Consider the following 115,343-nt stretch of genomic DNA (forward strand, 5'->3'; position numbering starts at 1 on the left):
ACCTATGATTGCCTGACGATAGAACATTTCCAGTCGCGCCTCGAACAGCTTCAAAAATGGAACTGGTGGATTGCCGATGCCAACCTGCCCGCCGACACCCTGCGCTGGTTAAGCCGCAACAAGGGATCAACGCCACTTTGTGCGGCCACCGTTTCCCCCTCCAAGGCGGAACGCTGGAAAGACAGTATCGGCGATGTCGATTTGCTCATTACCAACCGGATCGAAAGCGAAGTCTTAACCGGATTACAGGTTTCCTCGAAGGAAGATGCACTTCAGGCTGCCCGCGCCCTGCATGCCAAAGGAACCCCGTCTGTCATCATCACGCTGGGCGCACAGGGGGTCTTAAGCCTTCATCACGGTGAAGCCGCCTTCTGGCCGCCTGTCCCTACCCGTCTTGTGGATGCCAATGGCGCAGGCGATGCCTTTTTTGCCGGTTTTAGTGCCGCCTCGGCGGCTCATCCCGGCGATTTTGATGCCGCCATTGCACAAGGGCTGGCCCTGGCAAGCCTGACGGCAGAAACCCACGGCACAACCGTGTGGGATTTAAATGTGCAAACCGTGAAAGACCGGGCAAAACAGGCGGTAAAACAGACCATTTAACCATCGCTGATGCGCCACAAGTTCTAGCTTCTTGCAACCGCAAAAGGCCGCACCTGATCGGCAAGCCAATTTGAAAGATCTGTCAGGCGGGAGGATGCGTTTAACACATCCTCGCCGATGCCATATTTCCAGGCAAGGTCATGGCGGGTGGTGTCATGATGCAGGGTGAACCAGTCATCGGCCATCGCCTCAAGGGCCTGCTGGTCATGAAACAAACCGACATCAATCAAACGTTGTCCATAGCGGCGAAAAATTGCTGCCAGTTCCGCCAGGGAATATTCCGGGTGATATTGCACCCCCCAAAAACGGTAGCCGTCAGTTTCCAGAACAAAGGCCTGAATGGCCGAATGGCGATTGCCGGCCAAAATCACCGCCCCTTCCGGCACGCTGGCAACTTCATCCATGTGCACGGTCATGGCGCTAAAACACGACCCGCGCCCCCTAAATAACGGGTGTGCCCTGCCCGCGTCATTGATTAAAATCTCGCGGCCAATGCCAATTTCCCGGCCCTTGTCGCAGGCCTTTACAGTACCCCCCATTGCCTGAGCGACAATTTGCATCCCCCAACAACTGCCAAATATCGGTACACCGGATTCAACACAGGCCCTGGCAAGCGGGATCTGGTTGGTCACGGCGGGTTCATCGGCATAGGCATTTAATGCCGACCCCGTCCAGGCAATACCGTCAAAATCCGTTAGCGCATATCCAACAGGCAGGCAATCAGGCCCGTCATCAGCGGGGCGGATGATGGTGGCATCAATCTCGGGATCCAGGAATTTCAGGGCCGCGACATACCCTTCGCCGGACGGCGAACCGCCCAACGACTGGTTAAGCTGGTTTACACTGGCAAGATTGCCATCAACGACCAGAATTTTTAATGCCATTGCCCGTCTTCCCCGATCCCGAAATGATATTATCCAGCAGTGATCAGCCCAGTTCACCGGCACATGCACGGCGATAAATTGCCGCATAATCCGAAACGGAAAGATCAATCGGATTACCCCCGTCAGACGGGTCGGCCTTTGCCTTGGTTGCCACCTCGTCCGCACGGTCGGCATCCACACCAATATCGGCCAGCGTATTGGCAATATCCAACCGGGAGCGGAACCCCAACACCCAGTCAAACATGCTTTCAAAACCCGGGGCCGAGATATTTAACACCCGTCCCAGAGTTTCCATTTTTTCATCAATCGCCTTGCGGTTGGCCCGCATCACATAGGGCAGCAAAATGGCGTTGGTCAGCCCGTGATGGGTATCAAAAATGGCACCAATCGGATGGGCCAGCGCATGCACACCCCCCAGCCCCTTTTGAAAGGCTGTCGCCCCCATCGAGGCCGCCGCCAGCATATCGGCCCGGGCCTCAATATCGCTGCCATCGTCATAGGCGCGTGGCAGGGCATCAGCGATCAAACGCATCCCTTCCAGCGCAATCCCTTCGGCCATCGGATGATAACCCGGGGCACAGAATGCCTCGAAACAATGCACAAACGCATCCACACCTGTCGCCGCCGTCACATGGGCTGGCAGGCCGACAGTCAGTTCAGGGTCTGAAATAACAATTCCTGGCAACATCTTGGGATGAAAGATGATTTTCTTTTCGTGGGTTTCCTCGTTGGTAATGACGCTGGCGCGACCCACCTCGGAGCCCGTACCCGATGTTGTGGGCACGGCAACAATCGGGGCAATCCCGTTGGGGTCGGCGCGGGTCCAGTTATCGCCCACATCTTCAAAATCCCACATCGGGCGGGTTTGCCCGGCCATCAGGGCAACGGCCTTGGCCGCATCCAGGCCGGAGCCCCCGCCAAAGGCAATAACCCCGTCATGCCCGCCTTCGCGATACACGGCCAGGCCATCATCAACATTTTTGCCCACCGGGTTGCCCTTTACCCCGGCAAAAAGGCCGGTTGGCAAACCTGCCTCCGCGTTGGCGGCAATGGCATCACGTACCATTGGCAGGTCTTTTAAGCCTTCATCGGTAATCAGCAAGGGCCGGGTCATACCCAATGCCTTACAGGCATCGGCCAGTTCGACAATGCGCCCCGGGCCAAAGCGCACGGGAGTTGGATAATTCCAGTTTCCGGTAATTGTTTTGCTCATCATCATTTCCTTTGATGCACAGCACCGTTGGTTAAATTTTTGTCCGCAAATGAAAACTTTTCGGCCGGGTCAGGCTTTCATAACCGATTTTCGAGAGCGTACAGCCCCGACCGGAATTTTTAACCCCGACCCAGGCCAGGGCCGGGTCCAAATAGTCCGCCCTGTTCATGAAAACCGTGCCGGTTTCAAGCTGATCACCAATGGCAAGGGCCGCATCTTCATCAGTCGTCCAGATCGATGCCGTCAGGCCAAATTCACTGTCATTCATCAGGCGGATGGCTTCATCATCCGATGACACCTTCATAATGCCCACAACCGGGCCAAAGCTTTCCTCGCTCATCACTCGCATCGAATGATCAACATTGATCAATATTTGTGGCGCAAGGTACGGCGTGCCTTCGGCATTGGCGGCAAATTTGGCCGGGTCAATCAGCGCCCTGGCCCCGCTGGCAATGGCATCGGCAATTTGCCCGCGCACAAATTCGGCGGAACTGGCACGCACCATCGGCCCCAAATTGGTTTCAGGGTCTATCGGGCTGCCAAGGCGATATTGACCGACCAGGGCTGCCGCCTGCTCGACAAAGGCGTCATACTGGCCTTCATGCACATAAATGCGTTCAATGCCGCAGCAGGACTGACCACTGTTGAAAAATGCACCGTCAATAACGTTTTCAACAGCATGGGCCAGGTTTACATCCGCACGGATATAGGCCGGGTCTTTACCACCCAGTTCCAGCCCGGTGGCAATGAATTTGCCCGCCACCGCACGCTGCACCGCATGGCCGCCCGGGACCGAGCCGGTGAAATTGACAAAATCCACCCGCCGGTCGCCCATCAGTTTTTCCGCATCGGCATGGCTTAGATGCAAATGCTGAAACACGCCCGCTGGCAGGCCAGCAGCCACAAAGGCCTCGGCAAAGCGTTCGGCACATAGCGGGGTTTGATGGGAATGTTTCAAAACAACCGCATTACCCGCCATCAGGGCCGGGATCACACCATTAACTGCCGTCAGATAGGGGAAATTCCACGGCGCGATAATGGCGACAACCCCCAATGCCTCGCGGCGGATAAAGCGGTTAAAACCGACCTTCTCACCAGGGTTAAAATCCCCCAGGGCTTCGGGTGCGACATCAATCATATAGGTTGCGCGTTCCTCAAAGCCGCCAACCTCGCCACCGGCCTGCGCAATCGGTCGGCCCATTTGCCAGCTTATTTCTGTGGCGATCTCGTCCTTTTTGGCAACAAAGGCCGAAACCGCCTTGCGCAAAATTTCCTGGCGCTCTGCAATCGGTACGGCGCGCCAAGCCTTTTGGGCATCACGGGCCTTATCAAGGGCGGTGTCAATTTCTGCCGCCGATGCCAATGGCCGTTCCACATAAACAGATCCATCAACAGGCGAGATGGTTCTTAAAGTCTCTGACATGCTTCCTCACAGGATAACAAGAGTGGCATTCACTGGGGACGTTATTTGCATGACAACATTCAAATACGCCCCCAACATTCTGTATCTTCAAAATAAATTTAAATGATTTCAAAATATCTCTGCATTTCCCAATCGGTAATCGCCTTACGAAATTCGCGTTCTTCCCATTCGCGGGACTGGGCATAATGCTCGACAAATTTTTCCCCAAACAGAGCATTGGCCGCATCAGATTTTCGCAACCGCCCCGCTGCCTCGTAAAGCGTTGCCGGAATTGTGAGTTCGTCAGGGAATTCCTGCTCGTAAGCATTGCCCGTGACGGGTGCTGTGGGTTCAATTTTGTTTTCAATGCCCCACAGGCCTGAGCCGATGCAGGCTGCCAATGCAATATAAGGGTTAATATCCGCCGCCGCGATGCGATATTCGACCCGCTGGCTTTTGCTGCTGCCGGGAATAACACGCAAAGCCGTGGTGCGGTTTTCAACACCCCATGTGGCATTGGTGGGCGCCCAAAAACCGGGGATCAAGCGCGAATAGCTGTTCACCGTGCAGGCCACCATCGACAGCAATTCCGGCATCAGTTTTTGCTGCCCGCCCACAAACCAGCGCATTTGATCGGACATGTTATGGGGCTTGCCTTCGTCATAAAACACCGACTTGCCGGTTTCGATGTCAAACAAGGATGTGTGCATATGCCCGGACTGCCCCGGCCAGTCGGGCGACCATTTTGCCATGAATGTCGCCATCCAGTCGGAGCGTTGCGCCAAGACCTTGGTAAAGGTTTTAAAAAGGGCGGCCTTGTCTGCGGCACGCAGGGCATCGTCATGGGCGATGGCGGCTTCAAGCACACCAGGGCCGGTTTCGGTGTGCAGGCCCTCAATCGGGAAGTCCATCGCCTCGCCCAAATCCAACAAATCACGATAAAATTCGGCATGGACCGAACTGCGGAGCATCGAATACCCATAAAAGCCCGGCGTGATGTTTTTCAGGTCGCGATAACCTTTTTCGCGCACTGAATGCGGCGTTTCCTCGAACAGGAAAAACTCGAATTCGCAGGCTGCCGTGGCGCGGTAGCCCATGCCTGCCGCCTTATCGAGCACCCGTCGCAAAACCGCGCGCGGGCATACATTTTCCGCCTCCCCCTCGAACTCACCCAAAAACAGGATACTATCTTCCTCCATTGGCAATTCGCGGCAGGTATCGGGCAGCAGGCGCACCGGCGCATCAGGATAGGCCGTATGCCAGCCGGTGAATTTGGCGCTGTCATAAAGCTGGTCATTGGAATCCCAGCCCAGCACCACGTCACAAAAGCCAAAGCCGCCCTTAAGGGCCGACAAAAACTTGTCTTTGTGCATGTATTTGCCGCGCATGATGCCATCAACATCAAAGACGCCAACCTTCACATAGCGGATCTGGCGTTCTTCAATCAGCTTGCGAGCATCTTCTGCCGTTTTAACCTGCTTCGCCTCCATCGGCGGCCTCCTGTTTGATCGTCTTTTTTAAAGAACGCTTTTTCGTATTGGGTTCGTTCGGTGTTTATCCATCGCCGAACGGTAGCATCGATATTGTCATAAAGTCGGTATCGCTAAGCACGATCACGCAAGAAACAGGCAGGCATCACACTCACAGCATCGTAATGCCTGCCCCACTGGTCATGTAACAATCAGCTATAACGGTAGGGCGGGCCTGCCTTTTCCATCGTGTCGGAATATTGCTTGAGGATCTCGACTACCTTGGCGCAGCGCGGGCTGGTCTGGGCAATTTCATCCCAGAATTTGTGTGCCTCGGCCTCAACCTGTTTCCATTCGGCATCGGGGATCGAGGTCAGCTTCATTTTGGTGCCCTGGGTGCGCAATTTGGCTTCCCCGGCCCAGTACCAATACAGGCGATGATAATGGGAACTGTCCATACAGGCGCGGAACAGCTCTTTTAAATGGTCGGGCAATTCGTTCCAGCGTTCTTCATTGGCGAAATAAGACCCGCACCACGCACCAGAGATATTGTTGGTCAGGAAATAGTTGGTCACATCGGCCCAGCCCACCGTGTAATCCTCGGTAATGCCCGACCAGGCAATGCCGTCCAACTCGCCAGTCTGCACGGCAACTTCCACATCTTCCCACGGCAATGTGACCGGCACCACGCCAAAACGCGACAGGAATTTACCCGCCGTCGGAAACGTGAAAATGCGTTTGCCTTTCAAATCGGCCAGGCTTTTGATCGGGTCCACGGTGGCAAAGTTGCACGGGTCCCAGGAGCCTGCAGAAAGCCACTTTACCCCTTCGACTTCGCCATAAGCCTCCTCCCAGATTTTATCGAGGCCATATTCATAGAACAGGGTTGGCACATCCAGGCTATAGCGCGAGGCAAAGGGGAAATAACCGCCAAAAACCGACACATCAACCGGGGCGGCAATCGAATCATCATCGGACTGCACGGCATCAATCGTGCCACGCTGCATGGCGCGGAACAGCTCCCCGGTCGGGACCAGCTGATCGGCGTGATAAAGCTCGATTTCCATTTCGCCATTGGCAATTTTATTGAACCGGTCAATCGACGGTTTAATCACATGTTCAGCCAGTGCCGGCCCGGCATAGGTTTGCAAACGCCAGGTGATTTTGGCATTTGCCGCTTTGACATAGGGGGCGGCAAAGGCGGTTGTTCCTGCCGCCGCCGTTGCCAGACCTGCTTTACGAAAAAATTCGCGTCTCGAAGTCATTTTTATCTCCCTGATCAGTAAACTGGCGGGACCTTCCCGCTATTTCCGGTTCGCCAAAACAGCGAAACCTCCCCTCTCCATTTCTCGAAAATCGAATCCCTGAATGGTTTCTGGTTATTGGACCTGCCTTAAGACGCATTCTCGCCCAGGGCAGGTCATTGGCACGTCATGCCCGCCTAGCGCCCGTATTGAACATCGGGCAGCCAAAGGGCAATTTGCGGAAACGCCATTACCAGGACCAGGGCCAACACCATGATCAGCACAAACGGCGTAATCGACTGATAAATATCTTTCAGCGTGACTTCGGGCGGGGCCATTGCCCGCATTAAAAACAGGTTATACCCAAAGGGCGGCGTCATATACGCAATCTGGCAGGTGATGGTATAAAGAACGCCGTACCACACCAGATCAAACCCCAGATGCCCGACCAGCGGCACATAAAGCGGCGCGACAATCACCAGCATCGCCGTATCATCCAGGAACATACCCATGACAATAAACGAAACCTGCATCAGGATCAGAATCTGCCACGGCCCCCACCCCATTTGATCGACAAAGAAATTCTCGATCGCGCGGACAGCCCCCAGCCCGTCAAACACCGCGCCAAAACACAAGGCGGCCAGAATGATCCACATGAACATGCAGGTAATGGACAGGGTTTTGCGCAGGGTTTCTTCCATGACATGAGATGTCAGGCGACGCTTGAAAATCGCAGCCAGCGTTGCCGCCAATGCCCCCACAGCCGAACTTTCGACCAGCGAGGTATAGCCCATCAAAAACAGGCCGGTCATGGAAAAGAAAATGAAAAGCGGGATCAAACCGGCCTTGAGCAGACTGACCTTTTCCGACCAGGTGACGGCGGCGCGTTCTTCACGACTCAGGGCCGGACCCATATCGGGCTTTAACCAGCAGCGCACCGCAATATACAGCACAAACAGGCCCGCCATCATCAAGCCAGGAAACACCCCGGCCAGCCAAAGCTGCCCGACAGGCTGGCGCGCGATCATGCCATACAGCACCAAAACCACACTGGGCGGCACCAGAATGCCCAGCGAACTGCCCGCCTGGATCACCCCTGTGACCATGATCTTGTCATAACCGCGACGCAGCAATTCGGGCATGGCAATGCTCGCACCAATCGCCATCCCGGCGACACTGAGGCCATTCATCGCCGAAATCGCCACCATCAGCACAATGGTGCCAATGGCAAGCCCGCCACGCACCGGCCCCATCCAGACATGGAACATGCGATACAAATCATCAGCGATGCCGGATTCGGAAAGCATATAGCCCATATAAATAAACAAAGGCAGGGTCAGCAGCGGGTACCATTTCATCAGCTTCATGGCCGCGCTAAAGGCCATTTCAGACCCGCCATCGCCCCACAGGGCCAGCGAAAAGACCACGGCAATAAATCCGATAGCACCAAATACGCGCTTTCCGGTCAGCAACAGCAGCATCATTGATGCGAACATCAACAACGCGATCATTTCATAACTCATTACAGGTCCTCCCCGCGAATACGGGCAAGATCCCGAAAGAAGGTAGCGATCGCCTGAAGCAGCATCATAAACACGCCAAATGTCATGACGATCTTGATCGGTGCCATGGGCGGCGACCAGCTTGAATAGCTGGTTTCGTTATATTCCAGCGCATATGTGGTCGAGGAAATGCCGCCATATAACAAAAAGGCGAGATAAAAAATCAGCAGTAAAATCGTGAAAGCATCCACAATGGCCTGGGTTTTGGGCTTCCAGGAGCCATAAAACAGATCCATGCGCACATGACTGTCAAGCTGCATGGAATAGCCACCGCCCAGCAGAAAATAGGCCACCATCAAAAATTGTGCGGTTTCAAGCGTCCATAACGCCGGATACATAAAAGTTTTGGTAAAAGACGAATATAAAAGAACCGCCAGTATCGCGAAAATCATATACATCGCAAACCGGCCTATGATCCGGTTTATCCGGTCAACCCACCGAATATAGGCTTTGATCACGTCAGGCATTTTTATTATCCCATCCCCCGATATTCCGGTCTTTTCAGTCTCCGGCAAAACCGCAAAGCAGCGCAGTGCAAAAGCATCCGATCAAATAAAAACAGCCACAAATACCCCGCGATCGAACTCAGCCTGCCCGATCCCCGGTAAAACCCCTGATGGCCAAAAGCACATCACATTGCTGGCAAATTTCCATATGACGATAACCCCTGCATTGCCGAAACAATGGACGTTACGTTTATGTCGCCTCCCTGGCGAAAAACTGCCGGTTCAGGCAGCCTTTTTAAAGTTGCACCATCTTTGGTGGCACAGGACATTCCGTCTCTATGTAATAGACGTTACATGACGCCGGTTGAAATGACAAGATTGTTAATCGATGTAAAATTCATTACAATAAATTTGCATGTGATGTGACAAACCCGGCCGGATCGACAATAGTGCGCATCCGTTAGCCGACAGATTTCTGCACGGCACGCCCTTTCCAGATTTACCGCACAGGAACAATCGATTTGGACGCCACAGACAAAACCACCCCGCTGACCGTTGCGGAACTGATTACACAAAAGGCCGATGATTTAACGGCGTCCGAACGCAAGCTTGCCCAGGCTCTGCTGGGGCATTACCCGATGGCGGGCCTGGAAACGGTGGCAAACTTTGCCGAAAGATGTGGCGTTTCGGCGCCGACGGTTCTGCGTTTTGCCGGAAAACTGGGCTTTGAAAGCTATCCGGAAATGCAGTCACGCCTGCGCGGGGAACTGGAAGCGCGCCTGCAATCCCCTTTGGCACGTAGCGCCCTGCCCCGGGCGGCGATTGCGGCCAGTGCGCATCCAATGGGCGAATTGCTTCATGATATGACCGACGCAATTACATCCAATATCCGGTTGTCGCTCTCCAACATTGCTCCCACGGAACTTGACGGCGCGGTTAGCCTGTTGGCAGATCAAAAACGCGGTGTTTATGTCCTGGGCGGGCGCTTTTCCTCGGCCCTTGCGGTTTATGCCTATGAACATCTGCGATCCATGCGGCCCAATGTGCGCCGGGTTGCCGGGCAAAACACCAAATGGACCGAAGATCTTCTCGATATTGGCAAACGTGATGTTTTACTCGTCTTTGATGTCCGGCGCTATCAGGCCGATGTCATTGCCTTTGCCGAGACAGCGGCCAATCAGGGTGCTCGAATAATTTTGATTACCGATCAATGGCTTAGTCCCATTGCCCGCTTTGCTCGCCATGTTTTCCCGGTCAGAATCGAAACCGGGACGACATGGGACAGTGCAGCCGCCAGCATGGCGCTTCTGGAAACGCTGCTCGAAGGCGTTGGCCGCCGCACCCCGGACCGTGTACGCGACCGTATTGAACATCTGGAACGGCTTAGACGGCAACCGCCTGGCAGCAGTTAATCGCCGATCGCCTGGCAATCTTTTCAAATCACCTGTTTGCAAATACCGGCAGACAATTTATTGAAACGTGATGCACGCCAAGCTAGCTTGGCGTCCTGTTCAATCGTCTCTGGAGACCTCACATCATGCACCCATTCTTCATTTTCGTGAAATGCGAACTTGGCAAAGCCTACGACGTTGCTGCCGCACTGGTAGAGGAAGTCGAGGGTGTATCCGAGGTTTATTCGATTTCCGGCCCGTTTGAACTGCTGGTCAAAGTCTATATCGAAGATGGTCAGGATATTGGCCGCTATGTGAATGAAAAAATTCATGCCCTGCCCAATATCAAGGACACCCAGACCATCATCACCTTTAACGCTTTTACCTAAGCGATCCCCGGCGCCAAAGGCGACGGGCTGCCAGAGAGGTCGCATGAAAACGCTTGCAACGGATCGTTTGATTCTGCGGAATTTCACAAAGAACGATGCCGAAGACCTTTTTGCGTATTTAAACGTCCCAACCATAAGCTGCTTTCTCTGCCTCGCCCTTGAAAATATCGAGAAAGCGGCGCAAGAAGCCGAAAAACGCAGCAAAAGCGACGACTATATCGCCGTTTGTGACAAAAGCTCCGGCCAGGTCATCGGGGATGTATTTGGCGTCGCGGAAAAACACGAAAAGGACGTCTTTGCCGTCGGCTGGAATTTCAATCCGAGTTTTCAGGGCAAGGGCTTTGCCCACGAAGCCGCCAGCGCCCTGTTCGACCATCTGTTCACCGAAAAAAACGCCCGCCACCTTTATGCCTATGTCGAGGACACAAACCTTTCCTCGGAAAATCTCTGTAAAAAACTGGGCATGCGCAAAGAAGGCCATTTCATCGAATTTGTATCATTCAAAAACGATGCAAACGGCAACCCTATTTATGAAAACACCCTGCAATACGCCCTGTTAAAACGGGAATGGGACGCACAGCGGGTCAAATAAGAAACGTTCTGACCCATCTTGGTCCACCGTAACAAATCCGTCTTATAATGGATCATATCAAAACGCAAAAAGGCCCCCGCTAAGGAAGCCTTTTTCACTGGCGTGTCACGTCCTGAAATACGTTGTCACTCAGAGGAGCAGACAATGTGTAACGCAGGCAAGAAGCGTCGCAGACGGACGCAGCGCGATTATAATATGGGCTTTAAACTGGCCGTTGTAGACCAGGTCGAAAAAGGCGAAATGACCTACAAGCAAGCGCAACGGCATTATGGCATTCAGGGGCGCAGCACTGTTCTGACGTGGCTGCGCAAGCATGGTAAGCTTGACTGGTCGACAACGAGGCAGCATTCCATGTCCAAATCGCAAGAGACGCCGGAACAAAAGATCAAGCGCCTTGAACGGGAGCTTGAAGATGAACGGGTTCGTAATCTGGTTCTGGATGGCATGGTGACCATCATGGACCAAGAGTATGGAGCGGGCCTGCGAAAAAAGTATTTATCCGAACTGCGAGAGCTTTACAGGCGCAAAGGCAAGTCAGTCTGAGCCGCAGCTGTCGCTGCTTTGGCTTCTCACGGCAGTCGGTTTATCAGATTCTGCAACGCCGCAGGCAGCGACAGGCAGAGCTTGAGCCGCTATATGATTGCGTCATGCGGCTGCGTCGGCACATGCCGCGGCTTGGCACACGCCAACTGTATTATTTGCTGCAGGATGATTTACGTCGCCTCGGGATCAAGATCGGACGAGACCGGCTGTTTGACTGGCTCAGGGAGCATCGCCTCCTAATCCGGCCGCGCAGGAATTATACCAAGACCACACACAGCAAACACTGGATGAGGAAGCATCCGAACCTGCTGGCGGGTTGCAAGCCCTGGCGTCCCGAACAGGTGTTTGTCAGCGACATCACCTATGTCGAAAGCGATGAAGGCGTGCATTATCTGTCGCTGGTCACGGATGCCTTCTCGCGCAAGATCATGGGGCATCTACTCAGCCACAGCATGGCGGCATCCGAAGTGGTCAGGGCCTTGAAGCAGGCAATCGACAATCGCATGACCAGAGCACCGCTGATCCATCACTCGGACCGGGGGCTGCAATATTGCTCGGGCTGTTATCAGGATGTCTTGAAGAAACATCACATCACGCCCTCAATGACGGATGGCTATGATTGCTACCAGAATGCCCTGGCCGAGCGTATTAACGGCATTCTCAAGCAGGAGTTCCTTCTGCACCGGTGCAAGACCTTCGAGGATCTTCGTCAACTGGTCAGAGAGGCGATAAATACCTACAATACCATGCGACCGCACAGCGCACTGGCTATGCAAACACCAGAAACCGTGCATCAAAAAGCCAGCGGATGATCATCCGCTGGCTTGTCGAAAAACCGTCAACTTATTTTAGGACGGCACAGCGGGCCGGAGCCGACGAAACCGAGAACTACACCTACGCCATAGCTCTCCAAAATAAGGCATGAGACTTTGGCTAATTTTGATCCGCACCCTTATGTACTTCTCTTCACTTTCGACCAACTTACTTGACGATCGTTTATGGCTTTGGCTGATAGCTGAGGAACGCCCCAACGTAATTCAGTGCAAGGACACTATACCACCACCCGTCCGATGGAGGCGGGCCAGTTCCAGCAGCTTCGTTGCTAGTCATGATGCTACATATTGTATTGAGAGAGGCTCGCGAACCGACTATTCTTTAAAAAAAGAGGGGGTGTCGAATGCAGCTCAAGTCTTTTCGCGTAAGGAATTTTCGATCTATAAACGATAGCGGTGAAGTCGATGTTTCACGTATTACGGCGTTACTAGGTCGAAACGAAAGCGGCAAGTCGAACGTCTTGCGGGCGCTTCATAGTCTAAACCCAGCAGACGGCTTCAAGGCGCTCAATCCCATCAAGGATTTTCCGAGACATCGTAAGCTTTCAGAATGCAACGACCACACCCCGGTTGTCGAATCCACATGGCAATTGAGCGAGTACGAACAGCACCGCCTGGCTGAGATTTGGCCGGCCGCTGAAGGTGTGTCTGAGGTAACTGTTGGCCGTCAATATGGCGACAAACGGTATGTTGGCATCGACGCCCCGGAAACCCCTTTCGACCTCGCTGTGATTAAAGCCGAAGCGCGTAAGATTGACGCGGCAGTCAAGGCAAAAGCCTCAAAGTTGACGGGCGAAGCAAAGGCCGAGTTGGAGCGGGCTTCAGACGCATTCGTCGTTGCCATCGGTGCCGGAGTGACTGCTGCGAAATGGGCTGCAACGGCAACCTCGGCGCTTGCCGCGCTTCGGCAGGCGCTTGCAGCAGCGGACATTGAACTTACAGACGCCCAAGACCAAAAAATTGTGTCGTTGGAAGAAATGGCCGAAGCCATCCCGGGAAGCGAGGAAGCACACTCGAAGGCTCGCGGTTGGATTATCGAACGCGTGCCAAAGTTCATGTATCTTGAAGACTATCCCGAAATACAAGGTCATCAAGATATTGATCGCTTCCTCAAGCGCAAAAATGAAGGGCAGCAGACACCCGCCGACGTAAACTTCGAAAAGCTTTGTAAGGTTGCCGGGCTTAGCCCTGAAAAGCTCAACGAACTATCGCAAAGCGATGACCAAGAAACACGTGGGCAATTGGCTAACCGCGCTGGTGCCGTCGTCACGACCGCCATTCGCAAGCGGTGGAAGGACCGCGAACTGAAGGTACGCTTCAACCTCGACGCACACCATTTCGACACGCTAATTTCCGATCCTAACAGCACGTATGACGTCGAAGTGAACCTTGATGAAAGAAGCCGTGGCTTCCAATGGTTTTTCGCATTCTATGTCGTGTTCGCGGCGGATACAGAAGACGGCGAAGCCGATGGCGCGATTTTGCTATTGGACGAACCGGGTCTCTATCTCCACGCGCGGTCGCAAGGTGATTTGCTTCGACACCTCGAAGACGATTTCACCAACCAAATCGTCTATACGACACATTCACCGTTCATGATTCCAACGCACCAATTGGATTGGGTACGAACGGTCAATATTGCCGAAGAAGAAGGCACGACCGTTTCCAATGACCCGAACGGTGACGCCCGCACCCTGTTTCCGTTGCAAGCCGCGCTTGGATACGATCTTGCCCAAAGCCTGTTCATCGGACCAAACAACTTGGTAGTTGAAGGCGTCACCGACTTTTGGATTCTTTCGGCGGTTTCAGCATATCTGAATGAGCAAGGCAAAGTTGGCCTCGATGACCGGTTGACCATAACGCCAGCCGGCGGCGCGCAAAAAGTCCACTACATGGTAGCGCTTCTGACGTCTGAACAACTGAACGTGCTTGTCCTATTCGATGACGAAAAGGACGCCAAGGCAACGCGCGATGATTTGGTGAAAGGCAAGCTTATCCGGTCGGATAACGTCGTTTTCGTAAGCGAAGCATTCGAAGCGCCACCCACCGAAGCCGACATTGAAGATATATTGGACCCGGCTGTTTACGAAGCACTTGTACGCGAAGCTTATGCCAAGGAACTGAAGGGCAAAACGTTGGAATTGAATGCCCGCATTCCCCGCATAGCCCGCCGCTTCGAGGCGGCATTTGATGCACTTACTATTGCGTTTCACAAAACACGGCCAACGCGGCTGTTCCTACAAAAAATGGCCAGCAACCCGTCATCGGTTTTGCCCGCCGCAAGTGAAGGCCGGTTCGAGCGCCTATTCAAGGCAACTAATGCTGCCCTTGAAAAGCACCTTTCAAGGTGATCGAGCCTCAGGGCGTGTAGGGTGTATTCGGGGGAAATATGAATCGTGATGATAAGCATGCGTATCGCGTAGGGAGCCATTCCGAGGCATGGAACGATGTACCTGCGGATGACGATGCGTTAGAAAAATTCATTACTTCAGCGCAAAAGTGAATCGAGCCTTGGCTATCCGCTGTTTTTCAAGCTGAACGCTTGAATCTTTTGATAGGTAGCGGATACACGACCACCGATAACTATATATTTGCGACCACGACGAATGATGCTGCGACTAAGGTCCTCTGTCATGACCTTGTGTACCAAAATTAAGGAACAACCGTATTTGAAACCGAAAGCACCCGTCAATCAAAACAGACAGGAAACTCATAACGTTTTGATTTGACAAACCAAAACGCAAAAAGGCCCCCTTTAAGGGAGCCTTTTTCACTGGCGGGCAAGGAGGGATTCGAACCCTCGATGGGGCTTTTGACCCCATACTCCCTTAGCAGGGGAGCGCCTTCAGCCACTCGGCCACTTGCCCGTTTTGAGTGGTGTTCCGTGTGGAACGCCGCCTTTCTTAAACATCCGATCCGGGACTGTCAATGCCTCAAAACCGGGTATGGACGGATTTCTTTTTATGATTGTGCATTTGGTAGTGATTTTTTGAAAAATCCCGGCCTTTTCCTGTCATTACGACGTGATTGTTCAACCGCAAAATGATGCAGGCGCAATCATCGGATAAACGATGTTTCATTGAAAGGCAGCAGGCAGCCTTTGGGGCTGTCGCGCAGAATGGAACACGACCGGACTGCCGGGCTTTTTCCCGGCTATCACACAACATCCGTCACAATATTGGTGTTTCCGAATCCGCATGGCTGGAAATTAGGGAAAAAGCCATAACAACGAACCGTTTTTGACGACTGTCTTTAAACAATCACAGAGCTGTCACGGCGCCGAAAAGAATTTCTGCCATAAAGTTGGCGTGCGGGAGAGCCACCCGCTGATGTGAAGAAGAGACACGCAGGAGCACCCGATGCGGACCGTCTATCAAAGCACTGATGACTACGGCCATGTTTTGCGCACCCTGAAACTTCAGCATGAAGACCGCACCGACCCGGTTTATCTGGGCCTGGTGATACGGGAACGCGAAGTTCTGTTTCAAACCCGCGAAAGCGCCTCCCGCGATTTTGTCCTTCAGAAAATCAAGGACTTCGTCGCATCAAACACCCCGGAATCGACCCTGCAGCCAGCATAATTGCTGGCTTTTTTATTATTTGGCCTGTTACACGCCACAGCCCCTTTTGTGGTTGGCATTTATCGAGAATCGCGCCGGGGTATTTTCATAATCCTGCAAATACCCCACAAAACTGACCCGCCGGACTATCCCCCGGCGGGCTTTTTGTTTTTATCGGCTGGTGTGATCGCCCTAACTGGATGTCTGGCGTGCCGGCCGGGTGCAGAAAACCATAATGCCAAGTCCGACCAGCACCACGGGCACCAGCCCGATATTCACCGATTCCCAACCGGCATTCACAATCAGCATCCCGGCGGCAAAGGACGCCACTGCCCCCAAAACGCCATTCGCAAGCTCCATTACCGCCTGGGCATGTCCGCGTTCCGCGGGGCTGTGCCCCTCGCCCAGCAGGGTTGTGCCTGCCAGCAACATCAGGTTCCAGCCCGTTCCCAATAACAGCGAACTGATCAGGAAATGGGATTGATCAAGCCCGGCAAGGGCAACAACGGCGCTGATCATTAAAATGACAGAGCCAAATGCCGCGACCTTTTTCGCCCCCAGTGTGTCAATCAACGGACCTGCAACAAAGGCGGGCAGAAACATACCAATGAAATGCCAGCGGATCACCTCGGAGGACTGAGCAACATCAAACCCGCAAAACTTCATTGCAAGCGGTGTTGCCGTCATGATCAGGACCATGACACCCTGCCCGATGGCGGCAATGGCAACCGCGGAGAAAATTTTGGGCCGCAATAACAAGTCGCGCATCACCGCCGCCCCATTGGGAATCCGGGCCGGTATTTCGCCCGGCTGAACCGCAGCCAGCAAAATAATCGCCAGTACCGCCATCACCACCATCACCAGATAAGCACCCAGAAACGGGATCACCAGCGCATCGCGCGCCCAAACCGCCAACTCTGGCGCGATCAATGCGGCAAGCACACCGCCGCCGGTGACATAGGCCGCCGCCCGCCCCTTATGCTGGTTTTCAACCGCTTCAAGCGCGACATAGCGATAATAGCGCGCCGATGCCTGATAAATGCCAATCGGCACCGCACCAATGCAAAACACGGTAAAGCTGCCCCACCATACCCCGAGCGAGGCGACAAGTGCGCCGATCACACCGCAAAATGCGCCGATCATCAAACCCGCCCGGCGCCCGTGCCGTTGCATGTAAATCGAGATCGGTTGCACACCGCCAAGATTGCCCAAAACGAGCAATCCCAACGGCAGGGTCGCCAGACCGGCATAAGGGGCCAATTGCACGCCTACAAGCGACGTCAGGGTAATGCCCACCATCGAACATACCCAATAGAGCGCCTGGGCGATAAACAGCAGACGCACCTGTCCATTTGTCAGTAACAGCATGTTGCCAACTTTCATTTTATATCCGGTGATTTACGTGAATAAGTGCCGTCAGTCGGCGTAAACAGGTCCATCCGCCAGCAAACCGGCCCCGAAACGGTCCGCATAATCCTGCGGGCTGATCGAAAGCTGCCGGTGAAACGCCCGTCGCATGGTTTCGGGATGGCCAAAGCCACATAAGCAGGCAACCCGGCTGATGGAAATATCCCCGCCCATCAAAAGCCCGCGCGCCGCTTCCACGCGCAGTCGCTCCACATAACGGGCCGGGGTCATGCCAAGGTCCCGGGTAAAAACCCGGGAAAATGTACGAGGCGACATTCGGGCGCGTGTCGCCAGTGCATCCAACGACAGGTCAGCCTGAAGATTACCTGGCAACCAGTCCAGCAACTCTGCCAATTGCGCCGAACCTCCTATGGCCGGGGTGAGATAGGCGCTAAACTGCGCCTGTCCACCAGGCCGCTTCAGGAACATCACCAAACGGCGTGCCACCGCCAGCGCCATTGCCCGCCCGCAATCATGTTCCAGCAAGGCCAGGGCCAGGTCGATCCCGGCAGTCACACCGGCCGAGGTAAAGATATGACCATCCCCGTCCAGCCCGTTGGGATCATAAGTATGCAGGCGATTTTCCACCAGACCAATCGCCGGATAGCTCATGCGCATCTGGTCACACCGCGACCAGTGTGTCGTCGCCAGTCGCCCATCAAGCAACCCGGCTGCCGCCAATAACAGAGCCCCCGAACATACCGACCCAACCCTGTCACATGACTGCGCCGCCATCCGAAACCAGGACACAACATCGCGCTGATCGCAAACCGCATCAATGCCATCGCCCCCAGGCACAAGGATGGTATCCATCCCGGCGGGGTCAATATCGGCCCTTGTCAGGTCGGCATACAGCTTGATGCCCGCCGATGTCATCACCGGTCCTGCCTTTTCGGCAAAGACAACAAGGTCATAAAGCGGCGGGTTGCCCTGGCGCGCCAGTTCGGCATTGGCCGAGGCAAACACCTGCAAAGGCCCGGTTACATCCAGGCTCATCACCTGATCAAAGGCATAGCAGGCGATCCTTCTTGTTGGCGATTCCTGTCGGGTTAAGCGGGTCATTGGGGGCTCCTGTGCAATTACCGCCATTGTGCCGCCAGATACTTCTGGCAACAATGACAAATACCCCACCAATCTTGCCAAAGATTAAAACCACCCCAAAAGCCCCGGCAAATAAAGAAAAACGCCCACGGCAAAACCGGGGCGTTTGGGGGCAATCCTACCTTATGGACGCATAAAAAACGCTAAAAACCACTTCGTTGCAACAGGGCGTAAAAATCGCGCAAGATGCCTTCTTTTTCCTGTGTTTCGGTCAAATCATCCACCAAACGGTCGGTGAAATTGGGTTGTCGTAAATAACCAACCACCCTTTTGCGCGCCATTGTCGCTGATTTTCCCTCGATCAAGACTCCGCTGGAACAGAATTTCACCAGCATATAGGCGCGCTGGCGCAAATGCAGTGTCGGGTTGTCAATGCGTTCAATAACCTTTTCGCGCATCAGATAGTCGGCCAGACCATTATCAAGTTTTTCACCCAAATCACGCTTCAGGTCCTCGACAAAATTGGCACGAGATACCTTTTGATACATTTGCGTCACCAGCGCCATTTTCTCGCGCGGCTTTGCCTTAGGGCCACAAAACGCGCGAAGGCCGCGCATATCGGCAACTGTTTTTCGTGTCAGCTCCGCCAATTCATCCTGGATATGGGCGGCCCGTTCGCTTTGTGTCACCTCGGACAAAAAGGCCAACCGGCGCCAGCCCGGGGCGAGACACCCGGCAATTTCCTCGACCCCCTCGCCAAAGGCACGACTGCCGCCAACATTGCGGATACGGGCCCCGCGCTCGATCAGGGCTTCCACCATCGGCTGCCCAAAAACAACACCGTCCGCGTTTAACAGCCGATCCAAAATCTGCACAAGCTGGTCGGCATCGCCGTCATGGCGCGAAAGAGAATTGGCACTTTTGAGTTCGCGGGCAACATAGTCAAACATCACAAACTGCGATTTGGGCAACAGACCGGCCGCAAATAACGGATTTAAAAGGTCCAGCACATCCTGGGCCGCCCCCCGATTGCCTTTTGCCTTGCCGAGCGCAAGATCAATATGCAACAGCACTGCATCGCCAAAACTGCGCGATGGCCCCAGCAAATCTTTCAAGGCGACCGGTGAGCCCAAAATATCGGCCACCACGTCATCGACCATCGCCCGTGCATGGTCATCTTCGGGGTCGCCCTTGACCTTCAGGGCGAAATCCAGCTTGGCAATCCAGCTGCGCGACGAGGACAATTCACGCGTTAGCGCCACCATCGTCAGAAAGTCGGTATCTTCCGCCAGGCGCAAACTTTTGATTTCGCGGCGTATCTCGGCAATGGTGGCGTCTTCAAACTGCGGCAAGTCGTACTTTTCCACCTGGCGTGCCCGGGCCGCGAGCGTGTCGATCGCACGATGCAGTTTATTGGAAGCCTCAATATGATTACCATCCGTGGTGCGCGAATGAATGGTCGCTACACGGTCAACCGCGCTTGGCAGCAATGTATCGTGATACATCAGCTTGCGCATGTTCTTGAAATTGTACATGACCTCGGTCGGGGTCAGGACTTCCTGCTCGAAATATTTGCGCAAAAGCCGGTTAATGGTGGAACGGCTTTCTACCCCCAGCAAATCCTCGTCGGTTTCGCACAAATGCGCATCTTCGATGGCTGTGACCCGAATGGGGTCATCCTCGCCACCGCCCTGTCCTTCTTTTTCCAGAAGAACCTTTTCGATGTGCCGACCATCGTCGCGTTCCCAATCGCGGATAACGCGCACGGCCGAGACTTTACCCTTCAGCAAACTCTCCGCATCGCTGATGGCTTCTTTCTCGGAATTGTAAGTGGCATGAATGATCCATCGATCATCCCGCCTGACACGCACTTCGTACGTATAGGCTGTCTTTACCGGCATAATGCTGACTGGCTCCCCAAAACTACCTGTATCGGCGAAAAACCGTGGAAAGCTGCAGTTGCATGTCCCAAATTAAGGGTATGTTCCCTCTTAAGATTAGAGTAAGCGAAGTTTAGAAGAAAAACAACCAGTCATACGTTTGGATGATTGCCTTCTAACGTGGATAAAACACGTGCAGCGCATAAAATGTTATTTCACAACATATTGGCTGCACCTTACGCAAAATGAATTATTCGGGGCAGTGTCCCGCCCCGAATTATCCTGCCTCACATATCGTAGCGTAACCGCAGCAAAGCCGCGTGCCCGGTATAGGATTTGCGCAATTCCACTTCATATCCGGCATCAATGGTAAAGCTGCCGGTTTGATACCCCACACCAATGCCAGTCGCAGACGAAAAGCGGTCGGGTTCAATACCGTCGGTCTCGAACGCGGCCCCGCCCCCCACCAGAGACGATTTCAAATGCTGCTGGTCCGCCACCACGTCATATGAAAACATCTGCGACAACTGCACCGACAAACGCCCTGTTTGAAGTGGCTGAAACGGCAGCGCAAAACGCGCCCCGATCCCCGGCGTCAATGTGTCATAGTCCTGACTGGCAACAGAACGCGAAACAGCCCCTGCCCCGGTTTCGGTATAACTTTCAATATTGGTATGGGCATATTGCAGGGATGCTACCGGCGTTAATGTTCCGGCATCAAAGGACAGCGCCTTGCCAATCAGGATTTTGCCAAATCCCTGCCAGCCGGAATAATCGGCGTTTGCCGTGCGGTTCAAAGACGGAAGTTCGCGCGAACTGTCATAATTATTCCGGGCAAAACCAACCACCCCTTCGACAAAAACGTCTTCAAAACTGTGACTGCCATAGGTCGAAAGCTGATAGCTGCTAATGTCGCTGCGATCAGATGTTTGCGTGTCACGTCCCCGCACAAAACTGCGCGAAAATGTGGCGGCAACACCGGCAACCGTTTTTTCACCCACCATCATGTCGCCACCAATGGCAAAACCGGCCCCATGACTGCGCGACCCGGCACTGCCATCTCGCGCATCCTGCTGGCCATTGGTGCCAAAACCCTGCATCCAGATACCGCTTTTGGCAGACGCGCCGCTGCTCATGATGCCAAGCGCAGGCTGAGCGTCACTTATTATCGCCGGGTTGGCGGCGGTTTCGTTCATTGCCAACGTTGCGACGGCACCGCCATCCCCGCCTTTCAGCCCGCCCCGCACGGCGGCCATGCGCCCCTCAATGGTCGAGGACACGGCCCCCAGTGTTGCGGTTGTCGCCTGAAAGGTTCCACTCGACGGTGCCGGTGTTATTTCTTTAATCGCCGCGCGAATTTTCTCTTTGGAGGACAAGCTCTGCAAGGCGCCAACCACAGAGGCCATATCGCCATTGGCCGAAGACATCAGACTTTGCAGAACCCTGCTGCCAGCCATAGGACCGGCAACATCGGCAATGGACTTAAGAGAGGCGGTTAACACCAGATCATTGCCGTCCTGACCAAGGCTCCAGTCAACCAGCGGAGACGATTGATCGAGCTTTAACGCATCAGTATTCGCCACAAGACTTGAGGACGTTACAACCTTATATGTGGCACCATCCTTGATATACCCTTGGGATTTGGGACGAAAAGTCGCGCCATCAGCCAGCGAGGCCGTTCCCGCCACCTGTAGCTGATCGAATTTTTGCGCGGTACCATTAACTCCGATTTCCAGCACAGACTCAGAACCCTGGCTATAATCGCCCGAGACGATGATATTTCGGACGGCACCATTCTCGGCGGCTTTCAGGGTGCCATTATTGGTCAGCGTCGTCGTGGTAAAACCTTTGTCGGCCTGCAAGGATGCCCCGGAATCAACAATAACCGACGTGCTCGCCTCAAAAGTGCCACGAAGAACAACCGATCCGCCATAGATGTGCGATGTCTCGAAACCGGAAATATTATCATCGAAGGTGAACTGACCCGATCCGGTTTTGAAAAAATCAATGCTGTCAGTACCTTCACCGCCCAGAATGTCGCCACCGGAAATCGTCCCGCCATTGATGGTCACGGAATCATCACCCGCCCCCATATCAACGGCAAAGGTTGAACCGGTCCCGGCCTTGATCACACCACTATTGACCAATGTGTCTGAGAAAACCCCGACCAGTTTGAGGGCATAAAGTTTCTGCCCCTCGATCGTTCCGGCGTTATTGATTGTCGTACTTGCTATCGCCGTGCCGTCGTCACCATTGTCAATCTGGATGCCGGAATGAAACCCACGAATAACCCCGCCTTCATGGTTGATTATGGTCCCGCCGCCTGCGGCAATACCTTCGGAATGATTGTCCTGGCCACCTTTTTTGCCTGTCGCCCCGGTTCCCTGGATCAGACCATAATTTTCAATATCGGCATTCTGGTCGATATCCACCCCATCACCATCAACGCCGTAATTATCGGGATCATCCTTATCATCCGGATCCCCCATATAGCTACCATCCCAGGCTCCGGTGATGGTGCCATAATTGATAACCTTGCCGTTATCATCCATCCCAACACCAGACCCGGCCCGGCCAATAATGGTGGCCCCTTTTTCGTTGGTGACGGTGACCGTATGATTTCCTAATGTACTAATGTCTGAAAGGTTATCTTTACTGTCGCCCCCGGAAATACCGTGCTTGCCACCGCTGATCAACCCGCCGGTATGGTTGACGATCACGGAATTGGTATTGTCTTTTTTACCTGTATCAATCCCGTGTCCGTCGCCCGTCGTTTCCGAAATTATAGTGCCGTAATTATCCACGCGGGAAGCAATGCCGGTTTTGACAGCATCCGAATCTGTTGCCGATATTATGGCGCCGGCACGGTTCGTCAGGGTAACACCATAACTATCTGCCAGATCCAGCCCCTGTCCGCCGTCAGATTTGATCGTGCCAGAATTATCAATCGTAATGGTGCTGTTACTTTTATTCTTGTCAAACTTGACCGCGTCTTCCTTGTCTGACTTGATCGTGGCACCTGCCCGATTGATCAGTTCAATGATGCGCACCTGTTTTTTCGCACTTTTGGCAAGAATAGCACGTTCGTCAGCAGATTGAATGGTTCCGGAGTTGTCAATTTTAACCCCGGTTGCATCACTGTCTTCATCAAACAGGATCGCTTCGTTGTCTTTACCAGCTGTAGATAAAACGGCACCTGTACCAATCTTGACCTGATCAGTTCCCGACACGATTTTTTGAGACGTATCGGTCGTATTTGCCGGAATATTAACGTCCGCAGCAATCGCCAAAACAGGCGAGGCAATGCTCAAGATCCCGCCGATGGCAACACAATTTAACAAATTGAATTTTTTCATTTCCCCCAAGCCCCATCAAAGTATTGATGACGCACGGGATAGCATTATCTTTTGAAAAGACGGATGACTGTTCTGTGAAACTGTCATTTCGCAGAAAAGTTGTCTTCTCTTTACGTTTTAATCGCAGAATTATTTGTCAGGATGACACAAAAGAAAGTGAAATCTCGTCAGCCAACTTTCCCAACAATTGGCTCATGGCGGCAACAATATCCGCGCTACTGGCAGAGGCCGGTTTAATTCTTTGATCAAACCGGTGGGAAAGCACAATTTGCCCGCTGGAAAAATCAATAATCTTCCATTGTGCATTCAATCGAACAGTCCGGTCAGGCTGGGCTTCAAAATTATCCACATCAACCGCAATTTGCCAGTTCACACCATCCCGGCTGTTCCAGGGAAAGGTCTCGATCCGTTTCGGGGTCAAGCGTGTTTGCAAATCCTGGGTCAATATCCGCCGGGTTGTTTCATCAAGCGGCTCGGCCCATTTATCATTTTCGCGCAAATAAAGCTCGTTGGGGCCGGTCCGCAAAACAAGCTGGGCGCGATCCAAATGCGAGGGCAGCGAGATCGGCCCCACCCCCAATACCGCATTCACCACGCCTGAAGGCATGGACTGCGTTGGCGCAACCGACGACAAAACAAAATAGCGCCCGGCTTCCGGGGTACTGCACGCCGCCAGCAAAGCCGCCATTCCCGCAACGGCACCAACCTGGCAGATCCGTTTCAGTCCAGCACCGGAACGACCAGCAACCTGTCTCTTCAGAATATGGCTCACTTTGCGTTTACCAGATACAAAAGCCATCTTATTCCTCCTGATTGCCGGATTTGCCCAGGATCAGGGCGTTGGGATTTTGTTCCAGATAATCTGCCAGCGTGCGCACCGAACGGGCAGCCGTCGAAATTTCCTTGAGCGATTCCTCAAGATTATATCTGACCGGCGAATTCGGGGCCGTCATATCGCGCAAATCCGTCAAAGTCTTGCGGGCTTCATCCAATGCCTGTTCAGTTGCTGGCAAAACACTGGCATCTAGGTGCGATACAAGTTGGTTAATACCGTCGCTGGCCTGCTGGATGCTCTTGATGCTTTGTTTAAGCTCTGGCGAGGTCACAAGATTTTCCATCCCCTCCACCGTGCCCAGAACCCGCATCCCGATTTGTTCGATCGGCACCGTTTCAACCTTGGCCAGCAGGGACTGGAGGGAGTCCGTAATCTCATCAATCTGATTGGGGAGTGTCGGCAGTTCCTGGAGACCGTTACCGCCAGTGTCATCACCCAGATATCGTGCTGGCGCCAGCGGATACATGTCCATATCCACATACAGCTGACCAGTCAGAAAGCTGCTGGTTTTAAGACGCGCCCGTAGGCCATGTTCGATCAGTTGATCCAGAACGGCCTTGTATTCAGCGGCACTTTTAGGTTTGGCACCCACTGTCTGAATACGCTCCGGCTCCACCGTTATTTCAACGGGTGCGCGAAAGATGCCTTTATCGCTGAGATATTCAAGATTGACACTATCAACGGTTCCAACGCGAATACCGCGAAACTCGACCGGTGCATCCGCCGAAAGACCACGAACCGACCCTTCAAAATATAAAATGAACTTTTGAGTATAGCCCTGAACCAGGCTTTCGGCCTGTTTGCGGTTTTGATAGAGCGTAAACACCGTATTGGACTTCGCAGGTGCCGCTGTTTCATTGCCCGGTGGGGTCATAAAATTAATCCCGCCCTGGATAACCGACCGGATCGATTGCGCATGTATCGATACCCCTTGGGCATTCAAATCCACACTGACACCGCTTGAATCCCAAAACCGGCTATCATTCGTCACCAGTTTGTCGTAAGGCGCCTTGATGAAAATCGGGATCGAGACCTTCTGGGCGGCAGCATCAAGCGATGTATCAAGAACCTCGCCCACAGACACCCCATGCAGCAAAATAGGCGCGCCCGAACTGATCGACCCCAGTTCATTGGCTGTCAGGACAAATCGGGTCCCATCGCTGCCATCGGCAATAAGTTGTGGTTCTTCCGATCCCACAAATTCTTTGGCCGGTTTGCCCTCTTTGCTTGGCACAATTTCGATATAGGCCCCGGTTACAATCGTTTCGAGACCGGAAATCCCGCGCGAGGAAACCCGTGGACGCACCACCCAGAACCTGGTTTTATCGGTCAGGTAATCTTCAACCGTTGCATTCATCTGCAGGACCAGCACAACATTGCTGAAATCATCCGACAGATTGATCTCCTTGACCAGGCCAACATCGACATCACGATAGCGCACCGCCGTCTTGCCTGCGGTCAATCCTTCGGCCGACTGGAATGTCACCGTAATTTCAGGTCCCTTCGATGCCACCTCGCGCCATAAAAGCCAGCCACCAATAACAACCGCCACCAGCGGCACCAGCCAGATAAGTGACAGGTTTTGCAATCCGCGCCGGATTTCGGGTTTTTGCGGCTCTGATTGCCCCCGGTTCTGGTTGTCATCGCTCATGATGGCGTCCCTTGTTGCATTTTCAGTATCGCGCGATCCCAGATCAGGCGTGGATCAAACGCCATCGCGGAAAGCATCGTTAAAATAACCACGGCACAAAATGCCACTGCCCCGAACCCCGGCACAACGGTAGCAATATTCCCCAGTTTTACCAAGGCTGCCAAAATCGACACCATGAACACGTCAATCATCGACCAGCGGCCAATCAGTTCGGTAATGCGATAAATCCGCGTGCGCTGGCGCAAGGGCCCGGCAACGCCCATACCTGCCGCAGTATAAACCCAGGCCAGGACCACCAGTTTAAAAACCGGCACCACAATACTGGCGCAAAATACCACCATCGCAATCGGCCATTCCCCGGCATCGATCAGTGCACTTACCCCTGAAAGGATGGTATCGGCCTCGGTACTGCCCAGCATGGTGACGCTCATGATCGGGAAAACATTGGCCGGAATATAAAAAACCGCCGCACTGATCAAAAAGGCCCAGGCATGCGAAAGGCTGCGCGGTTTTCGATGATGCACAACCGACCCGCAACACGGGCATTTGGCATGTGGTTGATGTGCGGCATCGCCGGTTAGAACATAGGCACAAACCTCGCAGGTGGCCCAACGTGGTTCATCCTGTTCGGCGGCAATATCGTCGGTGGTCGGGTATTTCAGCCCCTTGGGAGCCAGTTTGCGCCACACCTCGCGCGGGTCAAGCTGCGCACTCATCAGCAGGGTTGTGGGAATAAGGATGCACACCGCATAAAAGGCGGGCCCGGCAATCACATCGGCAAAGTCGCTCAGCTTGGTTAATGCCACCAGCAGACCGATCAAAAAAACATCAAGCATCGACCAGGGCCGAACCACTGCCAAAACACGCCATACCTTGCGAATGGCCGGAAAACTGAAGCCGAAACGCAAAGGCAACAACACATAAATATAGGCCAGAATCAGCAGCAAAGGCGCTGCTATCGAGGTTAACCCCACCATGAAAGCCAGAAAGGCGAAGCCTTCATTCCAAAACGTGATCATCCCTGATGACAGCGTATTGGTCTCGCTCCGGCCTTCCATGCTGAACTGCAAAATCGGAAATGAATTGGCCAGAACGAACAATACCAAGGCGGCAAAGGCAAAGGCCAACGACCGTTCAATACTGTTATTCTGGCTTTGATACAGCGGAGAACCACACCGTGCGCACCGTGCGACATGTCCGGTGGGAATTTCTTCTTCTACGTGAAGATAGTCACAATGATCACAGGCAATCAGCCGGTGCGACATTTATGAAATTCTCTCTGCTGTGACAGACGCGAATTGTCATTATCAACGACAATCAGGAAGTAAGAAGTAAAATTTCCTTTATGTCAAACGATGTGCATAGCATCTTATTCCCGACTGGGAAATATATTTACTGATATTTTTCAGCAAGATGCCGCTTTGTTGACGGCTGGCGTAAAAAACGGCGGGCCTCGTCGCACACAATATCGGTCACACGCGACAAAAGCCTGCTTTCCATATTCCAGTGATGCCAAAATAATGGCCTTTCAATGACATGCGGGCACGGCTGCACCAAACGCCCTGCCGCAAGCCCGGCCTCGGCCTGATGTTCCTCGACCACGGCATAGGCGATGCCCTGTTCTGCCATTGCAACAAACCCTTGCGAACTGGGCATGGTATGGGCTGGAAACTCGCCGGGTTCAAGACCGAAGAAACGATAGAAAAACAGGTTTTGCAATTCGTCATGTTCGGAAAAATTAACTGCCGGACAGGCACGCAACGCATCTGCCGTAACCCCGTTTGGGAAAAAACGTGCGGCAAAACCCGGTGACACAACCATGATATAGCGCATGGACCCAAGCGCGCGCAGCTTGCAGCCCTGCACCGGAATATCGCGTGTGCCAACCGCGCCCAAAACCCGACCGGTTTGTAATAAATTATGGGTCAAGACTTCATCTTGTACTTTTAAATCCGACAGCAAGCTCAATTCATCAAACAGTTTTTTGGGCACGTCCTGAAACCAGGTTGCCAAACTGTCGGCATTTACCGCGAGGGCAATATGCCCATATCCGCCCCCTTCCACCACATCGGGCACATCATCGCGCAATTCCTGTTCAAGCAAATGCACACGCTGATAATGTTGCAACAGGCGTTCGCCCGGCTGTGTTGGCGAAATGGGTTTGGTCCGCATGATCAGCGGCTGGCCGATCCGGTCTTCCAGCAGCTTGACGCGTTGCGACACGGCCGACTGTGTCAACCCCAGCGCCCTTGCCGCCTTTTCAAAACTGCCGTGCCGGATCACCTCGGCACAGGCCTGCAGCAATTTGTAATCGATCATCTATCAGCATCATTTTTTCTAATGAAGCATCAGTATAATTCGATTTTCTTATTTTCCAAACTTGTTATCACCGGTGCAAACAACGATGACATGAACATACTGGATTTTGAAAATGCTTCTGCCCTATGCAACCGGCCTGGGACTTGGTGCCAGCGCCATTATCGCAATTGGCGCGCAAAATGCCTTTGTATTGTCGCAAGGATTGCGGCGCAATTACCCGGTCATGATCGCGCTGGTCTGCGCGCTATGCGATGCCTTACTGATTACCGCCGGTGTCGCTGGTCTTGGCACCCTTGTTGCCACCTACCCGCCACTAACAAAAGTTGCGGCCTGGGGCGGCGGTGCCTTTCTGATCTGGTATGGATGTTCTGCCTTTATCCGGGTTTTCCAGGATGAAAAACTGACAGAAAACGCCAATTCAACCAAAGGCTGGCGCGCCATTCTGACGGCAACACTGGCAATAACGCTGTTAAACCCACATGTCTATATCGATACTGTCGTTGTTCTGGGCGGCATTGGCGGGCAATTTCCCTCAAGCGAACGCTTCGCCTTTGCCCTTGGCGCAATCAGCGCAAGTTTCATCTGGTTTTTTACCATTGCCCTTGGCGCTGCCTGGCTGGCCCCTTATATCGCCCGACCCATCACCTGGAAAATTATTGATATCGTGACCGCAGGCGTAATGTGGATGGTGGCCTGGCACCTGTTGGCACCCGAAATTCGCTTTTTGCTGTCATAAAAACGTTCACATCATTACTGTGAACTTTCCGGCATTGTCTGCACTGGCGTATCGCAAACATCCTCCTTATGTATCGGCGACAAATTATGCCAAGGAGTTTACAGACTATGCGTATTTTAATGGTCATGACATCGCACGATCAAATGGGGGACACCGGCCACAAGACCGGCATCTGGCTGGAAGAATTCGCCGCCCCCTATTATCGCTTTATCGATGGTGGTGCGACCGTCACACTGGCATCCCCCAAGGGTGGACAACCGCCAATTGACCCCAACAGCCAGGCTGACGATGCCCTGACGGATGCCACCAAACGCTTTGAAGGGGACACAGCCGCGCAACAGGCCTTTGCCTCGACGGTTAAACTTCAGGGCCTGAAAGCCGACGATTTTGATGCCCTTTTCTTCCCCGGTGGTCATGGCCCGCTATGGGACCTGGCAACTGACGCTGATTCCATTGCCCTGATCGAAGCCTTCGTCGCCCAGGACAAACCGGTCGGTGCCGTGTGTCATGGTCCGGCAGCCTTGGTCAATGCCAAAGCCGCCAATGGGGATCCGCTGGTCAAAGGCCGGGAAGTAACCGGTTTTACCGATGAAGAGGAAAAGGCCGTCGGGCTGGAAGCGGTTGTGCCACTTTCGATCGAGCAGGAATTCAAAAAAGCTGGCAGCAGCTATAAAAAAGGCGCCAACTGGGCTCCGTTTGCCGTAACCGATGGCAAACTTGTCACCGGACAAAACCCGGCCTCAAGCGAACTTGCGGCAAATGCCACCATGAAATTGCTGGCCTCCTGAAAATGGCTTGACCTTCCATCTACTGGAGGGTTCAAACTGCTGCCAGACAAACGGATGGAGAAATGCCATGCTGAAACTTAAAGTCGAAGAAATGAGCTGCGGCCACTGTGTCAAAGCTGTCACCGAAGCCGCCAGCAGCGTCAATGACGTTGAAAAGGTTGAGGTTGACCTGGCTGGTGGTCTGGTTACGGTTTCGGGTCATCCCGATAGTGCGGCTGTTATTGCCGCCCTGGATGAAGCAGGCTACCCCGCCCAACAGGTTGGCTAAATCAGCACCGCAATCCGGACACAAAGGCCGCCAGGCAAATGTCAGGCGGCCTTTTTCATATCCCTCGTCAAATTACGCAGTTTCACGCTCAATATCCGGCAGCAACGCCGCCAAAAAGCCGATTGCCGGGAAAAAGGCACAAAGCTGATAGACAAAATAGATGCTGGTTGCATCGGCCAGCACGCCCAGCAATGCTGCGGCAATCCCGCCCATGCCAAATGCCAGACCAAAAAACAGCCCGGAAATCATGCCAATCCGGCCTGGCACCAGTTCCTGGGCATAGACAACAATGGCAGAAAAGGCCGATGAAATAACAAAGCCGATAATCACGCTTAGAATGATGGTTATGCCAATCCCGACATAAGGCAAAAACAGCGCAAAGGGCAATGTGCCGGCAATGGAAACCCAAATCACCTTTTTACGGCCAATCCGGTCGCGAATCGGCCCGCCAATCAGGGTTCCCGCCGCAACGGCCGCCAAAAAGACAAACAGGTAAATCTGCGATTGTCCTTCTGTCAGGGTAAAACGGTCCATCAGGTAAAACACATAATAACTGGTAAAACTTGCCAGATAGAACCATTTTGAAAGCATCAGGCAAAACAGCACCGTTAGCGCGCGTGATACCTGTGACCGGTTTAAATGGGAATGCGCCACGGGGGCCTTGCGGGCGGACGGTTTGGCATGTCCCTGCAACTTGTACCAGTTGCCCAACCCGGCCAAAATCACCATGCCGCCCAGGGCAACCACGGCAAACCAGGCCAGGCTTTTTTGCCCGTGAGGCAAAACAACAAACGCCACCAATAATGGCCCAATCGCCGAGCCGACATTGCCGCCCACCTGAAAAATCGACTGCGCCAGACCATGCGCCCCGCCGGACGCCAGACGCGCCAAGCGCGAGGATTCCGGATGAAAAATCGACGACCCCATACCCAAAAGCGCACTGCCACATAACAGCATGACAAAATTGCTGGCATAGGCCAAAACCAGAAGCCCCAACAGCGACACCCCCATGCCAAATGACAGGGAATAGGGTTTAGGATTGCGGTCCGTATAGCTGCCGACCAGCGGTTGCAAAACAGATGCCGTGACCTGATAGGTAAGCGTCAGGAAACCAAGCTGCGCATAACCAAGGTCAAACCCGCCCTTGAAAATCGGATACGCCGCCGTAAAAAGCGACTGGATCATGTCATTGAGCAAATGACAAAAACTGGCGGCCCCCAAAACCGGGAAAACCGCCTTGCTGGTTCGTCGTTGGGCAATGGCAGCATTATTCATGTAGTGACCCTGTATGTGCCTGTTGTTTGGCGAAAGTGCCGGTATATCTGACATCATTCTAAATGCCTCGACACCGGCCCACCACCACGATAGGGTCAATCACTTATGCAACTGGGCCAAATGCACAGGATCTGGAATGTCGTCATACCCGGATGTTGACCGGCCTGTCATTGGCCTTGGCGTTAATTATGCGGATGGCGATGTCATCGCCCCGCACCATCATGACCGCGACCAGCTTTTATATGGCATGACGGGGTTGGTGATTGTGTCCACCAGCCAGGGTGTCTGGATGATGCCGCCCCAACGTGGCATGTGGATCCCGGCGGGCACCGTGCATGAAGTCCGCATGATCGGCAAAGTTGCGGTGCGCACCCTGTATCTTAGCCCTGACCCGGCCCGCAATATGCCCATGCAGTGCCAGGTTGTCAGCATTTCGCCATTAATGCGCAGCCTGCTGTCAGAGGCTGTCTGCATTCCGGCCGACTATGATCCCGACGGGCGCGACGGTGCGTTAATGACATTGATCGACCATGAAATTCGCACCATGCCCGGGGTGCCGCTTTCGCTGCCCTTGCCGGACCATCCGGCCTTGTCCCGGCGCTGTCAGATTTTTATGCGTGCACCAAGCGCGCATGACACAATTGATCACTGGTGCCATGATCTGGGTATGAGCCGCCGCAGCTTCACCCGCCTGTTTCGCAGTGAAACCGGGCTTAGTTTTATCGAATGGCGCCAACAGGCCTGCACACTGGCCGCCCTGCCCCGGCTGGCGGCGGGTGATGCCGTTACCACCATTGCGCTTGACCTTGGCTATGACAATCCTGCGGCCTTTACCAGCATGTTCAAACGGATATTGGGGGCATCACCGCGCGATTATCGTCCGTGATAGTGACCAATAACATCATTGGTGATGGCGCTGCGAGACTGCTAAATTGTTGTTCGACATCCATTAAGCATCAAACAGCCAATAAACAGGAATGAAATGCCTGCATCACATGCCAACGTGCTGGCCATTTGCGGCAGCCTGCGTCAAGCCTCCATCAATCGGACACTTCTGCAAGCCGCCCAAAAACTGGCCCCGGAAACCGGCCTTGCCATTACACTGTTTGAAGGATTGGGCACCCTGCCCATCTTCAACCCCGATGATGAAGGCCGTGAACCGCAAAACGTGCTGGATTTCAAAAACCAGCTAAAGCGCGCAGATGGCGTGCTGGTCGCCAGCCCGGAATATGCCCACGGCGTCACAGGCGCAATCAAAAATGCGCTGGACTGGACGGTTGCGAGCGGAGAATTCATGTCGATGCCGGTTGTCGCCTTAAACGCATCGGGGCGCGCCACCATCGCCCAGGCGGCATTGATTGACACCATCGGCACGATGGATGCGATCATCCTGCATGATGCCTGCGTAACAATCGCCCTGAATGGCAAAAACTATGCAACAGACGATATCCTGGCCGATGAAACTACCCGGCACCCATTGCAACAGGCCTTAACCATGCTGGCCGCCGCCATCGCGCAAAAACAGGACGGAAATGCCGCCTGAACGCACAAAAGCCGCCCTTCAATGATGAAGAACGGCTTTTGCAGCAAATATCGAACAGATCTGGCAATCAGCCCATGATCTTGTCGCGCAGCATCTTGTTGACCATGCCCGGGTTGGCTTTGCCGCCCGTGGATTTCATGACCTGGCCAACAAACCAGCCCAGCATACGGTCCTTACCGCCACGGATTTCTTCAACCTTGTCCGGGTTGGCGGCAATGACTTCGTCAATGGCCGCTTCAATCGCGCCGGTATCGGTGATCTGCTTCAGACCTTTTTCCTCAACAATCTTTTCGGGATCGTCACCGGTCTCGATCATGATCTCGAACACGTCCTTGGCGATCCGGCCGGAAATGGTGTCATCGCCAATCAGGCCAATCAGTTTACCAAGGTTCTCCGCCGAAACCGGGCTTTCCGAAACATCAACGCCCAGCTTGTTCAGCGCGCCAAACAGATTGGTGATCACCCAGTTTGCCGCCATCTTGCCATCACGGCCCTTGGCGACCTTTTCGTAATATTCGGCCTTTTCCTGTTCGGCGACCAGAACACCCGCATCATAGGCCGACAGGCCATATTCACGCATGAAACGGGCTTTCTTTTCGTCAGGCAGCTCCGGCAGCGTTTTTTCGATTTCCGCGATAAACGCATCATCAAAAACCAGCGGCAGCAGATCCGGGTCGGGAAAATAGCGATAATCATGGGCCATTTCCTTGGACCGCATGGAGCGCGTTTCACCGAGTTTCGGGTCAAACAGGCGGGTTTCCTGCAAAATCTCGCCGCCACCTTCGATCACCTCGATCTGGCGCATGGCTTCGATCTCGATCGCCTGCATCACAAAACGGATGGAGTTGACGTTCTTGATTTCGCAGCGTGTCCCAAATTCGGCACCGGGCTTGCGGACCGAAACGTTGGCATCGCAACGCATCGACCCTTCATTCATGTTGCCATCACAGGTGCCAAGATACCGCACAATCGCGCGCAGCTTGGTCAGATAGGCACCAGCTTCTTCCGGCGAACGGATGTCGGGCTTGGAAACGATTTCCATCAACGCCACACCCGACCGGTTCAGGTCGATATGCGAATATTTCGGGTCCTGGTCGTGCATCGACTTCCCGGCATCCTGTTCCAGATGCAGGCGTTCAATGCCAACGGCCTTGGTCGAACCATCAGGCATATCCAGAATGATCGTGCCTTCACCGACAATCGGCTTGTCAAACTGCGAAATCTGATAACCCTGCGGCAGATCGGCGTAAAAATAGTTTTTACGCGAAAACACGCTTTCCTTGTTGATCTTTGCCTTCAGGCCCAAACCGGTTTTCACCGCCTGGCGCACACATTCGGCATTGATCACCGGCAACATGCCGGGCATGGCTGCATCAACCAGGCTGACATTGGTGTTCGGATCACTCCCGAAAGAGGCCGACGCCCCCGAAAACAGCTTGGATTTGGAAATGACCTGGCAGTGAACTTCCAGACCAACAACAATTTCCCAAGGACCTGTTGAACCTTCAAGAATATAGGTCATGGATCAGCCCTCCTGCCCGAACGGTTTTGCATTGAAGGCTGCGGCATTTTCCAGCACGCCGCCGACACGCAGGACAGTTTCTTCGTCAAACGGTTTGCCAATCAACTGCAAACCCAGCGGCAACCCGCCCGATGACAGACCGGTTGGCACGGACAGCCCCGGAAGCCCGGCAAGGCTGGCCGGAACGGTGAACACGTCATTAAGGTACATCTTGACGGGATCATCCTCGTTCTCGCCAATCGCAAAGGCCGCCGACGGGGCCGTCGGCGTCAATATGGCGTCAACGGTGCCAAATGCGTTCTCGAAATCCTGATAAATGCGACGACGCACCTTCAATGCCTTGTTGTAATAGGCATCGTAATAACCCGCCGACAGCACATATGTCCCGATCATGATACGACGCTGGACTTCCTTGCCAAAGCCCGCAGCACGCGACTTCATATACATATCGTCCAGGCTGTCACCGTCTTCCATCACACGCTGGCCATAGCGCAGGCCATCATAGCGTGCCAGGTTTGACGATGCCTCTGCCGGGGCGACAATATAATAGGTGCCCAGTGCATATTTCGTATGCGGCAGGGAAACATCAACAACTTCGGCACCGGCATCGCGCAGCATGGCAATGCCGTTTTCCCACAGCTTGTTGATTTCTTCGGGCATGCCATCAACCCGGTATTCTTTGGGAATACCGATTTTCATGCCGCGAATGTCACCGGTCAGGGCAGCTTCAAAATCAGGCACCGCCACCGGGGCCGACGTGCTGTCCTTGGCATCATGCCCGGCCATCGCGCCCAGCATGATGGCTGCATCGCGCACGGTTTTGGTCATCGGGCCAGCTTGATCCAGCGAGCTTGCAAAGGCGACAATCCCCCAGCGCGAGCACCGGCCATAAGTCGGCTTCAGGCCCACAATACCGCAATAGGATGCCGGTTGACGGATCGAACCACCGGTGTCGGTACCGGTTGCCGCAAGGGCCATGCCCGCCGCAACAGCCGCAGCCGACCCGCCCGATGACCCGCCCGGCACCAGATCCTTGCCATCCGCCGTTTTCCACGGATTGATCACGTTGCCGTAATAGGACGAGGTGTTGGACGACCCCATTGCAAACTCGTCAAGGTTTGCCTTGCCCAGCATGACCGCCCCGTTATTAAACAGGTTGGTTGTCACGGTGGATTCATATTCCGGCTTGAAACCTTCCAGAATATGCGACGCAGCCGTGGTTTGCACACCTTCGGTACAGAACAGGTCCTTGATCGCAATCGGCAGACCTTCCATCTTGCCCGCGTCACCTTTGGCGCGCTTGGCATCGGATGCCTTCGCCATTTCAACGGCCTTTTCCGGCGTTTCGGTGATATAGGCATTCAGGTTGCGATGGGCATCCATCGACTTGATATGGGCCTCGGTCAGTTCAACCGATGTAAAATCGCCCTTTGCCAGCCCGTCACGGGCATCGGCAAGCGTTAATTTTGTCAGATCCGTCATTATTCAACCACCTTCGGCACAACAAAACAGCCAGCATCGGTCATGGGTGCATTTGCAAGCACCTTTTGCTGGATATTGCCATCGGTGACTTCGTCCTTGCGCAACGGCAGGGTCAGATCGGCAACCGATGTCAGCGGGTCACAGCCCTCGACATCAACTTCTTGCAGTTCCTCAACAAAATCGAGGATACGGGTCAAATCTCCCGCCAGTTCGCTCAGGCCTTCCTCGGACACGTTGATACGTGACAGAAAGGCGATCTTGCGTACTGTTTCCTTATCCAAAGACGACATGGATGAAAGTCTCTCTTAAGGAATGACAAAACACCCGGCGAACGGCCGTCCGCCAGAAACTGAAAATACAGCGCGGAACCTAGCACCCGGAACGCCTGGCGGCAAGGGCCGTGCACCCTACTTTCACGCGCGTTTTTGCTTCAAAATGAAATTTGTTGAAAATCCCAGCCCGATCCTGCCAAAACGGCATGACTGAATTGCCAGTTTCATCATGCTTTGCACTGGCAATTTTCCCGAACCAGCCCTATAAGGTCGCCATGATATGTAATGATACTCAGGAATTGCTGCGGTACCTTTCACCAGCAGCGCGGATTTTGGGCCTGGACCTGGGCACCAAAACCATTGGTGTTGCGCTTTCGGATGTCGGGCTGCAAATCGCAACGCCCTACAGCCTGATCAAGCGCAAGAAATTCACCCGCGACATTGTCGAGCTGGCCTCGATCATCGAAAAGCAGAATGTCGGTGCCATTGTCATCGGTTTCCCGCGCGAGCTGGATGGCACGATTGGCACGGCCTGCCATCGCGTTTATGCCTTTGTCGATGAAATGGACAAGCATATCGATCTGCCAGTTCTGCTGTGGGACGAACGCCTGTCAACCTCGGCCGTTGAACGCATCCTGATCGGTGAAGCCGACATGACGCGCAAACGCCGTGCCGATGTGGTTGATAAAGCCGCAGCAGGTTACATCCTGCAAGGTGCGCTTGATAATCTCAATCTTCATACCGACCCGGGCCTTGTCGATGACGATGATGAAGATTTAGATGACGACGGGGAAGAAGAATAATTCTGCCCCCGCGCTCTCATAATCGATTTGCCATCAAAAGCCGCCGAACAATCGTTCAGGCGGCTTCTTGCTGGGCAATCACCATCGTCACGCCAAACATGTGCGTGGGTGGCAGCACCAGCATGTCACCACATTCCACCGCGCCCAATGAAAACGCCGCCGGACGGATCGCCTCCATATCCTTCACCAGCAACCGGAAACCGGCAAAGCCATCATCGGGCAAAATGCTATCCCCCACCGGGTAACGCGCCAACAATTCATCCTGATGGCTCACATCAACAATATGGTTCAAGGCCATAGAAGAAAAAAATTCTTCCACGGCTTCCGCCGCCCAGTGGGTCAGAAAAACCTGATCAATGCCAAAGGCACTATTGGGATGATCCTGATATTCGGGGAAATAAAAATTCTCCGTCGGGTGATGATGCTGGCAGGAAAAACACACACCATGCCGCAACAATGGATGGCTGGCAAAAGACAGCGAAAACGCCAGATCAACCTGTTTTCCATCCGGTGTTTCACCCTTGCGGGCAAAGTCAAACACGTCAGGCACAGCCGCACCCGCCTGCAAAAAGGCCGCCCGGTCAGCGTGTGCATCCTGCGATTGCAATGCCAGCATCGACATGCCTTCCCGCAAGCGTAAAAAATTGCGGTTATAAACGGCAAATGAAAAAGGCTGGTCAAGCTCGTCCGGGCCGATCATTTCCGGATCCAGCACCGCTAATAATTCCAGATACATCCCGTCAAGCTGCACCAGCGCATTTCCGGTGCCAAACGGATGAACGGCCTTTGGTGTCACCCGGAAACCCAGTTTACGGTACCGGTCACAGGCAGCATCCAAGTCCTGCACACATAACACCAGATGATCAATCGCCCTGACCATATCTGTCATCTCCTTATAGATTCCCCCTTTTATCGACACAATTGGGGGTTTATCGCATCCCACGACGCAAGCCTGTCGCTGTTTTTTTACTCTATAAACGCCCCAAATGGCACGATTATCAGCCGAAATCCACAACCGAAACTGGTTTTTGCAAGCATTATAGTCATAAGCGGCTTTCCACCAAAAAGGCATAGAAAAATTGCATTCAACGCAACTTTGCCGCGCGATATTGCGCTTGCATGTGCCCCGACGGACTGCAAAACATTGCACAAGCTCGCAAACTGCCCTATCGAGTTATCCTTCCTTTTGCGATAGATCGAAACCATGCTCGCCATTCTTTCTGCCCTGATTCCGACTTTTGGCCTGATACTGGCGGGTTTCACCCTGCGCCAGTCGCGCTTTTTGCCTGATGCCTTCTGGCCCGGGGCGGAAAAACTGACCTATTTTATCACCTTTCCGGCCCTGCTGTTTTCCAACACAGCCAAGGCCGACCTTGGCAGCCTGCCTGTGACGGGTATTGCCATCGTCATTTTAGGTACCGTCTTTATCAAATCCGCCCTGGTCATTATGACCAAACCGGCCTTACGGGTATCCAATGCCGCCTTTTCATCGATCTTTCAGGGGGCCATTCGCCCCAATACCTATATTGGTCTTGCCGTGGCGGCAGCTTTGCTGGGCGAACGCGGGCTGACAGTTACGGCACTATGTGTCGCGCTTGTTGTACCAACGGTCAATGTTCTCTCGGTCATGGCCTGTTCCTGGTGGGGGGATAATAACCGCAAAACCGGTTTTTTATCCGTTCTGCGCGATGTCTGCCGCAACCCCTTGTTAATGGCCTGTGTCTTTGGCATTTTCGCAAATATATCGGGGCTGGGACTGCCCCCCATTTTAGGCCCCTTCCTGGAGGTTTTGGGCCGTGCCGCCCTGCCCATCGGCCTGCTTGCCGTGGGGGCCGGGATCGATTTGCAAGCCGCCCGGCGCGCCGGTGGGCCAGTGGCGGCATCGACGATTGGGAAACTGGTTCTCAGCCCGGCCATCGCCATCGGCCTTGCAATGACATTTGCCATGTCATCGGCAGATATGGCAGCCCTTGCCCTTTATGCAGGTCTGCCCTGTTCGGCCAGTGCCTATGTTCTTGCACGCCTGATGGGGGGCGACGCCAAAATGATGGCCAGCATCATCACCGTGCAAACCCTGGTTGCCATTGGCACCATGCCGGTTTTGGCTATTTTGCTTCACGCAGCCTAAGCCCCGACAGCACAACATTTTAACGCTTCAAATGCTGACCAGGCGGACAGGGTGAAATTTGATATTTCACCTTTCCGTAACAGGTGCAATTCGCTATGCTCCGCACGCAATTTTCCAATCAGTATGCAGCCAGGGAACAAGTGCAACGCCATGAGTGTCATGGGACCAGCGGCGGATCACTATCCGCATCCACATCTTCTGGGGATCGAAGGTTTGACCCCCGGGGAAATCACCCTCATTCTGGATCGTGCCCAGCATTATGCGGAAAAAAACCGCACTGCCGATAAAACCAGCAATATCCTTGCAGGCAGCACGGTCGTTAACCTGTTTTATGAAAACTCTACCCGAACACTGACATCCTTTGAACTGGCTGCCAAACGGCTGGGGGCGGATGTTATCAATATGACGGTGGGGACCAGTTCGGTCAAAAAGGGGGAAACCCTGATTGATACGGCCATGACCCTGAATGCCATGAATCCCGACGCCCTCGTTGTGCGCCATGCCGATAGCGGTGCCGTCAAATTGCTCAGCGAAAAGGTGAATTGTGCGGTTTTGAATGCCGGTGATGGCCGCCATGAGCACCCCACCCAGGCCCTGCTGGATGCGCTGACGATCCGCCGCCACAAGGGGCGCCTGCATCGCCTGACAGTGGCAATATGTGGCGACATCGCCCATTCCCGTGTCGCACGTTCCAATATTCTGCTGCTTAACACGATGGGGTCGCGGGTGCGTCTGATTGCCCCGCCTACGCTGATCCCTTCCAAAATTGATCGCATGGGCGTGGAGATTTTCCACGATATGGAAGAAGGCCTGAAGGATTGTGACATCGTCATGATGTTGCGCCTGCAACTGGAACGCATGGAAGGCAGTTTTATCCCGTCCGTGCGCGAATATTTCCATTTCCACGGTCTTGATCGCGCCAAACTGGCCAATGCCAAGCCCGATGCGCTGATCATGCACCCCGGCCCAATGAACCGGGGTGTCGAGATTGACAGCGAAGTCGCCGACGATGTGGAACGCTCCGTCATCCGCGAACAGGTTGAAATGGGCGTTGCCGTACGCATGGCCGCCCTGGAAATGCTGGTTCAAAATCACCGAAACCTTGCAGGGGGCCATTCATGATGCCTGCCATTCGCGCCAAAGCCAGCGGCAAGACCGCCTTTGTCAATGTGCGCCTGCTGGACCCCGCCACCGGCCTGGATCAAACCGGCGGGCTATTGATTCAGGATGGCGTCATTGCCGAAGTCGGCCCGTCCATTACCCGCGATAAACTGCCATCGGACTGCCGGGTTATTGATGGTCAGGGGCTATGCCTGGCACCGGGCCTGGTGGATATGCGCGTTCAGGTGCGCGAACCGGGGTTCGAGCATCAGGAAACCATCGAAACGGCGGGTAAATCGGCTTCTGTGGGCGGTGTTACCACCATGATCGCCCTGCCCAATACCGACCCGGTGATTGATGATGTGGCCGGGGTGGAATTTGTCGCCCGCCGGGCGCGCAAGGTCGGCCTTGCCAAGGTGTTTGTCTATGGCGCGGTGTCCAAGGGCATTGAAGGCCATGAAATCACTGAAATGGGCTTGCTGCATCAGGCCGGGGCGGTTGCCTTTTGCGACGGTGTGCAAACCATTGCCAGTGCGCGTTTATTACGCCAGGCCCTGTCCTATACCACCTTTTTCGATGGCATGATTGTTCAGCATCCCGAAGAACCGGAGCTTTCGCGCGGCGGCCATATGAATAGTGGCGAACTTGCCACCCGGCTGGGTCTTTCCGGTGTGTCGCCGCTGGCAGAAGTCATTCAGATCGAACGTGATATTCGCCTGGCGGAAATGACCGGAGGCCGTTTGCATTTCGCCCATATTTCGACCGGTGAATCCGTCGAGGTTATTCGCAGGGCGAAAAAGCGCGGCCTTAAAATCACTTGCGACACGGCCCCGTTTTATTTTGCCTTAAACGAAAATGCCGTTAGCGACTATCGCACCTTCGCCAAGCTGTCCCCGCCCCTGCGCGCCGAGGATGACCGCCAGGCAATTGTCATGGGCCTTGCCGATGGCACGATTGATGCGATCGCATCGGACCATAATCCGCAGGACCAGGACAGCAAACGTCTGCCCTTTGCCCAGGCAGCGGCTGGTGGAGTGGGTCTTGAAACCCTGCTGCCGATCACGCTGGAGCTTTATCACAACGGGCATATGTCACTGCTTGATGCAATTGGCAAAATCACCCATGCCCCGGCAAAGCTGATGAAACTCGAAAATCATGGCACGCTGGCAGCAGGCAGTGCAGCGGATATTGTGGTTTTCGACCCGGGCCGCCCGGCAAAGATCGATCCTTACAAGTTCCAGTCGAAATCAAAGAACTCGCCTTTTGACGGCCGTTTGATCCAGGGTATTGTTTTACGCACCCTGATCGATGGACGCGAAGTTTTTACACACCCCAGCTGTATTGAAGGGTCCTGATCATGGAACTCGATGCCACCTACAAGGCAACATTAATGTCCCTGCAAATTGCTGTTGTGTGCGGATACCTTCTCGGCTCCATTCCCTTTGGTCTGGTCTTGACCCGCCTGGCGGGCCTGGGCGATATCCGCACCATTGGCTCGGGCAATATTGGTGCCACCAATGTGCTGCGCACCGGCAACAAGTTTCTCGCCCTGCTAACTCTGATTGGCGATAGTGGCAAGGGGGCAGCCGCCGCCCTGCTATTTGCCTATTTTTACGGGCCGGAACAGGGCATTTTTGCCGGGGCGGCCGCCGTGGTAGGGCATATGTTCCCGCTCTGGCTGCGTTTTAAGGGGGGCAAGGGTGTTGCCACCACGCTGGGCACGCTCTTGGCCGTCAACTGGATAATGGGTGTTATTGCCTGCCTGGCCTGGCTGGTCATGGCGCTGATTTTCCGTATCTCCTCGCTTTCGGCCCTGATGGCCCTTGCCGTGGCCCCGCTGGCAGCATTTTTCGTCGCACATGATGTCGGCGCAGGCTGGCTTGCCCTGTTTTTGGCCATTATCGTCTGGGCAGCCCATCACACCAATATCCGTCGCCTGTTAAATGGCACCGAGCCCAAAATTGGTGACAAGAAAAAGAATACCGAGGATTCCACAGCGAAATAACCCGCCTCGCTATGAAAAAGCCCATCCAGCGGCATCTGGATGGGCTTTTTGCTTAGCTATAGAATAGATCAGATTTTCGGTTCTTGCGGGCGAGTGACCTTATCGGCCGACATTTCTTTGGACGCCAATGAGGCATCAATTTCCGTATCATCGTCGGCCTTGGCATTGCCGCTGGCGTGAGATTGCGGGTCCAATGCGGTGTCAGATTTTGACTGCGATACGGTATCTGTCAGACCCGGCAAAATCGAAGCCATGCTGTTAATATCGGCACCATTGATCCCAACCTCTTTTAACAAAGAATCCAAAAGCGGTGCCTGGGCGCGATAACGCAACGCACTATTCACAACATTGTCCGCCAGGCTTCCGCCGCCATTGGCATCACTGCCGCCAGCACCGCCAGACGAACCACCGGTCAAACCATCAACCTGAATGATTTTGATACCGTCGATATTCTCCATCGGCTTGACACTTTCGCGAATGATCTGATCAAGATTTTCAATCAGCTTGATCTTGATCTGCATGGCAATCTGTTCGGCTGACAGCACATTTTGCGCTTCATTAAGCGCGCGTGTCCCCGCCGCATCAACGCGGTAGCGAACTTCGGCGGCTTCAGCACGCAGTTTTTCCGCTGCGGCGTCACCTTCGGCTTCTTCGCGCAAGGCTTCGGCACGGTCGGCAGCCGCCATTTTCTCGGCTTCGGCCGCAACCTTGACACTAATCGCCTGACGTTCGGCCTCTTTGGCCGCTTCAATCAGCTCAATCGCCTTCTGACGTTCGGCAATTTCGCGTTCACGGGCCGTTGCAACACGTTCTTCGGCCTGTACAGCCTTGGCACGGGCCTCATCGGCATTCGACTGGGCTTCGGATTGTTCTTTGGATTTTTCGGCAATGGCAATGGCACGGCCCTGCTCGGCCAGTTCAATAACCTTCTGCTTTTCAATTTCGCGTTCGCGGATCAACCGTTCCATTTCAATCCGCTCTTCGGCAATCCCTTTATCTGCAGTAATTTTGGACTTTTCGACATTCTGAACGGATGTAATTTCAGCCTGTTGTGCCGCCTGCTCCTGCTCTGCCCGATGGCGGGCAATTTCGGCAGACTGGGTGGACTTGCGAACCTCAATTTCGCGCTGCTGTTCAAGACGGGCATATTCTTCGTCGCGCAGAAGTGCCAAATGCAGTTTTTCACTCTCCAGGTTCTTGGTTTTAATCTGAACCTGTGTTTCCTGCTCTATATCGTTGCGAATTTTCTTGCGGCGTTCAATTTCTTCGGTCAACCGCGTCAAACCTTCGGCATCGAACGCGTTATTCGGGTTGAAAAATTCCATCCCGGTCTGGTCAAGCCCCGTCAGGGAAACCGATTCAAGCTCCAGACCGTTTTTCAAAAGATCCTCGGTAACGGCCTGCTGCACCTTCTGAACAAAATCGGTTCTTTTTTCATGCAGCTCTTCCATCGTCATTTCGGCGGCAACAGAGCGCAAGGCATCAACAAACTTGCCTTCAACCAGTTCTTTCAATTCCAACGGCTGCATCGTCCGCTTACCCAGCGTCTGGGCGGCCGCGGCAATAGACTCTTCGGTGGGCTGGGCCCGCACATAAAATTCGGCAACCACATCAACGCGCATGCGATCCCGCGTGATCAGTGCCTGATTATCATCGCGGCGCACTTCAAGGCGCAACGTATTCATATTAACGGGAATGGTTTCATGAAGGATCGGAAAAACCAGCGCCCCGCCATTCATAATGATTTTTTGCCCGCCAAAACCGGTACGGACAAAAGAAATTTCTTTGGACGCGCGCACATAAAGCCGCATCAGGATAAACCCGATCGTCAAAAGTGCCACAACAATGATAATCGCTGCCGAGCCGACACCGATCAGCCCGTCAAACATACCCGTATTGTTGTCATACATTCAGAATACTCCAGCAGCCGTCATTGGATAAAATTCAGTCAATCAAACCATCCGATTCAATCGGGATGGCGAAATAAATGGATTTGTGCCTGCGCACCAACAGCACCTTTTGTCCCTGGGCGAAAATGTCCTGGTCATTGTCAGGTTCGATCAGGATGTAATGCGTCTGCCGATACTGATCTTTGAGCTTGCCCTGGGCGGGGTAATCCTTTCGGGCTTCTCCGCCGGTAATCACCGCTGGCTTGCCGATCAGGCTGTCGTGGGAAACAGCCGATGTTTCATCACGGGGGATAATCGCCGCAAGTGCCCTGTTGCCAACGCTTAACACCGGCATGGACAGCACCAAAGCCGGAATACAGGCCAAAAGGGCAGGCAAAGGCGCCCCCAAAACGGCAGCGACCATTCCCTGCAGAAACAAACCGATCAGGCCAAATGCGACCAGAAAAACGATCAGCGAAAAAATCGCAGGGATGCGGCCAATTTGCAGCCAGGTCAGAAACTGGCCGCCAATGGACGGTGCTGTCATATCCGGGACATCAATATCGAGATCAATATCGGGCAACAAACCATCGAGAAACCCGAATATTCCCGCACCAATAATCAGGCCAATGCCCTCGATTAACGCCAAAATCGCCACGATAACCAGAGAAACCGAAAACGGGAAATTCGACGTTTCGTTCAGATAGGACAGGAACATCACCAAACCACTTATTTATTGAGGCGAGTCTTGATCGCCGCCAGGCGCTCGTTCACCCGGTTTTTGCGTGCCAGCGTTTCAAGTTCCTGAAGCTGGACTGCGGTTTTCGGCGCTGTCATGCCACCAGAGCCAGCAACGCCCTGACGGTCCATCACACGTTCAAACGCCTGGGTTGCCCTGGAGGCGCCCTGCCCCAAAGAAGCCTCTGCCGTCTGGCCCGACGCATTTATTCTGGTGGCCTCACGCGCCTCGCGAAAACGCTGCAATTCTGCTTTCATTTCGCGTTTGCGCGCCTGAAGGGCGGCAACATATCCTTCAAGTTCGCGTTCTCTCTCGGCGGCGTCGGCAATGCTTTGTTCCAAAACGGGAATTTGCGCTTCTATATCAAGCTGATGGGAAACTGCGGTTTCAGCCAGATCATCGCGCCCTTCGCCAATCGCAATCTCGATTTTGTCCGACAGGTCTTCATGTTCGGAATTTTTATCGGAAAGCTTTTTGTTTGCCAGATGCTTGGCAGCAAGAACCTTGCCCAGTTCATCGCGCACCTCGGTAATCGCGTCGTCAATTTCACGCACGGATTGTTCCATGATGGCTTCGGGTGCAGCATCTTCAACCGCATCCAAAATGGCATTCAGACCGCCACTGATGATACGGCCCACGCGGCTTGACAATCCTTCAGACATTGGCCTTCTCCTTTTGATTTTGCGCGTCAATAACGTGCGCCAATTCAACAATACGTTTGGTCGTGTTGGTCATCAATCCGGGATCAAAGCAGGGTGCATCCTCGGTAATGGCGAGACGCAGGATATATTCAGTCAGTTTCACCGCCCTTTGCGCCAGCCGGGCCTCGTACCGGACAAGATCATCGGTATTTTCAGGACTGCACATAAACTCGGCCAGCGTTTCACACAGCCAGTCGGCGACATAGTGCATCAATTCAGAGTCGACACCCGCTTCGCGTTCAAGATTGCGCAAATTGTCAACGGATGGCCGCAAATCCTCCTGCATCGCTTTAAGAACGTCATTGAAATCCTGGCCTGTCTGCTTCCGAAGACGTGCATCGGAAATAATCTGCCTTATTTTGTCGCTGGGTGTAACAGCACCGGAAACTTCCAAAGACGCAATAAAGTCAGCATCTTCCGCTGGCAGCCGAACACTGAATGGAACTGATTTACCCGGCAAAACCGCTCTCCCGCCTGTCTTTTAATAACCCATAGGTGAATATTTCGATGAATAGACAATCAAAGTATTTCACCGTCAACAAAAGTCAATACGTTTGTTTTCATTCGTAAACAAACGATGACAATAACATGACAACCAAAACTGGCAAAAATGTGACAAATATTACCTGTAGTGGCCCCTATCGTGCTGATGTCACGATAGAAATGCTTGACGTTTTAACGTCGGAATAGCCACAATTCGCGCGCTATGAATTCAAAAACATCACAACCCGAGCGGCTTCCCCAATCCGAACGACTGGCCCGTATGCGTCTTGCGCGTAGCGGCCAGATCGGACCGGTGACTTTTCGCCGCTTGCTTGAACAATTTGGCGCGGCACGAATGGCGCTGGAGGCCCTGCCCGACATTATTGCCAAAAGCCGGGCCAAACGCCCGATGCAAATCGCCACGCGCGATGACACGATTGCCGAAATCGAAATGGCTCTGGCCATCTCGGCCCGGCCCATCATTTGGGGCGACCCGGAATATCCGACCGCACTGGCCGCGATCGAGGATGCCCCGCCTTACTTTTATGTTCTGGGCGATCCGGCATTTCTGAACCAATCCACAATCGGCATTGTCGGGGCACGGAATGCGTCGCTGGGCGGCTGTCAGTTTGCAGGGAAACTGGGACGCGAACTCGCCCTGGCCGGTTACAATGTGGCATCGGGTTTGGCGCGCGGTATTGATGGTGCTGCCCATGAAGGGGCGATTAACGCCTTAAGAAAACAAACCGGCAATTCCTCGTCAGGCAGCAGCAATGCGGGGGTGACAATTGCTGTGGTGGCTGGCGGCGTGGATGTCATTTATCCGCGTGAACATGCCGATCTTTACCGGCGTATTTGTGAAAATGGCTGTGTCATTTCCGAAATGGCACCGGGCCTCAAGCCGCAGGCGCGGCATTTTCCGCGTCGCAACCGCATCATTTCCGGCCTGTCACAGGGGATTGTCGTGATCGAGGCCGGGCGCAATTCCGGCTCCCTGATTACGGCGCGCATGGCTGCCGAACAGGGGCGCGATGTTTTTGCTGTTCCCGGATCCCCCACCGACCCGCGTGCCGCCGGCCCCAACAGCCTGATCCGCGACGGGGCAATATTGTGCGACTCCATTGATGCCATTCTCGATGTTGTTGGTCCGGCACAGGGTCTTCGGCAATTTAATGCCCCTGTATCGGCCTTTAATAGCGACAATCGCCCGGCCCCGGCCCAAAGTGGCGTGATCGACATTGCGGCAATTCTGGCAGGTATGGAGCAGGACCGGGCAACAATGCCCGATGACGAAGAAACCCCCAAAACAGAAAAAACCGCACAAAGCCCGGCAAAAGCAACCGCCCCAAAGCCCCAACCGTCCCAAAGCGAACAGGGCTTTGACACCGAAAAAATATATGAATTGCTGTCAAGTGCCCCAATGGCAATTGATAGCCTGATCAGGGCATCAAATCTTTCTGCGGGGGCTGTTTCCACCCTGTTGATCGAGCTTGAACTTGCAGGAAGGGTTGAACGTCACCCCGGAAATAGGGTATCGCGTATCCCTAATTGAGTCTTGCCGTCGTTGAAATAAACCCAATATCAATCGTCAACAGCGTTTCAAGACACAATCCGAGCGCATTTTCCGTCATGATATGAAGGGACTTGCGATACATATGCTTTGCAGCATACCTTTTCCGCCACCAGGCGCAAAAACCGGACACGTAAGCAGTAATGAATCTTGTCATCGTCGAATCGCCAGCCAAAGCCAAGACGATAAACAAATATCTCGGTGATGATTACAAGGTGTTGGCTTCTTTTGGTCATATCCGCGATTTGCCATCCAAGGATGGTTCGGTTGATACAGATAACGATTTCGCCATGATCTGGGAAACCGACAGCCGGTCGGAAAAACAGATCCGCGACATTGCTGCTGCTGCACGCGACTCTGATACCATATATCTCGCGACTGACCCGGATCGCGAAGGTGAAGCCATTTCCTGGCATATCCTTGAAGTTCTGGAACAGAAAAAGCTGCTGCAGGGCCGCGATGTGCATCGCGTTGTGTTTCATGAAATCACCAAACGTGCCGTAACCGAGGCAATTGCCCACCCGCGCACCTTAAACCAGGAACTGGTCGATGCCTATCTGGCGCGCCGCGCACTGGATTATCTGGTGGGTTTTAACCTGTCACCGGTGTTATGGCGCAAACTGCCCGGTTCACGCTCTGCAGGACGTGTGCAGTCGGTCGCGCTGCGCCTGATTTGCGAACGCGAAATCGAGATCGAGGCCTTCCGCCCTGAAGAATACTGGTCGCTGGAAGCCAATTTTGGTGTGCCCGAAGGCAAATTTTCCGCGCGCCTGACCCATCTGGATGGCAAAAAGCTCGACAAGCTGGCAATTGGCAGCGAAAGCGATGCCAAAATTGCCAAGGAAAAGGTGGAATCGCGCAGCTATACGGTTTCCAAGGTGGAGCGCAAGGACGTCAAACGCCGTCCGCAGCCGCCTTTCACCACCTCCACCCTGCAGCAGGAAGCCTCGCGCAAACTGGGTTTTGGCACCAAACGCACCATGCAACTGGCCCAGCGCCTGTATGAAGGCGTTGATATTGGCGGTGAAACCGTTGGTTTGATCACCTATATGCGTACCGACGCCGTTGTGCTGTCCTCCGAAGCCCTGGCCGGGGCACGCCGCCTGATCGACAAGGATTATGGCAAGGATTACCTGCCGGAAAATCCGCGCAGCTTTGCCAACAAGTCCAAAAACGCGCAGGAAGCCCACGAAGCCATCCGCCCGACCGATGTTTTCCGCCGTCCCGAGCAGGTGGCGCGCCACCTTGATAAGGACCAGTTGGCCCTGTACACCCTGATCTGGAAGCGCACCGTCGCCTGCCAGATGGAAGACGCGAAATTTGACCAGGTGGCGGTTGATCTGGCCTCGAATGACAATCATGTCGTGTTACGCGCCAATGGGTCGGTGGTGAAATTTGATGGTTTCCTTAAACTGTATCAGGAAGGCAAGGATGATTCCGACGATGACGATAATGACCGTCGCCTGCCGCCGTTAAAAGAAGGGCAGAAACCCGGCCTTGAAAAGGTCTCGGTTGACCAGCACTTCACCCAGCCCCCGCCCCGCTATACCGAGGCAAGCCTGGTCAAACGGCTGGAAGAGCTGGGCATTGGCCGTCCGTCAACCTATGCCTCGATCATTTCGGTATTGCAGGACCGTAACTACGTTACCCTGGAAAAACGCCGTTTCATCGCCCAGGATCGCGGGCGCCTGGTGACGGCATTTTTGTCGAAATTCTTTGAACGTTATGTTCAGTACAATTTCACCGCGGAGCTGGAAAACCAGCTTGACGATGTTGCCAATGGCGAACGTAAATGGCGCGATGTCCTGACCGATTTCTGGACATCGTTCAAAGGCAATGTCGATGAGGCCAAGGAACTCAAGATCAGCGATGTTCTTGATGCCCTGCAGGTGATGCTGGAAAATTATCTGTTCCCGCCGCGCGAGGATGGATCGGATCCGCATAAATGCCCGAAATGCGAAGAAGGCACATTAAGCCTGAAGCTGGGTAAATTCGGCGCGTTTCTGGGATGCTCCAATTACCCGGACTGCAATTACACCCGACCGATGGTGGCCAACGACAATGCCGGCGACACCGCCGAACTTGATGGCGGCCCCAAGGTTTTGGGCGTTGATTCCGCCACCGGCAAGGAAATTACCTTGCGCAAGGGCCCTTATGGGGTGTATGTGCAGCTTGGCGAGGAAGAAACCGTCGAGGGCAAAAATGGCAAGCCCAAGAAGGTTAAACCCAAACGCACCTCGCTGCCCAAGGGTCTGGAACCCTCGGTCGTTGATTTGACCAAGGCGGAAGAATTGCTGACATTGCCACGCGATGTGGGCGTATTTCCGGAAACGGGCGAAACCATCAAAGCCAATATCGGGCGTTTTGGGCCTTATGTCCAGGCAGGCAGCATTTTTGCCTCCCTTAAGGCCGATGACGATGTTCTGACAGTTGGCGAAAACCGCGCCATTACCCTGATTGCCGACAAACGCGAAAAAGCCGGCAAGGAAATTGGCAAACATCCTGACGATAACGAACCCATTTTGCTGGCCGAAGGCCGCTGGGGGCCGTTCGTCAAACACAAGAAAACCAACGCCAACCTGCCGCGTGACACAAAAAAGGAAGATGTCACCCTGGAAATGGCGATTGCCGCCTTAAAGGAAAAAGAAGCCAAGGCCGGTGCCAAAACCGGCAAAACAGCTGCTTCGGGTGCCAAGAAAACCGCCGAGAAAAAAGAACCGGCGAAAAAGGCTCCCGCCAAAAAGACGGCTGCAAAGAAAACACCTGCCAAAAAACCGGCAGCAAAAAAGACAACCACAAAAAAGGCGGCTGCCAAATAGAAAGCAGCCCTGTCTTTCCGGGCCGGAGTTGAGTGTACAGCCATCCGGCCCGCACAAGAATTTTGAAAGGACGCCACAAACTTGGCGAACAATAAAGAAGATAACATTCCCTTCCCGACCAAAGAGCAGATTCTCGAATTTGTCGAGATGAGCCCGACGCCGGTTGGCAAGCGCGAAATTGCCCGCGCTTTCAATATCCGTGGCGCGGCCAAGATCGAGCTTAAAAAAATGCTCAAGGATCTGAAATTTGGCGGGGACGTCGTGGCCGGGCGCAAACGGTTTAACAAACCCGGTCGCCTGCCCCCGGTCGAAGTGCTTGAAATTACCGGACTGGACGAACATGGCGAGGTGCTGGCCCGTCCCAATGTCTGGAAAGAACCCTATGATCCGCCTGTCATTTACGTGAAATCATCGCGGCGTGGCAGCAACGGCCCCAGCGCGCCCGGCATTGGCGATAAAATCCTCGCCAAGCTGCGCTATACCGGCAAAAGCACCTATGATGCCAGCGTCATGCGCCTGTTGGGCAGCGGCCCACAGCGCATTTTGGGTATTTTCCGCCCCAATCAGCGCGAAGGCCGTGTGGTGCCGACCGACCGCAAGGATAGCGGCGAGATCGCCGTGCCGTTAGATGACCATCCCGGCCTTGAAGCCGGAGCCCTCGTGCTGACGGAATTGTTGCCCGGCAAACATTTTGGCCTGCGCAAAGGCCGGATTATCGAGGTTCTGGGCAATATCAACGAACCCAAATCCATCAGCCTGGTTGCCATTCACGCACGCGGCATCCCGTTTGAATTTCCGCCCGAAGTCGAACTTCAGGCACGGGAATCCAAAGCAACCCCAATGGATAACCGCACTGATTTGCGGCAGATCCCGCTTGTCACCATTGACGGCGAAGATGCGCGCGATTTTGACGATGCCGTCTGGGCCGAGGCCGATCCCGACCCTGAAAATCCCGGTGGCTGGCATGTCATGGTCGCGATTGCCGATGTGTCCTGGTATGTGCGCCCCGACGATGCCCTTGACCGTGAAGCGGTGAAACGCGGCAATAGCTGCTATTTCCCCGATCGCGTTGTGCCCATGCTGCCGTTCGAGCTGTCAAACGGCTGGTGTTCGCTGGTCCCGCACGAAGACCGCGGCTGTATGGCCGTGGAAATGTGGCTGAATGCCAAGGGCCAGAAACTGCGGCACAAATTTTGCCGGGGCATGATGAATTCGGCCGCGCGCCTGACCTATAACCAGGTGCAGCGCGCAATGGACGGTACACCTGATGAAACAACCGCCCCGTTGCTTGATACGGTAATCCGGCCGCTTTATGGGGCTTATCATGCGTTCCTTACTGCCCGTGAGAAACGCGGTGTTCTGGAACTCGATGTACCGGAACGCAAAATCGAGCTGAATGACAAGGGTGAAATCGTTGCTGTCGCCGCGCGCGCCCGATTTGACAGCCACAAGCTGATCGAGGAATTCATGATCGCGGCCAATGTGTGTGCCGCTGAAGAACTTGAACGCCTGAAACAGCCCTGTATGTACCGTATCCACGATGCCCCCAGCGAGGAAAAGCTGGAGGCCCTGCGCGAATTTCTGGAAGGGGCGGGTTATAATTTGCGTCCGGGGTCGGTTTTAAAACCCCGCGATTTCAACCAGATTTTGCAAATGGCAAAGGACACGCCCGAAGCAGAACTGATTAATACGGTGGTGTTGCGCAGCCAGTCCCAGGCCATGTACAGCCCCGATAATATCGGCCATTTTGGCCTGGCGCTGAACCGTTATGCCCATTTCACATCGCCCATTCGCCGCTATGCCGACCTTCTGGTGCACCGCGCGCTGATTGCCGGGCTGCATTTGGGCGAAGGTGCCTTGCGCCCGCAGGATGGCGAACGGTTTGAACAGCTTGGCGAGGATATTTCGGCAACCGAACGCCGCGCGGCCATGGCGGAACGGGATTCCGTTGACCGTTACGTGGCGGCCTATATGGCCGATCGCGTCGGGGCGGAACTGCCGGGTAAAATTTCCAGCGTCACGCATTTTGGTCTGTTTATCACCCTGCAGGAAACCGGGGCCGACGGGCTGGTGCCGATCAGCACCCTGCCCGATGATTATTACGTCCATGACGCAATCAATCATTGCCTGGTCGGTGAAAATCGCGGCAAGACCTTCCGCCTTGGCGACACCGTCGTGGTACGCGTGGCCGATGCCGATGCCGCGACCGGATCATTGTCGCTGCGTCTGGCGGACCATGCCGACATCACCGCACGAGACCTGGTTGAACGCCCGCGCGGGCGGCGCAGCGGCCCGCCGCGCGGCAAACGCAGCCCTGGTGATCGCAATGACCGTCACGGCGCAAAACCCGGCTTTCGCGCCAGCGCCAAAAAGACGGCAGGAAAAAAAGCCGATGGCAAAAAAACGATGCCCAAAAAGCAGCGTAAATTACGCGCCGCCAATCGGGCGGCCAACAAGCCCAAATCTTGACCCTCGCCATAACGGCAACACCCCGCACAAAATGCGGGGTGTTGTTTTTTGAGCGATCAAAAAGTCTTTGTGAAAGCGCCGGTTTCACCCCAGCGTTTCAATAAATTTCACCAGATGTTTAGTTGTTTCGCGCCCGCGATTGGTAATCACGGTGACATTTTCAGGCAGGCCTTCAAGGTCCGGGTGGCTGGCATCAAAACTCGTCAAAAGGCCCAGCGGCTTGCCTTGCAGCGTTTTCATCGCCGACAGGGCACGAATAAGTTCAATCCCGCTAAGACCGTCCAGTACAGCAGCCGAAATAATGGCGTCGGGGCGCGATTGCACCACGGTCTGAAAGGCTTCGACGGCAGAACGCGCGGCAATGGTACGATAGCCGCGTTCGCGCAACTCGCGCTGTAAAAAATGCGCCTGTACGGCGGTTGCCGTCACAATCAGAACTTCCATCTGATTACCATGCGCAGAAGTCGCCCCTTGTCGCGTATCGGCGGCACCGCCTGACGAAGCGGTGCGCGATGGCAGCGAACGCAAAATGCGAATTTCTTCTTCGGCAGCCGGATTGGTGCCGCTTTCAACGATTTCGCGTATCCAGGTGGTAAAATCCACCAGCGATGCGGCTTGTTGATCATCAATTTTGGTTAAATCGGCAATGTAATCCTCCAGCCGGTGCGCAATCGCACCAACCAGCGGAAATCCAAAAGATCCTGCCAACCCTTTGACGGTGTGCGCCTCGCGGCGCAATTCGGCAATACCGGCCGATGCGTCATCCATACCGCCAGCAACCCGGTCAATCGTGGTTTCTATCCGGTCAACACGGTCAATCGTATCTTCAATGAAGTCCTGCTTGAGCCGCGAAATGATGTCGTCAGCATTGTCCATGATAAAAAAGGCTCCTGAGTCTTTCTGTCGCGTGGCGAGAACACGTAAAAATACTTGCCGATCGCAACGATCGCTCCGATGATGGTCCTGTTTCAAACATACATATACGTACCGTCATTTGCGTGCATTAAATTTACACGTTTGATCGCAGAAAAATGATTAGTTCCATATGGATACCCGTTACCATCGTCAGGGACCCTGTAAATGATGACCCCCGACCCGCATGAGACCTCCCACGAATATCCCCCGGAATCCGGTGCTTCACGGTTTTTTACCGGCCTGCGCCGTGGTTTCCGGCGCAAATGCCCGAATTGCGGGCATGGCCTCGCCTTTAGCGGGTATCTGAAAATTCGTGAAACCTGCGACTTCTGTGGTCATAAACTGGGTGAATATCGCTGCGACGATGCCCCACCCTATTTCACCATTTTAATTGTCGGACACCTGGTGGTGCCTGGCGCTTTGGCCGTCGAGCAATCGGGCACACCGTCTCTGGCCTTGCAACTGGGCATCTGGATTCCGGTTACACTGGCCCTGACACTTGGCCTGCTGCCCTTTGTCAAAGGCGGTGTTTTGGGGGTGCAATGGGCAATGGGCATCCGGGGTTGACGGACCGGGTATCAGCCACCTTTTTTGCCTTGCCGCTTTACGAGCCAAAAAACTTTGAAATATCCATGCGCTAGACGGTTTTTTACGCATATGATATGTGACAGGTGCGATCTGGCGATACACCCCAACATTCACGGAATTGCACGGCATACAGGATATCGGATTAAGATGACTGAAGGGTACCGCCACCGATCAAGGGCAAAAGGGATCGGTTTTGTCAAATCCGTCATTCCCCCTTTGGGGCTTGCCCTGTTTTTATTGTCATCCTGCACTCCACGCCCTTCCCTTACCCTGACAGACACCAGCGATGATGACACCCGTGCTGTTGTCACCCAGGCGTTAAATTTGCTTGGCAACCGCTATATCGACCCGCTTGGTCCCGAACAATTAACCGTAAAGGCCATCGACGGGCTGGAGAGGATCGATCCCGAGATTTCGGTTTCCATCACACCGGACGACCTTTTGGCGCGCTATGGCCGCAAACAGGTAGCAACATTGCCCCTGCCCGATATGGAAGATGACGAAACCAGCGACCATATCCATGCCGATGTGTGGGGCAAGCTGATCATGGAGAGTGTGCGGACCTATCGGGTTTATTCACCGGCCCTGCGCCAGGCCAGCGCACTTGAAATCCAGTCACGGCTTATTTCCGGGGCTATTGATGGCCTTGACCCCTACAGCCGTTACGAAACACCCAACCGTGCGGAAACATCCCGCGACCGGCGCGAAGGATATATTGGCATTGGCGTCGATCTGATTGCCGGAAACGGTTATCCGGTGGTCAAAACAATCGTCGAAAATGCCCCGGCCCTGAAATATGGCATACATGCGGGCGACCAGATCATCAGTGTGGACGGCACGGACCTTTATAATCACAGCCGGCTTGATGTGATCGACCGTCTTAAAGGGGCACCGGGCAGCATTGCGGTGCTTGAAATCAACCCCACCGGATCAAGCCTGGTTCGCAAGCTTGACGTGCCACGTGAACGAATTATTGCCCGCACCGTCTTTGCCGAAATCCGCAATCATGTTCTGATCATTGAAGTCCGCAGTTTCAATAACGATACTGCCGACGAAATAGAACAGGCCATTGCGGACGCCAAAATATGGTCGTCCAGCCCGCTGGTCGGGGTGATCCTTGATTTACGGGGCAATCGTGGCGGTATCCTAAATCAGGGCGTATCGGTCGCCGATGCGTTTTTAAGCAATGGTCCGATTGGCACCACAACCACCCGCGTACCGGCAGCCAAACATATTTTTACCGCCGATGCGCGCGATTTTACCAATGGTCTGCCGCTTGTGGTGCTGATCAACGGGCGCACGGCCTCCTCGGCAGAGCTTGTGGCAGCCTCCCTTCAGGATCGCGGCCGGGGTGTCCTGGTAGGGTCAACCAGCTTTGGCAAGGGCTCTGTCCAGGCGATCAACGACCTTAAAAACCAGGGAACCATCACCTTTACATGGTCGCGCCTGGTTGCCCCCTCGGGTTACACATTTGATCGAATCGGTTTGCATCCGGCAATCTGTACATCGGGCATTGCCGACCAGTCCCCGGCAGAGCTGATTGACCATGTCATGCGCCAGAAAGGCGAACTGGCAGACATCCTTCAGGCATGGCGAACGGTTGATTTTAAAAATGAATCGGAACGCGCCGCCCTGCGCAAAAAATGCCCGCCCAGTTACAGCACTGACAAATACGATATCGATGTGGCACTGAATATTCTGAAAGATCCGGTCGCATATAGCTATTTTCGCCAGCAAAGCAGCGGGGAAATCGCGATAAAACCAACAATAAACTAAAAAAACAGATCAATGCGCCAATATGTGTTGACACTGCGGCCATAATCTTTATGTTCCGCCGCCTAGGACACACCTGAATACAGGATGCAGAGACATGGCGAAGCCCGCTTCGATCCTCGTTAAGTTGGTAAGCACCGCAGACACCGGTTACTTCTACGTTGTGAAGAAGAACCCGCGGAATACCACCGAGAAATTCTCGTTTCGCAAATATGACCCGGTCGTGCGCAAGCATGTCGAGTTCAAAGAAGCGAAAATGAAGTAATCAGCTTGCCCGTCAGGGCAACTGGATTACCCGAATTTAAAAGGCGTGACCCGGCATCGGATCACGCCTTTTTTCATCTTTGTTCAAGTCCTGTCTGACAGAACGATCCTGATCATCATATCAGTTGACATCTTCGCCCTCCAACCGGACAGGCACCGCCCGGAAACCGGCAATCGCCAGCATCAGCCAGCCCGCCATAAAACTGATCCCGCCAACAGGCGCAACCATGCCAAAGGCACGTACACCGCTAAAGGCAATCGCATAAAGCGACCCGCAAAACAGCAGGCTGCCGAGTAAAAAAGCGACATTGGCGTAAGCCAGCAAGCGCATGTTGGGACGTAAAAGCGCAAACACCGCAACCACGACAATCGCAACGGCATGAACAAGCTGATAATGTGCGCCCTTTTCCACCAAGTCGCGGGCATAAGCCATTTCCTCACCCGCCATACCGTGCGCGGCAAAGGCGCCCAATGCCACGGCACTCATGCCACTTAATCCCGCCAGTCCAATCGATAGTCGCATTTTCTTCTCACCATTCCGTCACACTGCTGCGGATAGTAGAATAAATGCCGCTGGCACACCAAAAAAAATGGCCGCGCCCGAAGGTGCGGCCAGTAAATTTATCTCTTGGGGGAGATTTGCCACGATCATCAGATCGGACGTTAAAACTCTAAGCCCGCCCGGCCTCTTATGCTGTGACAACCATCACAAGCCCTGTCTTTTTTTATAGTTTCCAAAATACAGACAAACTCTCCTGCACCGTCCATCGGCCAGAAAAGTCACTCTGATTGCGTTAACAAGGCCTCAAGACGTAAAATATCGGGGACAAAAAGGCTGTCACCCTGCTTGAGAACAATTCCCTGACGGGCCAGACTGCCAAAAACACGGGCCACCGTCTCGCGCGAGGTACTGACCTTGCTTGCCAGATCCGAATGGACCGGAACCGGTTTTATCACGGCAGACCCGTCTTCCTGGGTCATTGGTTGTGCCATGCGAAATATTTCGGCAATAACGCGCGCATTGGCCCCCAATGTACTGACATCGACAATACGCCGCGTTGACGCCCGAACAATCCGGGCCAATTCGCAAATCACCCGCCAGGCCACAGTGGGATGGTTCTTGATCACGGTTTCAAAACTGGTCGGATTCATCATGGCAACTTCGGTAACACCCACCGCCAGCACAGAGGCTGATCGCGGTTCGCCGTCAATCGCGGCCAGATGGCCAACACAGCCCCCGGCTCCAATTTCTTCCAATGTCACTTCACGACCCGATAGGGAATAATTCACCACGCGCACGGCCCCGGACAGGATCAGAAAAACATCACTGCTGTCCCCCTCGGACTCTATGATTTCCGCGCCCGGTTGAAAAACACGCCGCCTGACATGTTTTTCAACATCTGCCAGTGCCGTATCGTCCAAATCGGACAATATTCCAACGACATCCAGTTTTACCATTGCCCCCGGCCTTTTCAGACCTGCAATCCATATCCGGTAGTCTCTCCCTGCCTACCGGGAACTGCCTGTCAATTACACGTCGTCATCCTTATCATAAGTAATGCACATGATGACCGCAATCCTATCTGTAAGGGATAGGAACGTGCCATTTTCATGATGATGTGCTAACATACGTTTTATTGATATTTTCCGGTTGCCACGCATTCAACATATGTCCCGGATAGCCGTTTTCACCCTGCCAGTCCGGACCTTGAATTTCTGACATTCTTAAATCTGCCCTGGGCAGATTTTTGAACGTGCCTTCATAGAACCAAACATTGCTGCCATATGCCTGGCACCCCGAACTGTTACCCGCCCGAAACAACTGCGTAAGGAGGCTTTGATGAGTCCTGAACTGGAAATTTTTCGTCGCAAGCCAACCGGCCCCCGCCTGTGTTCCAATCCCGTGGTTCTGGTTCACGGGGCCTTTACCGGCGCATGGTGCTGGAACGAACATTTTCTGACCTATTTTGCAGATCACGGATACGAAACGATTTCATTTTCCCTGCGCGGGCATGGCGGTTCTGGCGGGCGGAACGTGCGCAGCCTCGCCTCGATTGATGATTATGTCGAGGACCTTGAAACCGTCATCGACACACTGGGCCAAATCCCGATCCTGATTGGTCATTCAATGGGCGGCTATATCGTTCAGAAATATCTGGAAAAACATCCGGCGCGTGCCGTTGTTCTGATGGCATCGGTTCCACCCGAAGGCTTGCTGGCAAACAATGCGATGATGGCCGTGTCCCAGCCCGACCTGTTTTTACAAATGTTCTGGCTTCAGGCAATTGGACCACACACCCTGCTGCGCGACCGGCTGGGGCGGGCCATGCTCTCAAACGACGTCGCATCGGATGACGGCATGATTTATTTTGGCCGCCTTGAAACCGAAAGCCACCGGGCGCTGATGGACATGGCCGGAACAAACCCGGTGTTTTTATCACCAACCGATTTGCCCCCGATGCTGGTTATCGGCGCGAAACGCGATGAAATTGTTCCAAGCGAAATGGTTCATCATACTGCTGTACGCTATGACGCGGATTATATTCTGCTGGATCATATTGCACATGCCATGATGCTCGATACCCATTGGCAGGATGCCGCCGATAATGTCCTGGACTGGATGAAAAAAAACCTGACGCGCGAAGACGACAGCGCCAAAAACAAAAGTGCCGCCTGATTTCAGGTAAAAAACGGGGCATCGGTTTTTAACCCCTGCCCCGCCAAAGCTGAACTCCACCAATGGCAATACGCGCCAAACGGGATTGTTTGCTTTTCAATGGTGCATTTTTCTGAAACCATTCCTTTCCAGCGTCAAAACATCACAACAAAAGACAGGAAGCCATGACAGGAAAATTCTTTTCGGCGGCCGGTAATTCAGCGCCGCTAAACGCCGTTCGCACCCGCATTCTTTCTGTTTGGTCCAAAGCGGATGCGCCCGCGCGCCATCATCAAACCCTGCCCTGTCTTGCCCTGGCAGCATTCGTGGCAAGCCTGGGCATAGCAAGCATTCCCCATGCCAACGCCCAACAAGTCACCGATGCCGTTGCCCCCGAAAGTGGGTCGGCCACCAACCAGACGCGAGAGGCAGTTAAATCGCACAACTGGATGATCAGTGCCGCCAATCCGCTGGCCGTTCAGGCCGGAGCCGATGTGCTGCGCCGGGGTGGCAACGCGATTGATGCAATGGTGGCCGTGCAAACCATGCTGGGCCTTGTCGAACCGCAATCGTCGGGTCTGGGCGGCGGCGCCTTTTTGGTTTATTACGATGCCGCCCATCAGAAACTGACGACAATGGACGGTCGCGAAACCGCGCCAATGGCGGCGGATGAAAACCTGTTCATGGGCAAGGATGGCCAACCGCTTAAATTTTATGATGCGGTTGTTGGCGGGCGGTCTGTCGGCACGCCGGGCACCCCGATGCTGTTGGAAAAGGCGCATCAAAAATGGGGACAAATGCCCTGGCCCAGCCTGTTTGAAATGGCGATTGACCGCGCCGACAAGGGTTTTCTAGTCAGCCCGCGTTTGGCGGAACTGCTAAAGGAAGATGGCGGACGCCTGAAAAAGGACCCCGAAGCCGCAGCCTATTTCCTTGATGCCAAGGGCGAGCCACTGCCTGCAGGCAAACTGCTGAAAAACCCGGCCTATGCCAATACCCTGCGCACCCTGGCCCAGGGCGGTGCGGATGCCTTTTATCACGGGCCGATTGCCGATGCGATTGTCAGCAAAGTCCGCGGGGCAAGCTGGAACCCCGGCCTTCTGTCGCAGGAAGACCTGTCCGCCTATGATGTCAAGGAACGCGACCCGGTTTGTGCCTTTTATCGCAGCTATGATGTCTGCGGCATGGGCCCGCCGTCGTCCGGTGGGCTCACGGTCGGGCAAATCCTGGGCATGATCGAACCCTATGACATTGGCAAATACGGCCCCTATTCCGCCACAAGCTGGCGGCTGATTGGTGATGCGTCACGTTTGGCCTTTGCCGATCGCGGGCGCTATATGGCCGATAGCGATTTTGTACCGATAAACACCAAGGGCCTGCTTGACGAAGGCTATCTGGCGGAACGCTCCCGCCTGCTGGATCGGGGTTTGGCCCTGCCAGCCGATGCTGTAAAACCGGGTAATCCGCCGCAAATTCATGCGTCAAACTGGGGGGATGACAATGCCATCGAATTCCCCTGCACCAGCCATTTTTCAATTGTGGATTCGTGGGGCAATGTTGTTTCCATGACCACCACGATTGAAAACGGCTTTGGCTCGCGTTTGATGACAAACGGCTTTTTGCTGAATAACGAGCTAACCGATTTTTCCTTTAAACCGACCGATGCCAATGGCAACCCGGTTGCCAACCGCGTTGAACCAGGCAAACGCCCGCGTTCCTCCATGTCGCCCACCATTGTCATGCAGGGTAACAAACCCGTCATCGCCGCAGGCTCGCCCGGTGGCAGCCGTATCATTGGCTATGTCGCGCAATCGCTCATCGCGATGATCGATTGGGACATGGACCCGCAACAGGCCGCCGCCATGCCGCACCTGGTCAACCGTTTTGGCACCTTTGATATCGAGGCGGGTACCAAGGCCACAGAACTGGCACCCGCCCTCGCAGCTGCCGGATTTAAAACCGATATCCGCGACCTTAATTCCGGCCTGCATATCATCAAGATTGGCCCGGATGGCCTGACCGGCGGCGCAGACCCGCGCCGCGAAGGCATTGTGATTGGCGAATAACCCATCACCCAAACATAAACCGGATACGAAAAACGGGCCTCAGCGGGCCCGTTTTTTTGGTTCGGATATATCGTCTCAGGACAACCAGCCCTTTAGCATCTCGTAAAGCTCGCGATGGTCATTGGCAAGGTAATGCGCCCCATTTTCCAGCAACAGGTTGCCCGGTGTCGCGCCAACCAAACCGATCGTCGTGGCCCCGCTGGCAACACCGGCACGTACACCGCTCACGCTGTCGTCAATGACAATGCAATCATCAATATCAACACCCACCCGGCTGGCGGCAAGATGATAAACATCCGGTGCAGGTTTGGCATGGGGCACATCACGCGCCGAACAAATGCGTCCGGTAAAGCGGTTTAAGATATTCACCTTGCCCAGCGAAATACCCATTTTGTCGTGCGGGCCGTTGCTGCCAATGGCAAAGGGGATGTTGGCTCCGTCTAACAGGTCAAGAATGTCTTCAACATACTCAAACGGTTCCATGTCATTGCGCAGCGCCTCGAAAGTACGGGCATAACATTCATCGGTCCAGTTATCGGGCAGCGTTACGCCATACATTTCCGTCATTTTCGGGCCGATCATCGCCAGCGTCCCGCCGACAAACAACCGATGCGTCATGTCTTCGGTCACAGGGCAGCCATATTCGTTCAACAGCTTGACCAAAACGGCATTACCCAGATTTTCGGTATCAACCAGCACCCCGTCACAATCAAACAGCACGGCACCAATTTTCGGTTTTACGACAACCTGATCCATTATGCCGTCACCAGATCGTTCCATCGGGCTTCATCATAGCCAACCGTGCGCACGCTTCCAAAATCCACCACCGGGCGCTTGATCACGGTCGGATTGGCCGCCAACACCTGTGCCGCCGCTGCATCATCCTGCTCAAGTGCTGCCTTGTCCCCATCTGACAGATTGCGATAGCTTGGCCCGCGTTTATTGACCAGCACTTTGCCACCCACGTCACCCAGCCATTTTTCAACCTGCGCGGCTTCCAGCCCGTCAACACGAAAATCGTGGAACTTGGTTTCGACACCCTGTGCCGCAAACCATTTCAACGATTTGCGCACTGTGTCGCAATTCTTGATACCGTAAACCGTAATCATACATACATCCTGTTTGCCAGACACGCGCAAAGCAGCCATGCCAACCATCGGGTTGCAGGCATTTGCACCAAAATCCAAGACACTATATAAAGACCGCGCCAACGATACGGCAACCCCAAGGATGAACCCCATTTCAGGAACAGGATGGCATGACTGTCAACCGGCGTATTTCTATTGCCCCGATGATGGACTGGACAGACCGGCATGATCGCTATTTTCTTCGGCTGATCAGCCAGCATGCCCTGCTTTACACCGAAATGGTAACAACCGGTGCCCTCATTTACGGCGATGCCCATCGGCATTTGCGCTATAATAATGCTGAACATCCCGTTGCCCTGCAGCTTGGCGGCAGCAACCCCGATGATCTGGCGCGCGCCTGCGACATTGCCAATGGCTATGGCTATGATGAAATCAACCTCAATTGCGGTTGCCCATCCGACCGGGTGCAAAACGGGGCCTTTGGCGCCTGTCTAATGGCAACGCCCGATATTGTCGCCAATTGTGTACGTTCCATGATTGCGGCATCCGATGCCCCCGTGACGGTAAAAAACCGCATTGGCATTGATGACCAGGAAGATTACCCGTCGCTAAAACGCTTTGTTGAAACCGTGGCCGATGCCGGGTGCAAAACCTTTATCGTCCATGCCCGCAAGGCGTGGCTAAACGGCCTTAGCCCCAAGGAAAACCGCGAAGTTCCCCCGCTGAAATATGATCTGGTTTATCAATTAAAGCAGGAATTGCCGGAACTTGAGATCATCATTAATGGCGGCATCAAGACGCTTGATGAAACCGAAACCCACCTGGCGCAGGTCGATGGTGTCATGATCGGGCGGGAAGCCTATCAGAACCCCTATATTCTGGCCGGTGTTGATGCGCGTTTTTATGGAGATGACGCCCCCCCGCGCACCCGCCATCAGGTAGTAGAGGCGATGCTGCCCTATATCGAGACACATCTTGAGGAACCCCACACCATGCTGGGCCATGTGACGCGGCATATGCTGGGCCTGTTTCAGGGCCTGCGCGGGGCCAAACAATGGCGCCGCTACATCAGTGAAAATGCCCATCGCAAAGGTGCCGATGCCAACGTGGTGCGCGAGGCCCTGGCCCTGTTGGCCGAACAATCCGACGAAGCCCTGAGCGCATGACCAACCCGGCAGGCGATGACAGGGCCGGTGCCGGTAGCAAAGCCGGTTACAAACTGGCCGACAAGCCTTGGTTTGCCCCGGCAGCGCCCTTTATACGCAGCCCCCGCCACACCAATGATGTTGCCGTGATTGGCGGCGGCATTGCCGGGGCTTCCTGCTGCCATGCCTTAAACAAGCTGGGAATTGGCACCACTTTATTTGAACGCCATGCCCGCCTGGCAACCGAGGCTTCGGGCAACCCGATTGGCATGTTGGAACCCTATATCACCGCCGATAACAGCCTGGCTGGGCGCTATTACGAGGCGGGCTTTCGCCATAGCAGCGCCCTTGTGCGGCAAAAGCTAAACGAGGGGGCGGCCATCGAGGCGGCGTTTTGTGGTGTGCTGTCCCTGCCCGCCACGCCGCGCGATGAAACCCGCCAACGCGCCATTTTGGAAAAACAGGCAACCACCACATCCAACGATAACGCCCTGTCGGTGAACTATTTCTCTGCTGTCGACGCCAGCAAGGTTCTGGGTATGCCGGTTCCCGGAGGTGGACTGTTTTACCGCGATGCAGGCTGGGTCAATCCGCCTTCAGTTTGCAATGTTCTGGCCGAAAAATCCGTTCGGCACACCGGGCAAAAGGTTACGCAAATCACCTCGCACTCCACGGGTGGTGTACAATTGCACGGAGAAGACGGAGCCATTTTGGGCGATTTTGCCGCTGTCATCATTGCCGGGGCAATGGAAACATCCGCCTTTGCCCAAACTACGTGGATGCAGGATTATCTTATTGCTTTGCGCGGGCAAATATCCTGCTTTTCCAAAGCCATATTGGGTGATTTGAAGGTAAATTGTGTTCTAAGCCACAAGGGCTACCTAACACCGGAGCGCAACGGCCAGCACGTATTTGGCGCAACATTTGACCGCCACGCCAACCACACCGATATGTTTGATAGCGACCACGACGCCAATATCGCCCAGCTGGCACTTGCCCTGCCCGACCTGGCAAAACGTCTGTCCCCTGCAAAGCTGACAGGCCGGGCGGGCCTGCGCACCACCACGCCAGACCACCTGCCCCTGATTGGCCCGGCACCGGATTATCGGGCTTATCTGGAAGCTTATCCCGACCTTGATAAAGGGCGGCATTATGCGCGATATTGCCGTGCGCCCTACCACAAAGACGTGTATGTCTGTACCGGCTTTGGCGCGCGCGGCATGATTGGCGCGCCGCTTGCCGCCGAACTCATTGCCAGCCACATCACCGGCCAGCGTGCGCCCCTGGCTGATCCTGTACGGGAAGCCGTGCATCCGGCACGTTATATTGTTCGCGCCATCAAACGCGGACTTATTGCCCCAAGAGAAATCGCCCCCAGAGAAATCACCCCATGAGACGCCACCCATGACACGCCCCGCCGATGCCACCCGCCGCCAGACGGCCATCATTCTGGCACTGTTTTTTGTCGGCCTGTTTTTGATCCAGGGCGTGTTTTTGCCTTATTGGCCGGTATGGCTTAAGGGGCACGGGCTTTCCGGTGGTGAAATTGGCATTTTGCTGTCTCTGCCCAACTGGATCCGCATCTTTGCCGACCCGCTGATCGCCCAGCAAGCGGATCGCTCCGGCAATCGCAAAACGCCGATGATCATTCTGGCCGGGATTTATATCCTGACCATCATCGCCTTTTCCTTTGCCGACCAGTTCTGGTTCCTGTTGGGGCTTTCGGCCATTATCGGCTTTACCTATGCGCCGCTTCTGCCGCTGGGCACCACTATTACGGTGCATGAATGCAAACAGCGCGACCTGGATTATGGCCGTATTCGTCTGTGGGGCTCGCTGGCCTTTATTGCCGCCTCCTATGGCGCGGGCTGGGTGCTTGATGCCACCGGCAATGATGCGATCATCTGGATGATCTGCGCGGCTGGCATTGTCAATTTTGCCATCATCACGCAAATGCCCAACCCGCAGACCGACCGGCCGCTGCGCAGCGGTTCGTCGATCCTGTATCTGATTAAATCGCCGGTTTTCCTGAACTATCTTGGCTGCATCTGCTTTTCCCAGGCCAGCCACGGCACCTATTACGGTTTTGCCTCGGTCCATTGGGAAAATGTGGGTTTTTCCCATGATCAGATCGGTCTTTTCTGGTCAACCGGCGTCATGGCCGAAATCGTGCTGTTTGCGCTGGCCGGGAAATATATGCGGTCCTACCATCCGGGTCTGCTCTTTGCCGTTGGGGCGATTGGCGGCATCGTCCGCTGGACGGTTTTGGGCCTGACCGATAATTTCTGGCTGATCCTGCTGGTCCAGCCCCTTCATGCCCTGACCTTTGGTATTGCGCATTTGGGGGCCATCGGCTTTATTGCGCGCGCGGTACCGGCCCAAATCGCAACATCGGCCCAAAGCTTGATGGCAACACTCTCGATGGGACTGTTTCTCGGTGGGTCAATCTGGCTTTCAGGCCCGCTTTTTGAACATTTTGGCTCACAAACCTATTTCCTGATGGTCGTCTTTGCCGCAATCTCGCTTTGCTTTTCCCTGTGGCTCCGCCGACGCTGGCAGGAAGGAAACACCCTCCCCATTTAACGGCAATCATGTCTGAAACATTTAACGCCATTCCCTAACACACAGCATATCAGTGCGTTATGCCCCTTACCTTCCCGGCCAAAACCGGATAGACAAGGGGCAGGAACCCGAGAATATTGCCCGGCCCGGCCGATATAAAGGATGATAATGACCAACCTTCCCTTTGCCAAAAAAATGCGCCGCTGGAAACTGGGCCTCAAAACCCTGTTCGGGAAGGAACCAGCCGGGTATTTCATCCCCTATCGCTATGCGGCACAAACGGCACAATCCGTTGGCCGCCCGCATTATACGGCCCTGGAACAACAGTTTGCCGATCACCGCGAAGACATTAAATCGTGGCTATTGAAGGCGGAACTGTATCGTGACGCGCTGATGGGATTTAAACAGGCAACCCCGCCAGATCCACGCTGGGAACAGGGCTGGTTTCCTGGCATGGATGGCATGATGGCCTATGTCATCACGCGCGAATTGCGTCCGCAGCGTATTGTCGAGGTGGGGTCCGGGCATAGCACCCGTTTTTTCTACCGTGCCGTGCTGGATGAACGGCTTGATACCCTCATTTCCGCCATCGACCCGGCCCCACGCGCCGACATCGCCCTGCTTCCAATCACCATCCACCAAAAAATCGTGCAACAGGTGCCTGTTTCGGTTTTTGCCGATCTGTGTAATGGCGATATTCTGTCCATAGACAGCAGCCACATCCTGATGCCCGGTACCGATGTCGATATGCTGTTTTCAAACATACTGCCTGTGCTGCCATCCGGGGTCATCATCCACATCCACGATATTTGCCTGCCAAAAGATTATCCCTCGGCCTGGCAATGGCGGGGATATAATGAACAGCAGGGCGTGGCCGCCCTTCTGGCCGGCAACGGGTTCGACATCATGTGGTCATCGGCCTATGCCAACAGCTTCATGAAGGACACGGTGACAGCCTCCATCGCCAATGACCTGCCCCTGGTTGAAGGCAGCATCGAAACCAGCCTGTGGCTGCGCAAGAAATAACCAACCGTTGCGCCGCCTGCCCAATCAGTTTTTATAGGGGTCCGCCGCGTCACGCAGGCCATCGCCCAAAAAGTTGAAGGCCAGCACAACAATAATCACCGGCACCACCGGCAACATCAGCCACGGATAAACCGCCACGGCATTGATGTTCTGTGCTTCATTAAGCAACACCCCCCAGCTTGTCACCGGCGGACGCAGGCCAAGGCCCAGGAAACTAAGCGCGGTTTCGCCCAAAATCATATTGGGGATCGACAACGTTACCGATGCAATCAGGTGGCTGGCAAAATTGGGCAGCAAATGGCGGGCAATGATGCGTTTTGGGGTTGCCCCGGTCAGACGGGCCGCCAGGGCGTAATCTTCCTCGCGCAGGGCCAGGAATTTGGACCGCACCGCCCGGGCAAGCCCCGTCCAGTCAATCAGGCCCAAAATAATGGTAATGCCAAAATAAATTAAAACCGGGCTCCAGGTGACGGGCAAGGCCGCCGAAAGCGCCATCCAGAGCGGAATTTCCGGCAGGGAGCGGATCACCTCGATCACGCGCTGCACACAGCTATCCACCCAGCCGCCAAAATACCCGGCCACCCCGCCAATCAGAACACCCAGCACAAAGCTAACGGCAATACCGACCAGACCAATGGTCAGTGAAATGCGCGCACCATAAATAATGCGCGAAAACATGTCGCGGCCCAACCGGTCGGTTCCCAGCAAAAACAGCGTGCCATCCTTGGCCGGGCACACCAGATGCAAATCCGCCTTAAACAGGCCCCAGAATTCATATGGATCGCCCGAACAGAAAAACCGCAATTTGTTTATTTTTGCCGGGTTGGGCGTATAGACCGGTTTTAAGGTTTCCATATCGACGGAAAAGTCGGTGCCATAGGTAAACGGACCAACAAACGCGCCATCGGCAAACAGATGAATCCCCTGCGGCGGATGATGGATATTCTGGCTGTCACGCGTTTCCTGGGCATAAGGGGCCAAAAATTCGACAATGAAAATCGCCAGATACATCACCGCCAGAATGATCAGCGACACAAAGGCCAGCCGGTGCTGTTTTAACCGCCACCAGATCAGCTTCCATTGTGACGCCAGGAAATAGCGTTCCTGTTCGGGCGAAAGCTCTTCCTTGTCCCACGGATCAAAGGGCTGGGTATCGACAAAATGTTCATCGGCGCGATCGTTGGTATGGCGGCTCATTGGGAAATGCTCCCCTGCAGGCGAATACGCGGATCAAGCCACGCCAGCAGCAAATCCGAAACGAACATGCCCACCACCGTCAGCAACGCCAGAAACATCAAAAACGACCCTGCAAGATACATATCCTGGCTTTGCAGGGCAGAAAGCAGCATTGGCCCCGTGGTTGGCAGCGACATCACCACGGATACCAGAACCGAGCCCGACACCACCTGCGGCAGGATATTGCCAATATCGGAAATAAACGGGTTCAAAGACATACGCAGCGGATATTTGAACAGCACCTTCATCGGCGACAGGCCCTTGGCACGGGCTGTCACCACATATTGCTTGCCCAATTCATCAAGCAGGTTGGCGCGCAACCGGCGGATCATCGCCGCCGTGCCCGATGTGCCAATGACCAAAACCGGTGCCCATAAATGTTCAATAATCGACACCACCTTGGGCAAAGACCATCCGGCATTGATAAATTGCGGGTCCATCAACCCGCCAATCGAGGTCCCGAACACCACATTGGCATAATAAAGCAGTATCAGCGCAAACAGGAAGTTGGGCATGGCAAGGCCCAGAAAGCCCAAAAGCGTAATGCCATAATCGCCCCAGCTATATTGCCGTGTGGCGGAATAAATGCCGATGGGGAAACTGACCACGTAAATGAACAGGATGGTACTGAAATTAAGCACCATCGAAAGCCACAAACGGTCGCCAACCACCTCGGTTACGGGCAAATTATATTCAAAACTGAAACCAAGATTGCCGTGCAAAAGCCCCCACGCCCAATGAAAATATTGAATATAAAGGGGGTCATCAAGGCCATACTGCGCCCGCAGGAAAGCAATCTTGGAAGGATCAACCGCTTCGCCCTGCGCTTTCAGCTCGTTCATATAGGTGGTCAGGAAATCACCCGGAGGAAGCTGAATGACAATGAATACCAGCACACTGATCATAAACAGTGTCGGTATCATGACCAACAGCCTTCTCGCCATATATGTCAGCATAAGCGCTCTTTCCCCAAGATATGTGCCCCGTTCACAGGCCTTAACGCGCCATTCCCCAACAGCGCGCCAGGTATTTTTTTTATCAGCGGTTCCACCAGAATGTGTCGGGATGATACATGCCAAAGAACCCGCCCGGCTCCCAGCTATGAATGCCTTTTTCCGGTACATTCATCAACCCGTCCGCCACCACGACCGGCTGCGGCACATTTCCGACCAGCCCAATAGAAAACAGATTATCGGCATTGATATCAAGGATATGTTCCCATGCCGCTTTTTGCTGCCCTGGCCCGCCAGAGCGCCATTCGCCATACAGTTTCATCAATTCCTGGGCGGCGGGCATATCGGGTTTTTCGCCCGCTTCGCCCCCGGTTTGGTAATACTGCCCCCATTTCGGCCATTGCAGGCTGTCCTGGTTTACCGGCACAAATTCGGACGGCACCGTGGATGGAACAGCAAGGCCATTGTCAATGCCGGTAAAAAGCGACATCACCGTATCACCACTATAGGCACGGGTGCGCATCACTTCACGCTGCAACGCCTTGACATAAAGCTTGATTCCCGCCTTTTGCCAGCTATCGCCAATCAAGGCGAGAATATCATCATATTCCGGGTTCTCGCCCGCCGTTTCGACAATAATTTCCAGCGGCCTGCCATCGGGCATCAGGCGAATACCATCACCATTGCGTTTGGTAAGGCCCATCTCATCAAGCAGCGCATTGGCTTTATCCAGGTCAAATCCGATATTTTCGGTCGCGTATTCCTTTTTGAATAACGGACTTTTGGGCAAAACCGTATTATTGCGCGGCGTAGCAAGGCCAAAAAACATCACCCGGTTTAATTCAGTCCGGTTAATCGCCAGCGACAGCGCCTTGCGGAACCGCAAATCACGCAGCAATCTGCGCCAAACCGGGTCCGATACCGTCAGGTTCGGATAAAGGGTGGCATAGTTGCCATATCCGACATCCCACAACCGCACATGATAGGCCTTTTCCTTTTCCGCCTGCTTCAGAAATGTATAATCCTTGAGTGTCAGAATACGGCTTTGAATATCCACCTCGCCCGCACCGACCTTGGCCGGTACCAGCTTGGCATTCGAGATATTGAAAATCATCCGGTCAATATAGGGCAGCTGGTTGCCATCCGGATCAACCCGGTGAAAATACGGATTGCGTTCAAAGATAAACCGGTCCGAAGGTTCCTGGGTGCGGATAACCCAGGGCTGCAATGTTGGCAGATCAATATTTTCCAGCTTGTAGGGCCGATCCATATCGGTTTCCAGAACCGCCCAGTTGCGCAGGCCCCGTTCCTTGACCATCGCCGCGAGCTTTTGCGAGTCCTGATATTTTTCGTGAAACTGTTTTAAATAATGCGCGGGGCGGTAAATAAAGGGCGGGCGCGTGGCAGCCAGTTCCGGCAGGAAAAACGGGTTAGGCTCCGGCCAGCTATAACGCACGGTATATTTATCAAGCACCTCGAATTTCGGCGGCTGACCATCGACCAGCAAAAAGCGCGGCGGCCCAACCGGGAACAGATCCTCGTTATTAACGACATCTTCCCAGTAAAAACGGAAATCCTCGGCGGTAAACGGTGCCCCGTCCGACCATTTATGCCCTTTGCGCAGATGCAGGGTAAAAACGCTGCCATCCTCGTTGACATCCAGGCTTTCGAGAATATCGGGCTTCAGGTCCAAATTCTGGTCATAACCGATCAGGTGGGTATAGCCATACACAACCGCCATGCGGATGTCCTTGGACCGCCCCATGATTGTGACCATATCGCCGCCATATTTGCCAATCTGTTTGCCCTCGGCCGCAAAATCGAACTTCAGGGGATGTTCGGGCAAACGCTGTTCCATTGGTGGCAACGCACCAGATTTTACCTTATCGGCAAAATAGGGCACTTCGGCCCACGCACTGCCTGCAACCAGGGTACAGCCCAACAGAAATGCCATCGTGCCCGATGCGAATGCCGTCTTGCGTTTTTGTGCACACGGCACGGAGGGAAAACTGGCAAAAGAAAACATCAAACGGCAATCTCCTGATAATCGGCGCGACTCATTCGCACGAAATGGTCTTCGGCCAGTTGCACCATTGGCGGGTTTGACTGGCGATCAACGGTAAAGGGGGCAGGCCAGGCGGACGGGTCCGAACATTTTCCATCCATGATTTTCGAAAAATCAAGCGGATGGTCCAGGTCGGCATAAGGCACGGCATTTAACAGCGCCCTGGTATAAGGATGGGCCGGATTTCTAAACAGACTGGAACGCGGCGCAGATTCCACAATGCGCCCGGCGCACATTACCGCAATACGATCCGCCATATAGTCAATCACGGCAAGATTATGCGAAATAAACAGATACGTCAGGTTAAGATCGCGTTGCAAATCCTTTAAAAGATTAAGAATTTGTGCCTGAACCGACACATCAAGGGCCGAAGTTGGCTCATCAAGGATCAATAGATCCGGCCTGAGGCACAGCGCCCTTGCAATGCCAATACGCTGGCGCTGCCCGCCCGAAAAACTGTGCGGATAGCGATTTAAAAAGCGCGGATCAAGGCCGACAACCTCCATCAGTTCCAGCACCATTTTGCGCCGGTATGCCGATGTCCCCACCCCGTGAATCAACATGGGTTCGCTAATCAGGTCCTGCACCGTCATACGCGGGTTAAGCGACGAAAACGGGTCCTGAAATACAAACTGAATACGCTTGCGATAGGGTTTCAGTCGCTCTTCATCCAATCCAACCAGTTCGGTCATCTGGCCGCTTTCACCCCGAAACAGGATGCTGCCACTGTCAGGTGCCATTGCGCGCATGATCAACTTGGACAGGGTCGTTTTGCCACACCCGCTTTCGCCAACCAGCCCGACACATTCCCCGCGCCCCACTGTTAACGACACATCACTTACGGCTTGAATACGCCGTTCATCAACGCCAAACCACCCGCTTTTGCGCACCGGAAAACTTTTGTTCAGATGCGTAACCGACAACACCGCCTCGCCTTTGGCGCCCCCCGACCAACGAGGATGTGTCCGCCCGCTTGTGTCCGCTGCGCTATCGCCAGAGCTACCCAGTGTTTCTTCGGTGGATTTTATGCCATCCTCGCCCTTCTCGCGGCTGGCGGACGCTTCGTTATTCTGTTCACCCCGTCCGTTACCATAGGTGGCGTGGTCCGTCAGGCGGGCCATTTTACGATCGAACTTGTCGGTCAGGGTCAACAAACCATCCGTACGCGGTTTAATTTCGCGCAGGGGCTTTAACCTTTCATCCGGCCCCATATCAAAATGCGGTACTGCCTGTAACAGCGACCGGGTATAGGCATGACCGGGATTAATGAAAATATCATCGGTGCGCCCGCGTTCAACGACCCGGCCATTATAAACCACCACGGTATGATCCGCCATGTTCGCCACAACGCCCAAATCATGGGTGATCAACAGAACAGACATCTTAAGACTTTTCTGCAAATCCTTGATTAAACGCAAGGTTTGCGCCTGAATAGTGACATCCAGGGCCGTAGTTGGCTCGTCGGCCACCAGCAGCGCCGGACGGCAAACCAGTGCCATCGCAATCATGGCACGCTGGCGCAATCCGCCGGAAAGTTCAAACGGATAGGTCCGCAAGGCGGATTTGGCATTGGGAAATCCCACCAGTTCGAGCATCTCGCGCGCAAGATCGCGCGCCTCGCTTGCCTCCACATTTTGGTGCAGGCGCACGGCCTCGGTTATCTGGTCACCAACGGTATGAATGGGGGAAAGGGAACTCATGGGTTCCTGAAAAATCATGGAAATGCTGCCCCCGCGAATGGCACGCATTTCCGGGCTATTTGCCGATAACATGGCAATATCAACCCGCGTTCCGGGCTTTTTGGGGTCGGCAAAAACAATACTGCCCCCCGTAATTTGCGCGGCCCGAGGCAAAATGCCCATAATCGCCTGGGAAATGGTGGTTTTGCCAGAGCCGGATTCCCCGACCAAAGCAACCGTCTGCTGCGCCCCGATCCGAAAGCTGACTTTGTCAACCGCCTTCGTCCGCATATGCGGTGTAACGAATTCAACCTCAAGATCACGGATGCGCAGAATATCGGTCATTGCCCCTCGCCCAGTGCCCCGCCACGCCCGCTGATCTGCGCCTTGACAAGATTATCCGCCTCATCAAGACGCAACAGATTGGTACGTGTCACATCATCAATCATAATCTGGTTGTCGTTCGCCGCCTCACGTGCCAGTTCAAGCAGCCGGTCAAACCCGTTCAGGGTTGATTCCGCAACCAGTTTGGTCCCTGCCGCATGCAGGGTGATTTCAAACCAGCCCTTTTTGCCATCGCGACGGGTACTGAAATAACGCAGGCGAAAGCCGGTTAGTTCCGACCAGCCAAAAGCCGACCCCGACATCACCCCGCTTTGCCGAACACCATAATCCGATACGTGAATCCGGGCCGCCAGGCGCAAAAGGGTGCGCAACAGATAAACCAGAAACAGCAAAATCAGCGCCCCGGCGATCCAGCGCAGAAGCTCGATCACATCGGGGGTAAATGCGATACCGGCACACAGCACAATCCCCAGCACCGAACGGACCAGATCGGGCATCATCACACGACGCGGATACTGCATCACCATAATATCGGTGTTACGGCTGTCCTGGCCTTCCGGGACCACGGGGCTGTTATCAAGGTCTGTTTCACTGGTATTCACTTTTATCTCACCTAATCCACCCGTTATCACCGGGTTGTCTTTTAAAGATTGGTCCATCCCTATTGCCACGGGAATACCCCGGGTATCGCCTGCCAGTGCAGGGCGGGATGTTCAAACGAAAACAGATCATGCAAAAAGGCGGTTGTCGGCGCATCATGCACCAAATGATGGGTTAAAAGACCGGTCGTCTCTTCTGCGTCATACGTGCCGGTACGCCGCCCCTGCAAATGGTCAACCATCGCCGCCAGACAATGACTTTCACCCGCAAATCCGCGGGTTCCCCGCCAGTCTATCACGTCAATATGGGTATTAACCTGTAATAACCCGCCAATCGGGTAGCTGGATTTGCGCGCGCCAAAGGTTGAAAAGGCCCGGATTCCGATGTGCGGCAGGCCCTGCATCACGGCAGGCGCAATCCTGTTCCAGGGCGGCACCATCACGGGCAAAAAACGACTGGCAAAGCGCGAGGTTAAAATATCAAAGCCCGATTGAAGCTCTTCCAGGACGGATTCGACAGGGCGAACATCATCAAGTTCCTGCTTTTTACGGTCCGCCGGTGTATGACTTTGATGGCGCCAGCCATGCTGCAAAATACGGGTATCGACCGTTTCAACAAGGCGTTCAACCAGGTCATTTTGCAGCTTGCCGGGAATAACGGCCAGGGCCAAAGGCACGCGATAACTGCGCTCGCAGGACAGGATTTCCTCGAGCTGCGGGGTTACGGCAACGGCATCGTCGTCCCGCCACCATAATGTCGCTTGTGCGCCTTCCTGCGCCCAGCAATCAAGCTCGGTGCGAAGGTCATCCCAGGTGCCCATGATCTTTCCCCATTATTATTGCCCTGATTTTAGCCGCACCTATACGCGCCCCGTCCAGCAATAATTCAAATTCTTTGGGAAAATCTGCATTATCCATTGCCCGTGCCAGCGTTTCCGGCTGCAACTGACAGGCAGGCAGCAGCGAAATAATGCCTTTATCGGCAAAAATCTCTGCCCGTTCGCGCTGTTCGCTCTCTCCGCCTTCGGCAAACGGAACCATCACCGAGGGCACCCCTGCCGCCAGCACATCCATCAGGGTATTATAACCTGCCTGTGACACCGAAATGTCGGCCCGCACCAGCCTGTCGCGAAAATCGGGTAAAAAGCGATGCAGCCTTATCCCGTCGGGCAGATTGGCAGAAAGCCCGGCAAAGGCATCAGCCGGGAAATGCGGGCCGGTAATAATATCCCAATGCGCCTTTGCATATTGGGCCGATAACGGGCGCGCGGCAATCGCGGCCGCGATTAAGTCGGCACCGACTGCACCCCCACCGGCCGATACCACCACGCCTGCACGGGATACGCTGCTATCGCGTTTCACATCGGCAGCGACATAGCCGGTATAGTCCAGCATATCGCACAAATCAGCGGCAAAGGGAAAGCTGCGATCAAAGCCGAAAACAGCAGGGTCGCCATGCACCAGAACCCGGTCAAAATGCGATCGCGCCACGTCCCGCATCCAGCGTTCCTTTTGGATGTCCTTTTTGCGCACCAGCAAATCACGTACCGAGCAAACCCGTTTTACACCATCCTCCCCGGCCCGCTCCAATAATGGCAATAATTCAAACCGAAAGGCCCGGCGGCCAAAGGGGAACATTTCCACCAGCAAAAGGCGCGGCGACAGCTCCTGATAGGCGGCAAACAGGGCGTTCTTACGTCCGTCCTTCCAGGCATCATCTACCGGTTTTCCATCCTGATCAACCAGACCGGAAAAACCATGATCGGCACTGCGGCACGCGGGCAACTGAATGACGCAATCAGCCCCAAAATCAATCGCCTCATCGGGGATGCCGCCGCTAACAACACCCACGGTGAGGCCCTGTTTACGCATTTCCGCCACCAGCAAGGCAGTACGACGCACATGACCAATTCCCAACAAATGCTGCACATAAATCATCACATCGGTCATGGGAGATGTCCTTTAATCGGGATCAAGGGCACGTTCAATTGCGAGACGGACAAACCCTTCGCCGCCGACCAGCGAAAAACGTGCAAGGCATCCCAGCGCAGTTTATCGGGGCTTTTGCCCAGCATATTCCAGCCCCGTGCATGGGCATACAGGGCGCGAATGACGCCTTTGTGGGTTGTCACGCCAAAATCACCATTCGGCCATTGCCGCAAGAACGCCAGCACCCGCTGCAAAACATCACGCGGGCTTTCGCCCCCCTCGGGGCGGAAATCCCAGCCGCGATCCTCGTTTTGTTGCATGGCATCGCCCTGCGCGGCGCGAATGTCTGCCAATTTTCGGCCTTCCCACTGCCCCCAATTCATTTCAATGAAAGCAGGCAATGCACCAACCACGTCAATACCCAGTGCTGACATCGTTTCGCCCGTACGTTTTAGCGGACTTGTATACCAGGGCTGATCAGCCCATTCGCCGGGGAGACGCAACCGGTGCAACTGATCGCGGGTTTCGGGCAACAGGCCAATATCGCTATGCCCCTGAATACGGCCGTCGCGGTTCCAGGATGTGGCACCATGTCGCAAAACGGCAAATGAAAAATCAGCCTGCATCATGGGATATCCTGCTGATCAAGTACATCCGCAATCACGTGGTCCAGCACCCTTGCTGCCGATGAAATATCGTGATGGGCCAGCGCATTTTGTGCGGCCCTTTGCCCAATGGATTTTAATACCGCACGATTGGCAAGGCAGTATGCCAACTGGCGGGCAAATGCCGCCGGGTCGCCCGCAGGAACCAGCCAGCCTGTTTCCCCATTTCGCACAATGCCGCCAACACCACCATAATCACCGGCCACTACCGGCAAACCTGCCGCCTGTGCCTCCAGCAGGGCCATGCCATAGGCCTCGTTAATAGCGGGCCAAACGCATAGATCGGCCCGGGCCAGATGATCCCGCGTGGTGGTGGCATCGCACTGCCCGACAAAAACCACCCGCCCCGCATCAAACCGGGCAAACAGCCCCGCAACATCGTCTCGCGCCGGGCCATCACCCACGATTGTCAGCCGCCAGTTTTGTGCCACATCCGCTGGCAAAGCACCCAGTGCTTCGGCCAGCAGAACAAAGGATTGAAATTTGTCACCCGGCCGCATCATGGCAACGGTGATCAGTTCCACCGGGTCCGAACTTGTAGTCGCATCTTGTTGCAATGCGGGCCGCTCGCCCGCCCTCTGCCAGGCACCGATATCGGTAAAAGGCGGTAAAAAATGAAGTTTCTGCGCCCCGGTAATAGGTGCCAGGCATGCCATATCGGCCCGGTTGGGGCACAAAACTGCACGGGCCTGTTGCAACGCCTGTTCAACCGCACGATGGCTCGCCGCCCAGGGGCCTGTTGCGCGTTTGGGGGCATGGGATGCCTCGCACAGGATATAGGGAATACCCAATTCGGCGGCGACCAGCGGACCGATCCAGTCCGGTGCCTTGTAATAAAGATGATAGGTAAACCAGATATCGGGCCGGGGCAAAAAACCGGTTTCATAACGGCGCAACAAGCGGCGCGCCAATTTACCACCCAGTTCGGCCAATTGCATTTGTCGCAAACTATTGCCATCCGCCACCCGGCTGCGCAAACGTGCCGCAATATCCACATCATGCCCGGCGCGTTTTAACGCCGTCACCAGCAACCGCGCCATCAAACGGTCACCCGATGGCACCGGATGATCAAGCGGCTTTAACGGGGCGTAAAACGCAATTCGCATGGCGGTTACTCCCGCATGGTGGCAAGTGCGTCGTCTGTGCCCGCAATTTCCGGCTTTTCGTCAGGCGCAATGCCAAATCTGCGCCCCAATTCGCGCATTCCGGCATGAAAGGAAAAATCCCGACGCACAATATCATTGCCCGCCTGCCCCATACGAATACGCTTTGCCGGATCAGCAATCATGTCCTGCAAGGCAATCGCCAGCGCAGTTTCATCACGCTGCGGCACCAGAAGGCCATTTTCCCCGTCGCGGATCAATTCCGGAATGGCGGAAATTCGGGTAGAAACAGCGGCAAGCCCACAAAGCTGCGCTTCCATCAGCACATTGGGCAGGCCATCGCGGTCCCCGTCTTGTTCGATCCGGCTGGCAAGAACAAACAGATCAGCCTTTTGGCAGGCGGCTATCACTTCGGCCTGGTCTCGCGGGCCTTGCCAGTCGCATTTATCGGCAATGCCCAGTTCCTGCGCCAAAGCCTGGTATTTTTCACCCTTGCCGCCGCCAATATGAACAAAGCGCCAATGCAGGCCGGATGGCAGTTTTGTCAGGGCACGCAACAGGTCGTCATAGCCCTTTTTACCGACCAGCCGCCCGACCGATAGAATGACCACCGGGTCGTTTTCGTTGCGGCCATCGCGCAAGGGGCGATCAGGCAGTTCTTCGGGAAAACGGGAGAAATCTAGCCCGTGATAGAGCAAATTCACCTTGGCGGGATCATCTGCCAGCGCCTTTAAATGATCCACATTGGCGCAGGTACATGTGACAAGCCAGTCCATATCGGCCAGTTTTTCGCGCATTTCCCAATCGGGGCTGGTGTAAATATCCTTGGCATGGGCCGAACAGGACCACGGCAATTGCCGCATCATCGCGCCATAGCGCGCAACGGATGCCGGGGTATGCAGGAAATGGGCATAAATGCGGGTAATGTCAGCAGGCAATTCCGCGGCCATCACCATAGCCTGGCCCATGCGACGAATGCGGTTGCGGGTGGTATCGCGCTTAAAATCGCGCCACCAGGCCCACATGGCCGCCCGATAGCCCGGCATACGGCGTGCCTTCCACCAGCCGGCCAATACGCGCAAGGGTTCATCATGCAGATATTCCGGCAAATAATCGACCGAACCGGTAATACGATGATGAATGGGGTGGCGTTTTTTATCGGTCGGATGACGCAGCGACACGATTCGATACGGAATCCCCGCCTGCTGAATACCCAATATTTCCTGGGCAATAAAGGTTTCAGACAGGCGCGGATAGCCCTTTACCACAATGGCAATATGGTCAACATCTTCCATTGGGGCGGACATCATGCCGTCGCATACTCGGGTTGGGAAACCCCCCCCTCGCGCGGCAGCCACTGCTCCACCATCGCCGATACCGTTTCCAGCCCGCCCATAAGGCCCGGCACTGTCACACTGGACGGGGCCGGTTGGGCAGCAAGACCGCGCAGGGCCTGTGCCATTTCAAGCGGCGGACGCCCGCCCTCTTCGGTCAACATCCGGACAAGGCCCAGTTTTTCCGCTTGCGAAGCACGCACATATTGCTCCAACCGGGGCACGGTACGCGGCACAATGATAGAGGGTTTATCGAATGACAGAATTTCACAGAAGGTATTATACCCGCCCATCGCAATCACACCGGCCGATTTCGCCATTAGCATTTCGACATTGGCATCAAAGGTGATGACCGAAAGCTTGTCGATATTTTCAGCCCGTTCCATGAATTTCTGCTGCTCTGCAGGGGCCATGAACGGCCCCAGAACCACCAGCGACGGCAGGGGGATGCCAGGATCGGCCTCATAGGCACTAATCACCCAATCCACCAGATTAACGCCATCCCCCCCACCGCCAGTGGTCACAAGAAAATAGGGATCATCAAGTCCAAGTGATCCGTGTTCGGGGGCGGGCTTGCGGGTGGCGGTACGCGGCAAATAGCCCGTATAAGTCATTTTCTCTGCGACACCGGGCAAAAGGTCAATGCCCTGCAACGGATTGCAAATCTCGCGCAGGCCATAAACCCAGATATCGTCATAATAATTGGCAAGGGCGGGCGCGCAGTTTTTGCGCAGCCATTCTTCGCGCAGGGTGTCCGGGTCGTCCATCACATCGCGCAGGCCAAGAACCAGGCGCGTATGACGGTCCTTGAGCATTTTCAGGGTCGGTTCCACCTCGCCGCGCAGGCCGAGCGGTTCCTTGTCGACAATAAACAGATCGGGGTCAAAGACATCGGCCGTATGCTGGATAATCGATTCCCGCATTGCCAGCATTTGCTCGACATCAATATCCAGGTTCAGCGACGTATATTCGCCATTGGAAAGTTTGATCACGCCGGGAATGCGGACAAAATCAACACGGGATCGAAATTCAAAGCTGCCAATGATGGGTGATCCCGACAGGATTAACACCGACACATCATCCCTGTTGTCAACCAGGGCATGCGCAATGGTGCGACACCGCCGCAAATGGCCCAGGCCGAATGTATCGTGACTATAAATCAAAACACGATAGCCGCGTGCGCCCTTTAAAGACATAATACCGTCCGCAATTCGGGTGTCCCTAAAGACATGGTTGCTTCATCAGCAAATACATTGCCGCCATTCCGTCGTCCATGTCTCATTGAACCTCCCTATCGCCTTTTTTATAAAGGTGACAGGAATTTGGATAATGACAAGAAAATCTGCTCCAATAGTTAGCAGATTTCAGCAAGATGCAACCATCAGAAACGCCCGGACAAATACCGAAAAAACACAAAATCGGCCAAAGGGCAGCAACAACGCCGTTTTCGCAGTTGCAATAAAATTACAACATAATGATCATTAGTTGATTAAAACCGGAACACGGCAACCCAAAAGAATTGCATTGCAACTGCTTTCTGGTTTTCAAATCCAACAACGGGACTGGAAGCCTGTCATCCTGTCACGCGCGATTAATCACACTCACCAGTTTTGCCAGCAATTTTTCCCGTTCGCGGTTGGTGCCAAGACCTGCCAGTTTTTCCGACAGTGCAGTAAGGGTACGGGCATAATCATTGTGCCAGTCTTCGCGCGACATGGCCTCTGCCCCGCCGCGTTTGGCAATCGGGGCCTGCACTTCCTGACCCCGTTGCAACAGAACAGTTTCATCGAGTGTGGGACAGGACAAAAGCCTGGGCGCAATATCATGAGCCAGCAGCAAATCCCGGAACGTCGCCCGCGCGGCATTTTCACCGTGGGTCAGGAAAATCTTTTTATGAACCGGCAAACGCCCCTTAACCCAGTCAAGCAGCGTTTTTTGGTCAGCGTGGCCGGAATAAATATCGAGGTTACGGATACGCGCCCGCACCTGGATTTCATCACCATGAATACGAACCGATTTTGCCCCGGACAGCAAAATGCGCCCCAATGACCCGGCGGCCTGAAACCCGACCAGCAGCACGGTGCATTCCGCGCGCCATAAATTGTTTTTCAAATGATAACGTACACGCCCGGCATCGCACATGCCACTGGCCGATAATATGATCGCCCCCTTTTTGATGCGGGCAAGCTGAATGCTGGCTTCGACATCGGGCACCATATGGAAATTGGGATGTGTCAGGGCATGGGCATCTTCGGGCGATAAATACCGGGCGAAAACACCGGTTGCGCGTTGGGCCAGCGGACTGTCGATAAACACATCGGCCTTGGGCAGCGCCCCACTGTTAAACAAAGCTGCCAGGTCAACCAGCAATTCCTGGGTACGGGCCACGGCAAAGCTGGGAATCACCAAATTTCCGCCCGCCTCCAGGGCCGCACGAATTTCATCGGCCAAAAGGGTACGGCGTTCGCTGGCGGAAATATCCACCCTTTCCCGGTCTCCATACGTGGTTTCCACAAACAGGTAATCCACATCGGCCGGGCCTTCTGGGGCCTCGTTAAACACCGCCTCGCCCGTCCCAATATCGCCGGAAAACAGCAAATGCCGGGGTTTTTGGCCTGCTTCGCCGTCTATTTTAATCTCGATAGAGGCCGATCCCAAAATATGCCCGGCATCCCAATAGCGCACCTCGAAACCGGGAACAATTTCACCCCATTCATGATACTCAACCGGGCGTAAACGTTTCAGGGCCTTTTCGGCATCCTCGCGGGTATAAATAGGATCAACGGCTGGCAAACCACGGCGGGCATTGCGGCGATTAAGGCGGTCAACTTCCGTTTCCTGAATATAGCCGGAATCGGGCAGCATATAAGTCAGTAGATCACAGGTCGGCTGGGTGGCAAAAACAACCCCGATAAACCCGGCCTTGACCAGTTTGGGGATCAGCCCGGAATGATCGATATGGGCGTGGGTCAGCAATACTGCGCGAATGTCGCTGGCATCAAAGGGAAACGGACCATAGTTCAGTTCCTTGACCGTTTTGTTGCCCTGGAACATGCCGCAATCGATCAGAAAATTGCCAACTGGTGTGCGCAACAGATAGCAGGACCCGGTCACACCACCTGCCGCACCACAAAATGTTACCGAAAGTGTCATCGAAGCCTCCCCGTATCGCCCGCCTGCATCTACAATGGGCGCGCAAGGAGAATGGCTCCATGATATGGATCAGTCGCAAAAATTATTGGCGAAAAACACCCGATAATTCATCGCTCTAAAATGCCTGCAGCCCGGCAAACGGAATATAGTCCACGATCTCGCCCTGCTGCACGCCGGCACGGTCTTCGGCCAGTTCAATCAGTCCTTCGGCCCACACCATCGATGACAGAACCCCGGAACTGCTGGAATGAAACGGCAACGCCACCATTTGACCATTGCCATTGCGATGCAGGCGCGCACGCAACCATTCACGCCGGCCTGTTCGACGCTTAAGGTTAAACCCGGCAGGCATCGGAAAACGCACAATGGCGCGGTCTTCAATACGGGCTCCCATCATATGCAGCAGCAATGGCACGGCATATAACAACCCCGATACCATCACCGAAACCGGGTTGCCCGGCAATCCCAGCACCAGACAATCACCAATTCGCCCGCGCATAAGGGGTTTGCCCGGCTTGATGGCGAGTTTCCAGGCCTCGATACTGCCAAGCGAATCAACAACCGGCTTTAACAGGTCCGCCTTGCCAACCGAAACCCCGCCCGATGTCAAAATCACATCATGATTGTCGGCAGCCTCGCTTAAGGCGGCTTGTAAAACGGCAAAATCATCGCGCAACAGGCCAAGATCGGTCACATCGCAGCCAATGGCACGCATCATGCCAATCATGGCAAACCGGTTGCTGTCATAAATACCGCCAGGTGGCAATTCACCACCCGGTGCGGCAAGTTCATCCCCCGTGGAAAAAACAGCCACCCGCAACGGGCGTGCAACAACCAGATGCGCACGTCCCTGCCCCGCCGCCACGGCAACATCCTGCGGACGCAGCCGTTTGCCCGCGGGTAAAAGGACGGTTCCCTGTTTAACATCCTCGCCCGCACGACGGATATTATCGCCCTGGCGCACCCGCTCAATTACCGCCCGTTCTATGCGGATTTCGCTTTCATCCGCGCTGGCGGCAACATTTTCCTGAATAATCACCGCATCCGCCCCATGCGGGATGGCCGCCCCGGTGGCAATGCGAACCACGCGGCCCGTCGGAATTTCATCAATAAATGGATGCCCGGCCAGCGCAACACCGGCAACCGGCAAAGTCAGAGCGCCGGTTTGCGGCAGCAGGGCCAAATCCGCCATGCGAAGGGCATACCCATCCATCGCCGAATTATCAACCGATGGCACATTGATCGCGGCAATAACATCCTCGCGCAGGATCGCGCCATGACACTCCGTAAGCTCGCGGGTTTCAATCAGGTCGGAAACGGGTACCTGTTCACAGGCCAGACGCAAGGCGACATCAAGCGGGGTCAAGCCCGGCTGGCTGCCAGAACCGGACGTCACTGAATTGTCTGCCATATCGCCATACCCTCCTGGAAAAACAAAACCTGGCTCTCTAATAGCTCGATAATGCCAGACAAAACAAGAAAACCGGCGAAATATTCCTGTAAAACCAGTTAATTACGATGACCAGGCCGGGAGCGCGAAATAGCACGGCTCAACATTACCACGGGAATAACCCCGACCAGCACAATGGTTAAGGCCCCAAGCGCGGCCTGTTCGATCATTTCATCCTTGGCATATTGGTACACATGGGTTGCCAGGGTATCGAAATTGAATGGCCGCAAAATAAGCGTTGCAGGCAGTTCCTTCATTGAATCGACAAAAACCAGCACACAGGCCGCCAGAATACCGCCCCGCACCAGCGGGAAGTGAATGCGTTTCAAGGTGCCAAACGGGGTTTCGCCCAGGGTACGGGCCGCATCATCCATGCTGGGGCGGACCTTGCCCAGTGCCGCCTCGATCGAGCCATAGGACACCGCCATAAACCGCACACTATAGGCAAAAACGATGGCAAAAATGGTACCGCTTAATAACAAGCCGGTTGATATGCCAAAATGATCGCGCATAAAGGCATCAACGGCATTATCCAGCCCGGCAAAGGGTACCAGAACACCAATTGCCAGCACCGCACCGGGCACCGCATACCCCACCGATGCCAAACGAATGCAGGCCCGCAGGGCCGGTTTGGGAAACAGGCGCAGGGCATAGGCCAAAAACAGTGCCGCGCTTACCGCCATTAGGGTGGCAAGACCCGAAACCAAAAGGCTGTTCCTGGCAAATTCAAAAAAATCGCTGGTCCAGGACTGGTCAAAATAGCCAATTGAATAGTAAATCAAAACCGATGCCGGAATGACAAAACCCAGCACAATCGGCAAGATACATACCAGCAAAGCCGCCGTTTTGGCCCCCAGGCCCAACTCATACCCCGGCAATTCCTGAAAACGCGATGTCGTATCGTGAAACCGCTGACGGCGGCGGGAATAACGCTCTGCGACAATCAGCACCACCACAACCACCAGCATGGTCAGCGCGATTTGCGCCGCCCCGCCGGCATTGCCCATGCCCAGCCACACATTAAAAATACCGGCAGTCAGGGTATGCACGGCAAAGAAATCGATGGTGCCAAAATCGTTCAGCGTTTCCATCAGCGCAATGATCACACCCACCACAATCGCCGGGCGCGCCAATGGCAGGGCCACGGTGACAAAGGCATTCCAGGGGCCACGGCCCAAAACCCGTGCGGCTTCAAGCACACATACCGATTGCGACAGAAAAGCCGCCCGGGCCAGCATGTAAACATAGGGATAAAGTGTCAGGCTTAGAACGATAATCGCGCCGCCCTTGGTACGGATATCGGGAAACCAGTAATCCCGCGCATTTTGAAACCCAAACCAGGCGCGAATAGCGCCCTGCACCGGCCCGGCATATTCCAGAAGGTCGGTATAAACATAGGCCACGATATAGGCCGGAACGGCCATTGGCAGCAGCATCGCCCATTCAAAAAACCGCTTGCCCGGCAGGCGGCACATTGTCACCACCCAGGCCGACGAAACCCCCATCAGGGTCACGCCAATCCCCACCCCGATCATCAGGATGAAGGTGTTGGACAAATAGCGCGGCAACATGGTGGAGGCCAGATGCGGCCAGATATTTTCGGTCGGAAACAAAGCCAGATAAACAACGGCAACAATCGGCGCTGCCACCAAAAGGGCAATCACCATTGCCCCACCCAGCCACCACGAAGACTGCCCCTGCGGCCACCAGCGCATGGAACGCACCAGCGGGCGGCTTTTAAGCGGGTCAAAGGTCTCGCTGGCGGCAGACGTGCGATAATCCGGATGAGTTGCCAAAATGCACCGATATTTTTATTCGTTAAAGCCGACTTCGTCGATCATGCGGATGGCATCGCCACGCAAATCCGCCACCTCATTCAATGGCAGGGTATCGGCATCAAACCGGCCCCAGGATTCAACCATTTCCGACCATTCAACACCAGGCTTTACGGGATATTCAAAATTGACTTCGGCATACATATGCTGCGCTTCATCACCCGACAGAAATTCCACCAGCTTGATGGCATTTTCGCGATTTGGCGCATTTTTCATCAGCGCCACACCGGAAATATTCACATGTGTACCGCGACCCTCCTGATTGGGGAATACGATACGCACCTGTTTGGCGGCATCGGCCTTGTTCGGGTCATCCATCATCTTGCCGTAATAATAGGAATTGCCAATCGCGACATCGCATACTCCCTGGGATACGGCCTCGATCTGGTCAATATCGGCCCCCTGGGGTTTGCGGGCCAGATTATCCTTTAAACCCGTCAGCCATTCTTTGGCCTTTTCCGGGCCATGATGGGCAATCATCGAGGCCACAAGCGCGATATTGTAAACGTGCATCCCCGAACGAATGCAAACGCGCCCCTTCCATTTGGGATCGGCAAGGTCTTCGTAAGTCTTGATCGCATCGGGTTCAACCCGGTCCAGGGAGGTATAAATCACCCGTGCCCGCGTGGTCAGGCCAACCCACTGCCCGTCCTTGTCACGGTATTGCGCGGGGATGTTTTTTTCGATCACATCACTGGTCAGGGTTTGGGTCACACCGGCATCCACCGCATCCTGAATACGGCCAATATCAACGGTTAACAGCAAATCCGCCGGGCTATTGCGCCCTTCATGCTTTACACGTTCCACCAACCCGCTTTGCGAAAACAGGGTATTGACACGAATGCCGGTTTCCTCGGTAAATTTTTTAAACATCGGCTTGATCAGGAACGGCTGACGCAACGAATAGACATTCACTTCCTGCGCGGCCTGAGCGACAGAGCATGAAACAGTTGCTATCGCCAGTCCGAGAATGATTTTTCGCAGGTACATGAAGGCTCTCCTGATCGTTCCAATAATGACAATGGGAATGAAAAACATTCGCAGGACGCGAAATTAACGTTTCAAGAACCAAGTTGGCAAGGCTCAATCACAACGATCACTGCAATCTTGCCTATTCAAACAGTTTCATATGTCAAACTGACCTCAAACCACCATAAAATTCATTCTTAAAATCATGCCGTACCACATTGTTTTAAAAATATTTCAAGTCAGAAAAATTTCTGGCGCATATTAAAAAGGGCCTGGGGAAAACCTTACCCCAGACCCATGCGACAATCAGCCTGACCTTGGCGACATCGACCTATTCGTTATAGCCAACCTGATCAACCATTCGCACCGCATCGGCACGCAGGCGGGCGATTTCGGCCAATGGCAAATCATCGGCCTTGAAAGTCCCCCAGGACTTTACGTTTTCAGCCCATTCAACGCCCGGTTTGACAGGATATTCATAGTTCACTTCGGCATAGATTTTCTGGGCTTCATCACTGACCAGAAATTCCATCAGCTTAATGGCATTTTCCTTATGCGGTGCGCCCTTGATCAGCGTCATACCGGAAATATTCATCGACATGCCCCGATCCGCCTGATTGGGGAACACGATATTAACCGCTTCGGCCCAGCTGCGCTGGTCCGGGTTATCCATCATTTTCCCGAAATAATAAGTATTGCCAATGGCGATATCACATTCGCCTTCCTTGATCGCCTTGACCTGCCCGCGGTCATTGCCCTGCGGCTTGCGGGCCAGGTTTGATTTCAAACCTTCCAGCCAGGCCTTGGCATCCTCGGTCCCGTGATGGGCAATCATGGATGCAAACAGGGCAATATTATAATCATGCGTGCCAGACCGGGTGCAAACCCGCCCTTCCCATTTCGGATCGGCCAAGTCTTCGTAGCGGGTGATTTCGCCTTCTGCAACCCGCTCTTTGGAGGCATAAATGGCGCGGCCACGCTGGGTTAAGGCAAACCAGTGCCCGTTTTCATCACGCAAATGGGCAGGAATGCTGTTTTGCAAAACATCACTGTTAACACTTTCGGTTACACCGGCTGCCACGGCATCGGAAATACGGCTGATATCAACCGTCATCAACACGTCCGCCGGGCTGTTAACCCCTTCCTGTTTGATCCGTTCGACCAGCCCCTTTTCGGCAAAAATCACATTCACCTTAACGCCGGTCTGTTCGGTAAATTTCGCAAACAGCGGTTCAACCAAAAATGCCTGACGGAGCGAATAGACATTGACCTCCTGCGCCGATGCAGGGAGCGTTACGGCCCCAAGCGTCAATGCACCAAATACACAACCAGTCATTACTTTCTTGATCTTCAACGGGGCGCTCCTTTCCAGATTTACGTGGTAACACCGCAAATGAAATTGCGAATGGTTTTCAGCCGCAAGGACGTTACCTGCAAATCGCTCGCACGCCAAACCGAATGCACCAATATCCGCTACCGCTGTGAAACACTTCACGCAGCCCTGAAGACCGCCCGCAAACGGGATCACAAAATGTTGAAACTGCCCTTGCTGGAAACCCGCCATGCGTCGAGAAATTCGGCATATGCGGGAATATCCCCTGCCCGTTCCTCCAACCAGGAGACGGTCAAATTAATAGCGTGGTTGTAACCATCATGGTCCGTCAGGCCGGTATGCAAAACATAGCGCAAATACAAAAGATAGGTGTTTAAAACATCGGTTTCGCAATAACGCCGAATACCGTCCAGTTCTCCCTGATCAAACATGTCGGCAACCTTGCTGCCATCCACGCCGGTTTTGCCAGGAAGGTCCAGGGCGGCACACACCTCGTTCATTTTTGTGCGTGCCGAAGCACCGTAATCAGACAGAACCTCGGCCAGGTCACAATGCCAGTTTGGCGCATAGCGCGAGGTGTAATTTTCCCATTTATTGGCGGCCTGATGCAGCCAGCGCGCCGAAACCCCGTGCTTCATTGCCCGATATTTCAACACCGGCAAATCAAAACCCCGGCCGTTAAAGCTGACCAAACGGGGATAGAGCTTGCCGCAATAGGCAAAAAAGCCCGCCACAAGATCTTTTTCCTCGCTGGTCAAATCCCCGCCGGATCGAAGTTCCTCGATCTCGTAGGTTTCAAGATTGCCATCGCGCTGAATGGTGGCACGCAGAAAACTGATCGCAACCACCTTGTGAAAGGGTTGACGGGGAAAACCGTTGCGCCCGTCGGTAATATCAAGGTGATATTGCTCCAGCATTTTGCGCCCGGTTTCCGGGTCTGGTGCGGTTTCGCCGGTCAGATTGGGCAAAACATCGGTATCGGGCACCGTTTCAATATCAAAAACAAACAAACTGTCGTGCATGGGGCGGTCCGGTTATCATGAAAGTGGGCGGCGGAAATCATCCACACCATATACCCGATAAACCGGCCAATGACAGGGTTGATCATTTCTAGGCCCGTGTTTGCTGACATCTTCTGGCAGATCGACATGCCAAAACCACAACCTGCTGACACAGCCTGTCAATTTCATCGGGATCAGAGGTTGCGTAACCCGAAAGCCGACAGGTACACTTTTCGCCAGACTGTATCGGACTGCCAGCAGCAGACATGAGGGAACCATACCCTTTCTGGTTCGTATCATAATCTCATACCGACCGGCTGGCACATGATGCGCTTCCGGACTGTCAAAAATATCAAGGGACCCTGAAAATGAAATTCCTGTCCGCCGGAGCCACAACGCTGATCGCCATTGGCATCGGCCTTTCCTTTCAATTTAAGGCAATACCGGCCCGCGCTGCCGATGCCTCTTGTGAGATTGACCGCCCGGTGATGTTTGCCGGGCTAAATTATGACAGCGCCCTGTTTCACAATGCGGTGGCGCGTTATATCATCGAAAAAGGCTATGGCTGCCAGACCGATGCCCTGCCCGGTGAAACCATTCCGCTGCTCACGGGGGCTGGCAAAGGCGACATTGATGTTGTGATGGAAATCTGGCGCGACAATGTCGCCGATGCCTGGAAAAAGGCCGAAGCCGCCGGAACCGTCAAACAGATTGGCGTTAATTTTGACGATGCGGTTGAAGGCTGGTTCGTGCCCGCTTTTGTCGTTAAGGGTGACGAAAAGCGCGGCATCAAACCACTGGCCCCCGACCTTAAATCGGTTTCCGACCTGCCAAAATATACCGACCTGTTTGAAGACCCCGAAGAACCGGGCAAAGGCCGTTTTTACAACTGCCCGTCGGGCTGGGTCTGTGAAAAGATCAACAGCAACAAGCTTAAGGCCTATGGCCTCGAAGACAGCTACACCAATTTCCGTCCCGGCACCGGTGCCGCCCTGTCTGCCGCCATTGCCTCGGCCAACAAGCGGGGCGAGCCAATCCTGTATTATTACTGGGGACCGACCTGGGTGATGGGCCTTTATGACAGCGTAAAGCTGGAAGAACCGGCCTATAACAAGGAAATTTTCGACAAGCTGAAAGATGGCAGCGATGTCAGCCAGGCAACCGCCTATCCGCAAAGCACGGTAACGGTCGGTGTCAATACCGGCTTCATGAAAGCCGCACCAACCCTGACAAAATTCCTGTCGAACTATCATACCAGCAGCGCACTGGTTTCGGAAATGCTGGCCTATATGCAGGATGAAGGTGAACAGCCCGAAGGAGCCGCCGAATATTTCCTGAAGAACAAACAGGATGTCTGGACCAAATGGGTCCCGGCAGATGTCGCCCAGCGGGTCAAAGACAGCCTTTAAAAATATCGGAAAAAGATATGTCAGGCAGAAAACACTGTTTGCGCCTAACGAAATCCAGATCGTGAAACCACCCTGGGGGGCAGTCATGGGCTGCCCCTGATTTTTTATTTATATGCAACAAAGCCCTGTATCAGGCGTTGTTAAAAAAATCTCGACCTCATATCCGGTCAGGCATCGGACGAAAAACTGTCCTCTCTTTGACGCGATTTGGTCGGCGGACGCAAGTTCACGTCATCACCTTCCATCAACATGGCAATTTTCTTTAGTGATGTAACAATACGTCCACGCTCGTTATCTTTTAAGCCTTCAAAACGGTCCATAAAGTCATCGTCAAGCAAAGGCGGCGTATTGCGGATCATCTCTGCCCCTTTTTCCGTCAGGCAGCTATTGACGACACGCTTGTCGGTTGTATTGCGAACGCGGCGGACAAAGTTGCGTTCTTCCAGGCGATTCAGAATGGTTGTCACCGTTGCCTGGCTCAACGATACGTGACGCGAGATTTCCTTTACGGTCACGTTTCCCAATTCCTGAATCGCAAGCAAAACCACAAGTTGCGGCACGGTTAGACCGCAAACCTTCATTACATGTTTTGAATGCAAATCGGATGCACGGATGATCTGGCGCAGGGCAACCAGTACATCAAGTGAATCGCGCCGTTTTTGCTGTTCTGACGTCATCAAAACACTTTCAAAATTCCCAAAACACCGTCAACCTATCTCAAATATAATTTGACATCAAATGTTTTGAATTGTAACCATCTTTGTATTGAATGTGACGGTGCTCGGGGAAGTGATCGCACTGGCCACGACCAGGCAGACCGGCCAAACACAAAACGAACGATCTTGCCCCTTCGGAATAAACCGGCGGGACAACGGGCTCGTTCCAAAAACCGACAGGGGACCATGACAGATAAAATTGTTGTAAAAGACCTGTACAAAGTCTTTGGCGACCACCCTGATCAGGCCATGAAAATGGTTCACGAGGGCATCGACAAAGCAGAAATCTTTGAAAAAACGGGCCAGACAGTTGGCGTCTGCGGGGCGAATTTCACCGTTCGCCAAGGTGAGATATTCGTGGTCATGGGGCTTTCGGGCTCTGGTAAATCCACACTTGTCCGTTTGCTCAACCGTTTGATCGAACCCACTGCCGGCCAGGTGCTGTATGACGGGGTCGATATTGCGGCAATGAATGCACAGGAACTGATGAATTTGCGCCGTCGCGATATGTCGATGGTCTTTCAGTCCTTTGCCCTGATGCCGCATCTGTCGGTTGTCGACAACGCCGCCTTTGGTCTTGAACTGGCCGGTGTTCCGGTTGAAGAACGCCAGAAGCGCGCCCTTGATGCGCTTGAGCAGGTCGGTCTGCGCGCCCAGGCGGATTCCTACCCCGACGAGCTTTCCGGCGGGATGCAGCAGCGTGTGGGCCTCGCCCGGGCCCTGGCCAACGACCCCGCCGTGATGCTGATGGACGAAGCCTTTTCCGCCCTTGACCCGCTTATTCGTGCTGAAATGCAGGATGAATTGCTGATTTTGCAGCGCGAACATAAACGGACCATCATCTTTATTTCGCACGACCTTGATGAAGCCATGCGCATTGGCGACCGCATCGCCATCATGGAAGGCGGGATTGTGGTGCAGGTCGGCACCCCCGAGGAAATCCTCAATAACCCGGCGAACGATTACGTTAAATCCTTCTTCCGGGGTGTTGATGTTTCTACCATCCTGTCGGCAAAAGACATTGTTTCCAAACGTGAAACCACGGTGATAGAGCGCGAGGGTGTTGGCCTTAAGACCGCCCAGCGCCGCCTTGAAACCGAAAACCGCGATTTTGCCTATATCGTTGGCAAAGACATGGAATTTCACGGTGTCATTTCGCAGGAAAGCGTTGAACGCGCCATCAAATCAGGGGCTGAAAAGCTGTCGGCGGCGTTCCTGCCGGATATTGAGCCTGTTACCGAAGATACGCAACTTTCCGAGCTGATCGGCAAGGTCGCCCATGCCCCATGCGGGGTCCCTGTTGTGACCGATAGCGGGCACTATACCGGTGTGATCAGAAAAGCGAAATTGCTTGCAACGCTTGACCCGGAAGGAGATTTGACCAATGGCTGATAACAGCAATCCGTGGGCAAGTGGTGGACAATCGGGTGCCGATGCCGCAACGTCAGGCGGCGGAGATGCCGCGTCCTCGGCCGCATCAAACCCCTGGGGCACGCCGGACCCGTCGGCGGGCAGCGGTGTTTCAGATACCGCAGGTGACTGGCTAGCCAATACCGCCCCGGCCCCGGAACATCATTTCAACATCCTGCAACCCTTTCACGATGCCCTTTTCCCGGTTGATGTCTGGGTTAACAATGGCCTGGACTGGGTGGTTAACCATTTCCGCAGCTTTTTCCAGGCTGTCCGCTGGCCGATTGATGCGGTTCTGACCGGGGTTCAAACCGGTTTGCAGGCCACCCCGGCGCTGCTTGTCATTGTTGTTCTTGCGCTGATCGCGTGGCAGGTTTCGGGTCGCAAACTGGCGATCGGTACCTTTATTTCCATGATTGTAATCGGGGTTATCGGTGCTTGGTCCCAGGCGATGGTCACGCTGGCGCTGGTGATTACCTCGGTCCTGTTCTGTGTCATTATCGGCCTGCCAACGGGTATCTGGCTGGCACGCAATGAACGGGCTTCCAACATCGTCCGCCCCGTTCTGGATGCCATGCAAACGACCCCGGCCTTCGTGTATCTGGTGCCGATTGTGATGCTGTTTGGTATCGGCAACGTCCCGGGCGTGGTTGTGACCATCATTTTCGCCCTGCCACCATTGATCCGCCTGACCATTCTGGGCATTCGCCAGGTTCCGGGCGATCTGGTGGAAGCCGCACGTTCGTTTGGTGCCAGCCCGAAACAGCTTCTGTTCCGTGTGCAGTTGCCCCTTGCCATGCCAACCATCATGGCCGGTGTCAACCAGACCCTGATGCTGGCCCTGTCGATGGTGGTGATTGCGTCCATGATTGCGGTTGGTGGTCTGGGGCAGATGGTTCTGCGTGGCATTGGTCGCCTTGATATGGGCCTCGCCACCGTGGGCGGCATCGGCATTGTGTTACTCGCCATCGTTCTGGACCGTATGACCCAGGCCCTTGGCCAGGATCAGCGCAGCAAAGGCTCCCGTCACTGGTATCAAACCGGTCCGGTCGGCCTCGTTCGTTCCCTTATGGGCAAGAAATAACCGCACTGCGGTTGCAACAAATAAAGGCTGAATCAACGGCCCAAACCACATAACAAGGAGAAGCCAATGACCATCCTGAAAAAGATTTCCGCCGGTGCAGCGATTGCTGTCACCAGCAGCATGTTGCTGGCAGGCACCGCCTTTGCCGACAACATGAAACCGGGCGAAGGTGTTGACGTTCAGCCGCTGAAAAGCTCGATCGCCGAAGAAACCTTCCAGACCCAGATCGTGATGAAGGCGCTTGAAAAGCTGGGCTATAACGTCAAGCCGATTCAGGAAATCGAATATGCCACCGGCATTGTTGCCATTGCCAATGGCGACGGTACCTTCATGGCCGATTTCTGGAACCCGCTGCATGCCGACTTTTACAAAAATGCCGGTGGCGATGCGAAAATCTATCGCGAGGGTGTGTATTCCCCCGGCGCGCTTCAGGGCTACCTGATCGACAAGAAAACCGCCGAAAAATACAACATCACCAATATCGAACAGCTTAAAGACCCGAAAATCGCCAAGCTGTTTGACATCAATGATGATGGCAAGGCGGACCTGGCCGGGTGTAACCCGGGCTGGGGCTGTGAAAAGGTGATCGAACATCACCTCGATGCTTATGGTCTGCGCGACACGGTCGAGCATAACCAGGGCTCCTATTCTGCCATCATCGCCGATACCATCACCCGTTACAAACAGGGTGAACCGATCCTGTATTACACCTGGACCCCGTACTGGGTTTCCGGCGTTCTGGTTCCGGGTAAAGACACCGTCTGGCTCCAGGTTCCGTTCTCCTCCCTTCCGGGTGAAAACAAGGATGCCGATACCGCCCTGCCCGATGGCAGCAACTATGGCTTCCAGGTGAACAACCAGCAGATCATTGCCAACAAAAAATGGGCCGAAGCCAACCCGGCAGCCGCCAAACTGTTTTCGATCATGCAGATTTCGGCCAATGACATCAGTGCGGAAAACCTGCTGATGCGCGATGGTCAGAAATCGGCCGAGGATATCTCGCGTCACGCCGACGCCTGGATCAAGGCCAACCAGAGCAAATTTGACGGCTGGCTGAAAGAAGCCCGCGCTGCGGCCGAATAATTCCGCAACGTTCCGTCAGATCATCCTCTGACCCAAGATATTAAAAAACAGCCCGCAGGTTCGCATCTGCGGGCTGTTTTGTTCTTTCGACCGTTCAGTCAGCCGTTCAGAAAGACATGAACAAAATAGCCCCGGTTAAATATCCTTCAGCAATCGAAGAGCATCATAAATCGCGGCATGGGTATTCCGTGCCGAAACCGCATCTCCAATACGGAACAACTGAAACATGCCGTCACGATTGCGAATAACAGATTGCGCCTGCCCCGAGATAAGCTGGTCATGCGACATTTCACCATGATTTGACGACAATGGCTTAAGGTCAAAATAGATGTCATCGAGCGGAATCGTGCCATGATTGACAACCACCTGATCAACAAGGCGCTGTTTTGCAACCCCGCCGTAATCACTACCGATATGCGCCATAAGTTCATTCCCGTGACGCACCACGGCATCAAGGCGGAATGTCACCGTGAATGTCACATCCAGCTTTTGTAAAGAACGCATATAGGGCACCAGGTTCATCCCCATCACCTCCGGGGCAAAGGCCCGGTCCGGCGTCATGATTTCCACCTTTGCCCCGGAACGTGCAATCACCTCGGCCGCCTGAAGACCGGCATGATCCCCGGCATCATCATAGACAAGCACGTTGGCCCCCGGCTTGACATCGCCCGATATAATGTCCCAGGACGATACCACCAGGTCATTCCCCTGTGACAATATCTCGGTGTGCGGCAGGCCACCGGTCGCGATAATGACAACATCCGGGTTTTCAGCGATAATCATGTCCGCCTCCGCCCAGCTGTTGAAATGAAATTTCACCCCAAGTTTCGCGCATTGATCGGCCCGCCAGTCAATGATGCTCATCATTTCCCGTCGGCGTTCATTTTGCGCTGTCAGCAAAATTTGTCCCCCGGCTCGCGCCGCCGCCTCATGGACAATAACCTCGTGTCCCCGCTCCGCCGCAACGCGCGCGGCCTCCATCCCGGCAGGCCCGGCACCAATAATCATCACCTTCTTGCGTTGGGCGGCCTTTTCAATGATTTGCGGCATCGAAAGTTCACGCCCGGTTGCTGCATTATGAATGCAGTAGGCCGCCCCGCCCTGATAAATCCGGTCCAGGCAATAATTTGCACCAACACAGGGGCGAATATCATCTTCGCGTTTCTCGATAATTTTGCGCACGATATGCGGGTCGGTCATATGGGCACGAGTCATGCCCACCATATCGACCTTGCCCGATGCAATGGCATGACGCGCCGTCGCCACATCGGGAATTTTGGCCGCATGGAATGTCGGAAAATCAGTTGCAGCACGGATTTCACCGGCAAAATCCAGATGTGGTGAATTGGCCATGCCCTGAATGGGGATCACATCGGTCAGGCCCGCGTCGGTATCGATATGCCCGCGAATGACATTCAAAAAATCCACCATGCCGCTTTCTTTCAAGCGATGCGAAATGGTCAGTCCGTCCTGCCGGGTTAATCCGCCGTCCAGTTGCTCGTCGCCCGTATATCGCACGCCGACAATAAAATCATCGCCAACCCTTTTGCGAATTTCGAGCAACACATCAAAGGTAAATTTCAGGCGGTTGTCTATACTGCCCCCATAAGGACCATCCAGCTCGTTGGTCAGCGGCGACCAGAACTGGTCCATCAGATGCCCATAGGCCTGCAATTCAATCCCGTCCATTCCGGCGGCTTTCATACGCTCGGCCGCATCGGCATAATCGGTGATGATCCTTTCAATATCCCAGTCTTCCATTTTCTTGGGAAAGGCACGATGGGCGGGTTCCCTTTTGTGCGAGGGCGATACCACCGGCAGCCAGAATGCCTTGTCCCAGCGTGTACGACGGCCAAGATGGGTTAACTGGATCATGACCGCCGCGCCCTGTTCATGCACCGCATCGGTCAAATCCTTCATCCACGGCACAACTTCGTCTTTATAAACCAGAAGGTTGTTGAAAACCGGCGGACTGTCCTTTGACACCGCTGCCGACCCTGCCGTCATGGTCAGGGCCACCCCGCCCTTGGCACGTTCAACATGATAGGCCCGATAGCGATCCTTCGGCATCCCGTCTTCGGGGTAAGCCGGTTCGTGCGAGGTCATCATGATGCGATTACGCAGGGTAAGATGTTTCAGTTGATAGGGTTGCAGCAGCGGGTCATTGGACATTTGCGGGACTCCTGATCAGGTGATTGAAAAACGGTACCGGAAAATGTACATAACTGTCAATTTTAAGATCATAGATGTACATATTGAAAACATAACTGTACATACTACTTGTCCCGCCGGGACCAGTTTGCTAAGGACAGAGCATGGAACAACAAACACAAAATGGCGGCTGGCGCGGATCAGCGGACATATGGCTGAACGCGGCCTATGACGCGCTGCTTGAAAGCGGTGTAGATGGTGTAAAAATTCAACCGCTCGCCAAACGGCTCGATTTATCAAGAACCAGTTTTTACTGGTTTTTCAAAGACCGGCAGGAACTTCTCGATGCGCTTGTGGCGCGCTGGCGGCAAAAAAATACCGGCAACCTGATTACCCAAACCGAAAGCTACGCCGAAACCGTGACCGAGGCGATGTTAAATGTGTTTGATTGCTGGTTAAAACCGGACCTGTTTGACGCCCGCTTTGAATTCGCCATCCGAAGCTGGGCGGTGCAATCGCCCGACGTTTTAACCGAAATTCAAACCGCCGATCAGCAACGCCTTGAAGCACTCAAACAGATGTTTCTGCGTTTCGGCCAGAATGAACACCTGGCAGATGTGCGCGCACGAACGATCTATCTCGTTCAAATTGGTTATATTTCGATGCAAACACAGGAATCCCTAGCAGACCGCCTGCAACGCATCCCCGAATATGTCGAGATTTTCACCGGCCAACCGCCAGAACAGCGCGAACTTGACCGCTTCTTTGCCCGCCACTGCTGAAACGATGCACGAACAACACTTTTGCCCGCAATCTTATATGCGGGAACATTTGGTGATCCGTTTGCGTTTAAAAGCGTTCTCCTGACAATGCTGCGCATGGCTAACGCGATTAAGAGGTGTGTTATCCCTCTGTCATTGTTAGGCTTCAGGAAAACGCCCTGCCCTTAAAAAACGGAAAACAGGTTCATGTTTCCTGACAAGCTGAATATTCCCCTTGGCAAATCGGTCAACGCGCTGGTGGACTGGCTGGTTGTCAATTACGGCGATGCCTTTGAGGCCTTTGCCGATGCCCTGTTAACCGTATTGGTTTGGCTGGAACATTTGTTGCGCGCCGCCCCGTGGTGGCTGGTCATTGCGATTATCGCCGCCATCGCCTATCACGCCAGCCGCAGTTGGAAAACCACCCTGGGCCTGGCGCTGGCGATGGTGGCGATTGGTACGCTGGGCCTGTGGGACAAGGCGATGCAAACCCTGGCGCTGATGATCATTGCCACCGGGCTTTCGGTCATTATCGGCATTCCGGTGGGGATTGGCATGGCCATGTCGAATAAACTGCGCGCCGTGATGATCCCGCTGCTCGACATGATGCAAACCATGCCCAGCTTTGTTTATCTGATCCCGGCCCTGATGCTGTTTGGGCTGGGCAAGGTTCCGGCCATTATTGCAACGGTGATTTATGCCTCCCCGCCCGTCATCCGCCTCACGGATCTGGGCATTCGCCTGGTGGACAAGGAAGTGCTGGAGGCATCACGCTCCTTTGGGGCCAGTCGCGGGCAGATATTGTGGGGGGTGCAACTGCCCCTGGCCCTGCCCAACATTATGGCAGGCATTAACCAGACCACGATGATGTCGATTTCAATGGTGGTGATTGCCTCCATGATTGGCGCACGCGGTTTGGGCGAACAGGTTTTAACCGGTATTCAGCGCCTGGATGTGGGGCAAGGTGTGGAGGCCGGCATTGCCATTGTGTTGCTGGCCGTGGTGTTTGACCGCATCGGGCAATCCTATGGCAAAAAATCCCGCCATAGCGCCAAGGCAGGAGACGGGGCATGAGCTATATCGACATTCGCAATATTTACAAAATATTCGGCCCGAACCCTCAAAAGGCGCTGACACTGGCGCAAAAAGGCGAAAACAAGAACGATATCCTGACCCAAACCGGCCATACGGTGGGACTAAGCAATGTGTCGCTGTCGATTGAGCAGGGCGAGACATTTGTGGTGATGGGGCTTTCGGGCTCGGGCAAATCAACCCTGATCCGGCATTTGAACCGTCTGATTGACCCGACGGCAGGTGAAATCCTGTTTGGCGGTGAAAATATCCTGAATATGACAACAGCACGGCTGAATGCCTTTCGCCGGGCAAAGCTGGGCATGGTATTTCAGCGATTTGGCCTGCTGCCCCATTGCACCGTGCTGGATAACGTCGCCTATGGCCTGAAAATTCAAAAAACCGACCGGCAAAAACGCCAGGATGCCGCACGCAAATGGATCGAGCGGGTTGGTCTTGCCGGATATGAAGACAGTTTTCCCGATGAACTTTCGGGCGGGATGCAGCAGCGCGTGGGGCTTGCCCGTGCCTTAACGACCAACCCCGAAGTCTTGCTGATGGACGAAGCCTTTTCCGCCCTTGACCCGCTGATCCGCAGTGATATGCAGGACGAATTGATGAAGCTGCAAAGCGAGCTTCATAAAACCATTGTTTTCATCACCCATGATCTGGACGAGGCCCTGAAGCTGGGCGACCGGATTGCAATTTTGAAAGACGGTGCCATGATCCAGGTGGGGCGGCCAGAAGAAATTGTGATGAAACCCGCCGATGATTATGTGCGCGCCTTTACCCGCGACATCAACCGTTCGCGGGTGCTACGCGCCAAAACCCTGATGATGCCGATTGATGATAACACGCAACAGGCCGGATCCGGCGACTGGCCGGAAATTGCGGCTGATATGCGCCTTGAAGATATTTTGCCCATCGCCATCGCCTGCCCGGCGGGCATCAATGTGGTCAACCACAAGCAGCAACGCATTGGCACGCTTAGCAAGGATCAGGTGATTGCCGCGCTTGCCGCCTGATTGACGCATAAACTCCCATTGCAAAGCGGGTCAGGATGCCTGCATGGGCTGATAGTCCCACAGATCCGCCGGTAGCGCAGGATGCTGCGGAATGGCGACTTCATCCATTAAAAAACCCCGGCTTTCATGGCACATTTTCCAGTCGGCAAAGGAAGGGTGACATTCATCCTTTTCCGAAATCACCGGCACCATGCGGCCCAATTGCCAGTCAATATTCAGTTCCGGGTCATCCCAGGCGATGCCACGGTCATGTTCCGGGCTGTAATAATCGCTGACCTTGTAAACCACCGTCGTGTCAGGCACCAGGGTGCGAAATCCATGCGCAAATCCCGGCGGCACCCAAAGCTGATACCAGTTTTGATCGGAAAGCTCGATACGGATATGTTTGCCAAAGGTCGGGCTGTCGGGCCGGATATCGACGGCCACATCAAGAATGGCCCCGTGTGTGACCCGCACCAATTTGCCCTGAGCGTGCGGATTAACCTGAAAATGCAGGCCGCGAATGGTGTTTACCGGCCCGCTGACGGACTGGTTTTCCTGCACCAGTGTGGTATCGCCAATCGCGGCGGCAAATTCGTCCTCGCGGAAGGTTTCGGCAAAAATGCCGCGCGGATCACGGTGCTGATTGGGAACAAAAAGCAGCGGTCCTTCTATGTCAAATCGGTCAAACTGCATTTTAACGGTTCCTTGGCTGAGGTTACGGGTTTGCACCCTGTTTCGCATCATTGATAAAGCGAATGGGCTGGCGCATAAGCTGGCGGGTCATGCCCCATTTGCCGTTACGCTTTACCGGCACGAATTTGACGTAAAGCAGGCTGGCCTGGTCATCCACCGTGCCAAAAATGCGGTCCTTGCTGTCTTCGTCAATGATGGATGGATAAGCCACATAACTATCACCCGGCCCGGCATCGGGCTTAAGATCCGCCGAAAGCAAAAGCCGGGGCATGGACCAGGTGATCATGTCCTTTGACGTTGAATAATAAATGCCGTGCTCAAAACTGCCGTCCTTGTGTTTACGGCGGTGTTTGTAAACTGCGATAAAACTGTTGCTGGCTTCATGGCGCACAATGCCCCTGATCGATGTCAGGCCATAGGGGCCGACACGGGCGCAATCGGTTTGATACACTTCCCAGCCGTTATGGGGTGTCAGGCGCGCGGCATCGACGAATTTTTTGCCATTCCACAATTGCCAGCTTCGCGGGTCATCGACGTGGGCCCGGGCCAGACAATTGCGCGATGATTTGAAATCCACCCCGCGCCGCCACAGGATGGTATAAAGATAATCCTTCCAGCGCACGATATTGGTGGCCGTCACATAACTTGGCGCATGTTTGCGATCATCACGATAGGCCATTGGCGGCGGAAACGGGGCGTGATGCGGCGGTTGCGCCTGATAGGTGAAATGCCGGCCGCCATCGGTGGATTTAAGCGTAACAAGACCGTTGATCCAGCAATCGGTGCGTTGTGTTGCCCCCTTGCACGGCATATCATGGCGATAGGGCATGAAACTGGCACTGCCCAGCGCATAAACCGTTTCACCGTCATTCGTGTAAATGGCATGCAGCCAGGTGCGGTCATCGAGCAGGCCGGGGTCGGCCTTGCCTGCGGCCTTAAACCGGCTGTTACAATCCTTATGCAGGTTTTCAAGGTTCTGTCCGACAAAGGCACGGTTGCGAAAATTAGGCGCAAACAGCACCATGCGCCCTTCCCCATCGCGAAAGGCGCGCGCCGGGGCATCAGGCAAATGGGAATCATCACAGGCATTGATCGCTGTATCAAACAAAACGCTATCGCGCCCGGCAAGCCGCACATCCAGCGCCTGCGCCCTGGGCGACTGAATAAACCAGGCAGCCGTTACCGCCAGAATGGCACTTCCCAGAAATCCGATAATCGCGTTTCTATGCACTTTTCATATCCGCGCTATTGTCGCCAAAAAAGGGCCGGAATGTGCGGGGCGTGGAGGATCCCCGCACATTCCGTCGTCATGGTCACGCCGCCTGGCTCAGATTTGGGGTCGGGTGTTTCCCCAGGCGATGCGCCATGCCGTTTTCATCAAGGAATTTGGTCAAATCCCTGAACCGTTCGGCATAGGTTTTTTCAAACAGGTCAAAATCGGCATTGTCCCAGGCTTCCTCGAACGAGAAACGGTCGATATAGCGCCCGTCAACATGCGGAATGCCCAGCGTTTTCACAAATTCACGGGTCCGGGTGTCGTAGGTGATGTAAAGGGCCGGAACCTCGTTGGCCAGGGCCAGCAAATTGCCATGCAGGCGAAAACCGGTAACGGCATCCTGGCGACATTCGGCATCTTCAAAATCACTCACGGTTTCAAAAACGCTAAGCGACGAACGATACAAATCCAGCAACGGATCATTCTCGCCATAAAGCCATTTTTCCTTGATCAGGCTGGCAACGGCCTTTTCCATCACCTGCTTGGGATTGTTCACAAGGTTACTGCGGGCATAGAAAATGGCTTTTTCTTCCAGCTCGCCCGCACACAAAATCTCGGTGCGGTAATTTTCCGCCAAAGTGCGCAGCATGTAACGCTGCAACATGGCAAAACCATGCGTTTTACGGCGCAGGGTGAAGCCAAGATTTTTAATCTCGCTGGCCTTAAGGCGCGGCAGGCTTAGTTCGGGTTTGCAATGACGAAACGCCGTCGGGCAGCCGAAAATACGCACATTTTTTATGCCAATCGAATTAAGCGCCTTGCGCGACAGGGCCCCGCGCACGCCAATGGTTTTGGACCGGTCCGCCACCAGTTGCAAAAAACGCTTGGTCGATTCATTGACGTAATGATCGGAATTATCCGGCACCTGGACACCAATACCAAAGGCCATGACCGGCACCTTGGTTTTTTCCAAAACATTGGTGATTTCATCCCACTGCCCGTTGGTGTTGATGTAGTTCGAGCCGCGTAAAAAGATGTAGTCAAGGGTATTGATCTTTTCGATCTGCTCCTGGCTCAATCCGCCGCTGCTTTGGCCGTAAATCGGGTAAAGTTCGGCATAATCAAGGATGCGCAGCGAACTGTCATAAACAAAACAGTCGCCAATATTGGTAAACAGTTCGGTTGCGCGCTGCGGTGCGCCAAAGGTGTGGGTCACAACCCCCTTGCCTTCAACCACCTTGCCTGCAGGCATCAGCACGCCAATCCGGGGCTTTCGGCCCGGTGTGATATTTTCAACCATCTGGAAACTCCTGCTCGGGGCCGAAATATGCCCGTTACGGCGCATATTTCGGCAATTTGCTCGTTTGTTTTTTTGCGGTTTATCTGGGTGTTTTCACCCCGTTTTTTTTAACGTCAGGCGGCGTTGGCCTGGCGCTGTTTCAGGCTTTCTTCCCAGGCAAGGGCATGGGTCACGATGGTATCAAGGTCATCATATTTGGGTTCCCAGCCAAGCTTCTCGCGAATGCGGTCTGCCCCGGCAATCAATGCGGCCGGGTCGCCCGCACGGCGTTCGGCAAGGTTCACCGTGAAGTCATTGCCCGATACACGCTTGACCGCATCAATCACTTCATAGACCGAGAAACCACGGCCATAGCCGCAATTCATGACATCGCTTTCACCACCCTTTTCCAGATATTCCAGGGCCAGCACATGGGCGTTGGCTAGATCGCTGACATGGATGTAATCGCGCACACAGGTGCCATCCTCGGTCGGATAATCATCACCATAAACATCCAGATGGCTGCGCACACCGCTGGCGGCCTGGCTGGCGATTTTGATCAAATGGGTGGCCTTGCGCGAGGTTTGCCCGGCCCGGCCTTGCGGGTCGGCCCCGGCAACGTTGAAATAACGCAGAGCCACAAAGCGTAAATCATAAGCGACCGCCGCATCCTGCAGCATTTTTTCCGTCATCATCTTTGACGTGCCATAGGGCGAAATCGGCTTGGAGGGGAAATCTTCCAGGATCGGGGTTTTGGCCGGTTCGCCGTATACACCCGCTGTCGAGGAAAAGATAAAATGACGGACATTATTATCCACCGCCGCCTGGGCCAGGGCCCGGGAATTAACCGTATTGTTGTAATAATAATCCAGCGGATAAACCACGGATTCCGGCACGATGATGGAACCGGCAAAGTGCATGATGGCGGTAACATCATGTTCGCGAATAATGCGCGAGACCAGATCAAGATCGCCGCAATCACCTTCGACAAAGGCGGCCCCGGCGGGCACGGCCCAGCGATGGCCCTGACTGAGATTGTCCAGGATTACAACCTTGCGCCCTGCATCCATCAGGGCCAGTGCGGCGTGACTGCCAATATAACCTGCGCCACCGGTAACAAGTACTGTCATTTTATTGCCTCCTTGCAAGGGCGGTTCATGTCGGGGTCGGGGAAATTTTGTTCGTGAACCGCAAATAAGGGGCATTGCCGCCCGCCTGTTTGCAGGCGGCAATGCAGAGGTTTTGAACGTCAGGCCACTTTACGCTGCGGCTGGTTTTGCGATGCCATCACATCGGTCATCTTGTGATCGATGTTGTTTTCGCTCAGGAAGGTTTGCATTTCGCGATAGGTCTGGAACCAGGCGCGGTTGAATTTGTCAAACAGGGACTGGTCCCAGTAATCTTCCAGCACGAAATCCTTTTGCGAGAAAACGTCATAGCTGGGGATTTGGTAGGTTTCGGCAAATTCAACGGTGCGGCTGTCATAGGTGAAGTAAACCGACGGCACACCGTTGGACAATGCCATAAGGTTGCCGTGCAGGCGGTAGCCCAGCACGCAATCCTTGGTGCGCACCAGATCCTCGTAATCCGACACCACGTCGGAATAGAACAGCTTTTCGCGATAAAGCTTTTCCATCGTGTCATCAAGGTACCAGTTCTTGACCCAGTCATTGTCCTTCAGGGCCTGCATGGCTTCCTGTTTCTGAACGTCCGTGCCGAAAACCAGTTTCTTTTCTTCCGGTTCGCCCTGGGCCATCAGGGTGACGTCAAACCGGTTTGCCAGTTCCTTGACCAGGTCCCGATGGAAGGTCAGATATCGTTTAATATCCTGGGCATAGGCGGGCGATACTTCACGTCGGAGGGTCACGCCGACATTTTTAACGTCCTCCAGGGAGGGCAGCTTGATGCGCATATTCGGGTTATTGGCACGGAACGCCGTCGGGCAGCCGACGATACGCACATTGGTAATGCCAAGGTCCCACAATACCTGGGCGGTATAGGCCCCGCGCACCCCGATGGAGGTTGTTGAATCCGCCATCATATGCAAAACGGTTTTGGTCTGTTCGGAAAGCTCCAGCTTGCCCTTGACCGGGGCCTGTGCCCCAATGCCAAAACCCAGAACCGGCAGCTTCAGACGTTTAAGAACCGCCACCGTATTGCGCCAATCCATATGGGAATGGATATAATTTGAACCGCGCAGAAAGACGTAATCATACTCTTCGCGCAGGCGATCAATATCTTCCATTTTCGGATCAGCAATGGGTAATACACCCAGCTTGTCAAAATTCATCAGCTTGAGTGATGAATCAAACACGAAGGCATCACCAATATTGTGATAGTGGTTAATGCTTTTCTGGACATCGCGATAATTGTACCAGCGGACACAATCATGGTCGTAGACTTCGCCCGAGGGAATCATTACGAGGACGCGCGCCATGTTCTTTCTCCTTGCAGTTGATGAGTGAGGGCTGTTTCTTCCCTTCGCCAACACTCTTTCGCGCTATGGCGTGGTTAACGTTCCGGTCGCTTCAAGATGTGACAGGCAAAGCCGTCACGCCCCGACCACGGATTGGTGTGGTGTCGCAGCGGGTGCGACAGCGGACGGGCGGTTTTCGAGAACCCCCCGATATTGCGCAAGATGTTGTTCTGCGCATTCAATATAGGTCGGCGCACGACGGATCCCGTTGTGCATCCGGTCCCACAAAGTCTGGTCTGTCAGACATTCGATCAAACGGTCGGCCAGGTCTTCGGCACTGCCAACACGGAAATGCAGGCCATTCACCCCGTCTTCGATTTTTTCGGCCATGCCACCAATGTTACTGGCGATCATGGGGCGCCCGTGAAAGAAGGCTTCCTGAATAACAATTGGCGAATTTTCCCACCAGATGGACGGGATGATGGTCCAGTCGGCCATTTCCATCAGGCGTGGCATTTCGGTGTTCTGATAGGCCCCATAAAACCGCACCCGCTCGCCCGCCTTTTCGATCAGGTCTTTGACTTTTTCCTGATAATCAAGGGGTTGGCGATCAAGGTTGCCACCAAAGATCATCAAACGGGCATCATCGCCCCAAATGGATTCCGGCACACGCCCCACCGCATCCAGAAGCACATCGGCCCCTTTGAACATGGTTAACTGACCAAAATAGGCAAAACGCGAGCGACGTGGTTGCGCCTTGGTCAACGGGCGAAGGGCGGCCTGTTTGTCAATATCCAGGCCATTTTCAATAACCGACATTTTATCGGCATCCAGGCCCCAATCAATGAAACGGTCCGCCAGGAACTGGCTGGGCGACACATAATGATCAGCCAGGTCCAGCATGGATTTGATAAAGCGTTCACGCCGCAGGAAGGATGCCGGGGAAATATTGGCAAAACAGCCATTGCAATCAATCGGGCTGGCCCGGTGACACAATTTGTGCCCGCCGCTTTTGACCATCTGACCGTGATTGTGGCACATGGTCAGAAATTCGTGGAAGGTAAAGAAAATGGCGGCATCCGGCAGGGCTTCACGCACCGCATAGATGGTTTCCATACCCAGCCCCAACACATGGTGAAAATGCACCACATCGGGGTTGTAATCCTTCACAAACCGCAAAAGGTCGCGGTCAATTTCGCCGGTGCTGCGGTTTGACAGCAGGAAATGGTCATAATTTTCCGCGTGATAAAGAATTTCATTGTCTTTCTGGCGCAAACTCATCAGGGCGGATGCCCCGTGACGCGGCACCGGGTGCCCCACCCTTGCCAGATAAAAGCTCTCGACACCGTCGAGTTCGTTCAGTCCCTTATGCAGGTTATAAGACCCGACTTCGGCCCCGCCCAGCGACAGGCTGGGATGACCGTGGGAGATGACCAGCACACGCAAATCAGTCGACGGCATGATTGTGGCTCCGCAAATTTGAAACGACCAAAGACCAGCGGCGATCAAACGCCCAGCGGTCCAAACGATGCGAAAGTTCCTCCCAGGCGGGCGTGGACGTTATCGATTGTTCACTGCCCAATAATTCAACTTCCGGCAGCCAGTAGGATGGCGTTCCGGCCATGCGCAATTTCAGCGCAATATCCAGGCCCTTTTCCGACGGGCCGATATATCCACGGGTAAAACCCTTGACATCCAGAAAGGCCGCACGCGGCAAAATGCAGCATTCCACCGTTCCGGCACTGACCTCGCAGGGTTCGGCATCGGTTAACACCGCACGCGGATAGCCCACATAACGATCCGCCAGATATTTGCCTTCCGGTCCTTCCTCGATCCAGGTCCCCGCCCAGCGCACGGAATCATCTTCAAACAGGATGGTCGGGCAAACAGCGCCCTTGCTGCCGCGTTTGCGATAGGCCGCCAAAAGCGGACCAAACCAGCCCTTTTCGCGCGGCAATACATGCACCGACATCAGGCAAACGGCATCGGATTTGGTGGCTTTCACCCCCACTTCCAGCGCATCGCAATAATCCTCGACACCTTCGGCAAACACGAAACGCACATTCAGCTTGTAAAAGGCCGCCAGACGCAGCATGTCGCTGCCAACCTGGTCAAAACTTTCCGCCGGACCGGCAATAACGATGGGCAATTTGCGCGTTTCCGGGTCCAGGCCCAAAAGCGCAATGGTGACACCCATATCGCCAATCGTATCATCGGCACCGACAATCAGGGTAACGGGGGCATTTTCATCGAAATTGCCAATGTCATGCACATCAATGGCAAACGGGCTTTGCGCCGTCATATTTTGCAGCATCGGGCCAAACTGGCGTTCAATGCTGCTTGATGCCGTAACAGAGCGCGGATCCAGCGACGGTAACACCCGTGACAGCGCCTGACGCGCCGATGCGCGGGTCGGATTAAGCGGGCAATAGGCCGGAAAACTGTCGGTAATGTTGAATTCCAGATAAATCGCCTGATCAGATGCCGGGGTATCGGCCAGCGGGCAAAACACCAAAAAACCGTGGCTGTTGCGCGCCGAATTCATGCCGGTAAACATCGGATCATTGATGAAGGCTTCGGTCACGTCCGGGCGGGTTTGGCGGGTCCAGCTATCGTCAATGCGAATGCTGTCCTGTCCCACACGCAGGTTGATTTCATTGACCCCGCGATCCGGGTCCAGCATCCAGCCGGAAACCAGAATACCACTGCCTTCAATCACCAGCGCAAAATCAATGCCCACACGAATGGGACGATCAAGGTCGGAGACCGTATCACGACCATCAAAGCGATGAGCGGCAAGCTGCATTTGCTCCAGGATATGATCCGATGCCTTGACCCGACCCAAGACAGAGCGGATATGAGCAGGAACATCACGCGGGGCCACCAGCACACGCTGCTGATAAACCTCGATCCCATACCAGCCATCCTTGCCCCGGAAATAAATGCGCTGCAATTTTTCCGGTTTGACCACCCGTTCGGTCTCCAGCAAGCCAATCACCCCGGCAGCGTCTTCGCCAAGGTCATCACGCTGGAATTCCGCACTGGTCAATTCGGCCAGTACCGGGCCATCTTCAATCGCGATCACGCGGGTGCGGCCATGCGGAAAGTTGCTGGACCAGCCCTGAATATAAAGTTCGCTATCCTCAAGCCCGCCAAGAACTTCGACAAAGCCGTTGCTGCTCGCCGCGATGCGGACCAGGGCCGCCACGGTGCGCAACCGTTTTTTGTTGGTTTTACCGGCCAACAGCGCCTCGATCACGCCATCCATCACCCCGGCAAACGAGGCACCGGACTGTTCCGCCACGGCAGACAATATCGCCTCCAGGCCCTGACCCCGGCTTTCAATCGCATATTCCGCCGGTTGGCCGGGGCGACGAAACACTACCTTTTTAAGGCGGCCCCCGCTCACATTGACCAGTGGCAACAAGGCGATAAAACCAAAGGCGGACTCAGCCGAACTGTCATTGCGACGCCAACTGATCATGGATGCCTGAACCTTGGCGTCCGGCGATCCATTAAGGTAAACATCTATCGTGGCGGGCATGGCACTGCCCACCCCGGCCATGAGGGCCAATCCTTCGTCCACCAGTGTCGCCATCACGGTTGCCCCGTCCAATGGCAGGCCTGAAGGCTCACTCATGCCCTGCTCTCCTGTTATGTGATGAACTGTAAAATGACGATTTTTCAGATGCGCTGACAAAACCGAACTCGCCCAGACCTTCGACCTCAAGGCCAATGGCGTTGCGCTCACTGACATGCGCCATATCCGCAAGGTAGCGGCCATATTCGCTGTTGGCGTTAAAGCCCGCGCTGCGCGTCATTTCGTCACGCGCAATCCAGCCCAGCCGCCAGGCGGTTTCTTCGGGGCTGCCAATTTTCAGGCCCTGGCGTTCCTCGACCGAACACACAAACTGGGCGGCCTGCAACAGGCTGGCGGGAGTGCCGGTATCAAGCCACGCACACCCCCTTCCCAGCATTTCAACATTAAGCATGCCATCCTCAAGATAGGCACGGTTAAGGTCGGTAATTTCCAGCTCGCCCCGGTGCGATGGTTGAAGGGTACTGGCGCGTTCCGGCGCGGTTGCATCAAAAAAATACAGCCCCGTCACCGCCAGGTTGGACGGCGGATGGGATGGTTTTTCGATAATATCCAATGGCTTGCCATCACCATCAAAGGCCATCACGCCATAACGTTCCGGGTCGCGCACGGCATGAACAAATACCGTCGCCCCGTCATGGCGGCGTGCAGCAGCCTGCAAGCGCGCGCCCAAATTATCGCCATGAAACAGGTTATCGCCCAAAATCAGCGCGCAGGAATCCCCATCCAGAAAGTCCCTGCCAATCAGCAACGCCTCGGCAATGCCGTTGGGTTTATCCTGTTCGGCATAGGAAAGCTGCACGCCAAACTGGCTGCCATCACCCAAAAGCGAGCTGAAAGCGCCGCTCTGGCCGGTTGCGGTGATGATCAAAATATCGCGAATACCCGCCAGCATCAGGGTGCTTAGGGGGTAAAAAATCATGGGTTTGTCCCAAACGGGCAACAATTGCTTGTTGGTGGCATGGGTAATCGGCCACAGCCTGCTGCCGGTGCCCCCGGCCAGAATGATGCCCTTCATGCGATTTTCCCCTCTGGAATGCCCGATTGCATCAATGTTTGGCGCAAACCCTGTTGCCAGGGCTGGCAGGGTAACTGCAAATGACGGGCGATTTTGCTGCAATCGAGCACGGCAAATGTGGGACGGGCGGCAATTTCATTGCGGTTTGCGCTTAATACCGGCGCAACCAGGCTTTGATCCGCCCCCACATGATCGGCAATTTCCAATGCGATGTCATAGGGGCTGGCTCCGCCAATCCCGGCACAATGGAATATCCCGGCTTCAATGGCGTCACCCGCAATAATGCGCTGGCACAGTCGAGTAATATGAGAGGCCAGCATCACCGCCGAGGTGGGCGAACCAAACCGGTCATTCACAGCGGAAATCTGTTCGCCGCGCGCCAGTTTTTCGGCCATTGCCTGCACAAAACACCGACGATGACGGCCATGCAACCAAGCAGTTCGCAAAATCACTGTCTCAGGGGCCGACATGCGCACGGCACGTTCCCCTGCCCGTTTTGTCGCACCATACCAATTGACTGGTCCGGTCCTGTCGCTTTCAAAATAAGGGCTGGAACCCTCACCCGAAAAAACAAAATCGGTCGATACATGGATCAGGCGCACACCCATGTCAGCCGCGACTTCGGCCAAAAGGCCCGGCACTTCCGCATTGATCTGGCGTGCCTCTGTCCGAAGGGTTTCCGCCCCGTCAACATCGGTAAATGCTGCCGCATTCACCAATACCGCTGGGGGATGTGCCTTTATCGCGTGTAACATTGGCGACAGTTCGACCAGATCAAGATCATGACGGGGCGGTGCAAACAGGGAAATGCCCTGCTTTGCCAACTGCGCGGCGCATTCCTGCCCCAATTGGCCGCCCGCGCCCAACAACAGCACATATTGGCGAACCGGCAGGTCAAACATGGCGTTTAACGGGTTGATTGTCATTGTGCCCGCCTCACCACACAATTGCGCCAAGCGACAAACCACCGACCAGCCCCACCAACACCGCCAGCAACAAAAGCGGGGTTCGCAAATCATTGCGGTGCTTGTCATTTAAAACGGCAAGGCGTTCATCAAAACCACCCAGCGATTTGTCAAACCGCACCAAAAACACTTCAAGCTGTTCCACCCGGCTGGCCAGTTCTTCCTGCCCGTTGCGCACCAGGCGCACACCGGCCTCGATACCATCATCGGCCGATGCCAGTTCGTCCATGCGTTTGGAGGAATCAATCAGGCGCTTGGCGGCTTCGCGCTGGCCGTTTTGCAAAATATGCTGCGCAGCAAGAAGACGGTCGAGACGATCCAGAATTTTACCCAGCGGTGCATTCATCGCCGAATGGGCGGCCTGTTCGGTTTGCGAGGGAATGCGCAAGGCGGTTTCGGCCCCGGTTTCCGGCGTAATGGCCACAACACTCAGGCTGTCGGCAGCGGCAAGGGCGGCTTCGGGCAGTTCAATTTCAAAGGCATGTTTGCCATTGCCAATGCCATTGCGGCGCAAATCAATCCGTTCGCAGTCCGCCTTGACCTTTAACAGGGTATGGCCGTTCATGCGCACAATCACATCAATTTGCGCATCGGGTCGTTGCGGGCACCACACCCAGCCAAACAGGCGTTCACGGTCAATCGCATCGACATTGCCTTCCAAAACCAGCGGGCCTTCGGCCTGTTGGGCGGGCTTGGCATTTTGCGCGTTACCCGTTGGAACCGGGCTGGTTTGCGCCGGGGTCGCCTTTTGTCCCTGCGCCGACGGATTGGCAGGCGGGGATGTATCGGTCGTATCCTTGGTCTTTTCCTGTGCAACTGCCATGAAAATCTCCTTTGTCAGGCCGCAACAAAGTCGGGCCGGATCAGGTTACGAAAACGCGAAAGATGGGTTTGGGCGACATCGTCGATATTGGCCGGGGCGCGCACATTGCCCGAAAGTTTCTTCCACAGTTTCGGGTTGGTGGCGCAATCGGCCATTGTGCGGGCAAGGGCGGCGGGGTCATCTGGGCGCACATGCACGCCATCCATGCCGTCACGCACCATTTCGGCCATGCCGCCAATATTGCTGGTAATCACCGGGCGGTTATGCTGAAAGGCCTCCTGAATGACCAACGGTGCGTTTTCCCACCAAATCGACGGGGCCACCACCCAGTCCACGGCGGCCATCAGTTCGGGAATATCATCACGGTCATAAGCACCAAGGCGCACCACATGGCTGCTGGTCTGTTCAAACAGACGGTCAATCTTGTCGTTAAAGGCTGCTGTCTGGAACGGCGCACCACCATGAATGCGCAATTCAAAATCAACATCCTCCGCAATCAGCCTGCGGGCGGCTTCCAGCAACACATCCGCCCCCTTCCAGGGGTTCAGATTGCCGAAATAGCCAAACACATTGGGCATACCGCCGGTGCCATGATCACGACGGCGCACGGAACGCACCGCCGGGCGGCCATTATGGATCACCTCGATTTTATGGGGATCAAGGCCCCATTCAATATAACGTTCCCGCAAAAAACGGCTGGGCGATAAAAACAGGTCAATAGCACGCAAATGATTGCGAATATTGACAGATCGCATCGCAAACTGATCCGGGGAGATGCCGGTCAGCCCGCATTTATCGCCTGACACATCAAGCGACTGATACCGTTTCCGGGTTTCACGATGGATCATCAAACCGTCATGCGGGCAGATCTGGTAATAATCATGCAGGGTCATGACAATTTTGCAGTCCGGCAAAACCCGGCGGATCAACATCGGCAATTCGATACCAAACAGCACCAAATGATGAATATGAACCACATCTGGCCGGAAATTTTCCAGAAGTTCGGTTATAGCGGGCACAACGGCATAAAGGTCGGTCTGCGACATGTTGAAACGGTCAAAATGACCGGCCCAAAACAGCAATTCATCGTCGCTGTCATTGACCGCCTGAAAACTGGTGCCGGGGCGGCGCGTGCGATGCACGTCATTGGTTGCGCCCACAAACAGGGCCTCGCACCCGGCCCGTTTATAGGCATTAAACAGATCGTGGGCGAAAATCTCCGTCCCGCCAGGATGCAGGTCGGGGTGATTATGGGCTAATACCAGAATGCGCGGGTTCATACTTTGCTCCTGCGGGGTTTCTGGGCAACCAGAATATCCTGATAATGCGGGGATTTATCGCCATGCCAGGCGCCGAAACTTTTGCGCAGCAAGGCAAATCCGGCCTTGGCCAGCAGCTTTTCCAAATAGCCTTCGTCAAAACCAACAGCAGCCATCGGATTTTCGCCGCGCAAATGCCAGCAGGGCTTGTCCTTTTCGCGCACAAGGCCGCTTAAGCGCGGGTCGCATTTGGGGGCTGCCAGTTCCTTGGCATTGCGAATGATAAAGGCAGTGATAAACAAGCGGCCACCGGGGCGTAAAACCCGAAAAACTTCCTGGCAATACCGTTCAACCTCGGCCGGGGGAAGATGGGTTGCCACCGATACCATTGCGGCAAAATCAAATTCCCCGTTCTGGGCGGGCAATTTCCAGTTTTCGCCGGCCACCTTGCCGTCCGGGTTATAAAGCGCGTTGGCAAGATCCACAGTTTGAAAACAAAAATCCCTGTAAACCGGGCTAATGGTTTGCTGGCACCATTTCACCCCGTCCGCAACCGGATCAATGCCCAGATAGCGGGTTTTGCCCGGCACCAGATATTGCGTCAGGGGCACCGCCATGCGGCCAATGCCGCAGCCAATATCCAAAACACTTTCGGTCGGCTTCAAACCACCCAGCCGGACAAAATGGCCCAAAAATTCAGCCCCGATGGCAAGGTAATCGCCATCACCGACAAAAACCTCGTCCTTTGCCGGGCTTGGCAAAAAACGATTTTGGGCGATCTGGCGGCAAATGGCTCCCAGATACACTTCCTGGCGCGGCGTTAAATTGGCAAAGGACGATGTTTTGCGCCCGGCCCGGCCTCTGGCGGTTTTATCGGTTGGGGTATCATCGTCGCCATCCACCGTTTCACCCAGGGATGTATCGGGGATCAGCAGGCCACTATCGGCATCGCTTGCAGCAGCGCCCTCCTTGGCGGCGGGCGGCCCGATAGGGGCAACATCGGACATTTGCGCCGCCGCCGCGGCCGCGCGATCTTGTGGCGCGGAACCAAGCCCGGAGGTATCCCCGCTATCCCCAGAGCTGTCTTTGGCATTCATGCGCTTTTCCGCCGGATCCCGCATGATGCGTATTGATGGATATTCCGACGTTTTTGTCTCGGCACCGGCATCGGCCTCGGTTTTTTGCGGGCGATGCCCCGGAATGGCAAGAATACTGTTCATAATAGGCGTTCCCCCGTCAAAACGTCGCCAGCTTGTGGCGCAACACCGTAAGTGGAAAGGTCGGACATCTGATCATTCCAGCGGCAGGCATGAAGCCAGGCGTTATATTGCGTCGCAACACCGCGCATATAATCGGCGTGGGTCGAGATGGATTTACGTTCAAAATGATAAAGTTCGGCATCGGGGACATAGCGAATGTCAAAACCCTGGGCGCGGATTTTCAGGCACAGATCACTGTCTTCGTAATCGCCGATGACGTAATCCTCGCTAAAGCCGTCGACATCCTCGAACACGCCACGATGCAGAAGCATACAGGCCCCGGTTATGGCCGGAACCGACCGTTCCACGCAGGCATCGCGATACCCGCCGGGCATGCCCTTGTAATAGTGATGATTTAACCACTGGCCGCGTTCATTGCGGGCAAAATACATCCCGGCATGTTGAAGCGACCCATCCTCGAACAACAATTTGGGTCCAACGGCGGCCACATCCTGTTCGCCCCCCATGCGGGTTGCCATCGTGCCCAGCCAGCCGGTGCGATGCGGGATAATGTCGGAATTCAGCATCGCCAGCAAATCAGCCCGGGCAACGGCAGCACCGCTGTTGCACGCCCGGGCATACCCGCCATTGCGCGCCATAATCACCAAACGCAACGGCACGCCATAAAGCTGATAAAGACCACGCAAAAGATGTTCGGTTTGCTCGGCCTGTTCGGGGCTATCAAGCACATAAATCAGTTCGCAATGCTGCGAAATCCAGGGATCGCAGGCAAAGGCACCCACTTGCGCCCGCAAAAAATCCAATACCCGGTATAACGGCACGACAATCGATACCGACGGATCATTGCGCTGCTCGCCAATGTCCATCACAGTCGGGCTCCCAATACTGCCCATCAGTTTTTGCTGCACATCCCCTATGACCGGGGCCAGGCAGTTTTCCATGATCTCGTCATTCAGGTGCTGGGGCGGTACGGCACGCAGGATACGCGCACGGGCCTCTGCCGGGTCGGCGGGTTGAGCGGTTGGCACCATCAAATGGCGACTGCCCGATGTCAGGCGCAAAATGCTGCGCGGCTGCAAAATCGGCACCTGGCTTTTAATTTCGGGATGAAAGCCGACAAACCCGGTGGCAGGCACGGTTTTTTCTTCCTCCACCACCGATCCGGCATAACGGTAAAAATGGTTTTCAAAGGCATGTTCAGTGCCGGTATGGTCCAGCACAT

97 protein-coding genes and 1 tRNA gene (2 of these 98 cut by a window edge) are annotated in these 115,343 nt (G+C 54.5%); 36 read left to right on the forward strand and 62 right to left on the reverse strand.

The features are described from left to right. Positions 1 to 600, forward strand: partial view of a PfkB family carbohydrate kinase gene (locus TH25_RS08840; protein WP_114088071.1) — the 3' portion only. It extends 348 nt beyond the left edge of the window; only the last 600 of its 948 coding nucleotides appear in the window; its start codon lies beyond the left edge, outside the window; its stop codon occupies positions 598 to 600. 23 nt (positions 601 to 623) lie between these two features. On the opposite strand, the gene TH25_RS08845 is transcribed toward TH25_RS08840, so the two are convergent. The 7 genes from TH25_RS08845 to TH25_RS08875 form a co-directional block, all read right to left on the reverse strand. Further along, complete coding sequence (locus TH25_RS08845) at positions 624 to 1,484, reverse strand: type 1 glutamine amidotransferase (protein ID WP_181847504.1); 861 nt, start codon at positions 1,482 to 1,484, stop codon at positions 624 to 626. A gap of 43 nt (positions 1,485 to 1,527) precedes the next feature. Continuing rightward, positions 1,528 to 2,697, reverse strand: coding sequence for an iron-containing alcohol dehydrogenase (locus TH25_RS08850; RefSeq protein WP_114088073.1), 1,170 nt, complete (start codon positions 2,695 to 2,697; stop codon positions 1,528 to 1,530). Between the two features lie 31 nt (positions 2,698 to 2,728). Beyond that, positions 2,729 to 4,120: an aldehyde dehydrogenase family protein gene (locus TH25_RS08855; protein ID WP_114088074.1), complete on the reverse strand. Its 1,392-nt coding sequence runs from the start codon at positions 4,118 to 4,120 to the stop codon at positions 2,729 to 2,731. Between the two features lie 98 nt (positions 4,121 to 4,218). Next, positions 4,219 to 5,589 carry a glutamine synthetase family protein gene (locus tag TH25_RS08860; protein WP_114088075.1) on the reverse strand — a complete coding sequence of 457 codons (1,371 nt, stop codon included), beginning with the start codon at positions 5,587 to 5,589 and terminating at the stop codon, positions 4,219 to 4,221. A 191-nt stretch (positions 5,590 to 5,780) separates the two neighbouring features. Beyond that, positions 5,781 to 6,833, reverse strand: a complete 1,053-nt coding sequence (locus TH25_RS08865) for a TRAP transporter substrate-binding protein (protein ID WP_114088076.1) — start codon at positions 6,831 to 6,833, stop codon at positions 5,781 to 5,783. A 176-nt stretch (positions 6,834 to 7,009) separates the two neighbouring features. Beyond that, complete coding sequence (locus TH25_RS08870; RefSeq protein ID WP_114088077.1) at positions 7,010 to 8,335, reverse strand: TRAP transporter large permease; 1,326 nt, start codon at positions 8,333 to 8,335, stop codon at positions 7,010 to 7,012. Next, entirely contained in the window at positions 8,335 to 8,841 is a 507-nt protein-coding gene (locus tag TH25_RS08875; RefSeq protein WP_114088078.1) for a TRAP transporter small permease subunit, read from the reverse strand. The genes TH25_RS08870 and TH25_RS08875 overlap by 1 nt, the downstream gene beginning before the upstream one ends. A 500-nt stretch (positions 8,842 to 9,341) precedes the next feature. On the opposite strand from TH25_RS08875, the gene TH25_RS08880 reads away from it, so the two are divergent. The 5 genes from TH25_RS08880 to TH25_RS08900 all read left to right on the forward strand — a co-directional run bounded on the left by TH25_RS08880 (position 9,342) and on the right by TH25_RS08900 (position 14,919). Continuing rightward, positions 9,342 to 10,232: a MurR/RpiR family transcriptional regulator gene (locus tag TH25_RS08880; RefSeq protein ID WP_220151372.1), complete on the forward strand. Its 891-nt coding sequence runs from the start codon at positions 9,342 to 9,344 to the stop codon at positions 10,230 to 10,232. A 125-nt stretch (positions 10,233 to 10,357) separates the two neighbouring features. Next, on the forward strand, positions 10,358 to 10,600 hold the full coding sequence (locus TH25_RS08885) for an Lrp/AsnC ligand binding domain-containing protein (protein ID WP_114088079.1): 243 nt from the start codon (positions 10,358 to 10,360) through the stop codon (positions 10,598 to 10,600). 43 nt (positions 10,601 to 10,643) lie between these two features. Then, positions 10,644 to 11,192 carry a GNAT family N-acetyltransferase gene (locus TH25_RS08890; RefSeq protein WP_114088080.1) on the forward strand — a complete coding sequence of 183 codons (549 nt, stop codon included), beginning with the start codon at positions 10,644 to 10,646 and terminating at the stop codon, positions 11,190 to 11,192. 144 nt (positions 11,193 to 11,336) lie between these two features. Beyond that, positions 11,337 to 12,547 (forward strand): IS3 family transposase gene (locus TH25_RS08895; RefSeq protein WP_258549089.1). Its coding sequence is split into 2 segments (ribosomal slippage): positions 11,337 to 11,685 and positions 11,685 to 12,547, totalling 1,212 coding nucleotides; the frame shifts between segments, so codons are not numbered across the junction. A 365-nt stretch (positions 12,548 to 12,912) separates the two neighbouring features. Continuing rightward, positions 12,913 to 14,919, forward strand: coding sequence for an AAA family ATPase (locus TH25_RS08900; protein WP_114088081.1), 2,007 nt, complete (start codon positions 12,913 to 12,915; stop codon positions 14,917 to 14,919). Between the two features lie 423 nt (positions 14,920 to 15,342). Here the strand turns inward: TH25_RS08900 and TH25_RS08905 are convergent. After that, a tRNA-Ser gene (locus tag TH25_RS08905) sits at positions 15,343 to 15,435 on the reverse strand. Between the two features lie 492 nt (positions 15,436 to 15,927). On the opposite strand from TH25_RS08905, the gene TH25_RS08910 reads away from it, so the two are divergent. Continuing rightward, complete coding sequence (locus TH25_RS08910) at positions 15,928 to 16,149, forward strand: hypothetical protein (protein ID WP_114088082.1); 222 nt, start codon at positions 15,928 to 15,930, stop codon at positions 16,147 to 16,149. A 171-nt stretch (positions 16,150 to 16,320) separates the two neighbouring features. Here TH25_RS08910 and TH25_RS08915 read toward each other — a convergent pair whose 3' ends face one another. From TH25_RS08915 to TH25_RS08950, 8 genes are all read right to left on the reverse strand, one after another. After that, positions 16,321 to 17,511 (reverse strand): MFS transporter, encoded by a 1,191-nt coding sequence (locus tag TH25_RS08915; RefSeq protein WP_258549090.1) that lies wholly within the window; start codon positions 17,509 to 17,511, stop codon positions 16,321 to 16,323. A 33-nt stretch (positions 17,512 to 17,544) separates the two neighbouring features. After that, positions 17,545 to 18,597 carry a GlxA family transcriptional regulator gene (locus TH25_RS08920; RefSeq protein WP_114088083.1) on the reverse strand — a complete coding sequence of 351 codons (1,053 nt, stop codon included), beginning with the start codon at positions 18,595 to 18,597 and terminating at the stop codon, positions 17,545 to 17,547. 182 nt (positions 18,598 to 18,779) lie between these two features. Beyond that, positions 18,780 to 20,477, reverse strand: a complete 1,698-nt coding sequence (locus TH25_RS08925) for a hypothetical protein (protein ID WP_114088084.1) — start codon at positions 20,475 to 20,477, stop codon at positions 18,780 to 18,782. A 266-nt stretch (positions 20,478 to 20,743) separates the two neighbouring features. After that, complete coding sequence (locus TH25_RS08930) at positions 20,744 to 23,812, reverse strand: autotransporter outer membrane beta-barrel domain-containing protein (RefSeq protein ID WP_114088085.1); 3,069 nt, start codon at positions 23,810 to 23,812, stop codon at positions 20,744 to 20,746. A gap of 136 nt (positions 23,813 to 23,948) precedes the next feature. After that, entirely contained in the window at positions 23,949 to 24,611 is a 663-nt protein-coding gene (locus TH25_RS08935; protein WP_114088086.1) for a PqiC family protein, read from the reverse strand. A 1-nt stretch (position 24,612) separates the two neighbouring features. Further along, positions 24,613 to 26,298 (reverse strand): PqiB family protein, encoded by a 1,686-nt coding sequence (locus TH25_RS08940; RefSeq protein ID WP_114088087.1) that lies wholly within the window; start codon positions 26,296 to 26,298, stop codon positions 24,613 to 24,615. Beyond that, positions 26,295 to 27,563 (reverse strand): paraquat-inducible protein A, encoded by a 1,269-nt coding sequence (locus TH25_RS08945; RefSeq protein WP_114088088.1) that lies wholly within the window; start codon positions 27,561 to 27,563, stop codon positions 26,295 to 26,297. The genes TH25_RS08940 and TH25_RS08945 overlap by 4 nt, the downstream gene beginning before the upstream one ends. A gap of 127 nt (positions 27,564 to 27,690) precedes the next feature. Then, positions 27,691 to 28,617 (reverse strand): LysR family transcriptional regulator ArgP, encoded by a 927-nt coding sequence (locus TH25_RS08950; protein WP_114088089.1) that lies wholly within the window; start codon positions 28,615 to 28,617, stop codon positions 27,691 to 27,693. A gap of 112 nt (positions 28,618 to 28,729) precedes the next feature. Between TH25_RS08950 and TH25_RS08955 the strand changes: the two genes are divergently transcribed. The 3 genes from TH25_RS08955 (at position 28,730) to TH25_RS08965 (ending at position 30,409) form a co-directional block, all read left to right on the forward strand. Continuing rightward, positions 28,730 to 29,353, forward strand: a complete 624-nt coding sequence (locus tag TH25_RS08955; RefSeq protein WP_114088090.1) for a LysE/ArgO family amino acid transporter — start codon at positions 28,730 to 28,732, stop codon at positions 29,351 to 29,353. 107 nt (positions 29,354 to 29,460) lie between these two features. Further along, entirely contained in the window at positions 29,461 to 30,141 is a 681-nt protein-coding gene (locus tag TH25_RS08960; RefSeq protein WP_114088091.1) for a type 1 glutamine amidotransferase domain-containing protein, read from the forward strand. Positions 30,142 to 30,208: 67 nt separating this feature from the next. Next, on the forward strand, positions 30,209 to 30,409 hold the full coding sequence (locus TH25_RS08965; protein WP_114088092.1) for a heavy-metal-associated domain-containing protein: 201 nt from the start codon (positions 30,209 to 30,211) through the stop codon (positions 30,407 to 30,409). A gap of 72 nt (positions 30,410 to 30,481) precedes the next feature. On the opposite strand, the gene TH25_RS08970 is transcribed toward TH25_RS08965, so the two are convergent. Beyond that, positions 30,482 to 31,684 (reverse strand): MFS transporter, encoded by a 1,203-nt coding sequence (locus TH25_RS08970; protein WP_114088093.1) that lies wholly within the window; start codon positions 31,682 to 31,684, stop codon positions 30,482 to 30,484. Between the two features lie 136 nt (positions 31,685 to 31,820). Here TH25_RS08970 and TH25_RS08975 point away from each other — a divergent pair, with 136 nt between their 5' ends. Together TH25_RS08975 and TH25_RS08980 are read left to right on the forward strand one after the other, a co-directional pair. Beyond that, positions 31,821 to 32,570, forward strand: a complete 750-nt coding sequence (locus TH25_RS08975) for an AraC family transcriptional regulator (protein WP_114088094.1) — start codon at positions 31,821 to 31,823, stop codon at positions 32,568 to 32,570. Positions 32,571 to 32,666: 96 nt separating this feature from the next. Then, positions 32,667 to 33,227, forward strand: coding sequence for an NADPH-dependent FMN reductase (locus TH25_RS08980; protein ID WP_114088095.1), 561 nt, complete (start codon positions 32,667 to 32,669; stop codon positions 33,225 to 33,227). A 67-nt stretch (positions 33,228 to 33,294) separates the two neighbouring features. On the opposite strand, the gene gatB is transcribed toward TH25_RS08980, so the two are convergent. From gatB to gatC, 3 genes are read right to left on the reverse strand one after another with little or no spacing between them, the layout of a single operon-like run. Continuing rightward, a complete protein-coding gene (gene gatB / locus TH25_RS08985; protein WP_114088096.1) occupies positions 33,295 to 34,749 on the reverse strand; it encodes an Asp-tRNA(Asn)/Glu-tRNA(Gln) amidotransferase subunit GatB in 1,455 nt (484 codons plus the stop codon). Positions 34,750 to 34,752: 3 nt separating this feature from the next. Further along, positions 34,753 to 36,231 (reverse strand): Asp-tRNA(Asn)/Glu-tRNA(Gln) amidotransferase subunit GatA, encoded by a 1,479-nt coding sequence (gene gatA, locus TH25_RS08990; RefSeq protein ID WP_114088097.1) that lies wholly within the window; start codon positions 36,229 to 36,231, stop codon positions 34,753 to 34,755. Then, positions 36,231 to 36,521: an Asp-tRNA(Asn)/Glu-tRNA(Gln) amidotransferase subunit GatC gene (gene gatC, locus TH25_RS08995; protein WP_073954284.1), complete on the reverse strand. Its 291-nt coding sequence runs from the start codon at positions 36,519 to 36,521 to the stop codon at positions 36,231 to 36,233. Before gatC ends, gatA begins: the two co-directional genes overlap by 1 nt. Before the next feature lie 257 nt (positions 36,522 to 36,778). Between gatC and ruvX the strand changes: the two genes are divergently transcribed. Next, the gene (ruvX, locus tag TH25_RS09000; RefSeq protein WP_114088209.1) at positions 36,779 to 37,306 is read left to right on the forward strand and encodes a Holliday junction resolvase RuvX; all 528 of its coding nucleotides are present in this window, start codon (positions 36,779 to 36,781) and stop codon (positions 37,304 to 37,306) included. 55 nt (positions 37,307 to 37,361) lie between these two features. Here ruvX and TH25_RS09005 read toward each other — a convergent pair whose 3' ends face one another. Beyond that, positions 37,362 to 38,195: a VOC family protein gene (locus TH25_RS09005; RefSeq protein WP_258549091.1), complete on the reverse strand. Its 834-nt coding sequence runs from the start codon at positions 38,193 to 38,195 to the stop codon at positions 37,362 to 37,364. Positions 38,196 to 38,510: 315 nt separating this feature from the next. On the opposite strand from TH25_RS09005, the gene TH25_RS09015 reads away from it, so the two are divergent. The 4 genes from TH25_RS09015 to plsY all read left to right on the forward strand — a co-directional run bounded on the left by TH25_RS09015 (position 38,511) and on the right by plsY (position 42,540). Further along, positions 38,511 to 39,434, forward strand: coding sequence for an AEC family transporter (locus TH25_RS09015; RefSeq protein WP_114088100.1), 924 nt, complete (start codon positions 38,511 to 38,513; stop codon positions 39,432 to 39,434). 159 nt (positions 39,435 to 39,593) lie between these two features. Further along, positions 39,594 to 40,556 (forward strand): aspartate carbamoyltransferase catalytic subunit, encoded by a 963-nt coding sequence (locus TH25_RS09020; RefSeq protein ID WP_114088210.1) that lies wholly within the window; start codon positions 39,594 to 39,596, stop codon positions 40,554 to 40,556. Continuing rightward, positions 40,553 to 41,890, forward strand: a complete 1,338-nt coding sequence (locus tag TH25_RS09025; protein WP_114088101.1) for a dihydroorotase — start codon at positions 40,553 to 40,555, stop codon at positions 41,888 to 41,890. The genes TH25_RS09020 and TH25_RS09025 overlap by 4 nt, the downstream gene beginning before the upstream one ends. A gap of 2 nt (positions 41,891 to 41,892) precedes the next feature. Further along, complete coding sequence (plsY, locus tag TH25_RS09030; protein WP_114088102.1) at positions 41,893 to 42,540, forward strand: glycerol-3-phosphate 1-O-acyltransferase PlsY; 648 nt, start codon at positions 41,893 to 41,895, stop codon at positions 42,538 to 42,540. A 68-nt stretch (positions 42,541 to 42,608) separates the two neighbouring features. Here plsY and TH25_RS09035 read toward each other — a convergent pair whose 3' ends face one another. From TH25_RS09035 to TH25_RS09050, 4 genes are read right to left on the reverse strand one after another with little or no spacing between them, the layout of a single operon-like run. Then, a complete protein-coding gene (locus TH25_RS09035; RefSeq protein ID WP_114088103.1) occupies positions 42,609 to 44,450 on the reverse strand; it encodes a flotillin family protein in 1,842 nt (613 codons plus the stop codon). 34 nt (positions 44,451 to 44,484) lie between these two features. Next, positions 44,485 to 45,147, reverse strand: coding sequence for a YqiJ family protein (locus TH25_RS09040; RefSeq protein ID WP_114088104.1), 663 nt, complete (start codon positions 45,145 to 45,147; stop codon positions 44,485 to 44,487). An 11-nt stretch (positions 45,148 to 45,158) separates the two neighbouring features. Continuing rightward, positions 45,159 to 45,830, reverse strand: coding sequence for a PspA/IM30 family protein (locus tag TH25_RS09045; protein ID WP_114088105.1), 672 nt, complete (start codon positions 45,828 to 45,830; stop codon positions 45,159 to 45,161). After that, a complete protein-coding gene (locus tag TH25_RS09050) occupies positions 45,823 to 46,329 on the reverse strand; it encodes a hypothetical protein (protein ID WP_114088106.1) in 507 nt (168 codons plus the stop codon). The genes TH25_RS09045 and TH25_RS09050 overlap by 8 nt, the downstream gene beginning before the upstream one ends. A gap of 303 nt (positions 46,330 to 46,632) precedes the next feature. Between TH25_RS09050 and dprA the strand changes: the two genes are divergently transcribed. From dprA to rnr, 3 genes are all read left to right on the forward strand, one after another. Then, a complete protein-coding gene (gene dprA, locus TH25_RS09055; RefSeq protein WP_114088211.1) occupies positions 46,633 to 47,904 on the forward strand; it encodes a DNA-processing protein DprA in 1,272 nt (423 codons plus the stop codon). 161 nt (positions 47,905 to 48,065) lie between these two features. Then, on the forward strand, positions 48,066 to 50,741 hold the full coding sequence (gene topA, locus TH25_RS09060; protein WP_114088107.1) for a type I DNA topoisomerase: 2,676 nt from the start codon (positions 48,066 to 48,068) through the stop codon (positions 50,739 to 50,741). An 81-nt stretch (positions 50,742 to 50,822) separates the two neighbouring features. Then, entirely contained in the window at positions 50,823 to 53,210 is a 2,388-nt protein-coding gene (rnr, locus tag TH25_RS09065; RefSeq protein ID WP_114088108.1) for a ribonuclease R, read from the forward strand. Between the two features lie 84 nt (positions 53,211 to 53,294). Here rnr and TH25_RS09070 read toward each other — a convergent pair whose 3' ends face one another. Continuing rightward, on the reverse strand, positions 53,295 to 54,086 hold the full coding sequence (locus TH25_RS09070; protein WP_114088109.1) for an Hpt domain-containing protein: 792 nt from the start codon (positions 54,084 to 54,086) through the stop codon (positions 53,295 to 53,297). Between the two features lie 204 nt (positions 54,087 to 54,290). Here TH25_RS09070 and TH25_RS09075 point away from each other — a divergent pair, with 204 nt between their 5' ends. The 3 genes from TH25_RS09075 (at position 54,291) to rpmG (ending at position 56,751) form a co-directional block, all read left to right on the forward strand. Next, positions 54,291 to 54,692, forward strand: coding sequence for a DUF983 domain-containing protein (locus TH25_RS09075; protein ID WP_114088110.1), 402 nt, complete (start codon positions 54,291 to 54,293; stop codon positions 54,690 to 54,692). Positions 54,693 to 54,860: 168 nt separating this feature from the next. Further along, complete coding sequence (locus TH25_RS09080; RefSeq protein ID WP_181847506.1) at positions 54,861 to 56,489, forward strand: S41 family peptidase; 1,629 nt, start codon at positions 54,861 to 54,863, stop codon at positions 56,487 to 56,489. A gap of 94 nt (positions 56,490 to 56,583) precedes the next feature. Further along, positions 56,584 to 56,751, forward strand: coding sequence for a 50S ribosomal protein L33 (gene rpmG / locus TH25_RS09085; protein ID WP_007089918.1), 168 nt, complete (start codon positions 56,584 to 56,586; stop codon positions 56,749 to 56,751). Between the two features lie 120 nt (positions 56,752 to 56,871). On the opposite strand, the gene TH25_RS09090 is transcribed toward rpmG, so the two are convergent. Continuing rightward, entirely contained in the window at positions 56,872 to 57,273 is a 402-nt protein-coding gene (locus TH25_RS09090; protein ID WP_114088112.1) for a DUF423 domain-containing protein, read from the reverse strand. A gap of 257 nt (positions 57,274 to 57,530) precedes the next feature. Then, positions 57,531 to 58,208 carry a Crp/Fnr family transcriptional regulator gene (locus TH25_RS09095; RefSeq protein WP_114088113.1) on the reverse strand — a complete coding sequence of 226 codons (678 nt, stop codon included), beginning with the start codon at positions 58,206 to 58,208 and terminating at the stop codon, positions 57,531 to 57,533. 382 nt (positions 58,209 to 58,590) lie between these two features. Between TH25_RS09095 and TH25_RS09105 the strand changes: the two genes are divergently transcribed. Beyond that, entirely contained in the window at positions 58,591 to 59,427 is an 837-nt protein-coding gene (locus TH25_RS09105; protein ID WP_114088115.1) for an alpha/beta hydrolase, read from the forward strand. A gap of 164 nt (positions 59,428 to 59,591) precedes the next feature. Continuing rightward, the gene (gene ggt / locus TH25_RS09110) at positions 59,592 to 61,472 is read left to right on the forward strand and encodes a gamma-glutamyltransferase (RefSeq protein ID WP_114088116.1); all 1,881 of its coding nucleotides are present in this window, start codon (positions 59,592 to 59,594) and stop codon (positions 61,470 to 61,472) included. Between the two features lie 75 nt (positions 61,473 to 61,547). Here the strand turns inward: ggt and TH25_RS09115 are convergent, their stop codons facing one another. Together TH25_RS09115 and TH25_RS09120 are read right to left on the reverse strand one after the other, a co-directional pair. Further along, complete coding sequence (locus TH25_RS09115) at positions 61,548 to 62,228, reverse strand: HAD family hydrolase (protein ID WP_114088117.1); 681 nt, start codon at positions 62,226 to 62,228, stop codon at positions 61,548 to 61,550. Then, the gene (locus tag TH25_RS09120; RefSeq protein WP_114088212.1) at positions 62,228 to 62,581 is read right to left on the reverse strand and encodes an ArsC/Spx/MgsR family protein; all 354 of its coding nucleotides are present in this window, start codon (positions 62,579 to 62,581) and stop codon (positions 62,228 to 62,230) included. The genes TH25_RS09115 and TH25_RS09120 overlap by 1 nt, the downstream gene beginning before the upstream one ends. A 149-nt stretch (positions 62,582 to 62,730) precedes the next feature. On the opposite strand from TH25_RS09120, the gene dusA reads away from it, so the two are divergent. The 4 genes from dusA to TH25_RS09140 all read left to right on the forward strand — a co-directional run bounded on the left by dusA (position 62,731) and on the right by TH25_RS09140 (position 67,293). Further along, positions 62,731 to 63,726 carry a tRNA dihydrouridine(20/20a) synthase DusA gene (dusA, locus tag TH25_RS09125; RefSeq protein ID WP_114088118.1) on the forward strand — a complete coding sequence of 332 codons (996 nt, stop codon included), beginning with the start codon at positions 62,731 to 62,733 and terminating at the stop codon, positions 63,724 to 63,726. Then, on the forward strand, positions 63,723 to 65,099 hold the full coding sequence (mnmC1, locus tag TH25_RS09130) for an FAD-dependent 5-carboxymethylaminomethyl-2-thiouridine(34) oxidoreductase MnmC1 (RefSeq protein WP_114088119.1): 1,377 nt from the start codon (positions 63,723 to 63,725) through the stop codon (positions 65,097 to 65,099). The genes dusA and mnmC1 overlap by 4 nt, the downstream gene beginning before the upstream one ends. A 10-nt stretch (positions 65,100 to 65,109) precedes the next feature. Further along, on the forward strand, positions 65,110 to 66,288 hold the full coding sequence (locus tag TH25_RS09135; protein ID WP_114088120.1) for a 3-phenylpropionate MFS transporter: 1,179 nt from the start codon (positions 65,110 to 65,112) through the stop codon (positions 66,286 to 66,288). Positions 66,289 to 66,435: 147 nt separating this feature from the next. Then, positions 66,436 to 67,293: a class I SAM-dependent methyltransferase gene (locus TH25_RS09140; RefSeq protein ID WP_114088121.1), complete on the forward strand. Its 858-nt coding sequence runs from the start codon at positions 66,436 to 66,438 to the stop codon at positions 67,291 to 67,293. Positions 67,294 to 67,317: 24 nt separating this feature from the next. Here the strand turns inward: TH25_RS09140 and TH25_RS09145 are convergent, their stop codons facing one another. The 17 genes from TH25_RS09145 to TH25_RS09230 all read right to left on the reverse strand — a co-directional run bounded on the left by TH25_RS09145 (position 67,318) and on the right by TH25_RS09230 (position 88,963). Further along, positions 67,318 to 68,490, reverse strand: coding sequence for an ABC transporter permease (locus tag TH25_RS09145; RefSeq protein WP_114088122.1), 1,173 nt, complete (start codon positions 68,488 to 68,490; stop codon positions 67,318 to 67,320). Next, on the reverse strand, positions 68,487 to 69,485 hold the full coding sequence (locus tag TH25_RS09150) for an ABC transporter permease (RefSeq protein ID WP_114088213.1): 999 nt from the start codon (positions 69,483 to 69,485) through the stop codon (positions 68,487 to 68,489). The genes TH25_RS09145 and TH25_RS09150 overlap by 4 nt, the downstream gene beginning before the upstream one ends. Before the next feature lie 82 nt (positions 69,486 to 69,567). Further along, the gene (locus TH25_RS09155) at positions 69,568 to 71,508 is read right to left on the reverse strand and encodes an ABC transporter substrate-binding protein (protein WP_114088123.1); all 1,941 of its coding nucleotides are present in this window, start codon (positions 71,506 to 71,508) and stop codon (positions 69,568 to 69,570) included. Next, positions 71,508 to 73,571 carry an ABC transporter ATP-binding protein gene (locus TH25_RS25410; protein WP_258549092.1) on the reverse strand — a complete coding sequence of 688 codons (2,064 nt, stop codon included), beginning with the start codon at positions 73,569 to 73,571 and terminating at the stop codon, positions 71,508 to 71,510. Before TH25_RS25410 ends, TH25_RS09155 begins: the two co-directional genes overlap by 1 nt. After that, the gene (locus TH25_RS09170) at positions 73,568 to 74,173 is read right to left on the reverse strand and encodes a hypothetical protein (protein ID WP_147253003.1); all 606 of its coding nucleotides are present in this window, start codon (positions 74,171 to 74,173) and stop codon (positions 73,568 to 73,570) included. Before TH25_RS09170 ends, TH25_RS25410 begins: the two co-directional genes overlap by 4 nt. Positions 74,174 to 74,232: 59 nt before the next feature. Continuing rightward, positions 74,233 to 74,991: a polysaccharide deacetylase family protein gene (locus TH25_RS09175; protein ID WP_114088125.1), complete on the reverse strand. Its 759-nt coding sequence runs from the start codon at positions 74,989 to 74,991 to the stop codon at positions 74,233 to 74,235. After that, positions 74,975 to 76,120, reverse strand: a complete 1,146-nt coding sequence (locus TH25_RS09180; RefSeq protein ID WP_114088126.1) for a glycosyltransferase family protein — start codon at positions 76,118 to 76,120, stop codon at positions 74,975 to 74,977. Before TH25_RS09180 ends, TH25_RS09175 begins: the two co-directional genes overlap by 17 nt. After that, complete coding sequence (locus TH25_RS09185) at positions 76,117 to 76,728, reverse strand: histidine phosphatase family protein (RefSeq protein ID WP_258549093.1); 612 nt, start codon at positions 76,726 to 76,728, stop codon at positions 76,117 to 76,119. The genes TH25_RS09180 and TH25_RS09185 overlap by 4 nt, the downstream gene beginning before the upstream one ends. Then, on the reverse strand, positions 76,725 to 77,870 hold the full coding sequence (locus tag TH25_RS09190) for a glycosyltransferase family 4 protein (protein WP_114088127.1): 1,146 nt from the start codon (positions 77,868 to 77,870) through the stop codon (positions 76,725 to 76,727). Before TH25_RS09190 ends, TH25_RS09185 begins: the two co-directional genes overlap by 4 nt. Before the next feature lie 5 nt (positions 77,871 to 77,875). After that, the gene (locus TH25_RS09195; RefSeq protein WP_258549094.1) at positions 77,876 to 79,177 is read right to left on the reverse strand and encodes a glycosyltransferase family 4 protein; all 1,302 of its coding nucleotides are present in this window, start codon (positions 79,175 to 79,177) and stop codon (positions 77,876 to 77,878) included. Beyond that, complete coding sequence (locus TH25_RS09200; RefSeq protein ID WP_114088128.1) at positions 79,174 to 80,397, reverse strand: glycosyltransferase family protein; 1,224 nt, start codon at positions 80,395 to 80,397, stop codon at positions 79,174 to 79,176. Before TH25_RS09200 ends, TH25_RS09195 begins: the two co-directional genes overlap by 4 nt. Before the next feature lie 385 nt (positions 80,398 to 80,782). After that, on the reverse strand, positions 80,783 to 82,354 hold the full coding sequence (locus TH25_RS09205) for an MBL fold metallo-hydrolase (RefSeq protein ID WP_114088129.1): 1,572 nt from the start codon (positions 82,352 to 82,354) through the stop codon (positions 80,783 to 80,785). 115 nt (positions 82,355 to 82,469) lie between these two features. Further along, complete coding sequence (locus TH25_RS09210) at positions 82,470 to 83,765, reverse strand: molybdopterin molybdotransferase MoeA (RefSeq protein ID WP_114088130.1); 1,296 nt, start codon at positions 83,763 to 83,765, stop codon at positions 82,470 to 82,472. Between the two features lie 98 nt (positions 83,766 to 83,863). Next, positions 83,864 to 85,600, reverse strand: coding sequence for an ABC transporter permease (locus TH25_RS09215; protein WP_258549095.1), 1,737 nt, complete (start codon positions 85,598 to 85,600; stop codon positions 83,864 to 83,866). Between the two features lie 15 nt (positions 85,601 to 85,615). Beyond that, positions 85,616 to 86,629, reverse strand: a complete 1,014-nt coding sequence (locus tag TH25_RS09220; RefSeq protein ID WP_114088132.1) for a Fe(3+) ABC transporter substrate-binding protein — start codon at positions 86,627 to 86,629, stop codon at positions 85,616 to 85,618. A gap of 310 nt (positions 86,630 to 86,939) precedes the next feature. Further along, on the reverse strand, positions 86,940 to 87,944 hold the full coding sequence (locus TH25_RS09225) for a Fe(3+) ABC transporter substrate-binding protein (protein WP_181847509.1): 1,005 nt from the start codon (positions 87,942 to 87,944) through the stop codon (positions 86,940 to 86,942). Between the two features lie 188 nt (positions 87,945 to 88,132). Beyond that, a complete protein-coding gene (locus tag TH25_RS09230) occupies positions 88,133 to 88,963 on the reverse strand; it encodes a 3'-5' exonuclease (protein WP_114088134.1) in 831 nt (276 codons plus the stop codon). 347 nt (positions 88,964 to 89,310) lie between these two features. Here TH25_RS09230 and TH25_RS09235 point away from each other — a divergent pair, with 347 nt between their 5' ends. Next, positions 89,311 to 90,351, forward strand: a complete 1,041-nt coding sequence (locus tag TH25_RS09235) for an ABC transporter substrate-binding protein (RefSeq protein ID WP_114088135.1) — start codon at positions 89,311 to 89,313, stop codon at positions 90,349 to 90,351. Positions 90,352 to 90,518: 167 nt separating this feature from the next. On the opposite strand, the gene TH25_RS09240 is transcribed toward TH25_RS09235, so the two are convergent. Next, complete coding sequence (locus tag TH25_RS09240; protein WP_114088136.1) at positions 90,519 to 91,028, reverse strand: MarR family winged helix-turn-helix transcriptional regulator; 510 nt, start codon at positions 91,026 to 91,028, stop codon at positions 90,519 to 90,521. A gap of 225 nt (positions 91,029 to 91,253) precedes the next feature. On the opposite strand from TH25_RS09240, the gene proV reads away from it, so the two are divergent. The 3 genes from proV to proX all read left to right on the forward strand — a co-directional run bounded on the left by proV (position 91,254) and on the right by proX (position 94,644). After that, positions 91,254 to 92,459 (forward strand): glycine betaine/L-proline ABC transporter ATP-binding protein ProV, encoded by a 1,206-nt coding sequence (proV, locus tag TH25_RS09245; RefSeq protein WP_114088137.1) that lies wholly within the window; start codon positions 91,254 to 91,256, stop codon positions 92,457 to 92,459. Then, positions 92,452 to 93,561: a glycine betaine/L-proline ABC transporter permease ProW gene (proW, locus tag TH25_RS09250; RefSeq protein WP_114088138.1), complete on the forward strand. Its 1,110-nt coding sequence runs from the start codon at positions 92,452 to 92,454 to the stop codon at positions 93,559 to 93,561. The genes proV and proW overlap by 8 nt, the downstream gene beginning before the upstream one ends. Positions 93,562 to 93,627: 66 nt before the next feature. Beyond that, positions 93,628 to 94,644, forward strand: coding sequence for a glycine betaine/L-proline ABC transporter substrate-binding protein ProX (gene proX, locus TH25_RS09255; protein WP_114088139.1), 1,017 nt, complete (start codon positions 93,628 to 93,630; stop codon positions 94,642 to 94,644). 135 nt (positions 94,645 to 94,779) lie between these two features. Here the strand turns inward: proX and TH25_RS09260 are convergent, their stop codons facing one another. Further along, the gene (locus tag TH25_RS09260) at positions 94,780 to 96,816 is read right to left on the reverse strand and encodes an NADH:flavin oxidoreductase (protein ID WP_114088140.1); all 2,037 of its coding nucleotides are present in this window, start codon (positions 96,814 to 96,816) and stop codon (positions 94,780 to 94,782) included. Positions 96,817 to 96,959: 143 nt separating this feature from the next. On the opposite strand from TH25_RS09260, the gene TH25_RS09265 reads away from it, so the two are divergent. The 3 genes from TH25_RS09265 to TH25_RS09275 all read left to right on the forward strand — a co-directional run bounded on the left by TH25_RS09265 (position 96,960) and on the right by TH25_RS09275 (position 99,652). Continuing rightward, positions 96,960 to 97,577 (forward strand): TetR/AcrR family transcriptional regulator, encoded by a 618-nt coding sequence (locus TH25_RS09265; protein WP_114088141.1) that lies wholly within the window; start codon positions 96,960 to 96,962, stop codon positions 97,575 to 97,577. 186 nt (positions 97,578 to 97,763) lie between these two features. Next, positions 97,764 to 98,630, forward strand: a complete 867-nt coding sequence (locus TH25_RS09270; RefSeq protein ID WP_114088142.1) for an ABC transporter permease — start codon at positions 97,764 to 97,766, stop codon at positions 98,628 to 98,630. Continuing rightward, positions 98,627 to 99,652 (forward strand): quaternary amine ABC transporter ATP-binding protein, encoded by a 1,026-nt coding sequence (locus tag TH25_RS09275; RefSeq protein WP_114088143.1) that lies wholly within the window; start codon positions 98,627 to 98,629, stop codon positions 99,650 to 99,652. Before TH25_RS09270 ends, TH25_RS09275 begins: the two co-directional genes overlap by 4 nt. Positions 99,653 to 99,682: 30 nt before the next feature. Here TH25_RS09275 and rfbC read toward each other — a convergent pair whose 3' ends face one another. The 13 genes from rfbC to TH25_RS09340 all read right to left on the reverse strand — a co-directional run. Further along, a complete protein-coding gene (gene rfbC / locus TH25_RS09280; protein ID WP_114088144.1) occupies positions 99,683 to 100,327 on the reverse strand; it encodes a dTDP-4-dehydrorhamnose 3,5-epimerase in 645 nt (214 codons plus the stop codon). A gap of 22 nt (positions 100,328 to 100,349) precedes the next feature. Beyond that, the gene (locus tag TH25_RS09285; RefSeq protein WP_114088145.1) at positions 100,350 to 101,558 is read right to left on the reverse strand and encodes a hypothetical protein; all 1,209 of its coding nucleotides are present in this window, start codon (positions 101,556 to 101,558) and stop codon (positions 100,350 to 100,352) included. An 82-nt stretch (positions 101,559 to 101,640) separates the two neighbouring features. Further along, positions 101,641 to 102,843 (reverse strand): polysaccharide pyruvyl transferase family protein, encoded by a 1,203-nt coding sequence (locus TH25_RS09290; RefSeq protein ID WP_258549096.1) that lies wholly within the window; start codon positions 102,841 to 102,843, stop codon positions 101,641 to 101,643. A 113-nt stretch (positions 102,844 to 102,956) separates the two neighbouring features. Then, entirely contained in the window at positions 102,957 to 103,952 is a 996-nt protein-coding gene (gene galE / locus TH25_RS09295) for a UDP-glucose 4-epimerase GalE (protein ID WP_114088146.1), read from the reverse strand. A 119-nt stretch (positions 103,953 to 104,071) separates the two neighbouring features. Continuing rightward, positions 104,072 to 105,259: a polysaccharide pyruvyl transferase family protein gene (locus TH25_RS09300; protein ID WP_114088147.1), complete on the reverse strand. Its 1,188-nt coding sequence runs from the start codon at positions 105,257 to 105,259 to the stop codon at positions 104,072 to 104,074. A 114-nt stretch (positions 105,260 to 105,373) separates the two neighbouring features. After that, the gene (locus tag TH25_RS09305; RefSeq protein WP_114088148.1) at positions 105,374 to 106,699 is read right to left on the reverse strand and encodes a glycosyltransferase family 4 protein; all 1,326 of its coding nucleotides are present in this window, start codon (positions 106,697 to 106,699) and stop codon (positions 105,374 to 105,376) included. Next, on the reverse strand, positions 106,686 to 108,878 hold the full coding sequence (locus TH25_RS09310; protein ID WP_114088149.1) for a hypothetical protein: 2,193 nt from the start codon (positions 108,876 to 108,878) through the stop codon (positions 106,686 to 106,688). Before TH25_RS09310 ends, TH25_RS09305 begins: the two co-directional genes overlap by 14 nt. Continuing rightward, positions 108,871 to 109,854 carry a glucose-1-phosphate thymidylyltransferase RfbA gene (rfbA, locus tag TH25_RS09315; RefSeq protein WP_114088150.1) on the reverse strand — a complete coding sequence of 328 codons (984 nt, stop codon included), beginning with the start codon at positions 109,852 to 109,854 and terminating at the stop codon, positions 108,871 to 108,873. The genes TH25_RS09310 and rfbA overlap by 8 nt, the downstream gene beginning before the upstream one ends. Beyond that, on the reverse strand, positions 109,851 to 110,780 hold the full coding sequence (gene rfbD, locus TH25_RS09320; RefSeq protein ID WP_181847511.1) for a dTDP-4-dehydrorhamnose reductase: 930 nt from the start codon (positions 110,778 to 110,780) through the stop codon (positions 109,851 to 109,853). The genes rfbA and rfbD overlap by 4 nt, the downstream gene beginning before the upstream one ends. Positions 110,781 to 110,790: 10 nt before the next feature. Continuing rightward, on the reverse strand, positions 110,791 to 111,642 hold the full coding sequence (locus TH25_RS09325; RefSeq protein WP_114088152.1) for a hypothetical protein: 852 nt from the start codon (positions 111,640 to 111,642) through the stop codon (positions 110,791 to 110,793). Between the two features lie 14 nt (positions 111,643 to 111,656). Further along, on the reverse strand, positions 111,657 to 112,922 hold the full coding sequence (locus TH25_RS09330; RefSeq protein ID WP_114088153.1) for a glycosyltransferase family 4 protein: 1,266 nt from the start codon (positions 112,920 to 112,922) through the stop codon (positions 111,657 to 111,659). Further along, positions 112,919 to 114,121 carry a class I SAM-dependent methyltransferase gene (locus TH25_RS09335; RefSeq protein ID WP_258549097.1) on the reverse strand — a complete coding sequence of 401 codons (1,203 nt, stop codon included), beginning with the start codon at positions 114,119 to 114,121 and terminating at the stop codon, positions 112,919 to 112,921. Before TH25_RS09335 ends, TH25_RS09330 begins: the two co-directional genes overlap by 4 nt. Then, positions 114,118 to 115,343, reverse strand: partial view of a glycosyltransferase gene (locus TH25_RS09340; RefSeq protein WP_114088154.1) — the 3' portion only. It continues 1,012 nt past the right edge of the window; the window shows 1,226 of its 2,238 coding nt (coding positions 1,013-2,238); the start codon falls outside the window, past its right edge; the stop codon is at positions 114,118 to 114,120. Before TH25_RS09340 ends, TH25_RS09335 begins: the two co-directional genes overlap by 4 nt.

Origin of the sequence: Thalassospira profundimaris, from assembly GCF_003326755.1 — a bacterium.
Classification (GTDB): domain Bacteria; phylum Pseudomonadota; class Alphaproteobacteria; order Rhodospirillales; family Thalassospiraceae; genus Thalassospira; species Thalassospira profundimaris_B.

Excerpts from the sequence above, each read along its gene's own strand:
- TH25_RS09020 (WP_114088210.1), top strand. The coding sequence starts at position 39,594 with ATGGGACCAGCGGCGGATCACTATCCGCATCCACATCTTCTGGGGATC.
- TH25_RS09105 (WP_114088115.1), top strand. The coding sequence starts at position 58,591 with ATGAGTCCTGAACTGGAAATTTTTCGTCGCAAGCCAACCGGCCCCCGC.
- TH25_RS08945 (WP_114088088.1), bottom strand. The coding sequence starts at position 27,563 with ATGTCGCACCGGCTGATTGCCTGTGATCATTGTGACTATCTTCACGTA.
- TH25_RS09200 (WP_114088128.1), bottom strand. The coding sequence starts at position 80,397 with ATGTCTTTAAAGGGCGCACGCGGCTATCGTGTTTTGATTTATAGTCAC.
- TH25_RS09195 (WP_258549094.1), bottom strand. The coding sequence starts at position 79,177 with ATGATGTCCGCCCCAATGGAAGATGTTGACCATATTGCCATTGTGGTA.
- TH25_RS09305 (WP_114088148.1), bottom strand. The coding sequence starts at position 106,699 with ATGCCGTCGACTGATTTGCGTGTGCTGGTCATCTCCCACGGTCATCCC.
- TH25_RS08930 (WP_114088085.1), bottom strand. The coding sequence starts at position 23,812 with ATGAAAAAATTCAATTTGTTAAATTGTGTTGCCATCGGCGGGATCTTG.
- TH25_RS08885 (WP_114088079.1), top strand. The coding sequence starts at position 10,358 with ATGCACCCATTCTTCATTTTCGTGAAATGCGAACTTGGCAAAGCCTAC.
- TH25_RS09290 (WP_258549096.1), bottom strand. The coding sequence starts at position 102,843 with ATGGTTGAAAATATCACACCGGGCCGAAAGCCCCGGATTGGCGTGCTG.
- TH25_RS09040 (WP_114088104.1), bottom strand. The coding sequence starts at position 45,147 with ATGTTCCTGTCCTATCTGAACGAAACGTCGAATTTCCCGTTTTCGGTT.
- TH25_RS09310 (WP_114088149.1), bottom strand. The coding sequence starts at position 108,878 with ATGAGTGAGCCTTCAGGCCTGCCATTGGACGGGGCAACCGTGATGGCG.
- TH25_RS08870 (WP_114088077.1), bottom strand. The coding sequence starts at position 8,335 with ATGAGTTATGAAATGATCGCGTTGTTGATGTTCGCATCAATGATGCTG.
- TH25_RS09095 (WP_114088113.1), bottom strand. The coding sequence starts at position 58,208 with ATGGTAAAACTGGATGTCGTTGGAATATTGTCCGATTTGGACGATACG.
- TH25_RS09135 (WP_114088120.1), top strand. The coding sequence starts at position 65,110 with ATGACACGCCCCGCCGATGCCACCCGCCGCCAGACGGCCATCATTCTG.
- TH25_RS09240 (WP_114088136.1), bottom strand. The coding sequence starts at position 91,028 with ATGACGTCAGAACAGCAAAAACGGCGCGATTCACTTGATGTACTGGTT.
- TH25_RS09265 (WP_114088141.1), top strand. The coding sequence starts at position 96,960 with ATGGAACAACAAACACAAAATGGCGGCTGGCGCGGATCAGCGGACATA.
- plsY (WP_114088102.1), top strand. The coding sequence starts at position 41,893 with ATGGAACTCGATGCCACCTACAAGGCAACATTAATGTCCCTGCAAATT.
- TH25_RS09270 (WP_114088142.1), top strand. The coding sequence starts at position 97,764 with ATGTTTCCTGACAAGCTGAATATTCCCCTTGGCAAATCGGTCAACGCG.
- TH25_RS09005 (WP_258549091.1), bottom strand. The coding sequence starts at position 38,195 with ATGACAGATATGGTCAGGGCGATTGATCATCTGGTGTTATGTGTGCAG.
- TH25_RS09025 (WP_114088101.1), top strand. The coding sequence starts at position 40,553 with ATGATGCCTGCCATTCGCGCCAAAGCCAGCGGCAAGACCGCCTTTGTC.
- TH25_RS08855 (WP_114088074.1), bottom strand. The coding sequence starts at position 4,120 with ATGTCAGAGACTTTAAGAACCATCTCGCCTGTTGATGGATCTGTTTAT.
- TH25_RS09180 (WP_114088126.1), bottom strand. The coding sequence starts at position 76,120 with ATGACCGATGTGATGATTTATGTGCAGCATTTGTTGGGAATTGGTCAT.
- TH25_RS08980 (WP_114088095.1), top strand. The coding sequence starts at position 32,667 with ATGCCTGCATCACATGCCAACGTGCTGGCCATTTGCGGCAGCCTGCGT.
- TH25_RS08935 (WP_114088086.1), bottom strand. The coding sequence starts at position 24,611 with ATGGCTTTTGTATCTGGTAAACGCAAAGTGAGCCATATTCTGAAGAGA.
- TH25_RS09330 (WP_114088153.1), bottom strand. The coding sequence starts at position 112,922 with ATGAACCCGCGCATTCTGGTATTAGCCCATAATCACCCCGACCTGCAT.
- TH25_RS09220 (WP_114088132.1), bottom strand. The coding sequence starts at position 86,629 with ATGTACCTGCGAAAAATCATTCTCGGACTGGCGATAGCAACTGTTTCA.
- TH25_RS09225 (WP_181847509.1), bottom strand. The coding sequence starts at position 87,944 with ATGACTGGTTGTGTATTTGGTGCATTGACGCTTGGGGCCGTAACGCTC.
- proV (WP_114088137.1), top strand. The coding sequence starts at position 91,254 with ATGACAGATAAAATTGTTGTAAAAGACCTGTACAAAGTCTTTGGCGAC.
- TH25_RS09155 (WP_114088123.1), bottom strand. The coding sequence starts at position 71,508 with ATGTTTTCTTTTGCCAGTTTTCCCTCCGTGCCGTGTGCACAAAAACGC.
- TH25_RS09185 (WP_258549093.1), bottom strand. The coding sequence starts at position 76,728 with ATGATGCAGGCTGATTTTTCATTTGCCGTTTTGCGACATGGTGCCACA.
- TH25_RS08940 (WP_114088087.1), bottom strand. The coding sequence starts at position 26,298 with ATGAGCGATGACAACCAGAACCGGGGGCAATCAGAGCCGCAAAAACCC.
- TH25_RS09115 (WP_114088117.1), bottom strand. The coding sequence starts at position 62,228 with ATGGATCAGGTTGTCGTAAAACCGAAAATTGGTGCCGTGCTGTTTGAT.
- TH25_RS08850 (WP_114088073.1), bottom strand. The coding sequence starts at position 2,697 with ATGAGCAAAACAATTACCGGAAACTGGAATTATCCAACTCCCGTGCGC.
- topA (WP_114088107.1), top strand. The coding sequence starts at position 48,066 with ATGAATCTTGTCATCGTCGAATCGCCAGCCAAAGCCAAGACGATAAAC.
- rfbA (WP_114088150.1), bottom strand. The coding sequence starts at position 109,854 with ATGAAGGGCATCATTCTGGCCGGGGGCACCGGCAGCAGGCTGTGGCCG.
- TH25_RS08965 (WP_114088092.1), top strand. The coding sequence starts at position 30,209 with ATGCTGAAACTTAAAGTCGAAGAAATGAGCTGCGGCCACTGTGTCAAA.
- TH25_RS09070 (WP_114088109.1), bottom strand. The coding sequence starts at position 54,086 with ATGGACAATGCTGACGACATCATTTCGCGGCTCAAGCAGGACTTCATT.
- rfbD (WP_181847511.1), bottom strand. The coding sequence starts at position 110,780 with ATGACAATCAACCCGTTAAACGCCATGTTTGACCTGCCGGTTCGCCAA.
- ggt (WP_114088116.1), top strand. The coding sequence starts at position 59,592 with ATGACAGGAAAATTCTTTTCGGCGGCCGGTAATTCAGCGCCGCTAAAC.
- TH25_RS08875 (WP_114088078.1), bottom strand. The coding sequence starts at position 8,841 with ATGCCTGACGTGATCAAAGCCTATATTCGGTGGGTTGACCGGATAAAC.
- TH25_RS08955 (WP_114088090.1), top strand. The coding sequence starts at position 28,730 with ATGCTTCTGCCCTATGCAACCGGCCTGGGACTTGGTGCCAGCGCCATT.
- TH25_RS09325 (WP_114088152.1), bottom strand. The coding sequence starts at position 111,642 with ATGGCAGTTGCACAGGAAAAGACCAAGGATACGACCGATACATCCCCG.
- TH25_RS09035 (WP_114088103.1), bottom strand. The coding sequence starts at position 44,450 with ATGTATGACAACAATACGGGTATGTTTGACGGGCTGATCGGTGTCGGC.
- TH25_RS25410 (WP_258549092.1), bottom strand. The coding sequence starts at position 73,571 with ATGACCGATATTCTGCGCATCCGTGATCTTGAGGTTGAATTCGTTACA.
- TH25_RS09190 (WP_114088127.1), bottom strand. The coding sequence starts at position 77,870 with ATGCGAATTGCGTTTTACGCCCCGTTAAAGCCGCTTGATCATCCGGTG.
- TH25_RS08975 (WP_114088094.1), top strand. The coding sequence starts at position 31,821 with ATGTCGTCATACCCGGATGTTGACCGGCCTGTCATTGGCCTTGGCGTT.
- TH25_RS09015 (WP_114088100.1), top strand. The coding sequence starts at position 38,511 with ATGCTCGCCATTCTTTCTGCCCTGATTCCGACTTTTGGCCTGATACTG.
- TH25_RS09300 (WP_114088147.1), bottom strand. The coding sequence starts at position 105,259 with ATGGCGCGCGTCCTCGTAATGATTCCCTCGGGCGAAGTCTACGACCAT.
- TH25_RS08910 (WP_114088082.1), top strand. The coding sequence starts at position 15,928 with ATGCGGACCGTCTATCAAAGCACTGATGACTACGGCCATGTTTTGCGC.
- TH25_RS08845 (WP_181847504.1), bottom strand. The coding sequence starts at position 1,484 with ATGGCATTAAAAATTCTGGTCGTTGATGGCAATCTTGCCAGTGTAAAC.
- rpmG (WP_007089918.1), top strand. The coding sequence starts at position 56,584 with ATGGCGAAGCCCGCTTCGATCCTCGTTAAGTTGGTAAGCACCGCAGAC.
- TH25_RS08920 (WP_114088083.1), bottom strand. The coding sequence starts at position 18,597 with ATGACCCGCTTAACCCGACAGGAATCGCCAACAAGAAGGATCGCCTGC.
- TH25_RS09275 (WP_114088143.1), top strand. The coding sequence starts at position 98,627 with ATGAGCTATATCGACATTCGCAATATTTACAAAATATTCGGCCCGAAC.
- TH25_RS08950 (WP_114088089.1), bottom strand. The coding sequence starts at position 28,617 with ATGATCGATTACAAATTGCTGCAGGCCTGTGCCGAGGTGATCCGGCAC.
- proX (WP_114088139.1), top strand. The coding sequence starts at position 93,628 with ATGACCATCCTGAAAAAGATTTCCGCCGGTGCAGCGATTGCTGTCACC.
- TH25_RS08860 (WP_114088075.1), bottom strand. The coding sequence starts at position 5,589 with ATGGAGGCGAAGCAGGTTAAAACGGCAGAAGATGCTCGCAAGCTGATT.
- TH25_RS09260 (WP_114088140.1), bottom strand. The coding sequence starts at position 96,816 with ATGTCCAATGACCCGCTGCTGCAACCCTATCAACTGAAACATCTTACC.
- ruvX (WP_114088209.1), top strand. The coding sequence starts at position 36,779 with ATGATATGTAATGATACTCAGGAATTGCTGCGGTACCTTTCACCAGCA.
- rfbC (WP_114088144.1), bottom strand. The coding sequence starts at position 100,327 with ATGCAGTTTGACCGATTTGACATAGAAGGACCGCTGCTTTTTGTTCCC.
- TH25_RS09210 (WP_114088130.1), bottom strand. The coding sequence starts at position 83,765 with ATGGCAGACAATTCAGTGACGTCCGGTTCTGGCAGCCAGCCGGGCTTG.
- TH25_RS08925 (WP_114088084.1), bottom strand. The coding sequence starts at position 20,477 with ATGCCGGTAAAGACAGCCTATACGTACGAAGTGCGTGTCAGGCGGGAT.
- TH25_RS09075 (WP_114088110.1), top strand. The coding sequence starts at position 54,291 with ATGATGACCCCCGACCCGCATGAGACCTCCCACGAATATCCCCCGGAA.
- gatC (WP_073954284.1), bottom strand. The coding sequence starts at position 36,521 with ATGTCGTCTTTGGATAAGGAAACAGTACGCAAGATCGCCTTTCTGTCA.
- proW (WP_114088138.1), top strand. The coding sequence starts at position 92,452 with ATGGCTGATAACAGCAATCCGTGGGCAAGTGGTGGACAATCGGGTGCC.
- TH25_RS09090 (WP_114088112.1), bottom strand. The coding sequence starts at position 57,273 with ATGCGACTATCGATTGGACTGGCGGGATTAAGTGGCATGAGTGCCGTG.
- TH25_RS09045 (WP_114088105.1), bottom strand. The coding sequence starts at position 45,830 with ATGTCTGAAGGATTGTCAAGCCGCGTGGGCCGTATCATCAGTGGCGGT.
- gatA (WP_114088097.1), bottom strand. The coding sequence starts at position 36,231 with ATGACGGATCTGACAAAATTAACGCTTGCCGATGCCCGTGACGGGCTG.
- TH25_RS09140 (WP_114088121.1), top strand. The coding sequence starts at position 66,436 with ATGACCAACCTTCCCTTTGCCAAAAAAATGCGCCGCTGGAAACTGGGC.
- TH25_RS09150 (WP_114088213.1), bottom strand. The coding sequence starts at position 69,485 with ATGCTGACATATATGGCGAGAAGGCTGTTGGTCATGATACCGACACTG.
- TH25_RS09230 (WP_114088134.1), bottom strand. The coding sequence starts at position 88,963 with ATGCACGACAGTTTGTTTGTTTTTGATATTGAAACGGTGCCCGATACC.
- TH25_RS09120 (WP_114088212.1), bottom strand. The coding sequence starts at position 62,581 with ATGATTACGGTTTACGGTATCAAGAATTGCGACACAGTGCGCAAATCG.
- TH25_RS08865 (WP_114088076.1), bottom strand. The coding sequence starts at position 6,833 with ATGACTTCGAGACGCGAATTTTTTCGTAAAGCAGGTCTGGCAACGGCG.
- TH25_RS09205 (WP_114088129.1), bottom strand. The coding sequence starts at position 82,354 with ATGACACTTTCGGTAACATTTTGTGGTGCGGCAGGTGGTGTGACCGGG.
- gatB (WP_114088096.1), bottom strand. The coding sequence starts at position 34,749 with ATGACCTATATTCTTGAAGGTTCAACAGGTCCTTGGGAAATTGTTGTT.
- dusA (WP_114088118.1), top strand. The coding sequence starts at position 62,731 with ATGACTGTCAACCGGCGTATTTCTATTGCCCCGATGATGGACTGGACA.
- TH25_RS08960 (WP_114088091.1), top strand. The coding sequence starts at position 29,461 with ATGCGTATTTTAATGGTCATGACATCGCACGATCAAATGGGGGACACC.
- TH25_RS08915 (WP_258549090.1), bottom strand. The coding sequence starts at position 17,511 with ATGAAAGTTGGCAACATGCTGTTACTGACAAATGGACAGGTGCGTCTG.
- TH25_RS08970 (WP_114088093.1), bottom strand. The coding sequence starts at position 31,684 with ATGAATAATGCTGCCATTGCCCAACGACGAACCAGCAAGGCGGTTTTC.
- galE (WP_114088146.1), bottom strand. The coding sequence starts at position 103,952 with ATGACAGTACTTGTTACCGGTGGCGCAGGTTATATTGGCAGTCACGCC.
- TH25_RS09080 (WP_181847506.1), top strand. The coding sequence starts at position 54,861 with ATGACTGAAGGGTACCGCCACCGATCAAGGGCAAAAGGGATCGGTTTT.
- TH25_RS08900 (WP_114088081.1), top strand. The coding sequence starts at position 12,913 with ATGCAGCTCAAGTCTTTTCGCGTAAGGAATTTTCGATCTATAAACGAT.
- mnmC1 (WP_114088119.1), top strand. The coding sequence starts at position 63,723 with ATGACCAACCCGGCAGGCGATGACAGGGCCGGTGCCGGTAGCAAAGCC.
- TH25_RS09175 (WP_114088125.1), bottom strand. The coding sequence starts at position 74,991 with ATGGGCACCTGGGATGACCTTCGCACCGAGCTTGATTGCTGGGCGCAG.
- TH25_RS08890 (WP_114088080.1), top strand. The coding sequence starts at position 10,644 with ATGAAAACGCTTGCAACGGATCGTTTGATTCTGCGGAATTTCACAAAG.
- TH25_RS09335 (WP_258549097.1), bottom strand. The coding sequence starts at position 114,121 with ATGAACAGTATTCTTGCCATTCCGGGGCATCGCCCGCAAAAAACCGAG.
- TH25_RS09145 (WP_114088122.1), bottom strand. The coding sequence starts at position 68,490 with ATGAGCCGCCATACCAACGATCGCGCCGATGAACATTTTGTCGATACC.
- TH25_RS09235 (WP_114088135.1), top strand. The coding sequence starts at position 89,311 with ATGAAATTCCTGTCCGCCGGAGCCACAACGCTGATCGCCATTGGCATC.
- dprA (WP_114088211.1), top strand. The coding sequence starts at position 46,633 with ATGCGTCTTGCGCGTAGCGGCCAGATCGGACCGGTGACTTTTCGCCGC.